The 108,484-nt window shown below is 73.6% G+C and carries 91 protein-coding genes and 4 pseudogenes (1 of these 95 running past the window's edge); 40 read left to right on the top strand and 55 right to left on the bottom strand.

What is annotated here, in order from left to right:
- Positions 1-131: 131 nt before the first annotated feature.
- The 11 genes from ACGF5U_RS21235 to ACGF5U_RS21185 all read right to left on the bottom strand — a co-directional run bounded on the left by ACGF5U_RS21235 (position 132) and on the right by ACGF5U_RS21185 (position 12,073).
- On the bottom strand, positions 132-1,232 hold the full coding sequence (locus tag ACGF5U_RS21235; RefSeq protein WP_392711487.1) for a polyprenyl synthetase family protein: 1,101 nt from the start codon (positions 1,230-1,232) through the stop codon (positions 132-134).
- A complete protein-coding gene (hpnE, locus tag ACGF5U_RS21230) occupies positions 1,229-2,620 on the bottom strand; it encodes a hydroxysqualene dehydroxylase HpnE (RefSeq protein WP_392711485.1) in 1,392 nt (463 codons plus the stop codon). Before hpnE ends, ACGF5U_RS21235 begins: the two co-directional genes overlap by 4 nt.
- A complete protein-coding gene (gene hpnD / locus ACGF5U_RS21225; protein ID WP_392711908.1) occupies positions 2,620-3,540 on the bottom strand; it encodes a presqualene diphosphate synthase HpnD in 921 nt (306 codons plus the stop codon). The genes hpnE and hpnD overlap by 1 nt, the downstream gene beginning before the upstream one ends.
- A gap of 26 nt (positions 3,541-3,566) precedes the next feature.
- Positions 3,567-4,472: a squalene synthase HpnC gene (gene hpnC, locus ACGF5U_RS21220; protein WP_392711484.1), complete on the bottom strand. Its 906-nt coding sequence runs from the start codon at positions 4,470-4,472 to the stop codon at positions 3,567-3,569.
- Positions 4,473-4,892: 420 nt separating this feature from the next.
- On the bottom strand, positions 4,893-5,696 hold the full coding sequence (locus ACGF5U_RS21215) for an ABC transporter ATP-binding protein (RefSeq protein ID WP_392711483.1): 804 nt from the start codon (positions 5,694-5,696) through the stop codon (positions 4,893-4,895).
- Entirely contained in the window at positions 5,689-6,618 is a 930-nt protein-coding gene (locus ACGF5U_RS21210) for an ABC transporter permease (protein WP_392711482.1), read from the bottom strand. Before ACGF5U_RS21210 ends, ACGF5U_RS21215 begins: the two co-directional genes overlap by 8 nt.
- 96 nt (positions 6,619-6,714) lie before the next feature.
- Positions 6,715-7,587 carry a glycosyltransferase family 2 protein gene (locus ACGF5U_RS21205; RefSeq protein WP_392711906.1) on the bottom strand — a complete coding sequence of 291 codons (873 nt, stop codon included), beginning with the start codon at positions 7,585-7,587 and terminating at the stop codon, positions 6,715-6,717.
- Between the two features lie 29 nt (positions 7,588-7,616).
- Positions 7,617-8,396, bottom strand: a complete 780-nt coding sequence (locus ACGF5U_RS21200; RefSeq protein WP_392711481.1) for a CDP-alcohol phosphatidyltransferase family protein — start codon at positions 8,394-8,396, stop codon at positions 7,617-7,619.
- Positions 8,374-9,435, bottom strand: a complete 1,062-nt coding sequence (locus ACGF5U_RS21195) for an iron-containing alcohol dehydrogenase family protein (RefSeq protein ID WP_392711480.1) — start codon at positions 9,433-9,435, stop codon at positions 8,374-8,376. Before ACGF5U_RS21195 ends, ACGF5U_RS21200 begins: the two co-directional genes overlap by 23 nt.
- Positions 9,423-10,172, bottom strand: coding sequence for a sugar phosphate nucleotidyltransferase (locus ACGF5U_RS21190; protein WP_392711479.1), 750 nt, complete (start codon positions 10,170-10,172; stop codon positions 9,423-9,425). Before ACGF5U_RS21190 ends, ACGF5U_RS21195 begins: the two co-directional genes overlap by 13 nt.
- Positions 10,169-12,073 (bottom strand): DUF5941 domain-containing protein, encoded by a 1,905-nt coding sequence (locus ACGF5U_RS21185; RefSeq protein WP_392711904.1) that lies wholly within the window; start codon positions 12,071-12,073, stop codon positions 10,169-10,171. Before ACGF5U_RS21185 ends, ACGF5U_RS21190 begins: the two co-directional genes overlap by 4 nt.
- 261 nt (positions 12,074-12,334) lie before the next feature.
- On the opposite strand from ACGF5U_RS21185, the gene galE reads away from it, so the two are divergent.
- The 4 genes from galE to idi all read left to right on the top strand — a co-directional run bounded on the left by galE (position 12,335) and on the right by idi (position 15,705).
- Entirely contained in the window at positions 12,335-13,318 is a 984-nt protein-coding gene (gene galE / locus ACGF5U_RS21180) for a UDP-glucose 4-epimerase GalE (RefSeq protein WP_392711478.1), read from the top strand.
- A 202-nt stretch (positions 13,319-13,520) separates the two neighbouring features.
- Positions 13,521-14,468, top strand: coding sequence for a cation diffusion facilitator family transporter (locus ACGF5U_RS21175; RefSeq protein ID WP_392711476.1), 948 nt, complete (start codon positions 13,521-13,523; stop codon positions 14,466-14,468).
- Positions 14,437-14,982, top strand: coding sequence for a GNAT family N-acetyltransferase (locus tag ACGF5U_RS21170; protein WP_392711475.1), 546 nt, complete (start codon positions 14,437-14,439; stop codon positions 14,980-14,982). The genes ACGF5U_RS21175 and ACGF5U_RS21170 overlap by 32 nt, the downstream gene beginning before the upstream one ends.
- 111 nt (positions 14,983-15,093) lie before the next feature.
- Positions 15,094-15,705, top strand: coding sequence for an isopentenyl-diphosphate Delta-isomerase (gene idi, locus ACGF5U_RS21165; protein ID WP_392711474.1), 612 nt, complete (start codon positions 15,094-15,096; stop codon positions 15,703-15,705).
- Positions 15,706-15,768: 63 nt separating this feature from the next.
- Here the strand turns inward: idi and ACGF5U_RS21160 are convergent, their stop codons facing one another.
- A complete protein-coding gene (locus tag ACGF5U_RS21160; RefSeq protein WP_392711901.1) occupies positions 15,769-16,212 on the bottom strand; it encodes an ATP-binding protein in 444 nt (147 codons plus the stop codon).
- 129 nt (positions 16,213-16,341) lie between these two features.
- Positions 16,342-16,998 carry an HdeD family acid-resistance protein gene (locus ACGF5U_RS21155; protein ID WP_392711473.1) on the bottom strand — a complete coding sequence of 219 codons (657 nt, stop codon included), beginning with the start codon at positions 16,996-16,998 and terminating at the stop codon, positions 16,342-16,344.
- Positions 16,999-17,255: 257 nt separating this feature from the next.
- Between ACGF5U_RS21155 and ACGF5U_RS21150 the strand changes: the two genes are divergently transcribed.
- Positions 17,256-18,011, top strand: coding sequence for an enoyl-CoA hydratase/isomerase family protein (locus ACGF5U_RS21150; RefSeq protein ID WP_392711472.1), 756 nt, complete (start codon positions 17,256-17,258; stop codon positions 18,009-18,011).
- 10 nt (positions 18,012-18,021) lie between these two features.
- Here ACGF5U_RS21150 and ACGF5U_RS21145 read toward each other — a convergent pair whose 3' ends face one another.
- Positions 18,022-18,666, bottom strand: coding sequence for a DJ-1/PfpI family protein (locus ACGF5U_RS21145; RefSeq protein WP_392711471.1), 645 nt, complete (start codon positions 18,664-18,666; stop codon positions 18,022-18,024).
- Positions 18,667-18,727: 61 nt separating this feature from the next.
- Complete coding sequence (locus tag ACGF5U_RS21140) at positions 18,728-19,705, bottom strand: GlxA family transcriptional regulator (protein WP_392711470.1); 978 nt, start codon at positions 19,703-19,705, stop codon at positions 18,728-18,730.
- A gap of 141 nt (positions 19,706-19,846) precedes the next feature.
- Between ACGF5U_RS21140 and ACGF5U_RS21135 the strand changes: the two genes are divergently transcribed.
- The 3 genes from ACGF5U_RS21135 to ACGF5U_RS21125 all read left to right on the top strand — a co-directional run bounded on the left by ACGF5U_RS21135 (position 19,847) and on the right by ACGF5U_RS21125 (position 23,537).
- On the top strand, positions 19,847-20,707 hold the full coding sequence (locus ACGF5U_RS21135) for a hypothetical protein (RefSeq protein WP_392711469.1): 861 nt from the start codon (positions 19,847-19,849) through the stop codon (positions 20,705-20,707).
- Positions 20,708-20,804: 97 nt separating this feature from the next.
- Complete coding sequence (locus tag ACGF5U_RS21130) at positions 20,805-23,201, top strand: Tex family protein (protein WP_392711468.1); 2,397 nt, start codon at positions 20,805-20,807, stop codon at positions 23,199-23,201.
- Between the two features lie 138 nt (positions 23,202-23,339).
- Positions 23,340-23,537, top strand: coding sequence for a hypothetical protein (locus tag ACGF5U_RS21125; RefSeq protein ID WP_392711467.1), 198 nt, complete (start codon positions 23,340-23,342; stop codon positions 23,535-23,537).
- A gap of 31 nt (positions 23,538-23,568) precedes the next feature.
- Here the strand turns inward: ACGF5U_RS21125 and ACGF5U_RS21120 are convergent, their stop codons facing one another.
- Positions 23,569-25,206 (bottom strand): ABC-F family ATP-binding cassette domain-containing protein, encoded by a 1,638-nt coding sequence (locus ACGF5U_RS21120; protein WP_392711466.1) that lies wholly within the window; start codon positions 25,204-25,206, stop codon positions 23,569-23,571.
- Between the two features lie 56 nt (positions 25,207-25,262).
- Here ACGF5U_RS21120 and ACGF5U_RS21115 point away from each other — a divergent pair, with 56 nt between their 5' ends.
- The gene (locus tag ACGF5U_RS21115; protein ID WP_392711465.1) at positions 25,263-26,237 is read left to right on the top strand and encodes an FAD-dependent oxidoreductase; all 975 of its coding nucleotides are present in this window, start codon (positions 25,263-25,265) and stop codon (positions 26,235-26,237) included.
- 87 nt (positions 26,238-26,324) lie between these two features.
- Here the strand turns inward: ACGF5U_RS21115 and ACGF5U_RS21110 are convergent, their stop codons facing one another.
- Both ACGF5U_RS21110 and ACGF5U_RS21105 read right to left on the bottom strand, forming a co-directional pair.
- A complete protein-coding gene (locus ACGF5U_RS21110; protein ID WP_392711463.1) occupies positions 26,325-27,623 on the bottom strand; it encodes a M14 family metallocarboxypeptidase in 1,299 nt (432 codons plus the stop codon).
- Positions 27,620-29,656: a Xaa-Pro dipeptidyl-peptidase gene (locus ACGF5U_RS21105; RefSeq protein WP_392711462.1), complete on the bottom strand. Its 2,037-nt coding sequence runs from the start codon at positions 29,654-29,656 to the stop codon at positions 27,620-27,622. The genes ACGF5U_RS21110 and ACGF5U_RS21105 overlap by 4 nt, the downstream gene beginning before the upstream one ends.
- Positions 29,657-29,858: 202 nt before the next feature.
- On the opposite strand from ACGF5U_RS21105, the gene ACGF5U_RS21100 reads away from it, so the two are divergent.
- Together ACGF5U_RS21100 and ACGF5U_RS21095 are read left to right on the top strand one after the other, a co-directional pair.
- The gene (locus ACGF5U_RS21100) at positions 29,859-31,364 is read left to right on the top strand and encodes a M1 family metallopeptidase (RefSeq protein WP_392711461.1); all 1,506 of its coding nucleotides are present in this window, start codon (positions 29,859-29,861) and stop codon (positions 31,362-31,364) included.
- A gap of 148 nt (positions 31,365-31,512) precedes the next feature.
- Positions 31,513-32,562, top strand: a complete 1,050-nt coding sequence (locus tag ACGF5U_RS21095) for a LacI family DNA-binding transcriptional regulator (RefSeq protein WP_392711460.1) — start codon at positions 31,513-31,515, stop codon at positions 32,560-32,562.
- 24 nt (positions 32,563-32,586) lie between these two features.
- Here ACGF5U_RS21095 and ACGF5U_RS21090 read toward each other — a convergent pair whose 3' ends face one another.
- On the bottom strand, positions 32,587-35,379 hold the full coding sequence (locus ACGF5U_RS21090; RefSeq protein ID WP_392711459.1) for a glycosyl hydrolase: 2,793 nt from the start codon (positions 35,377-35,379) through the stop codon (positions 32,587-32,589).
- Between the two features lie 265 nt (positions 35,380-35,644).
- Between ACGF5U_RS21090 and ACGF5U_RS21085 the strand changes: the two genes are divergently transcribed.
- The 4 genes from ACGF5U_RS21085 (at position 35,645) to ACGF5U_RS21070 (ending at position 40,327) form a co-directional block, all read left to right on the top strand.
- Positions 35,645-36,973: an ABC transporter substrate-binding protein gene (locus ACGF5U_RS21085; protein ID WP_392711458.1), complete on the top strand. Its 1,329-nt coding sequence runs from the start codon at positions 35,645-35,647 to the stop codon at positions 36,971-36,973.
- Between the two features lie 86 nt (positions 36,974-37,059).
- Positions 37,060-37,995, top strand: a complete 936-nt coding sequence (locus ACGF5U_RS21080) for a carbohydrate ABC transporter permease (RefSeq protein WP_392711456.1) — start codon at positions 37,060-37,062, stop codon at positions 37,993-37,995.
- A complete protein-coding gene (locus tag ACGF5U_RS21075) occupies positions 37,992-38,897 on the top strand; it encodes a carbohydrate ABC transporter permease (protein WP_392711455.1) in 906 nt (301 codons plus the stop codon). Before ACGF5U_RS21080 ends, ACGF5U_RS21075 begins: the two co-directional genes overlap by 4 nt.
- Positions 38,898-38,926: 29 nt before the next feature.
- A complete protein-coding gene (locus tag ACGF5U_RS21070) occupies positions 38,927-40,327 on the top strand; it encodes a GH1 family beta-glucosidase (protein ID WP_392711454.1) in 1,401 nt (466 codons plus the stop codon).
- Here the strand turns inward: ACGF5U_RS21070 and ACGF5U_RS21065 are convergent.
- Both ACGF5U_RS21065 and ACGF5U_RS21060 read right to left on the bottom strand, forming a co-directional pair.
- A complete protein-coding gene (locus tag ACGF5U_RS21065) occupies positions 40,299-41,177 on the bottom strand; it encodes an oxygenase MpaB family protein (protein ID WP_392711453.1) in 879 nt (292 codons plus the stop codon). The genes ACGF5U_RS21070 and ACGF5U_RS21065 overlap by 29 nt on opposite strands.
- 149 nt (positions 41,178-41,326) lie before the next feature.
- Entirely contained in the window at positions 41,327-41,680 is a 354-nt protein-coding gene (locus ACGF5U_RS21060) for a hypothetical protein (protein WP_392711452.1), read from the bottom strand.
- Positions 41,681-41,933: 253 nt separating this feature from the next.
- Here ACGF5U_RS21060 and sph point away from each other — a divergent pair, with 253 nt between their 5' ends.
- Positions 41,934-42,926, top strand: a complete 993-nt coding sequence (gene sph / locus ACGF5U_RS21055) for a sphingomyelin phosphodiesterase (protein ID WP_392711451.1) — start codon at positions 41,934-41,936, stop codon at positions 42,924-42,926.
- A gap of 32 nt (positions 42,927-42,958) precedes the next feature.
- Here sph and ACGF5U_RS21050 read toward each other — a convergent pair whose 3' ends face one another.
- Both ACGF5U_RS21050 and ACGF5U_RS21045 read right to left on the bottom strand, forming a co-directional pair.
- Complete coding sequence (locus ACGF5U_RS21050; RefSeq protein ID WP_392711450.1) at positions 42,959-43,741, bottom strand: GNAT family N-acetyltransferase; 783 nt, start codon at positions 43,739-43,741, stop codon at positions 42,959-42,961.
- A gap of 61 nt (positions 43,742-43,802) precedes the next feature.
- Positions 43,803-44,282, bottom strand: a complete 480-nt coding sequence (locus ACGF5U_RS21045) for a macro domain-containing protein (RefSeq protein ID WP_392711449.1) — start codon at positions 44,280-44,282, stop codon at positions 43,803-43,805.
- A gap of 111 nt (positions 44,283-44,393) precedes the next feature.
- On the opposite strand from ACGF5U_RS21045, the gene ACGF5U_RS21040 reads away from it, so the two are divergent.
- Positions 44,394-45,185 carry a MerR family transcriptional regulator gene (locus tag ACGF5U_RS21040; RefSeq protein WP_392711448.1) on the top strand — a complete coding sequence of 264 codons (792 nt, stop codon included), beginning with the start codon at positions 44,394-44,396 and terminating at the stop codon, positions 45,183-45,185.
- 15 nt (positions 45,186-45,200) lie between these two features.
- On the opposite strand, the gene ACGF5U_RS21035 is transcribed toward ACGF5U_RS21040, so the two are convergent.
- From ACGF5U_RS21035 to ACGF5U_RS21020, 4 genes are all read right to left on the bottom strand, one after another.
- Positions 45,201-47,432 (bottom strand): 3-hydroxyacyl-CoA dehydrogenase NAD-binding domain-containing protein, encoded by a 2,232-nt coding sequence (locus tag ACGF5U_RS21035; RefSeq protein WP_392711446.1) that lies wholly within the window; start codon positions 47,430-47,432, stop codon positions 45,201-45,203.
- Positions 47,433-47,520: 88 nt separating this feature from the next.
- A complete protein-coding gene (locus ACGF5U_RS21030; protein WP_392711445.1) occupies positions 47,521-48,735 on the bottom strand; it encodes an acetyl-CoA C-acetyltransferase in 1,215 nt (404 codons plus the stop codon).
- A 51-nt stretch (positions 48,736-48,786) separates the two neighbouring features.
- Complete coding sequence (locus tag ACGF5U_RS21025) at positions 48,787-49,929, bottom strand: acyl-CoA dehydrogenase family protein (RefSeq protein ID WP_392711444.1); 1,143 nt, start codon at positions 49,927-49,929, stop codon at positions 48,787-48,789.
- Positions 49,926-51,110 (bottom strand): CaiB/BaiF CoA transferase family protein, encoded by a 1,185-nt coding sequence (locus ACGF5U_RS21020; RefSeq protein ID WP_392711443.1) that lies wholly within the window; start codon positions 51,108-51,110, stop codon positions 49,926-49,928. Before ACGF5U_RS21020 ends, ACGF5U_RS21025 begins: the two co-directional genes overlap by 4 nt.
- Before the next feature lie 199 nt (positions 51,111-51,309).
- Between ACGF5U_RS21020 and ACGF5U_RS21015 the strand changes: the two genes are divergently transcribed.
- Positions 51,310-52,503, top strand: coding sequence for a saccharopine dehydrogenase family protein (locus ACGF5U_RS21015; RefSeq protein WP_392711442.1), 1,194 nt, complete (start codon positions 51,310-51,312; stop codon positions 52,501-52,503).
- A gap of 149 nt (positions 52,504-52,652) precedes the next feature.
- Here the strand turns inward: ACGF5U_RS21015 and ACGF5U_RS21010 are convergent, their stop codons facing one another.
- Positions 52,653-53,345, bottom strand: coding sequence for an endonuclease V (locus ACGF5U_RS21010; protein WP_392711440.1), 693 nt, complete (start codon positions 53,343-53,345; stop codon positions 52,653-52,655).
- A 174-nt stretch (positions 53,346-53,519) separates the two neighbouring features.
- On the bottom strand, positions 53,520-54,668 hold the full coding sequence (locus ACGF5U_RS21005; protein ID WP_392711439.1) for a WD40/YVTN/BNR-like repeat-containing protein: 1,149 nt from the start codon (positions 54,666-54,668) through the stop codon (positions 53,520-53,522).
- 140 nt (positions 54,669-54,808) lie between these two features.
- Between ACGF5U_RS21005 and ACGF5U_RS21000 the strand changes: the two genes are divergently transcribed.
- From ACGF5U_RS21000 to ACGF5U_RS20990, 3 genes are all read left to right on the top strand, one after another.
- Positions 54,809-55,225, top strand: a complete 417-nt coding sequence (locus tag ACGF5U_RS21000; protein WP_392711438.1) for an SsgA family sporulation/cell division regulator — start codon at positions 54,809-54,811, stop codon at positions 55,223-55,225.
- Positions 55,226-55,547: 322 nt separating this feature from the next.
- Positions 55,548-57,155 (top strand): ATP-binding cassette domain-containing protein, encoded by a 1,608-nt coding sequence (locus tag ACGF5U_RS20995; RefSeq protein WP_392711437.1) that lies wholly within the window; start codon positions 55,548-55,550, stop codon positions 57,153-57,155.
- 385 nt (positions 57,156-57,540) lie between these two features.
- Complete coding sequence (locus tag ACGF5U_RS20990; protein WP_392711436.1) at positions 57,541-58,515, top strand: acyl-ACP desaturase; 975 nt, start codon at positions 57,541-57,543, stop codon at positions 58,513-58,515.
- A gap of 55 nt (positions 58,516-58,570) precedes the next feature.
- Here ACGF5U_RS20990 and ACGF5U_RS20985 read toward each other — a convergent pair whose 3' ends face one another.
- The 3 genes and pseudogenes from ACGF5U_RS20985 to ACGF5U_RS20975 all read right to left on the bottom strand — a co-directional run.
- Positions 58,571-58,825, bottom strand: coding sequence for a WhiB family transcriptional regulator (locus ACGF5U_RS20985; RefSeq protein WP_392711435.1), 255 nt, complete (start codon positions 58,823-58,825; stop codon positions 58,571-58,573).
- A 162-nt stretch (positions 58,826-58,987) separates the two neighbouring features.
- On the bottom strand, positions 58,988-59,785 hold the full coding sequence (locus ACGF5U_RS20980; protein WP_392711434.1) for a VOC family protein: 798 nt from the start codon (positions 59,783-59,785) through the stop codon (positions 58,988-58,990).
- Positions 59,786-60,085: 300 nt separating this feature from the next.
- Positions 60,086-60,250: pseudogene (locus tag ACGF5U_RS20975) on the bottom strand (multicopper oxidase domain-containing protein); the annotation flags it as partial.
- Between ACGF5U_RS20975 and ACGF5U_RS20970 the strand changes: the two are divergent.
- Positions 60,217-61,201, top strand: a pseudogene (locus ACGF5U_RS20970) (DUF1080 domain-containing protein); the annotation flags it as partial. The pseudogenes ACGF5U_RS20975 and ACGF5U_RS20970 sit on opposite strands and share 34 nt — an antisense overlap.
- 44 nt (positions 61,202-61,245) lie before the next feature.
- On the opposite strand, the gene ligD reads toward ACGF5U_RS20970, so the two are convergent.
- Positions 61,246-62,253 carry a non-homologous end-joining DNA ligase gene (ligD, locus tag ACGF5U_RS20965; protein ID WP_392711433.1) on the bottom strand — a complete coding sequence of 336 codons (1,008 nt, stop codon included), beginning with the start codon at positions 62,251-62,253 and terminating at the stop codon, positions 61,246-61,248.
- A 74-nt stretch (positions 62,254-62,327) separates the two neighbouring features.
- Here ligD and ACGF5U_RS20960 point away from each other — a divergent pair, with 74 nt between their 5' ends.
- Positions 62,328-63,401 carry an ATP-dependent DNA ligase gene (locus ACGF5U_RS20960; protein WP_392711432.1) on the top strand — a complete coding sequence of 358 codons (1,074 nt, stop codon included), beginning with the start codon at positions 62,328-62,330 and terminating at the stop codon, positions 63,399-63,401.
- Between the two features lie 100 nt (positions 63,402-63,501).
- Here ACGF5U_RS20960 and ACGF5U_RS20955 read toward each other — a convergent pair whose 3' ends face one another.
- The gene (locus ACGF5U_RS20955) at positions 63,502-63,696 is read right to left on the bottom strand and encodes a hypothetical protein (protein ID WP_392711431.1); all 195 of its coding nucleotides are present in this window, start codon (positions 63,694-63,696) and stop codon (positions 63,502-63,504) included.
- Positions 63,697-63,866: 170 nt separating this feature from the next.
- Between ACGF5U_RS20955 and ACGF5U_RS20950 the strand changes: the two genes are divergently transcribed.
- Positions 63,867-64,130: a hypothetical protein gene (locus ACGF5U_RS20950; protein ID WP_392711430.1), complete on the top strand. Its 264-nt coding sequence runs from the start codon at positions 63,867-63,869 to the stop codon at positions 64,128-64,130.
- A 99-nt stretch (positions 64,131-64,229) separates the two neighbouring features.
- On the opposite strand, the gene ACGF5U_RS20945 is transcribed toward ACGF5U_RS20950, so the two are convergent.
- Complete coding sequence (locus ACGF5U_RS20945; protein WP_392711429.1) at positions 64,230-64,685, bottom strand: YchJ family protein; 456 nt, start codon at positions 64,683-64,685, stop codon at positions 64,230-64,232.
- A 209-nt stretch (positions 64,686-64,894) separates the two neighbouring features.
- Here ACGF5U_RS20945 and ACGF5U_RS20940 point away from each other — a divergent pair, with 209 nt between their 5' ends.
- The 3 genes from ACGF5U_RS20940 to ACGF5U_RS20930 all read left to right on the top strand — a co-directional run bounded on the left by ACGF5U_RS20940 (position 64,895) and on the right by ACGF5U_RS20930 (position 70,083).
- Positions 64,895-66,682, top strand: a complete 1,788-nt coding sequence (locus ACGF5U_RS20940) for an FAD-dependent oxidoreductase (protein WP_392711428.1) — start codon at positions 64,895-64,897, stop codon at positions 66,680-66,682.
- A 42-nt stretch (positions 66,683-66,724) separates the two neighbouring features.
- On the top strand, positions 66,725-68,071 hold the full coding sequence (locus ACGF5U_RS20935) for a 6-phospho-beta-glucosidase (RefSeq protein ID WP_392711426.1): 1,347 nt from the start codon (positions 66,725-66,727) through the stop codon (positions 68,069-68,071).
- Between the two features lie 143 nt (positions 68,072-68,214).
- The gene (locus ACGF5U_RS20930; RefSeq protein WP_392711424.1) at positions 68,215-70,083 is read left to right on the top strand and encodes a M64 family metallopeptidase; all 1,869 of its coding nucleotides are present in this window, start codon (positions 68,215-68,217) and stop codon (positions 70,081-70,083) included.
- Positions 70,084-70,138: 55 nt separating this feature from the next.
- Here the strand turns inward: ACGF5U_RS20930 and ACGF5U_RS20925 are convergent, their stop codons facing one another.
- The 3 genes from ACGF5U_RS20925 to ACGF5U_RS20915 are packed head-to-tail and all read right to left on the bottom strand — an operon-like array spanning position 70,139 to position 72,088.
- A complete protein-coding gene (locus ACGF5U_RS20925; RefSeq protein ID WP_392711423.1) occupies positions 70,139-70,948 on the bottom strand; it encodes an SAM-dependent methyltransferase in 810 nt (269 codons plus the stop codon).
- Between the two features lie 39 nt (positions 70,949-70,987).
- A complete protein-coding gene (locus ACGF5U_RS20920; protein WP_392711422.1) occupies positions 70,988-71,224 on the bottom strand; it encodes a DUF397 domain-containing protein in 237 nt (78 codons plus the stop codon).
- The gene (locus ACGF5U_RS20915; protein WP_392711420.1) at positions 71,225-72,088 is read right to left on the bottom strand and encodes a helix-turn-helix domain-containing protein; all 864 of its coding nucleotides are present in this window, start codon (positions 72,086-72,088) and stop codon (positions 71,225-71,227) included.
- Between the two features lie 206 nt (positions 72,089-72,294).
- Here ACGF5U_RS20915 and ACGF5U_RS20910 point away from each other — a divergent pair, with 206 nt between their 5' ends.
- Positions 72,295-72,849 (top strand): ATP-binding protein, encoded by a 555-nt coding sequence (locus tag ACGF5U_RS20910; protein ID WP_392711419.1) that lies wholly within the window; start codon positions 72,295-72,297, stop codon positions 72,847-72,849.
- Complete coding sequence (locus ACGF5U_RS20905) at positions 72,843-73,268, top strand: hypothetical protein (protein WP_392711417.1); 426 nt, start codon at positions 72,843-72,845, stop codon at positions 73,266-73,268. The genes ACGF5U_RS20910 and ACGF5U_RS20905 overlap by 7 nt, the downstream gene beginning before the upstream one ends.
- Positions 73,269-73,298: 30 nt before the next feature.
- Here ACGF5U_RS20905 and ACGF5U_RS20900 read toward each other — a convergent pair whose 3' ends face one another.
- On the bottom strand, positions 73,299-75,554 hold the full coding sequence (locus ACGF5U_RS20900) for a glycoside hydrolase family 3 N-terminal domain-containing protein (protein WP_392711416.1): 2,256 nt from the start codon (positions 75,552-75,554) through the stop codon (positions 73,299-73,301).
- A 192-nt stretch (positions 75,555-75,746) separates the two neighbouring features.
- Here ACGF5U_RS20900 and ACGF5U_RS20895 point away from each other — a divergent pair.
- Positions 75,747-75,872 (top strand): annotated as a pseudogene (locus ACGF5U_RS20895) (carbohydrate ABC transporter permease); the annotation flags it as partial.
- On the opposite strand, the gene ACGF5U_RS20890 reads toward ACGF5U_RS20895, so the two are convergent.
- A complete protein-coding gene (locus ACGF5U_RS20890; protein ID WP_392711414.1) occupies positions 75,850-76,911 on the bottom strand; it encodes a LacI family DNA-binding transcriptional regulator in 1,062 nt (353 codons plus the stop codon). The pseudogene ACGF5U_RS20895 and the gene ACGF5U_RS20890 overlap by 23 nt on opposite strands.
- A gap of 122 nt (positions 76,912-77,033) precedes the next feature.
- On the opposite strand from ACGF5U_RS20890, the gene ACGF5U_RS20885 reads away from it, so the two are divergent.
- Positions 77,034-78,479, top strand: a complete 1,446-nt coding sequence (locus ACGF5U_RS20885) for an endo-1,4-beta-xylanase (RefSeq protein ID WP_392818867.1) — start codon at positions 77,034-77,036, stop codon at positions 78,477-78,479.
- A 130-nt stretch (positions 78,480-78,609) separates the two neighbouring features.
- Here ACGF5U_RS20885 and ACGF5U_RS20880 read toward each other — a convergent pair whose 3' ends face one another.
- The gene (locus ACGF5U_RS20880; RefSeq protein WP_392711412.1) at positions 78,610-79,674 is read right to left on the bottom strand and encodes a rhamnogalacturonan acetylesterase; all 1,065 of its coding nucleotides are present in this window, start codon (positions 79,672-79,674) and stop codon (positions 78,610-78,612) included.
- 11 nt (positions 79,675-79,685) lie between these two features.
- On the bottom strand, positions 79,686-80,786 hold the full coding sequence (locus tag ACGF5U_RS20875) for a family 43 glycosylhydrolase (RefSeq protein ID WP_392711410.1): 1,101 nt from the start codon (positions 80,784-80,786) through the stop codon (positions 79,686-79,688).
- 120 nt (positions 80,787-80,906) lie between these two features.
- On the opposite strand from ACGF5U_RS20875, the gene mmuM reads away from it, so the two are divergent.
- From mmuM to ACGF5U_RS20860, 3 genes are all read left to right on the top strand, one after another.
- Complete coding sequence (gene mmuM, locus ACGF5U_RS20870) at positions 80,907-81,836, top strand: homocysteine S-methyltransferase (protein WP_392711409.1); 930 nt, start codon at positions 80,907-80,909, stop codon at positions 81,834-81,836.
- 303 nt (positions 81,837-82,139) lie between these two features.
- Positions 82,140-84,047 carry a DUF2264 domain-containing protein gene (locus tag ACGF5U_RS20865; protein WP_392711408.1) on the top strand — a complete coding sequence of 636 codons (1,908 nt, stop codon included), beginning with the start codon at positions 82,140-82,142 and terminating at the stop codon, positions 84,045-84,047.
- 259 nt (positions 84,048-84,306) lie between these two features.
- Complete coding sequence (locus ACGF5U_RS20860) at positions 84,307-85,380, top strand: LacI family DNA-binding transcriptional regulator (protein ID WP_392711407.1); 1,074 nt, start codon at positions 84,307-84,309, stop codon at positions 85,378-85,380.
- On the opposite strand, the gene ACGF5U_RS20855 is transcribed toward ACGF5U_RS20860, so the two are convergent.
- The 8 genes and pseudogenes from ACGF5U_RS20855 to ACGF5U_RS20820 all read right to left on the bottom strand — a co-directional run bounded on the left by ACGF5U_RS20855 (position 85,377) and on the right by ACGF5U_RS20820 (position 95,045).
- Positions 85,377-85,862 (bottom strand): hypothetical protein, encoded by a 486-nt coding sequence (locus tag ACGF5U_RS20855; protein WP_392711406.1) that lies wholly within the window; start codon positions 85,860-85,862, stop codon positions 85,377-85,379. The genes ACGF5U_RS20860 and ACGF5U_RS20855 overlap by 4 nt on opposite strands.
- 63 nt (positions 85,863-85,925) lie before the next feature.
- Positions 85,926-86,771, bottom strand: a complete 846-nt coding sequence (locus tag ACGF5U_RS20850; RefSeq protein ID WP_392711404.1) for a hypothetical protein — start codon at positions 86,769-86,771, stop codon at positions 85,926-85,928.
- A gap of 141 nt (positions 86,772-86,912) precedes the next feature.
- Positions 86,913-89,648: a Tat pathway signal sequence domain protein gene (locus tag ACGF5U_RS20845; RefSeq protein WP_392711403.1), complete on the bottom strand. Its 2,736-nt coding sequence runs from the start codon at positions 89,646-89,648 to the stop codon at positions 86,913-86,915.
- Between the two features lie 151 nt (positions 89,649-89,799).
- The gene (locus ACGF5U_RS20840; protein ID WP_392711402.1) at positions 89,800-90,417 is read right to left on the bottom strand and encodes a hypothetical protein; all 618 of its coding nucleotides are present in this window, start codon (positions 90,415-90,417) and stop codon (positions 89,800-89,802) included.
- Between the two features lie 6 nt (positions 90,418-90,423).
- A pseudogene (locus ACGF5U_RS20835) lies at positions 90,424-91,289 on the bottom strand (carbohydrate ABC transporter permease).
- Between the two features lie 153 nt (positions 91,290-91,442).
- Entirely contained in the window at positions 91,443-92,447 is a 1,005-nt protein-coding gene (locus ACGF5U_RS20830; RefSeq protein ID WP_392711400.1) for a carbohydrate ABC transporter permease, read from the bottom strand.
- 11 nt (positions 92,448-92,458) lie between these two features.
- The gene (locus ACGF5U_RS20825; RefSeq protein ID WP_392711899.1) at positions 92,459-93,685 is read right to left on the bottom strand and encodes an ABC transporter substrate-binding protein; all 1,227 of its coding nucleotides are present in this window, start codon (positions 93,683-93,685) and stop codon (positions 92,459-92,461) included.
- Positions 93,686-94,019: 334 nt separating this feature from the next.
- Positions 94,020-95,045, bottom strand: coding sequence for a LacI family DNA-binding transcriptional regulator (locus ACGF5U_RS20820; RefSeq protein WP_392711398.1), 1,026 nt, complete (start codon positions 95,043-95,045; stop codon positions 94,020-94,022).
- Positions 95,046-95,257: 212 nt separating this feature from the next.
- Between ACGF5U_RS20820 and ACGF5U_RS20815 the strand changes: the two genes are divergently transcribed.
- The gene (locus ACGF5U_RS20815) at positions 95,258-96,676 is read left to right on the top strand and encodes an ABC transporter substrate-binding protein (protein ID WP_392711397.1); all 1,419 of its coding nucleotides are present in this window, start codon (positions 95,258-95,260) and stop codon (positions 96,674-96,676) included.
- A gap of 121 nt (positions 96,677-96,797) precedes the next feature.
- Here ACGF5U_RS20815 and ACGF5U_RS20810 read toward each other — a convergent pair whose 3' ends face one another.
- The gene (locus tag ACGF5U_RS20810) at positions 96,798-97,031 is read right to left on the bottom strand and encodes a hypothetical protein (RefSeq protein ID WP_392711395.1); all 234 of its coding nucleotides are present in this window, start codon (positions 97,029-97,031) and stop codon (positions 96,798-96,800) included.
- A gap of 183 nt (positions 97,032-97,214) precedes the next feature.
- On the opposite strand from ACGF5U_RS20810, the gene ACGF5U_RS20805 reads away from it, so the two are divergent.
- Entirely contained in the window at positions 97,215-98,228 is a 1,014-nt protein-coding gene (locus ACGF5U_RS20805) for a MerR family transcriptional regulator (RefSeq protein ID WP_392711394.1), read from the top strand.
- 629 nt (positions 98,229-98,857) lie between these two features.
- Here ACGF5U_RS20805 and ACGF5U_RS20800 read toward each other — a convergent pair.
- From ACGF5U_RS20800 to ACGF5U_RS20790, 3 genes are all read right to left on the bottom strand, one after another.
- The gene (locus ACGF5U_RS20800) at positions 98,858-99,457 is read right to left on the bottom strand and encodes an RNA polymerase sigma factor (protein ID WP_392711392.1); all 600 of its coding nucleotides are present in this window, start codon (positions 99,455-99,457) and stop codon (positions 98,858-98,860) included.
- A gap of 238 nt (positions 99,458-99,695) precedes the next feature.
- The gene (locus tag ACGF5U_RS20795) at positions 99,696-100,040 is read right to left on the bottom strand and encodes a DUF3140 domain-containing protein (protein ID WP_392711390.1); all 345 of its coding nucleotides are present in this window, start codon (positions 100,038-100,040) and stop codon (positions 99,696-99,698) included.
- Positions 100,037-100,264: a DUF2945 domain-containing protein gene (locus tag ACGF5U_RS20790; RefSeq protein ID WP_392711389.1), complete on the bottom strand. Its 228-nt coding sequence runs from the start codon at positions 100,262-100,264 to the stop codon at positions 100,037-100,039. The genes ACGF5U_RS20795 and ACGF5U_RS20790 overlap by 4 nt, the downstream gene beginning before the upstream one ends.
- 184 nt (positions 100,265-100,448) lie before the next feature.
- Here ACGF5U_RS20790 and ACGF5U_RS20785 point away from each other — a divergent pair, with 184 nt between their 5' ends.
- Positions 100,449-101,342 carry an SDR family oxidoreductase gene (locus ACGF5U_RS20785; RefSeq protein WP_392711388.1) on the top strand — a complete coding sequence of 298 codons (894 nt, stop codon included), beginning with the start codon at positions 100,449-100,451 and terminating at the stop codon, positions 101,340-101,342.
- A 16-nt stretch (positions 101,343-101,358) separates the two neighbouring features.
- Here ACGF5U_RS20785 and ACGF5U_RS20780 read toward each other — a convergent pair whose 3' ends face one another.
- Complete coding sequence (locus ACGF5U_RS20780; RefSeq protein ID WP_392711386.1) at positions 101,359-101,868, bottom strand: MSMEG_6728 family protein; 510 nt, start codon at positions 101,866-101,868, stop codon at positions 101,359-101,361.
- Positions 101,869-102,146: 278 nt separating this feature from the next.
- Here ACGF5U_RS20780 and ACGF5U_RS20775 point away from each other — a divergent pair, with 278 nt between their 5' ends.
- From ACGF5U_RS20775 to ACGF5U_RS20765, 3 genes are all read left to right on the top strand, one after another.
- A complete protein-coding gene (locus ACGF5U_RS20775) occupies positions 102,147-102,893 on the top strand; it encodes an ABC transporter ATP-binding protein (RefSeq protein ID WP_392711385.1) in 747 nt (248 codons plus the stop codon).
- 174 nt (positions 102,894-103,067) lie between these two features.
- Positions 103,068-106,457, top strand: a complete 3,390-nt coding sequence (locus tag ACGF5U_RS20770; RefSeq protein ID WP_392711384.1) for an FtsX-like permease family protein — start codon at positions 103,068-103,070, stop codon at positions 106,455-106,457.
- A gap of 40 nt (positions 106,458-106,497) precedes the next feature.
- A protein-coding gene (locus ACGF5U_RS20765) for an FtsX-like permease family protein (protein WP_392711382.1) crosses the window boundary here: on the top strand, positions 106,498-108,484 show its 5' portion. Its footprint extends 854 nt past the window's final position; 1,987 of the gene's 2,841 nt are visible here — the first part of the coding sequence; it begins with the start codon at positions 106,498-106,500; its stop codon lies off the right edge, out of view.

Raw genomic sequence — 108,484 nt, 5'->3', positions numbered from 1 at the left:
GGGGGGGGGGGGGGTGTGGTGGGGGGGGGGGGGGTGTTGGGGGGGGTTGGGGGGGGGGGGGGGGGGGGGGGGGGGGGGGGCCGGGGGGCCCCCCCCCCCGCGACCGCGAACTCATATGCGGGCGATAGTGATCATCTCTTTCGTACGACGACGAAGTCGGCGAGCGCGGTCAGCTGCGCCCGCACCCGGCTCGGCATGTCGACGCGGTCGAGCGCTCCGACGGCGATGGCGTGCTGGCGGCGGGCCTCCTCGGAGGTCCACTCACGGCCGCCGGCCTCCTCGATGAGAGCGGCACGGGTGGCGAACTCCTCCTCGGAGAAGTTCGCCAGGTCGCTGCTCTTGGCGTCGGCGGTGAGCAGCTCGCCGAGCCTGTGGGACGCGGGTCCGCCGGCGGCGAGCGCGGCGACGACCGGGAGGGACTTCTTGCGCTGGCGCAGGTCGCTCCAGGTCTGCTTGCCCGTCGACTCGGGGTCGCCCCAGATGCCGAGGAGGTCGTCCACGGCCTGGAAGGCGAGCCCGAGGTGGTAGCCGTACTCCTCCAGGGTGTCGGCGGTGCGGTCGTCGGCGCCGCCGAGCACCGCGCCGATGGAGACGGCGCAGGCCAGCAGGGCGCCGGTCTTGTTGCCCTCCATCTCCAGGCACTCCTCGACGGTGACCCGCTCGCGGTGCTCGTAGGAGATGTCCTGGGCCTGGCCGTCGATGAGCTTGCGCGTGGCGGTGGTCAGCCGGCGGGTGGCGCGGCCCGCCTCGACGGTGCCGAGCTCCAGCAGGATCTCGTTGGCGAGGGCGAACAGGGCGTCGCCGACGAGGATGGCCTGGGCGGGGCCGTGCACCTTCCAGACGGTGTCGCGGTGGCGGCGCTGCTCGTCGCCGTCCATCAGGTCGTCGTGCAGCAGCGAGAAGTTGTGCACCAGTTCCACGGCCACCGCACCGGGCACCCCGACCTCGGCCGGCACCCCGGCCGCCTCGGCGGACAGCAGGGCGAGGGCGGGGCGTACGGCCTTGCCGCTGTCTCCGTCGGCGGGGCGGCCCTGGGCGTCGATCCAGCCGAAGTGGTAGGCCGCGACGGTGTTCATGGGCGGCGCGAGCCGGTCCACGGCCGCGCGCAGGACCGGGGTGGACAGGGTCCGCCCTCGCTCCAGCAGCGCGGCGACGTCCGCGGTGTCGACGGCCGGGTTCACCGGGGGCACAGTCGGCACGGTCTCTCCTCTGGTTCCAGTACTCAGGCTCATGCCGCCTCCTCGAGCGGGTGTTCTTGGGGGCGGCCGAGCGCCGAGAGCGCGGCGTCCGCGGCGGAGACGCCGCTGCGCACCGCGCTCTCCATGGTGGCGGGCCAGCCGGTGTCGGTCCACGCGCCGGCCAGGTAGAGGCCGGGTGTGTTCGTGCGGGCTCCGGGGCGGAGCCGTCCGACACCGGGCGTGGGGGCGAACGTCGCTGTCCGCTCCCGGGTGACGAAGAAGTCCCGTACCTTCGCGCCGCGCGTGGCCGGCAGGAGCCGCTCCAGCTCAGGCAGGTACCTTTCGCGCAGGACGGCGACGGGTTCGTCGATCTCGTCCTCGGCGGCGGACTGGGACAGGGCCAGGTACTGGCCGTCCCGGTACCCCGAGGCGTCCGTACGGTCGAACACCCACTGGACGGGTGAGCCGAGGGCGGTGAAGAACGGGCGGCGCAGCACGGTCCTGTCGTACAGCACGTGGATGTTGAGGATCGGCGCGGTGCCGATCCTCAACAGTCCGTCCGGGTCGTCGAGCGCGCCGGCGGGCAGCAGCCCGTGGGTCTCGCGCTGCGGCACGGCGAGGACGACGCTGTCCGCGTCGATGGTGCCGCCGGGCACCCGTACGGTCCAGCGGCCGTTCTCGGTACGGGAGACGGAATGGGCCTTGGTGCGCAGCTCGGTGCGGACGCCGAGCTCGTCCAGGGCCTTGCGGGCGAGGGTGTCGTGCAGGTCGCCGAGGGGGACGTGGGCCCAGCCGATGTCGGCGGCGCCCGGGTCGGACAGGAGGCCGGTCTTGAAGACCATCGCGGCGAGCCCCAGGGAGGCGCGCGGTGCGGTGGCGTTCAGTGTGGCGATGCCGACGAGGTCCCACAGCGCCTCGACGGCGCGGGGCGACTGGCCGTGCCGGGCGAGCCAGCTGCCGAAGTCGACGGCGTCGAGCGCGGGGTCGGCGGGGTCGAGGGACCTGAGGGCGAGCGCGGCGCGGCCGACGCTCGCGCGCTCGGCGAGGGAGAGGTGCGGATAGGAGGCGAGGCTGGCGGCGAGGTGGAGCGGTACGGGCAGGGCGGTGCGGCGCAGCCGGCCGAGCCGGGGGCCGCGCGGGTGGGCGACGTCCAGGACGGGTACGTCGAGCCGCTTCTGGAGCGGTGCCAGCGCGGCGCCGCCGATCCGGTCGAGGAACCAGCGGTACGCGGTGCAGCAGCGCAGGTAGACGTGCTGGCCGTTGTCGACGGTGAGGTCGCCGCGCCGGAACGAGAAGGCGAGCCCGCCGAGGCGGGGCCGGCCTTCGACGAGGGTGACCCGCGTCCCCGCGCCGGCCAGGCGCAGTGCGGCGGTGATCCCGGCGAGGCCGCCGCCGACGACGACGGCGTGGCTCCGGGCGGCGCCGTGCTCGTGACGTTCCATCAGGCGCGCCTCCTGACGCTCTGCCGGGAGACGGTGCGGGCGTCGAGTCCGGACAGGCCGCGCACGGCGACGTACGCCTTCTCCCGGCCGGGCAGCGAGACCCGGCCACGCAGGACGGCGTCGGGTTCCCGTTCGATGCGGTCGAGGAGACGGCGGTAGATGCCCGCCATGGCGGCGACGCAGGCGCCGCTGCGCCGGTCGAGCATGGGCAGGATGCGGTAGCCCTCGGCGAACAGGGCCCTGGCGCGCCGGACTTCGTAGCGGACGAGACCCGCGAAGTCGGCTCCGGCGGGTGCGGTTTTGGCGTGGAACCCGTCGGAGCAGCCGAACTTGGCGAGGTCGTCGGCGGGGAGGTAGGTGCGTCCGTTGGCCGCGTCCTCGCGTACGTCCCTGAGGATGTTGGTGAGTTGGAGGGCGAGGCCGAGGGTGTCGGCGTACTCGGCGGCGCGTTCGGCGCCGCGTGCTCCGGGCAGGGTGCCGAAGACGGCGAGCGAGAGGCGTCCGATGGCGCCGGCGACGCACCGGCAGTACACCTTGAGTTCGTCCCAGGTCTCGTAGGTCTCGCCGCGCACGTCCATGAGGACGCCGTCGATGAGCTCGTCGAGGCCGTCGAGGGGCAGCGGGAAGCGGCGTGCGGCGTCGGCGAGCGCCACGGCCACGGGGTCGGTGTCGTCGTCGGCGACGGCGCCGTGGCGGATGCGGTCGAGGATCTCCCGGGTGGCGGTGAGCCGGTCCTTCTTGGCGCCCGGGTCGAGCGCGCCGTCGCCGATGTCGTCCACCCGGCGGGAGAAGGCGTACAGCGCCGACATGGCCTGCCGCTTCTCGGTCGGCAGCAGCCGGATGCCGTAGGCGAAGTTGCGGGCCTGCTGTCCGGTGACGGCCTCGCAGTAGCTGTATGCGGCCTGTACCGGCGCCGACATGTCCGTCTGTGTCTCCACGATCCCGTTCACCCCTCTCTACGCGCTCTTCGCAACACCGTTGCCACCTCGCGGAGCAGGGTCGGCTTCGTGGGTCTGGGGGGTCCGGGCAGGACGTCGTGACCGGCCGCGGCGATCGCGTCGAGGGCGGCGTGCCCCCCGGCGACGAATCCGGCGAGCAGCAGCCGGAGCCTGCCGTGGACGCTACCCACCAGCGGGGTGCCTTCATTCAGCAGCCGCCGGGCACGTTCGGCCTCGTACGCGACCAGGGCGCGCACCGCGGCGCCCGCGCTGGGCCGGGCGAGGTCGTCCTCGGTGACGTGGAACCGCTTCATGTCGTCGGCGGGCAGGTAGATCCGGTCGCGGGCGAGGTCCTCGGTGACGTCCTGGAGGTGTTCCACGATCTGGAGCGCGGTGCACACGGCGTCGGAGAGACGGTTCCGCTCGGGGGTCGCGGTGCCCGTGACGGCGAGGACGAGCCGGCCGACGGGGTTGGCGGACAGTTCGCAGTAGGCGAGCAGGTCGTCGTACGTCTCGTAGCGCCGGACCAGCTGGTCCTGCCGGTTCGCGGCGATCAGGCCGATGAACGGCTCGGGGGTGAGCCCATGGCGCCGTACGGTGGGCCGCAGGGCGCGCAGCAGCGGGTGCGCCGGGGTGCCGTCGAAGACGCGCCGCAGGTCGGCCTCGAACGCGTCGAGCAGGGCGACCCTGTCCGTCTCCCCGTCGGCCCCCAGGTGGCGGGCGTCGGCGCCGCCGGGCGCGAGGTCGCCGTCGCCGATGTCGTCCACGAGGCGGGCGTAGCCGTAGATCGCCATGAGATCGGCGCGCCAGGCGCGGGGCAGGAAGAAGGGGGCGACGGGGAAGTTCTCGTCCGTCGCCTTGTCGAGGGTGGCGCGCGAGGAGGCGTCGGGGCGCGCCTGGCGAGGACCTGTCACTGCCCGCTGCCCGGCGCGGGGACGGCGGGACCCTCGCGGAGCTGGAGATTCACCGTCATAGCCGTCACGTCTCCCGTTCTACACTGCCGAACCAATACATCCCATTTCGGACACGCCGCCGGTCCTCCGGAGGGGCACGACCGCTCGGCGGCCGGGTGACCGGCGCAGGAGCTTTCGCCGCACTTGCCGCGAATCAGAACCGGTCCAGCTTACGTTGTACAACGATCGGGACCGCCCGGGGGTGTCACACGCGGGGCCGCGCCGCGGCTCGGCACCGGCCGTCCCGCCAACACCCCGCAAGCGCACGCGACTTGACCCGTCCGGGCGCCGGTGCGCCGGTACGGCCGTGCGGGAGCCCGCGCCGACGCCCGGCGCGGGTCGCGGGTCCGGCCGGCGCGGTTCACGGCGCCGGCCCACCGGCTACCTGCCGGTCTCCCTCTCGTACGCCCTGAGGACCTCTTCGGTGGGGCCGTCCATCAGCAGTTCGCCGCGTTCCAGCCATAGCACCCGGTCGCAGGTGTCGCGGATCGACTGGTTGCTGTGGCTGACCAGGAAGACCGTCCCGGCCTCCTTGCGCAGCTCCCGGATACGGGCCTCGGAGCGGACCCGGAACTTGGCGTCGCCGGTGGCCAGCGCCTCGTCGATCATCAGGACGTCGTGGTCCTTGGCCGCGGCGATGGCGAACCGGAGCCGGGCGCCCATGCCGGAGGAGTAGGTCCGCATGGGCAGCGTGATGAAGTCGCCCTTCTCGTTGATGCCGGAGAAGTCGACGATGCCCTGGTAGCGCTCGCGGATCTCCTCGCGCGACATCCCCATGGCGAGACCGCCGAGGATGACGTTGCGCTCACCGGTCAGATCGCCCATCAGCGCCGCGTTGACGCCGAGCAGCGAGGGCTGGCCGTCGGTGTAGACGCGGCCCTTCTCGGTGGGCAGCAGACCGGCGATGGCCCGCAGCAGGGTGGACTTGCCGGAGCCGTTGGTGCCGATGAGGCCGATGGCCTCGCCCCGGTACGCGGTGAAGGAGACGCCGCGCACGGCGTGGACCTTGCGCACGCCCCGCGACTCGCCCTTGTCACGGCCGACGATCCGGCTGAGGGCGGCCGTGGCGCTGCCCCGGCCGGTGACTCCGCCGTTGACCCGGTACACGATGTGGACGTCGTCGGCGATGACGGTGGGGATCCGGGCACCACCGGCGGCGAGCGAACTCTTCCTGTCGTCAGCCACGGCCGTACCGCTCCTCAGCCTTCCAGAAGTACACGAACCCGGCGGCGCCCACGGCGAGGGCCCAGAGCAGCCCGGAGAGCCAGACATGCGCCGGGAGGTTGGACGAGCCGTATCCGTCGATGAGCGCGAAGCGGACGAGGTCCATGAAGATCGCCGCCGGGTTGTACATCAGGATGTCCGCGATCCACGCGGGCTTGTCCTTCAGCATCACCGGGATGGAGAACATGACGCCGGACGCGTACATCCAGGTCCGCATGACGAACGGCATCAGCTGCGCCAGGTCCGGTGTCTTGCTGCCGAGGCGGGCCATGATCAGGGCGAGGCCCGTGTTGAACACGAACTGCAGGGCCAGCGCGGGCACGATCAGCAGCCAGCTGAGCGACGGGTAGCTGCCGAACGCGGCCACGATGACGAACAGCACGATCATCGAGTACAGCAGCTGCTGGAGCTGCTGGAGCGCGAAGGAGATGGGCAGCGAGGCGCGCGGGAAGTGCAGGGCCCGCACCAGACCCAGGTTGCCCGAGATCGACCGCACGCCGGACATCACGGAGGTCTGGGTGAAGGTGAAGACGAAGACGCCCGTCACCAGGAAGGGGATGTAGACCTCCTTCGGCATGCCCCGGCCCGCGTTCAGGATCAGCCCGAAGATCAGGAAGTAGACACCGGCGTTCAGCAGCGGCGTCGCCACCTGCCACAGCTGGCCCAGCTTGGCCTGGCTGTACTGGGCGGTGATCTTCGCCCGCGAGAAGGTGAGGATGAAGTGGCGCCGTCCCCACAGCTGCCGGACGTACTCGATGAGCCCCGGCCGGGCACCGCTCACCGACAGGCCGTACTTGGCGGCCAGCTCCGCCGGAGTCAGGTCGTCGTCCGGAGTGGGAGGGGCGCTCACGGCGATCGCTGCGTCGTGGGTTGTCTCACTCACAAGTTGAAACTTTCGTGTTCAAGATGCGGGGCGGTGAAGGCGCGGGTCGGATGGCGGCCGGGCCCGGGTACGCCGATGCTCTCAGATCCGAGCGTGTCAGATGACGGGAGGGCGACCCAGTCTCGTCAGTCGCCACACGGTACGCCACTTCATGGGCCGCCTCGGTCCGCAGGGCGTCGTCCACCCCTCCCTGAACCCGCCGAACCAGGCCTTCAGCGCCGCCCCCGACGGACGCCGGAGCAGCGTGAGCAGCAGCCACACGCCCAGGTACACGGGCACCAGCGGCACGGGCAGGTTGCGGCGCGCCAGCCAGACCCGGTTGCGGGCGACCATCCGGTGGTAGACGGCGTGCCGGGACGGCGCGGTCGTCGGATGCAGGAGCACCATGTCGGACCGGTAGTCGATCATCCATCCGGCGTCCAGCGCCCGCCAGGCGAGGTCGGTCTCCTCATGGGCGTAGAAGAACTCGTCCGGGAGCCCGCCGACCTCGGCGAACACCTTCGTACGGACGGCGTTGGCGCCGCCGAGGAAGGTGGTCACGCGCGAGGAGCGCATCGGGTCGGAGGCCCGCAGCCGCGGTACGTGCCGGCGCTGGGTCTCCCCGGTGTCCGGGTCCGCGATGCGGAAGCTGACGATGCCGAGAGCCGGGTCGGCGGCGAACGCCTGGCGGACCAGTTCCGCGGTGTCCTTGTTCGCCAGCAGGCCGTCGTCGTCCAGGAACAGCAGGGCGTCCACGTCGGTGCCGCCGGGACCGAACGCCTCGATGCCGACGTTGCGGCCGCCGGGGATGCCCAGGTTCTCGGGCAGGTCGACGGTGCGGACCCAGCCGGGGACGCCCCTGACGGGGGCGCCGTTGCCGACGACGACGACCTCGACGGGCTCGCCGTCCTGCCGGGCGACGGACTCGATGAGGGCGTTGAGGTCGTCGGGGCGGTTGCCCATGGTGATGATGACGGCGCCGAGCTTCATGCCCTTGGCCTCACCCTCGGTCACGCCGCTCACCGCAGCCTGCTCGACGCGAGGATCGACACCAGGTGCAGCAGTGTCTGGAGGAGCGCGATACCGGCGAGGACGGCGATGGCGAGGCGGGTGAAGAAGAGGTCGCCCCGGGCGGCGTCCAGGACCGCCGTGAGCAGGATGAGCAGGGACGCCTCGATGCCCAGGACGAGCCGGTGGAACTTGAGCGCGGCGGCGGCCCTGCGGGCCAGCGCCATACCGGACGAGCGCGGCTCGGACGCCGCCTCCTTGACCGGCGGCAGGCCGCCCTGGTGCCGGGCGACGGCCACGAGGTCGGTCTCCGCCTTGATCAGGATGGCGCCGAGCGCGGCGAGGGTGCCGAGGAAGGCCCACAGCCAGTCGATCCGGCCGCCGCCCCACAGGTCGGCGCCGCGCAGGCCGAGGCCGACCAGGACCGCCGCGTCGCACAGATAGGCGCCGACCCGGTCCAGGTACACCCCGCCGAGCGAGAACTGCTTCTTCCAGCGGGCGACCTCGCCGTCGACGCAGTCGAGCAGCAGGTACAGCTGCACCATGAGCACGCCGAGCAGCGCACCGGGGATGCCGGGGACCAGCAGGGCCGGGGCGGCGAGCACGCCGGCGACGGTCATCACGTACGTCAGCTGGTTCGGGGTGACCCTCGTGTTCACCAGGTGCCGGGTCACGCGCAGCGAGATCTCGCGCATGTAGAGGCGGCCGCCCCAGTGCTCACCGCTGCGCCGGTCCTTCACACCCGGGGGGTGGACGACGGGGCGGAGCTCAGCTACCGATGGCTTTGGCATAGTCGGCGTACGCATCCCTGATCTGATGGGTGGACAGGTCGAGGTGTTCCAGGATCGTGAAGCGCCCGGGGCGGGTCTGCGGCGCGTACGCCACGGTGGCGACGAACTCGTCGGCGGTGAACCCGATCTCCTCGGGCAACACCGGCAGGCCGTGGCGGCGGAGCACCTCGGCGAAGAGCCCCGCCTCGTCGGCCGCGCCCCGCAGGTGCATCGCGAAGGCGGCGCCGAGCCCGCACTGCTCGCCGTGGAGCGCGGCGCGCTGGGGGTACAGCAGGTCGAAGGCGTGGCTGATCTCGTGGCAGGCGCCGGACGACGGCCGGCTGTCGCCGCTGATCGACATGGCGATGCCGCCCAGGACGAGCGCCTCGGCGAGGACGACGAGGAACTCGTCGTCGCCGACGCCGCCGGGGTGGCGGAGCACGGACTCGCCGGCGGTGCGGGCCATGGCGGCCGCCAGACCGTCGACGCTCTCGCCGTTGATCCGGTGGGAGAGCTGCCAGTCGGCGATCGCGGAGATGTTGGAGATGGCCTCGCCGATGCCGGAGCGCACGAACCGCGCGGGCGCGTCCCGGATCACGTCGAGGTCGATGACCATGGCGATCGGCGAGGGGACGCCGTACGAGCCGCGGCCGTTGTCGTTGTCGAGCGTGGAGATGGGCGAGCAGATGCCGTCGTGGGAGAGGTTGGTCGCGACGGCGACCATGGGCAGGCCGACCCGCGCCGCCGCGTACTTCGTCACGTCGATGATCTTGCCGCCGCCGAGCCCGACCACGGCGTCGTACCGCTTGCCCCGGATGGCGTCGGCGAGCCGGACGGCGGAGTCGATGGTGCCGTCGGCGACCGTGTACCAGTCGGCGTCGGGCAGGAGCGGCGCGAGCTTCTCGCGCAGGGCCCGGCCCGAGCCGTTGCTGATGGCCATGGCGAGCTTGCCGGAGGCGGAGATCCGCTGGTCGGCCAGGAGACCGGCCAGCTTGTCCGTCGCTCCGCCGCTGATGTCGACGACGACCGGCGAGGGGATGAGCCGGGTCAGTACAGGCACGCGATCTCACGGCCCTTCGCGAGGTCGTCGTGGTTGTCGATCTCGACCCACTTGACGTCGCCGATGGGTGCCACGTCGATCCGGAAGCCGCGGTCGACGAGCTCCTGGTAGCCGTCCTCGTAGTAGAGGTCGGGGTCGCGCTCAAAGGTGGTCCTCAGCGCGTCGGCGAGGTCGTCGGCGGCCGACGGCTCGATGAGGGTGACCCCGATGTACTCGCCGGTGGCGGTGGCGGGGTCCATGAGCTTGGTGATGCGGCGGACACCGAGGGCGTCCTCGGTGATGACCTTCATCTCCTCGTCGGCGAGGCTCTTCACCGTGTCGAGGGCGAGGATGATCTTCTGGTCGCCGCCCCGCGCGTCCAGGAGGGTCCGCTCGACGGAGACCGGGTGCACCGTGTCGCCGTTGGCGAGGATGACGCCCTCCTTCAGGACGTCACGGGCGCACCACAGGGAGTAGGCGTTGTTCCACTCCTCGGCCTTGTCGTTGTCGATCAGGTGGAGCTTGACCCCGTACGCGGCCTCCAGGGCGGCCTTGCGCTCGTACACGGCCTCCTTGCGGTAGCCGACGACGATCGCGGCCTCGGTGAGGCCGACCTCGGCGAAGTTGCCGAGGGTCAGGTCGAGGACGGTGGTCGAACCGTCTCCCGCGGGGTCCACCGGCACGAGGGCCTTCGGGAGCGTGTCGGTGTAGGGGCGCAGACGCCGTCCGGCACCGGCTGCCAGTACAAGGCCGATCATGCGGGTTCTCCTTCGTCGTGTACTGCGGGTGCTCCGGAGGACACCCAGAAGCGGATGGACTCCGCGAGCACCACCAGCGCCACGGCCACCGCGATGACGGTGAGCGCGATGGTGAACCGGTCGTCCCCCGTCCCGAGGACGACGGCCAGGAACGCCACCACGAGCGTCCGGCCCTCGTGTCCGCCGGTCGTCCGCACCAGCCAGGCGGGCGGCGCGCCGGTGCCGCCGCGGATGCGGTACACCGTGTCGTAGTGATGGTAGGCGACGGCCCCGACCAGGCCGAATGCCGCGGGGAGCGCCCCCGGGGCCTCGGAGCGGGCGGCGAGGATCAGGATCGTGAGGTACTCGGCGGCCCGGAACAGCGGGGGCACGAGCCAGTCGAGGGAGCCGGTGAGGGGCTGGGCGACGGCGAGTCCGGAGACCAGCGCGTAGGTGACGGCGGCGGCGAGTACGGCCTCGTCGCGACCGGAGGCGAGGGCCCCGCCGAGCACGGCGGCGGCGAAGAACGCCAGGAGGACCGGGGCGTTGGGGTACGTGCGCGAGGCGCGGCCACGCCAGGCCCGTACGGCCTCGGCGATCGGCCCGGAGTCGGCCAGGTCCGCGAGGGCGCGGGCGGCCCGCTCGGTCCGGCGGGCCTTGCGGGTCAGCGAGCGCAGGACGCGGCCGGCGGTGGTGTAGCAGCCGGCGAAGGCGCAGCCGATCAGCAGGGCGTAGAAGACGACGCGGGGGGTGGCGACCGCGGTGAGGACCGCGATCATCGCCCAGCGCTCGCCGATCGGCAGCACGATCATGCGCCGGACCCAGACCGTCCAGCCGACGCTGTCGAGGCGGACGGAGAGGGCGGCGGTGGGGGTGCCGGTGACGGACTTGCCGGCGGCGGTGGCGTCGTGGTTGGCCTCGTTGAAGGAGAAGTCCACGACGTGCCGGCAGGTCTGGAGGATCATCGCGCCGAGGGCGAGGGCCCATACGTCGTCGCCGCTCCGGGCGGCGCCCAGGGCGAGACCGGCGTAGTAGGCGTACTCCTTGGCCCGGTCGAACGTGGCGTCCAGCCAGGCGCCCAACGTGGAGTACCGCAGCGAGTAGCGGGCGAGCTGCCCGTCGGTGCAGTCCAGGACGAAGGAGACCAGGAGCAGCAGTCCGGCGGCGACGAAGCCGCCCCGGGTGCCGGTGGCCGCGCAGCCGGCCGCGATCAGGGCGGTGAGCAGCGACGCGGTGGTGACCTGGTTCGGGGTGAGGCCCCGGCGGGCGCACCAGCGGGCGATGTAGCGCGAGTACGGGCTGATGAAGAAGGTGGTGAAGAACCCGTCGCGGGCCTTCACGGCGGAGCGGAGGCGTACGGCCTCGTCGTCGACGGCCTCGACGGCGTCCCGGGTCTCCTTGCGGGTCTGCGGGTCGACGGGTACGGCGGCGACGAGCGTGCCGAGCTCGGGGCGGTGCACGGCGGTGCCGGCGGCCTCCAGCGCGTCGGCGAGCGTCTCGGGGACGCTGGTGACCGTGCGTACGGCTCCGGTCGCGGCGCCGGACGGGTCCTGAGCGCCGCGCGGGGCCGTTCGCTCACCGCCGGTGTCCGTGCCGGTGCCGTCGTCCGCGTCCGGGTCCCGGGTGTTCAGGGCCGTGAGGGCACGGATCAGGGCCGGACGGGCCTCCGGCTGGACGGTGAGGGCGCCGGGTGCGGCGGCGGCGGGGAAGCGGGGGTCGGTCAGCGTGAGCCGCAGCGCGTGCGGATGGCCGACGAAGCGCGGGTCGACCAGGGCGACCCGCTCGGCGGCCGGGACGGCGGCGAGCAGGGTGCCGGTGTCGCCGGGGTCCGCCGCGGTGCGGACGTCGAAGCCCAGCGACCGCAGATCGCCTTCGAGCGGCGATCCGGGTACCGGAGGACCGGTGAGGATGGCGGTCGACAGACGGACTCACTCCTTGGCGCTGACTGGGCTGGGTGCGCGGCGGCTCGGCCCTGACATGGGCGGCGGCACGTCGGCAGAGGCTATCGGATGAACGGAAGCCGGAGCTCATCGAGGTTTCCGCCGGCGTCACCGGCGGCCCGACGGGGTCGGCCGGCCGGGTCGGGACCGCCGTGCCGTCCGGGGGTCCGGCGGCGAGATCATCATTGTCGATCACCCGCTCGGCCCACAAACCGCGTCGACGCAGGGCATAGGCTGACCGCCATGACTTGGCTGATCACAGGCGGAGCGGGATACATCGGCGCTCATGTGGCCCACGCCATGACGGCGGCCGGAGAGCGGGTCGTCGTCCTGGACGAGCTGTCGTCGGGTGTCGCGGAGCGGCTGCCGTCGGGCATACCCCTGGTGCGCGGGTCCGTGGCGGACCGTGAGCTGGTCGGGCGCACGCTGGCGGAGCACGCCGTGACGGGTGTGGTGCACCTGGCGGCGAAGAAGCAGGTCGGCGAGTCGGTCGAGCAGCCGCTGCGCTACTACCGGGAGAACGTGCACGGGCTGACGGTCCTGCTGGAGGCCGTGGTCGCGGCCGGTGTGCGGCGGTTCCTGTTCTCGTCGTCGGCCGCGGTGTACGGCGTCCCGGACGCGGAGCTGATCGGTGAGGACGCCCCGACGGTTCCGATCAACCCGTACGGCGAGACGAAGCTCGCGGGTGAGTGGCTGGTGCGGGCGACGGGCCGGGCCCACGGTCTGGCCACCGCCTCCCTGCGCTACTTCAACGTGGCGGGGGCGGCACGGCCGGAGCTGGCGGACACGGGTGTGTTCAACATCATCCCGATGTTCTTCGACCGGCTGACCCGCGGTGAGGCGCCGAGGATCTTCGGGGCGGACTATCCGACGCCGGACGGGACCTGTGTCCGCGACTACATCCATGTCGCCGATGTCGCCGAGGCCCATCTCGCCGTCGCGCGCCGGCTGGCGGAGCAGGAGGGTCCCGGCGAGCTGACGCTCAACATCGGCCGAGGCGAGGGCGTCTCGGTACGGGAGCTGGCCTCGCTGGTCGCCGATGTGACCGGCCACCGTCTCGCACCGGCGGTGGAGGCGCGACGGCCCGGTGACGCGGCGAAGGCCGTGGCGTCGGTCGAGCGGATCGCCAAGGAGCTGGGCTGGACGGCGTCGGCGGGGGTGCGGGAGATGGTCGAGTCGGCCTGGCAGGGCTGGCTGCACCACCACCCCGGGGCCCGCGCCGACTGAGCGGGCCACCGCATGACCTGAACCTGCAGGTCAGAGCAGTTGACAACGGTGTTCAGCGTCGGCTTGCCCATACCCCCCACCCGTAGTTCACTTGCGGCTCGTACAGGAACTCGCACACGGGACTCGTACGGCGGTTCCTGCCGACCCGTGCGGGTGTTCCGTACGGTGTGACGGGCAACGGGTGACGACCGGAGGCGACCTCATGGGGGCTGGGCACGACCACGGACACGGGCACGGGCACGGCGGGCCGCCACCGACGGGGACCGCCGCCGCCGCGTACCGGGGGCGGCTGCGGATCGCGCTGACGATCACGCTCTCCGTGATGGTGGTGGAGATCGTCGGCGGTGTCGTCGCCGACTCCCTCGCGCTGATCGCCGACGCGACGCACATGGCGACCGACGCGGTCGGGCTGGGCATGGCGCTGCTCGCGATCCACTTCGCGAACCGTCCGGCGACGCCGAACCGCACGTTCGGCTACGCGCGCGCCGAGATCCTGGCGGCGCTCGCGAACTGTCTGCTGCTGCTGGGCGCCGGCGGTTACGTCCTGTACGAGGCGGTGCAGCGGTTCATCACGCCCGCCGAGACCAGGGGCGGCCTGGCGATCGTGTTCGCGCTGGTCGGTCTGGCCGCCAACATGGTGTCGCTGTCCCTGCTGGTACGGGGGCAGAAGGAGAGCCTCAACGTGCGCGGCGCCTACCTGGAGGTGCTGGCGGACGCCCTCGGCTCGGTGACGGTCCTGATCGCGGCGGGTGTCATCCTGCTGACGGGCTGGCAGCGGGCGGACCCGATCGCCTCACTGGTGATCGCGGTGATGATCGTGCCCCGCACGGTGAAGCTGTTGCGCGAGACCCTGGACGTCCTGCTGGAGTCGGCGCCCAAGGGGGTCGACATGGCGGAGGTGCGCGCGCATCTGCTGGCCCTGCCGGGGGTGCGGGACGTGCACGATCTGCACGCCTGGACGATCACTTCGGGGATGCCGGTGCTCTCCGCGCACGTCGTGGTGGAGCAGAGCGCCCTGGACTCGGTGGGTCACGAGAAGATGCTCCATGAACTCCAGGGCTGCCTGGGGGACCATTTCGACGTCGAGCACTGCACCTTCCAACTGGAGCCGAGCGGACATGCCGAACACGAGGCAGGACTCTGCCACTGACGAGGCGCTGTCCTGGCGCACCCGTCCCGAGACCGGCGCCGACCGGGCGGCGGTGCGGGCCGTGAACGCGGCCGCGTTCCCGACGGGGGCGGAGGCGGACCTGGTGGACGCCCTGCGCGAGGATCCGGCCGCGTGGCTGACGGGTCTGTCGTACGTCGCCGAGGCACCCGGCGGCAGGGTCGTCGCGCACGCGCTGATCACCCGGTGCCGGGTGGGGGAGGCTCCCGCGGCGGCGCTGGCGCCGGTCGCCGTGGACCCGGCGTACCAGCGGCGGGGCGCTGGTCAGGCGGTGGTGCGCGCGGTGCTGGAGGCGGCGCGGCGCGGGGGCGAGGCACTGGTGCTCGTACTCGGTCATCCGGAGTACTACCCGATGTTCGGTTTCGTCCCGGCGTCCCGGTACGGGATCATGGCGTCCTTCGCGGTGCCGGACGAGGCCATGATGGCGCTGGTGCTGGGCGGTTCGGCGCCGGTGCCCGCGGGCACGATCCACTATCCGCCCGCGTTCGGGGTCTGATCCCGCCCGTCGGCGCCGTCGGCGACGGGGGTGTGGTGTACCGACAAGCGGCTTTTGTACGGCAGACTGAGCATTGCCCCACAGGGCCGAGAACCGATGTGAAGGATGGTTATGCCGACCACACCAGCCACCGCGGCCACCAGCTCGTCGAACGGTAGCCAGCAGTCGAACGGTAGCCAGCCAACGATCCTGCTCGAACTGGTCGACGAGGACGGCAACACCATCGGCACGGCGGAGAAGCTCTCCGCCCATCAGGCGCCCGGGCAACTGCACCGGGCGTTCTCCGTGTTCCTCTTCGACGAGGAGGGCCGGCTGCTGATCCAGCGCAGGGCGCTGGGCAAGTACCACTCCCCCGGTGTCTGGTCGAACACCTGCTGCGGGCACCCGTATCCGGGTGAGGCGCCGTTCGCGGCGGCCGCCCGGCGGACGTTCGAGGAGCTGGGCGTCTCCCCGTCGCTGCTCGCCGAGGCGGGCACGGTGCGCTACAACCACCCGGACCCGGCGTCGGGGCTGGTGGAGCAGGAGTACAACCACCTCTTCGTGGGCATGGTGCAGGCGCCGCTGCGGCCCGACCCGGAAGAGGTCGAGGAGACGGCGTTCGTGACGGCGTCCGAGCTGGCCGAGCGGCACGCGTCGGCGCCGTTCTCGGCCTGGTTCATGACGGTGCTCGACGCCGCGCGTCCGGCGGTGAAGGAGCTGACGGGCGCCGCCGGCGGCTGGTGACAGCGGCGCGCGCCACTCGCGAGGGCGGGTCGCCCGGGCGCCACGGGGCGCGCCGCCGGGAAGTCACAGGGGCAGTGCGGCCCAGATGATCTTGCCGCCGGTGGCGGTGTGCTCGACGTCGCACACTCCGCCCGCCTCGCGGGTGATCTCCCGTACGAGCAGCAGTCCCCGCCCGCCGGTCCGGTCCGAGTCGGTCTCCAGTGCCTTGGGCCGGTAGGGGTGGTTGTCCTCCACGGACGCCCTGATCCACTCCGCGCCGATCGCGATCTCGACGGCGACCTCCGGTGAGAGCAGGGCCGCGTGCCGTACGGCGTTGGTCACCAGCTCGGACACGATCAGCAGGAGCCCCTGGACGATGTCGTCCCGGGCGGGTACGCCCTGCCGGTCGAGCAGGTCGCGTACGGCGTGCCGGGCCCGCGGTACGGATTCGTCCACCGCGGGAGCGGTGAACCGCCAGACCCCTTCGTACGACGGTGGCCGGGGCGGGACGCTCCCGCGGCCCTCCATGGTCCGGCTCTCACCCTCGTGCTCGATTGTCGCCACACGACCGAGTGTTGGGGCCGGGACCCGCACCTCGGGCTACTGACCAGAAGTCAGTAACTTTAGGCGCGTCGCGACCCCTTCTGATGACTTGACTTATGCATCCGATCGCTTCGGATCGTCTCCTGCACTCTTCGGGCTGGTGTCGGATCCCCGCCCCTCCCGCGGCGCCAGCCGGTCCGAGACGATGTTCACGATCCGCCGGCCCCCGACGCCGATGGCGATGAGCCCGAGCCCGTCGAAGAGCAGCGCCAGCGAGAAGAACGTGCCGAGGACGTACAGGCTGCTGCGCGGCCAGTCGAACAGCACGAGCAGGCCCAGCAGGATGCCGAACGCGCCCTGGAGCAGGGTCCAGCCGAACTGCGGGCCGCGTACGACCACGCTGCCCACCAGCCGGAACACCCCGCCCGTCAGGAAGAGCAGCGCGGCGAACATCGTCAGCGCCTCCGCCGACTCGCCCGGGTGGCGGATGACGACGAACCCGGCGGCGATGTTCAGCGCGGCGACCACCGCGGCCAGCCAGAAGTAGCTGGTGCCGCGCGACTCGATGGCGTGCAGCAGACCCACGGCGCCGCCGACGAGCAGCAGCCAGCCGAAGAGCAGCATGGTGGTGAGGGTGGCGACACCGGTGTAGACGAGCCCGACCAGACCACCGAGCACCAGGATCACGCCGAGGAAGGCCAGCCAGCCGAAGCTGCGGCGGAGCCTCCTCTCCTCCCGGACGTGGTCGGGCGTCCCGGGCGCCTCGTGCATGCCGGGCATACCGGCTGTGCCGGGCGTCCCGGGATCGCCGGGGTTACGGGGGCCACCGGGTGTGCCGGGATGGCCAGAGGCGCCGGGGCTGCCGGGTTTACGGGGGTTACCGGGATTGCCGGGGTCACCAGGTGTGCCGGGGTTGGTCTCGGCCATCAGCGCCTCGCCTCCGTGCTGCCGCGTCGCCCCCCTCGCGTGCTCTCCGTGGCGCCCCCTTCCTGATCGTACGGTCGGGGCCTGCGGATAGCATCCGGCGCATGGAGCCGCAGCTGAAGCTGACCGTCGACGACGGGGTCGCCACCGTCGTCATCAGCAACCCCGACAAGCGCAACGCCATGACCGCCGGGATGTGGCGTGAGCTGCCCGAGCTGCTGGTGCGACCGGCCGGCGACCCCGCCGTACGGGCGCTGGTGCTGACCGGTGAGGGCGCCACCTTCTGCGCGGGCGCGGACATCTCGACGCTGAGCGAACCGGGTGACGAGCAGCGGGCGCTCGCGGTCCACGCCGAGGAGGCGCTCGCCGCGTTCCCCAAGCCGACGCTGGCCGCGGTGCGCGGCTACTGCGTGGGCGGCGGCAGCCAGCTGGCCGCCGCGTGCGATCTGCGGTTCGCGGAGGAGGGAGCGCTGTTCGGGGTGACGCCTTCGAAGCTCGGCATCGTCTACCCCGCGTCGTCCACCCGGCGGCTGGTGTCGCTGGTGGGGCCGTCCACCGCCAAGTACCTCCTGTTCTCCGGCGAGTTGATCGATACGGAGCGGGCGCTGCGCACGGGGTTCGTGGACGAGGTGCTGCCGCCGGGCGAGCTGGCCGGACGGGTGGCCGAGTTCGCCCGGGTCCTGGTGGCGCGGTCGCAGCTGACGCAGGCGGCGGCGAAGGAGTTCGCGGCGGGCCGCACCGACCGGGACGCGTACTGGGCGGAGCAGGCGCACGGCAGCGGCGACACCGCGGAGGGTGTCGCCGCGTTCCTGGAGCGCCGGGCGCCGCGCTTCACCTACGCGGTACCGAAGGCGCCCTGAGCCGGGCCGGTCACCCGCGGGCGGCGACGACCTTCTCCGCCTCGCGGCGCCAGTACGCCACGACGTCGGCGGGCGCCTTCTCCGGGGAGCCCGCGTCGTACGGCGGCTGCGGGTCGTACTCGGTGAGGAGCTGCACGGTCTGCGCGGCCGTGTCGCCCGCGATGCGGCCGAACAGGTGCAGCGCCATGTCGATGCCGGACGAGACCCCGGCGGCCGTCACGTACTTGCCGTCGAACACGACCCGGTCGCCGGTCGGCTCGGCGCCGTGCTCGGTGAGGTCGTCCAGCGACAGCCAGTGGCAGGTGGCGCGGCGCCCCGTGAGCAGCCCCGCGCCCGCCAGGACCAGCGAACCGGTGCAGACGGAGGTGGTCCAGGTGGTGGTCCGGTCGGCCGCCCTGAGCCAGTCGAGCAGCTCCTCGTCGCGCATGGCCTGACGCGAGCCGGGGCCGCCCGGTACCAGCACGATGTCGGGGTTCCGCACCTCGGCGAGGGCGCGGTCGGCGGTGAGCGCGAGGTTGCCCTGGTCGTTGCGGACGGATCCGGTCTCCTTGGCGACGAACACGGCCTCGGCGCCGGGCAGGCGGCTCAGCAGCTCGAAGGGGCCGACGGCGTCGAGCGAGGTGAACCGGTCGTAGAGGAGCACGGCGATCTGCATGGGGTTCCTTCCGGACGGTCGGTCGGTCGGTCATGACGGTGTCGGGCCCCGCGCGGCCGGGTCAGGCGGGCGCGGCGGACGACAGCGGGACGTGGAAGCGGCGCCGGTACTCGGCGGGTGGTGTGCCGAGCGCCTTGACGAAGGCGCGGCGCATCGCCTCGGCGGTGCCGTAGCCGCTGGAGCGGGCGACCTCGTGGACGCCGTGGCCGGTCTCCTCCAGGAGCCGCCGCGCGTGTTCGAGGCGGACGCGGTCGACGTACCGGCCGGGTGTCATCCCGGTCTCGGCGCGGAAGGCCCGGGCGAAGTGGCGCGGCGACAGCCGGGCGCGGGCGGCCAGCGCCTCGACCGACAGGTCGGCCATCGGGTGTTCGGTGATGAACTGCTGGAGGTCGCGCAGGGGTGCGCGGCGGGCGGTCTGGGCCGCGAGCTGGGCGCTGAACTGGGCCTGGTTGCCGGGGCGCCGCAGGAACACCACGAGGTGGCGGGCCACGGCGAGTGCCGTGTCACGGCCGAGGTCCTCCTCGACCAGCGCCAGCGCCAGGTCGATGCCGGCGGTGACGCCCGCCGATGTGGCGATGTCGCCGTCCCTGACGAAGATCGGCTCCGGGTCGACGTCCACGGCCGGGTGGCGGCGGGCGAGGTGGTCGCAGTGCGCCCAGTGCGTGGTGGCGCGGCGCCCGTCGAGGAGGCCCGCGTCGGCGAGGAGGAGCGCCCCGGTGCAGACGGAGACCAGCCGCTCGGCGCGCGGTCCGTGGATGCGGAGCCAGTCGATCAGTTCCGGGGCGGGCGCGCGGGTGCCGGGACCGCCGGGGACGATGAGGGTGTGCGGGGGTACGGCCGTGTCCAGCGGTCCGTCCGGGAGCAGCCGCAGCCCGCTGTGGGCGCGCACGGGCGCGCCGTCGAGCGAGGCGGTGCCGATCCGGTACGCGGCGGGGTCGCCGCCGAGGTGGGTGGCGCCCGAGAAGACCTCCACCGGTCCGGTGACGTCCAGGCTCTGCACGCCGTCGAAGAGGACGACGAGTACGGATCGCTCGGTCATGCCTCTCATCCTCGGGACGGCCGGGCGTGTCCGCAATGACGAGCACCCCACCTTTCCTGCCACGCCGCCCTCGTGCCGGGCGTGGCCGGGTCGCCGTCCGAGGGGCTGACTGCATACCAACCAGTCGGTAACGTGACGGGTATGACGACTCTGCCGCGCACCGGACGCCGCTGCCACCACGCCCTGAACCTGTTCCACTCCGCCGTGTACTTCTCGCCGGACTACGACCGCGAACTCGCGGAGATCGGCATCGCCGACTCCCACGCGGCCTACTTCGCCGGACGCGCCGCCGCCATGGGCGCGGTCGGCCCGGGCGTGGTCGCGGCGACCTTCTACAACTTCAACCACGAACTGGTAGCCCGGCACCTGCCGGCGGTGTGGCGGACGGCGAGCCCCGAAGCCGTGCTCGCCGCCCGGCTGCGGGCCGTCGACACCACGTTCCGGCGCCTCATCGGCGACGACACCGTCACGTCCGACGCCATGGCCGAGGCCGCCGGGCTCGCCCTGCGCGCCGCCGAGGCGTGCACCCGGCACGCCCGGCCGCTGTACGCCGCGCACGCGGACCTGCCGGTGCCCGATGAACCCCTCCTCGCCTACTGGCACGCCGCGACCCTGCTGCGCGAGCACCGGGGCGACGCGCACCTGGCCGCCCTGCTGGACGCCGGACTGGACCCGCTGGAGGCCGTGGTCAGCCACACGGCGACCGGCAACGGCATCGCACCGCGCTGGGTCCTCGCCACCCGGGGGTGGCGGCAGGCCGACTGGGACGCGGCGGTGGACCGGCTGCGGGAGCGCGGCGTACTGGACGGGACCGGCGAACTCACCGAGGACGGCCGGGCGCTGCGGGAGCGGTTGGAGGAGCACACCGACCGGCTCGACGCGGGCCCGTGGGAGCACCTCGGCGCGGCCGGCGTCGAGCGGCTGACCGAGCTCGGGCGCGGCTTCCTCAAGGCCGCGGTGGCCGCGGGCGCGTTCCCGGCCCGGCTGACCGGCAGGGGCTGACGGCCGCCGCGACGGCGCCGTACGCGACACGGCCGGGCGTGAGCGGGCAGAATGCGGGCTCGGAAGCTTGAGGCACGAGAAGGCGAGTCGGGACACCGTGACGACGTCCATCGAAGGCAGGATCGCCGAGGAGCTCGGCGTACGCGAGCGGCAGGTGAAGGCGGCCGTCGAGCTGCTCGACGGCGGTTCGACCGTGCCGTTCATCGCGCGCTACCGCAAGGAAGCGACCGAGATGCTCGACGACGCGCAGCTGCGCACGCTCGAGGAGCGGCTGCGCTATCTGCGGGAGCTGGAGGACCGGCGGGCCGCGGTCCTCGACTCCGTACGGGAGCAGGGCAAGCTCACCGAGGCGCTGGAGGCGATGATCCGGGCGGCCGACACCAAGGCCCGCCTGGAGGACATCTACCTCCCGTTCAAGCCCAAGCGCCGCACCAAGGCGCAGATCGCCAGGGAGGCCGGGCTCGAACCGCTGGCCGACGGGCTGCTCGGCGACCCGTCGGTGGAACCGCTCGCCGCGGCGGCGGCGTTCGTCGACGCCGACCGGGGCGTCGCGGACCCGGCGGCCGCGCTGGAGGGCGCGCGGGCCATCCTCACCGAACGGTTCTCGGAGGACGCCGACCTGATCGGCGAGCTGCGCGAGCGGATGTGGACCCGCGGGCGGCTGGTCGCGAAGGTCCGGGAGGGGAAGGAGGAGGCGGGCGCCAAGTTCGCCGACTACTTCGACTTCGCCGAGGGCTTCACCAAGCTGCCGTCCCACCGGGTGCTGGCGATGCTGCGCGGTGAGAAGGAGGACGTCCTCGATCTGGTCCTGGAGCCGGAGGAGCCGGTCGAGGGCCCGTCCACGTACGAGGGGACGGTGGCCCGGCGGTTCGGGATCGCCGACCGGGGCAGGCCGGGCGACAAGTGGCTGGCCGACACCGTCCGCTGGGCGTGGCGGACCCGGATCCTGGTGCACCTGGGCATCGACCTGCGGCTGCGGCTGCGCACGGCGGCCGAGGACGAGGCGGTGCGGGTCTTCGCCGCGAACCTGCGCGACCTGCTGCTCGCCGCACCGGCCGGGACGCGCGCCACGCTGGGTCTCGACCCCGGGTTCCGCACGGGGGTGAAGGTCGCCGTGGTCGACGCCACCGGCAAGGTCGTGGCGACGGACACGGTCTACCCGCACGTGCCGCAGAACAGGTGGGACGAGTCGCTGGCGAAGCTGGCCCGGCTGGCGAAGGAGCACGCGGTCGAGCTGATCGCCATCGGCAACGGCACCGCGTCCCGCGAGACCGACAAGCTGGCCGGTGAACTCGTCGCCAAGCACCCGGAGTTGAAGCTCACCAAGGTGATGGTGTCGGAGGCGGGCGCGTCGGTGTACTCGGCGTCGGCGTTCGCTTCGCAGGAGCTGCCGGAGCTGGACGTCTCGCTGCGCGGCGCCGTCTCGATCGCCCGGCGGCTGCAGGACCCGCTGGCCGAGCTGGTGAAGATCGACCCCAAGTCGATCGGGGTCGGCCAGTACCAGCACGACCTGTCCGAGGTGAAGCTCTCCCGGTCGCTGGACGCGGTCGTCGAGGACTGTGTGAACGGTGTCGGGGTCGACGTCAACACCGCGTCGGCGCCGCTCCTCTCCCGGGTGTCGGGCATCGGCGCCGGGCTGGCCGAGAACATCGTGGCGCACCGGGACGCGAACGGGCCGTTCCGGTCGCGGAAGGCGCTGAAGGACGTGGCGCGGCTGGGTCCGAAGGCGTACGAGCAGTGCGCCGGCTTCCTGCGGATCCGCGGCGGTGACGATCCGCTGGACGCCTCCAGCGTGCACCCCGAGGCGTACCCGGTCGTCCGCGCGATGGTGAAGTCGACGGGCGGCGGGGTCGCCGCGCTCATCGGCAACACGGGCGTGCTGCGGTCGCTGCGGCCGGACGACTTCGTGAACGACACGTTCGGTCTGCCGACGGTCACCGACATCCTGCGGGAACTGGAGAAGCCGGGCCGCGACCCGAGGCCCGCGTTCCGGACTGCCACCTTCAAGGACGGCGTCGAGAAGATCGGCGACCTGGCGTCGGGGATGGTGCTGGAGGGTGTCGTCACGAACGTGGCGGCGTTCGGGGCGTTCGTGGACGTCGGTGTGCACCAGGACGGCCTGGTGCACGTGTCGGCGATGTCCAGGACCTTCGTCAAGGACCCGCGCGAGGTGGTGAAGCCGGGCGACGTGGTGAAGGTCAAGGTGCTGGACGTCGACATCCCGCGCAAGCGGATCTCGCTGACGCTGCGGCTGGACGACGAGGCGGTGGCGGCCGGGGCGGCGCCGGGTGAGCCCAGGCGCGAGCGCGGGGACCGCGGTGGCCGTCCGCCCCAGCAGCGCCAGGGCGGCGGCGGCCGCGACCGGCGCGGTGGCGGTGGCGGCGGTGGCGGACGCCAGGGGTCGGCCGCTGGTCCGGCCCCCGCGAACAGCGCGATGGCGGACGCTCTGCGCAAGGCGGGCCTCCTGGACGGCGGCGGCAAGCGCCGCCGCTGAGCCCACGCGCGGGCCCGGGGCGGGCGGGGGGGCTCCCCGCCCGCCCCTTCGCGCCCTGTGGCCGAGGTGCGGGAGCGACCGGTCCATGTGACCCTGGCCGCGTCGCCGGACCGTCCGACGACGGAGACGGAGACGGCCATGAACCAGATCGGGGACAAGCCCGAAGAGGTCCGCAGGCACCAGGAGGAGGAGAAGCGGCAGGCCCGGAAGGGCGGGCGCGAGCCCGACGAGCGGGCGGCCGACACGTCGGAGCGGGACCGCGCCGGGGGCGCCGTGCCGGACGACGAGGCGTACAGCACCTTCGACGCCTACGAGGAGCCCGAGGACCGCCCGTAGAACCTCGTGGGAGCGGCTCCGGTCACCGCGGTCACACCTCGGTGACCTTGCCTTCCGCGACCTCGACACGCCGGGTGACGTGCACCGCGTCCAGCATGCGCCGGTCGTGCGTGACCAGGAGCAGTGTCCCGGCGTACGTGTCGAGGGCGGCCTCCAGCTGTTCGATGGCCGGCAGGTCGAGGTGGTTCGTCGGCTCGTCCAGGACCAGCAGGTTCACCCCCCGGCCCTGGAGCAGGGCCAGCGCCGCCCGGGTGCGCTCCCCCGGGGACAGGGTGGTGGCAGGGCGCAGGACGTGGGCGGCCTTGAGGCCGAACTTGGCCAGCAGGGTGCGCACCTCGGCCGGCTCGGTGTCGGGTACGGCCGCGCAGAACGCGTCCAGCAGGGACGCGGAGCCGTGGAAGAGCCGGCGCGCCTGGTCGACCTCGCCGACGACCACGCCGGAGCCGAGCGCCGCGTGACCGGCGTCCAGCGGGAGCCGGCCGAGGAGCGCGGCCAGCAGCGTCGACTTGCCCGCGCCGTTGGCGCCGGTGATGGCGACCCGGTCGGCCCAGTCGATCTGGAGGGTGGCCGGGCCGAACGTGAAGTCGCCGCGCCGCACCTCGGCGTCGCGCAGGGTCGCCACGACGGCGCCGGAGCGCGGCGCGGCCGTGATCTCCATGCGCAGTTCCCACTCCTTGCGGGGTTCGTCCACCACGTCGAGGCGTTCGATCATGCGCTGCGTCTGGCGGGCCTTGGCGGCCTGCTTCTCGCTGGCCTCGCTGCGGAACTTGCGGCCGGTCTTGTCGTTGTCGGCGGCCTTGCGGCGGGCGTTCTTCACGCCCTTGTCCATCCAGCCGCGCTGCATCTGGGCGCGCCCTTCGAGGGCGGCCTTCTTGTCCGCGTACTCCTCGAACTCCTCGCGGGCGTGCCGGCGGGCGGTCTCGCGTTCTTCGAGGTACGCCTGGTAGCCGCCGCCGAAGAGGGTGACGGTCTGCTGGGCGAGGTCCAGTTCGAGGACCCTGGTGACCGTACGGGTCAGGAACTCGCGGTCGTGGCTGATGACCACCGTGCCGGCGCGCAGACCCCGGACGAAGCCCTCCAGCCGTTCCAGGCCGTCCAGGTCCAGGTCGTTCGTCGGCTCGTCCAGCAGGAACAGGTCGTAGCGCGAGAGCAGCAGCGAGGCCAGCCCTGCGCGGGCGGCCTGGCCGCCGGAGAGCGAGGCCATCGGCTGGTCCAGGTCCACGGTGAGGCCGAGGGACGCGGCGACCTCGTCGGCGCGCTCGTCCAGGTCGGCGCCGCCGAGGTTCAGCCAGCGGTCCAGGCTGACGGCGTAGGCGTCGTCGGCGCCGGGCGTCCCGTCGACCAGGCCCTGGGTGGCCGCGTCCATGGCCTCCTGGGCGGCGGTGACGCCGGTGCGGCGGGCGAGGAAGGCCCGTACCGTCTCGTCCGCGCGGCGCTCCGGCTCCTGCGGGAGGTGGCCGATGGTGGCGGTGGCCGGGGAGAGGCGCAGCTCGCCCTGTTCCGGCGTGTCCAGGCCGGCGAGCAGCCGCAGCAGAGTGGACTTGCCGGCGCCGTTCACCCCGACGAGCCCGATGACGTCGCCGGGTGCGACGACGAGGTCGAGGCCGGAGAAGAGGGAGCGCTCGCCGTGGCCGGCGGCGAGGTCCTTGGCTACGAGGGTTGCAGTCATCAGGAGGCCGATCCTAGGCGGTGCCCGCACGGGACGGCTCCGCTACGGTCGCGGGCATGGGAGACGGACGCGGCGGTGTGATCGTGGTGGGCGGCGGCGTCATCGGGCTGACGACGGCGCTCGTGCTGGCGGAGCGGGGCGCACGGGTACGGGTCTGGTCGCGGGATCCGGCCGCCGGGACGACGTCCGCGGTGGCCGGGGCGCTGTGGTGGCCGTACCGAGTCGAGCCCGTGGAGCGGGTCGACGCGTGGGCGCCGGTCTCTCTGCGCGTCTACGAGCGGCTCGCTCGGGACGCGGAGCGGACGGGCGTACGGATGGTTCCGGGCGTCCACGCGGACATGGAGCCGGCGGGGCTCGGGCCGTGGGCGGCGCGGGTCGCGGGGCTGCGGCGGGTGGGGGCCGGCGAGGTGCCGGGCGGTTACCGGACGGGGGTCGCCGCGACGCTGCCGCTGATCGACATGCCGGTGCATCTGGAGTGGCTGCGCTCCCGGCTGGTCGCGGCGGCCGGCACCGTCGAGATCCGTACCGTGACGGATCTCGGGCAGGCGGCGGCCGAGGCGGACGTGGTCGTGAACTGCGCCGGCCTGGCCGCCCGCGAGCTCGTACCCGACGCGGCTCTGCGGCCGGTGCGCGGGCAGCTGGTGCTGGTGGAGAACCCGGGCGTCGAGGAGTGGTTCACGGCGGCGGACGCCGCTTCGAGCGCGACGACGTACTACTTTCCGCAGCCGGGCCGGCTGGTCCTGGGCGGTACGGCCGAGGACGGCGACTCGCGGACGGCGCCCGATCGGACGACGGCCGCCGCGATCGTGGAGCGGTGCGCGCGGATCCGCCCGGAGATCGCCGGCGCGCGGGTACTCGGGCACCGCGTCGGCCTGCGGCCCGTGCGGGCGGGCGGGGTGCGGATCGCGGCCGAGCGGCTCCCGGGAGGCGGGCTGCTGGTGCACAACTACGGCCACGGCGGAGCGGGCGTGACGGTCGCGTGGGGCTGCGCGGAAGAGGCCGCGGACCTGGCGGCCCCGGCCACCCGCTGACGGCCCGGTCACACAGGACCGGCGCGCGGCGAACCGCCGGGGGCGGGGCGACCGGTGACCTCGACCGATCACCCCGCTCCCGCTTCGTCAGCAGTGTGCGGCCGGCTCCCCCTCCGTGAGGTGGTGGGTCGCACGGGGGTCGAGCAGCAGCGGTACCAGTGCCCGCTGCTGCTGCCGGAGCGGAACGAGCATGCCCCGGCCGTCCCGGGCGGGCGCCGACACCACGCCGTGCAGGGCGAGTTCGTCCTTGACGTCGGCGTACCGGGCGGCGTCGAGGCGGTAGCCGCAGGGCGGGTCGGCGAGGGTCTCCGCCGGTTCCGGGGGGTCGTTGTCGGCGCCGCCGAGGAACACCGGCCCCCGGTCGGCGAGTCCGGCGAGCCGCGCCGTCGTCGTGGCCGCCTCGATCGCCGTACGCCGCTCCGTCACGAAGGCGAACGCGCCTTCGAGTCCGGCCAGGTGACCGCGCACCCGGCGCAGGTTGTTGACGGCGGGGTCCCGCCGCTCCTCCTCCGTGAGCGGCTGGACGCGTGTCTCGACCAGCAGCCCGACGGCGTGTTTGAGGCCCGTCGTGTTCCGCAGGATGCGCTCCTGGCCGTCACCGGCGACCTGTTTGAGGGGTTCCCCGGTCACCGGGTCGGTCCAGATGCCGTAGACGCCGGTGTCGTGGCCCGCCCGCTCGGCGGCCGGGCGTACGTAGGACTCCGATAGCGTGCGGGCCTCGTGGTGCACCCGGGCGTGGGCGTTCGGATTGCGCGGCCAGAGCGACAGCAGCGCCTTGGCGTAGTACGGCGGTGTGGCGCTGTACTCGTGCAGGTCGAGGACGACGTCGGGGCGACGGTCCCGGACGACCGCCGCCAGGGCGCGGGCCTCGGCGGTCCGCAGCGCGATGTGGTCGCGGTTGACGTCGACGCCGTCGGCGTTGCCGCGCGTGCCGGCGGCGCGGCCGTCCGGGTTGGCGGTCGGGACGACCAGGACGGTCGTGCGCGACAGGAACCGGCGCGTGGCCGGGGCGTCGGTGTACGCGAGGTCGCGGACCGTCGTCAGGCAGGCCTCGCGGCCGGACGGCTCGTCGCCGTGCTGGGAGCAGACCAGCAGCACGGTGGTGGCGGCGGGCGATGCGCTGCCGATGGTCACGAGCTGGAGGGGCCGGCCCTCCTCGCTGGTGCCGACGGTGCGCATCGTCGTCCGGTCGCTCCCCCGGTCGACCGCGGTGAGGAAGCGCTGCTCCTCCGGCTGGGTCGTCCAGCGGGCGCCACCGCTGGTCTCGAAACCGGTACGGGGCGGCGCGGTGGTGGTGGCGGAGGCGGAGGCCGGGGCGGCGAACAGGGGCAGGGCGAGCACGAGGGCGCCCACCGCGGGCAGCAGGGCGCGTACGCGGGGGCTCATCGGGCGGCTCCGGGGATCCGGCGGGCGGGGCCGGGAGCGCCGACACTGTCCGGGTGGGCGTCGTGCGGCGCGACGGAGGGGGCCGCTCCTGGCAGGCCGGCGAGGAGGAAGGCGGGGGCGCCTCCCACGATCGGCAGCCGTGCCGAGGTACGGGCCAGGTCGAGGGTGAGCGTCGGCGTGGCGGCCGGGGGGTCGATGAGGTTGCGGTCGGTGCCGCCGACGATCAGGGCGAGGCGGTGGCCGGCCGGGACCACGTGGTCGGCCGCGTGCAGGTCGAGGGTGATGGTGTGCGCCCGGCCCGGGGTGAGGGGTCGTCCCCGGCGCGGGTCGGCCCAGTTGCCGAGGTCGGCCCAGCCCCGGCTGAACACGGTGAAGTCGACGCTCCTGGTCTTCGCGCTCGTCTCCTTGTAGCAGGCGCTGTCGCCGGTGGTGCTCGCGCCCCAGCAGGTGCGTTCGGTGAGGGTGGTGATGCCTTCGCCGGACGCCGCGTAGTCGCGGATCGTGTCGGGGCCGAGGTCGACGAGGACCGCCGACAGGTGGGCGGCGGTGGTGGACGGTGTGGCGGTGACCGTGACCGTCGCGGAGCCGGAGAGCCTCAGGGCCCGGCTGAGCGGGCGGGTCACGAACCCGGCCTTCGACCCGGTGGGCGTGTCGACGCTCTGCGCCCACTGGATCTCGCCGATGCCCGGGGCGTCGGTGAACGTCTCCGTCGTGCCGGGTGCGGCCGGGAGCAGGCCGAGGGCGCCGACGCCCGGCTGGGCTCCGGCGCGGGGGCGCAGTGTGGTGGCGGCGGTGCCGGAGGGCGGCCAGACGCGGTCCGTCGACCACTGGTCGGGGGCGCGCTCGATGTCGGCCATCGGTTCGCGGTCGATGCCGTTGTCGTAGCCGAGCAGATGGTGGTCGAACCAGCGGTGCAGGGTGCGCACCCAGTCGGCGCGGCGGAAGTCGAACGGGTCGACGTGTCCCGTCTGGGAGAGCCAGATCTTGCGTTCGACGCCGTGGGCGGCGAGGGCGTCCCACCACTGGCCGACGTGCTTGGCGCGGACGTTGAGGTCCTGCATGCCGTGCACGGCGAAGACGCTCGCCTTCACGCGGGAGGCGTCGGGGACGTGGTCGCGCTCGGTCCACAGCGGCGTCCAGTCGCCGGTGCGCGGCGCGCCGTCGGCCAGCCGCCGCTGCACCGCCTGGCAGCGGGTGCGGGCCTCGGGGCTGTTGACGTAGTTCGCCAGCCGGTCGGGGCCGGAGTTGTAGAGCGGGGCGCCCTTGGCGAAGTAGTAGTCGTACCAGGACGAGATGGCGCCGATCGGGACGATGGTCTTCAGGCCGTCGACGCCGGTCGCGGCGACGCCGTTGGCGACGGTGCCGTCCCAGCTCTTGCCGATCATGCCGGTGGACCCGTCGGTCCAGCCGGTGGCGCGGGCGCGTCCGTCGCCGGTGCGGGTGGTGTAGCCGCGGGCCCGGCCGTTCAGCCAGTCGACGACCGCCTTGGCGGACCGGACGTCGGAGTGTCCGCCGACGTCGACGCAGCCGTCGGAGCGGTTGGTCCCGGCCAGATCGACGGCGACGAAGGCGTAGCCGCGCGGTACGAAGTAGTTGTCGTAGAAGAGCGGGAACTGGACGGGGCCGCCGGCCTCGTCGTACGTCTTCCTCTGGCTCTCGTTGCCGCGCCCGCAGCAGGAGTAGTACGGGCTGGCCACCATGACGACCGGGACCTTGCGGCGCTGCTGCGCGGCCTCACGGGGCCGGATGATGTCGGCGGCCACCCGGTCGTTCCTCCCGTCGCCGTCGCCGTCGAGCCCGGTGTCCACCCAGACGGACTCGCGGATCGCGTCGCCGTACGAGTGGACCGGCCGCGACTCACGGGGTGTCAGGGGCCCCGGGGCCGGGGCGCCCTGCGCGGTGTGCGCCGGGAGCAGGACGGACAGCAGTGCGGCCGCTGCCGCCACCACCAGGGTTCTGCCCGCCATGGGGGTCCCCCCTGCGCGAGCGGAGTCGGGAGATCGGCGGAGGGTTCCCCGCGTACGTATCGGCATGGGCGGAAGGTACTCCGGCCGATCCGCCCGTAAAAGAGTGCGATAAGGAGGCCAAAGGGGTGGAAGGGACACGCCGGGCCACGGTCGTCCATGTCGGCCGGATGGCGATCCCGTTCCCTCGGGGACCATGGACACGGCTGTGGCGGGACGGGCTGAATGGCCCTCAGAAGACCTTCACCCCCGATGACTTGGAGAGCTCTTCGTGCACCGCGGACTGATCGCCCCGAGCGCGCTCGCGACCTCCCTGCTGCTGGTGATCCCGGCATCGGCCGCCGACGCCGTGCCGGGCGCCCCGGGTATCGGCGACCCCTACTACCCGGCCAGCGGCAACGGCGGATACGACGTGTCCCACTACGACCTGCGGTTGAGGTACCAGCCGGCCACCGACCTGCTGGAGGGCACGGCGACGATCCTCGCGACCCCGACGCGGAACCTGTCCCGTTTCAACCTCGACCTCGGGCTGACGGCGAGCGAGGTGCGGGTGAACGGGCGGAAGGCCGCGTTCGCCACCTCGGGCGATCACGAGCTGGAGGTCACGCCCGCCCGGCCGCTCGCCGACGGCGCACCGGTCACGGTCGTCGTGCGGTACGCGGGCAAGCCGTCCCAGGTGCGGATCGACGGCTGGACGGCCTGGCACCGCACCCCGGACGGCGGCGTCGCCGCGCAGCAGCCCGACTCGGCCGTGTGGTGGTTCCCGTCCAACGACCACCCGCTCGACAAGGCGACCTTCGACGTCTCGGTCGCCGTACCGGACGGTACCCAGGCCATCAGCAACGGCGTCCTGCGGGACCGCAGCTCCCGGCTCGGCTGGACGCGCTTCGCCTGGCGCTCCGACCGGCCGCAGGCGACGTATCTGGCCACACTGGCCGTCGGGAGGTTCGACATCACCACCGACACGACGGCGAACGGGCTGCCCGTGCTCAACGCCTACAGCAAGGACCTCGGCGCGAACGCGGGCGCCGCGCGGGCCAGCGTCGAGCGGACGGCGGAGGTCGCCGAATGGCTGGAGGGGCTCTTCGGTCCGTACCCGTTCAACGCGCTCGGCGGCTACGTCCCCCAGGTGGCCAGCGGGTACGCGCTGGAGACGCAGACCAGGCCGTTCTACAGCCCGCGCCAGTTCGCGAACGGCTCGAACGTCTCCGTGGTGGTGCACGAGCTGGCCCACCAGTGGTACGGCGACAGCGTGTCCGTGCACGGCTGGAAGGACATCTGGCTCAACGAGGGTTTCGCCCGGTACAGCCAGTGGCTGTGGTCGGAGCACGAGGGCGAGGGCACGGCGCAGGAGCTGGCGGACCACGTGTACGCGACGCGGGCGGCCGACGACCCGTTCTGGACGGTGAGGCCGGGCGACCCGGGTCCTGACAACCAGTTCCACATCGCCGTCTACGACCGGGGCGCACTGGCCCTCCAGGCCCTGCGGAACGAGATCGGCGACGCGGCCTTCTTCGCGATCCTCAAGGGCTGGCCCGCCGAGCGCGCCCACGGCAACGCGGAGGTCGGCGACTTCGTCGCCTATGCCGAGCGCGTGTCGGGCAGGCCGCTGGCCGCGCTCTTCGACACCTGGTTGTACCAGCCGTCGAAGCCCGGCGCGGCCGCGGCCGAGGCCGCGTCCCTCGCCCCGGCGGTGGCGGCACCCGCCCCGCCCCGGTCCTGGCGGAAGATAGCCGCGACCGACGGCGTGCACGACAGCGGCCACCGTCACCGCTGAGCACGCGGACGGGGAAGACGGCGGGCCGCGCGGGCGGCGCAGGCGGCGGGGGCGCGGGGGGCCAGCAGAGTGAGAGCGCTCTCAGAATCTCCTCGACCGGATATTCTGACCGGTGTACGCCCTGCCGCAGCGCCCCGAGGAGTTCGCTTTGTCCGATCCGACCCCTGGGCCACGTCCCACCCTGGAAGCCGTCGCGGCCCGCGCCGGGGTCTCACGGGCGACGGCCTCACGGGTCGTGAACGGCGGCGCGGGTGTCCGCCAGCCGCTGGTGGACCGGGTCCGCCGGGCCGTCGAGGACCTCGGCTACATCCCCAACCACGCGGCGCGGACGCTGGTGACGCGGCGCAACGGCGCCGTGGCGGTGATCATCGCCGAGCCGGAGTTCCGGGTCTTCTCGGACCCGTTCTTCGAGCAGCAGGTGCGCGGCATCAGCCGCGAGCTGACCGCGCACGACTCACAGCTCGTGCTGCTGTGGGTGGAGGGTCCGGGCGACTACGACCGGATCGCCCGCTACCTGGGTGGCGGCCATGTCGACGGGGCGCTCGCGTTCTCGGTGCACAACGACGACGAGCTGCCGTCGGTGATCCGCCGGGTGCAGGTGCCCGCGGTCTTCGGCGGGCGTCCGGGGTGGCCGGGCGCGGGCGGCGAGCTGGCCGTCCCGTACGTGGACTGCGACAACCGGGGCGGCGCGCGGGAGGCGGTACGGCATCTGGTCGGGCTCGGCCGGCGGCGGATCGCCCATATCGCCGGGCCCCGCGACCAGACGTCGTCGATGGACCGGCTCGACGGCTACCGGGACGTCCTGCTGGACGCCGACCCGGCGCTGCTGGCCCAGGGCGACTTCACCGAGGAGAGCGGCGCACGGGCCATGGCCGAGCTGCTGGAGCGGCGGCCGGACCTGGACGCCGTGTTCGCGGGCAACGACCTGATGGCGTCGGGTGCGCTGCGCGTGCTGCGCGAGCGCGGGCTGCGGGTGCCGGAGGACGTCGCGCTGGTCGGCTTCGACGACATGGCGTCGGTCGCGGAGGCCGCGGATCCGCCGCTGACGACGGTCCGCCAGGACATCGAGGGCATGGGGCGGCTGATGGTCCGGCTGCTGATGCGGGCCCTGAACCAGGACGGCGAGCCCGGGGCGGCGGGTGCCGCCCCGGGCTCGGTGATCACCCCGACGGAGCTGGTCCGCCGGGCGTCCGCGTGAGTTCTCCGCGCACGGGCCGCGGGTCTACTCGTACGGGATGACGAGGACCGAGCGGTCCGTGCCGGTCTGGAGCTTCGCGGTGCCGTTGCCGATGGCGTGCCAGACCTCCAGGCGCACGGTGCCGTTCCTGAGGGCGCCGAGCGTGCCGGTCGCCGCCTTCAGCCCACGGGACTCGTTGTACTCCTCCCAGCCGGTCACCGGGTCGGTCGCGAAGTAGTGGTATGTCTCCGTGCGGTCGAAGGTGCCGTCACCGGTCAGGTCGTAGCTGACCCGGGCCTGCTGGCCGAGTGCGACCGCGGTGCCCGCGTCGACCTGGAGGCGGAACGCGGTGGCCGCACCCGGCCGGAGGGTGCCCGTCACGTTGCGGACCTCGTACACCAGCGGCAGGTACGGGGTGCCGTCGTGGTTGGCGCCGCCCGCCGACGCGATGGTGTCGCTGCCCGCGGTGCCGCCGGTGGCGGTGGTCAGGGTGCCACCGGTGCGCAGCTGGAACGTGTTGCCGGTGGACGGGCCCGGGTCGGTCGGGTCGGGGTCGGTGCCGCCGGTCCCGGTGCCGGTCGCGGTGGAGCGGGCCGGGACGGTGAGCCTGGCGCCGTCGGAGAAGGTGACGGTACGGGCGGTGGAGCCGTGGTTGTGCGCGGCGTAGGTCCGTACCGTGCCCTTGGTGAAGACCGCCGAGGTCGGCAGGTCGCCGGTCACGGTCGCGTCGGGGGCGCCGAGCGTGTTGAGGGTCGTGATCCAGTGGTAGGTGTGCGCCTTGGACTCGCCCTGTTCGGGGGTGTAGTCGCCACCCGACGCGTCCCACTTCGCCTTGGCGGCGCCCGGGTCGGCGAGGGACTGGAACTCCCAGAGGATGTCGCGCCATTCGACGGCGGGGCCGCCGTTCTCGCGTTCCATCTCGGCGATGTTGCGGCGGATGGCGCTCTTGTGGCCGCCGAGGTGGAGCGATCCGCCGGTCACCGGCAGGACGTTGATGCCGTGGATCTCCTCGGGGTTCGCGGTCCACCAGGTCGCGTAGGCGACGCCGCTGCCCCACACCATGCCGGCCGTGTCATGGCCGAAGGAGGCCGGGAAGACCTGCTGGTCGGCGTCGAACCAGTACTGGGCGATCGCCTCCGACTCGGTGGTGAGGAGGTAGGTGCCGAGGTCGCGCAGGGCGGTGTCACCGGTGGCGGCGCCCCACAGGACGAGTCCGGCGCTGAGGTTGGTGGACTCGGACGAGGACTCCTGGTTGTTGCCGGCCGCGAAACCCTGGTGCCCGGAGGCCCAGCTGTGGCCCGCGTACACGTCGAAGCCGCGCAGGAAGGGAAAGGCCGAGTCGGTGCGGCTGGGGTTGGCGGAGTCCCGTACGAGGGTCTTCACCATGCCGCCCCAGGCGGAGTCGGCGGCCCAGGCCGGGTCGTACTGGGCGACGATCGCCGCCGCGTAGACGTAGTACGAGTAGTGGAAGTGGTGGTCGTTGAGCTCGGTGTCGCTGCCGTACGAGGCGGGGTAGCCGATCAGGGTCCGCCAGGTGCGGTCGTAGGAGAACTCGTTGGCGCCGCCCGCCGTGAACCAGTCCTGGAGCCGGCCCTTCATGAGGCCGATGAGCTTGTCACGGGTGCCGGTCTCGCCGATCTGCTCGGCGATCGGGACGAGCTGGGCCAGCCGGCCGAGCGCCTTGCCCGTCCAGTACGTGTCGGTGGCGCCGGAGAACGGGTCGGCGGCGTTGGCGACCTCGCCCAGGTAGCCGCGCAGCCGGGCCGTGTCGACGCCGGACGCCTTGGGGAGCGCGGGCAGGACACCGGCGGCGCGCTGGCTCGTGGTGAAGGCGCGGGCCTCGCGGACCTTCATGGTGCCGCGCGGCGAGACGTATGTGTACGGGGTGAGCGGGTCGGTGGTGTGCAGCCACTGGTGGCGGTAGAGCGCCTGGAGGGTGCCGGTCTCGGTGCCCTCCTGGGCCTGGGTGGTGAGGGTGTAGGTGGCGCGGACGGTGCCGCCCGTGGAGCTCCAGGTGGCGCGCGAGTCGGTGACGAAGCTGTACGCGTACTTCTTGAACGTGGCGAGGGCGCCGGTGGAGGGCAGGACGGCGAGGGAGAAGTAGTCCTTGCCGCCGAGGCCCGCGGTGATCGTGGAGCCGGAGACGGACCAGTCGGTGCCGGTGGGCGCGAACAGGGCGTAGTGGTGGCCGGCGACGGTGATGCCGAGGACGTTGCCCTGGTCGGCGAAGACCGTCGGCGCGGTGGCGGTGGTGACGCGGGCGCTGCCGCCGGTGCCCTTGGCGTATACGAAGGGCAGGCCGTGGCCGATCGTGGTGCGGAGCGTGCGGGCGCCGTCGGACCAGTAGGGCGTGACGGTCCAGTCGGACCAGGCGTCGGCCTTGGTGTCGGGTGAGTTGAGCCCGGTCAGGCCGAGGGTCAGGTCACGCTTGTGAGCGTACTCGTACTGTCGGCCGTCGCCGACGATGGCGGGGCTGGTGGGGTAGCCGATGTCCAGGCCGGCGGCGGTGGCCTGGTAGGTGAGCGGGTGGCCGTACATGGGGGTCGAGTAGGGGTTGTCACCGTAGCGCTGGAAGGCGAGCGAGGACCACCAGTCGTTGGTGGGCACCGGCCTGCCCTGGGCGGCCGGGGTGACCTTGGGGGTGACGGGGGTTCCGGTGTTGGTGGTGGGGCCCGAGGTGCCGGGTGGGCGGGTGTCGGAGTAGCTGCCCGCGCCGACCGGGACGGTCGCGGCGGCGGCCGGGGACGCGGCGGGACCCGCCAGGCCGACGGCGGCCAGGACGGTGGCGAGGGTCAGGGTGAGGGGGATGGTGAGGACGCCTGTGCGGGGGGTTCTCATGGGGGTCACCTCATGGTGAAGGCGGCGGGAGAGGCTTTTCGAGAGCGCTCTCAGATGCCCTGGAACGTAAAACTCCTGAAACATCGCTGTCAATACGGAGGACAGAGACCAGAGTTGGGGCGGAGCCGGGGGTACCGCCCAGTCGTTACGCGTTCGAGTCTTGACGGGGGGCGGGTGGGAGAGGCACGCTCCAGACACATTCTTGAGAGCGCTCTCAAGCGTTCTCAGGCGTTGTTCAGCACTTCGAAGCCAAGGGAGGCTTCCCATGCCCATCGCCCGAGCCGCCAGAAGGGGCGCCAGAACGGGCGCCGGAAGAGCCGCCGTACGCATCGGTGCGGTCGTGCTCACCGGGGCGCTGCTCGCCGCCTGTGGATCCGGCGCGTCGGACGGGGCGTCCGACAGCGCCGGAGGCAAGGTGACGCTGACGGTCGACCTCTTCGGGTCGTTCGGCTACAAGGAGGCCGGCCTCTACGCCGAGTACGAGAAGCTGCACCCCGGCGTCACCATCAAGCAGACCGACACCGAGGACGAGCAGGACTACTGGAAGTCGCTGCAGACCCGGCTGGCGGGAGGCGGCGGGCTCGCCGACGTCCAGGGCATCGAGGTCGGCCGGATCGCGTCCGTCACCCAGCAGCAGGCGGACAAGTTCGAGGACCTCACGAAGTACGGGGCGGACGGGCTCAAGGACCAGTTCGCCGAGGCCAAGTGGTCCGCGGCGACCACCAAGGACGGCCGCGTCCTCGGCCTCGGCACCGACGTCGGCCCCGAGGCCATGTGCTACCGCACCGATCTGCTCAAGCAGGCCGGACTGCCCACCGACCGGCGGGAACTCGCCGCGAAGTGGGCCACCTGGGACGGGTACCTGGAACTCGGCAAGCAGTACCAGGCGAAGGCACCCGCCAAGAGCGCGTGGCTGGACAGCGTGGGCAGCCTCTACACGATCATGATCGGCCAGGAGGAGGAGCGCTACTACGACGCCTCCGGCAAGCTGGTCTACGAGGACAACCCGGCCGTCAAGACCGCGTGGGACACCGCCGCGAAGGCCGCCGGCGCCGGCCTGAGCGCCAAGCTCGACCAGTGGTCGCCGCAGTGGAACCAGGCGTTCGCCGCCGGCTCGTTCGCCACCATCCCGTGCCCCGCGTGGATGCTCGGCTACATCAAGGGCCAGGCCGGTGACGCGGGCAAGGGCAAGTGGGACATCGCCAAGCTGCCCGGTGGCGCCGGGAACTGGGGCGGGTCGTACCTGACCGTGCCGCGCGCCGCCAAGCACAAGAAGGAGGCCTACGAGCTGATCAAGTGGCTCACGGCGCCCGAGCAGCAGGCGAAGCTCTTCGAGAAGCAGGGCAACTTCCCGTCGTCGACGGGCGCCATCGCCAAGGTCGCGGACGCCAAGGACCCGTACTTCTCGGACGCGCCGATCGGGCAGATCTTCGGCGACGCGGCCAAGGCCGCCCCGGTGCAGGTCCTGGGGGTCCACGACAAGAACGTCGCCGACCAGATCACGAACGCGCTCAGCGAGGTCGAGCGCAAGGGCACCGACCCGGACAAGGCCTGGGCCAACGCCAAGAAGGGCGTCGACAACGTCATCGGCTGACCCCCGGGGCCGGGTCCGGGGCACCCCGGCCCGGCCCCGGCCCCCTGGCCCCCGTTCCGTTCCGACCTTTCCCGAAGGGCCGTCCCGTGACCCTCGCCGTATCCGCGCCCGGGCGGGCGTCGGCGGCGCGCCGCGCCTGGCGCACCGTCTCGCCGTACACCTACATCGCTCCGTTCTTCACCCTGTTCGCCGCCTTCGGGCTCTTCCCGCTGATCTACACCGCGTTCGTCTCCCTGTACCGCGTCGAGCTCCAGACGCCCGGCGAGATGGAGTGGCGCGGGCTCGGCAACTACGCGGCCCTGTTCACCGACGAGTTCTTCTGGATCTCGCTGCGCAACACGTTCACCATCGGGGTGCTGTCCACGGTGCCGCAGCTGGTGATGGCGCTGGGGCTGGCCCATCTGCTCAACTACAAGCTGCGCGGACGGACGTTCTTCCGGACCGCGATGCTGCTGCCCTACGCGACCTCGGTGGCCGCCGCCACCCTGGTCTTCGCCCAGTTGTTCGGGCGGGACTTCGGGCTGGTCAACTACGTGCTCGGAGTCGTCGGCATCGGCCCGGTGGACTGGCAGACCGGGACCTTCGCGTCGCAGATCGCGGTGTCCACGATCGTGATCTGGCGCTGGACCGGCTACAACGCCCTGATCTACCTCGCCGGGATGCAGACCATTCCCCGGGAGCTGTACGAGGCCGCCGAGATGGACGGGGCGTCGAGGTGGCGGCAGTTCCTGCACGTCACGCTGCACGGCCTGCGGCCCACCATCGTGTTCACCGTCGTCGTGTCGACCATCGGCGCCACCCAGCTGTTCGGTGAGCCGCTGCTCTTCGAGGGCTCGGTTTCGGGCGGCATCTCGCACCAGTACCAGACGCTCGGGCTCTATCTGTACGAGCAGGGCTGGGGCTTCTTCCACCTGGGCCGGGCCGCGGCCATCGCCTGGGTGATGTTCCTGCTCATCGTGGTGCTGGTCGGGGCCAACGCCCTGATCGCGCGCCGCCGTTCCCGCAAGGAGGCCGGCCGATGACCGCACTGGCCGCCCCGCCGTCCGAGCCGTCCGCCGCCCAGGCGCCGCCCCCCGCCCGGCGGGCGCGGAGGTCGCGGGCCGGGCGCACGCTGCGGGGAGGGAGGCTCGCGTACGCCGTCCTGGTGGTCGCGGTGCTGGTGTCCGCGTTCCCGTTCTACTGGACGATCGTCGCCGCCAGCCGGTCCAACGCCGATCTGGCGAAGGTGCCGCCGTCGCTGCTGCCCGGCCCGAACCTGCTGCGGAACTTCGAGGCGGTGCTCGAAGAGGCCGACATCGGGACGGCGCTGCTGAACTCGCTGATCGTCTCGGGGTCCATCACGGTCGGTACGGTGCTCTGCTGCACGCTGGCCGGTTTCGCCTTCGCCAAGCTGCGGTTCCGCGGCCGGAACGCGCTCCTCGCGATCACGATCGGGACGATGATGATCCCGCCGCAGCTCGGTGTGATCCCGCTGTTCATGCTGATCGCGAAGCTGCAGTGGGTGAACCAGCTCCAGTCGGTGATCCTGCCCGGACTCGTGTCCGCGTTCGGGGTGTTCTTCATGCGGCAGTTCCTGGTCCAGTCACTGCCGGACGAACTGATCGAGGCGGCCCGGGTGGACGGCGCGTCGACCGCCCGGATCTTCTGGTCGATCGTCGTGCCCATCGCCCGGCCCGGCATGGCGGTGCTCGGTCTGCTGACGTTCATGGCCGCGTGGAACGACTTCTTCTGGCCCATCGTCGCGCTGTCGTCGCAGAACCCGACGGTCCAGGTCGCGCTGCGCCAGCTCGGCGGCGGCTACGTCCACGACCAGTCGGTGATCATGGCCGGCACCCTGCTCGGCACGCTCCCCGTGCTGCTGGTGTTCGGTCTGCTGGGCCGGCAGATCGTCGGCGGCATCATGCAGGGCGCCGTCAAGGGTTGAGTTCTTTCTTCGATTGTTGGGAGTCTTCTGTGACCGCTGTCGACGCACGTCCCCATGTGACGACGGACCTGCTCTTCCCCGCCGGCTTCCGCTGGGGCACGGCCACCGCCGCGTACCAGATCGAGGGCGCCGCGGCGGAGGACGGCCGTACCCCCTCCATCTGGGACACCTTCAGCCGTACTCCGGGCAAGGTCCGCAACGGTGACACCGGTGACATCGCCGCCGACCACTACCACCGGATGGCCGAGGACGTCGCCCTGATGAAGGAGCTCGGCGTCACCGACTACCGGTTCTCCGTCTCCTGGCCCCGGGTGCAGCCCACCGGCCGGGGGCCGGCCGTGCAGAAGGGACTGGACTTCTACCGGCGCCTCGCCGACGCGCTGCGGGATGCGGGCATCAGGCCGGTGGCCACCCTGTACCACTGGGACCTGCCGCAGGAGCTGGAGGACTCCGGCGGCTGGCCGCAGCGGGAGACCGCCGAGCGGTTCGCCGATTACGCCGGGCTCGTCGCCGGCGCCCTGGGCGACCGGGTCGCCACCTGGACGACGCTGAACGAGCCGTGGTGCGCGGCGTTCCTCGGATACGCCTCGGGGGTGCACGCGCCGGGCCGTACCGACCCGGCCGCGGCCCTGCGGGCGGCCCACCACTTCAACCTGGCGCACGGCCGGGGCGTGCGGGCGCTGCGGGCCGCCCTGCCGACGGCCGCTGAGGTGTCGCTGACCCTGAACCTGCACGCCGTACGGGCGCTGACAAAGTCCGAGGCGGACCGGGACGCGGCACGGCGGATCGACGCGCTGGGCAACCGGATCTTCCTCGACCCGGTGTTCCACGGGCGGCTGCCGGACGACCTGGTCGCCGACACGGCGGGGCTGACGGACTGGTCGTTCGTGCGAGACGGGGATCTGGAGGCCGCCGCCGCGCCGATCGACTCGCTGGGGATCAACTACTACTCGCCGACCGTCGTCGCCGCCGGCACCCACGAGGGGCCTTCGCCGTGGCCGGGAGCCGAAGGCCGTGTACGGTTCGAGCCCGCGCCGGGGCCGCGCACCGCCATGGACTGGCCCGTGGACGCGGGCGGCCTGCACGAGCTGCTGACCCGGCTGCGGGACGAACTGCCGCAGGTGCCGCTGGTGATCACCGAGAACGGTGCCGCCTACGACGACTACGCCGATCCGTCAGGGAACGTCCACGACCCGGAGCGGGTCGCCTACCTCCACCAGCACCTGTCGGCCGTGCACCGGGCGCTGGCGGACGGCGTGGACGTACGCGGGTACTTCCTGTGGTCGCTGCTCGACAACTTCGAGTGGGCGTACGGCTACGGCAAGCGGTTCGGGATCGTCCACGTGGACTTCGCGTCGCAGCGGCGCACGCCGAAGGACAGCGCGCGCTGGTACGCGGACGTCATCGCGCGGGGCGGGCTCGCCGGCTGAGCCGGTACCGCCTGCGGGCCTCGCGGGCCAGCGGCAGATAGCGCAGCCGCTCGGGAAGTACGGGCACCACGGCCCGTACGACCCGGGCCAAGCGGCGCAGCCTCCGCTCCTGGGCGTCGGTCCACTCCAGGCCGATGGCCGCGCGGGCGTCGGGCGGCATGAAGCCGACGGTGACGAACGACCGGAACCGGGCGATCCGTGGCCAGAGGACCGGCCAGAGTGCGCGGAGGACGAGCCGGACGGGCAGGGGGCCTCGGTCGGGCGGCGGCAGCGGGATGTCGGTGGCGACGAGCTCGCGCACGACCGCGGTCAGCTCGATCTCGTCGGCGAGGACCTTGCGGTAGTACGGCCAGAAGTCCTCGATCGTCTGCGGCATGTCCCGGTCGTGGATGCCGAGTATCCGGCCCACCTGGAGCCACTCGGCGTACAGCTGCCGCTCCTGGGCGTCCGTCATGGGGCGGACGAGATAGCGCAGGGCGTGGTGCTGGACGGGGAAGCCGGTGGCGTGCACCCAGGCGTAGTTGGCCGGGGTGAGCGCGTGGTAGCGGCGGCCCCTGGTGTCGGTGCCCTGGATCGTGCGGTGCAGGCGACGGAGGCGGCGGCCCTCCTCGGCGGCCTCGTCGCCGCCGTACACCCACAGCTGGACGGAGCGCAGCGAGCGTTCGCCGCGCCCCCACGGGTCGGTGCGGAAGACGGAGTGCTCGTCGACACCCGCGCCGACGGCCGGGTGGGCGACCTGGAGGGCGAGCGCCGACGGCAGCATGAGCAGACCGCGCAGATCGCCCGAGAGGCTCCACAGGACCCCGCCGGGCGGCGGCGGGGCGGGGTTCACGGGTGCGTCGCCGCTCATGGGGTCACGCTCATGGCGTCTTGCTTCATCGGGTCACGCTTCATCGGGTCACGCTTCATCGAGTCACGCTTCATCGAGTCTTGCTTGATCGGGTCGTGCTTGATCGGGTCGTGCTCAGGGGTTCGTCCGTCGTCCGTGTGCCGCGCGCATCAGCCCTGGCGGTCCGCCACGGGCTCGCCGACGATCCGCTCGGCGAGGCGGTGCGCCCAGGACTCGACGTCGTCGGCGAGCCGGGCTCCGGCGGCGGCGATGGCCGCGGCGCCCTCCTCGTGGGCCCGGGCGCGGATCCGGGCGGCCTCGTGCCGGGCGGCGGCGAGCTCGGCCTCGTACTCGGCGTGCACGCGGGCCGCCTGCACGCGCAGCTCCTCGGCCTGTTCGGAGCGGCCCTCGATGGCCTCCTCACGCTCGGCGAGGGTCCGGTTGATCCGGGGCAGGAGGACCTTGCCGACGATGAGGAAGGTCAGGGTGAAGGCCACGAGCCCGATGAGGATGTCCACCGGCACGGGGTTGAGGGCCCCAGGTCGAAGGGGAACAGTTCCGCGTTCTGCGCGAGAGTCGCCGTCGGCTGCATGCCCGCAGCCTACCGAGCTTCGGTGCCGTAAGGCCGACAGGCCCACGGCGCCCTGCCGGAAAAAGAGTTGGTGCGATGGTGCGCGGCGCGCAAGATCTCCTCCACCCGACATCTACCCGGTGGTAACCGAGGCTGATTTGATGTGCGACGCCGTGTCCAACCCCCCATCTCCGTAGGGAGTTTCCGTGTCGCGATCCCTGCTCCGCCGTGCCCCGGGCGCCGCTCTGTCCGCAGCGGTGTCCGTCGCCCTCGCCGCCGTCACGCTGACCGCCGGCGCCTCCCCGGCGGCCGCCGCCGAGACGCCCCGGCTGAAGGTGCTGGCGTACAACGTGTTCCTCTTCAGCAAGAACCTCTACCCGAACTGGGGACAGGACCACCGGGCGGCGGCGATACCGGCCGCGCCGTTCTTCCAGGGCAACGACGTGGTCGTGCTCCAGGAGGCGTTCGACAACTCCGCGTCGGACGCGCTCATGCGCAACGCCGCCGACCGCTACCCGTACCAGACGCCCGTCATGGGGCGGGGCAAGACCGGCTGGGACGCCACGAGCGGCGCGTACTCGTCGACGACGCCGGAGGACGGCGGGGTCACCGTGCTGAGCAAGTGGCCGATCGTCCGCAAGGAGCAGTACGTCTACAAGGACGCCTGCGGCGCCGACTGGTACTCCAACAAGGGCTTCGTGTACGCGGTGCTGAACGTGAACGGCTCCAAGGTCCACGTCGTGGGGACGCACGCGCAGTCGACGGACCCGGGCTGTGCGGCGGGTGAGGCCGCGCAGACCCGCAGCCGCCAGTTCAAGGCCCTGGACGCGTTCCTGGACGCCAAGAATATCCCGGCGTCCGAGCAGGTCGTCGTGGCGGGTGACCTCAACGTCGACTCGCGCACCCCGGAGTACGCGACGATGCTCGCCGACGCGGGCCTCGCCGGGGCGGACGCGCGCACCGGTCACCCGTACTCGTTCGACACCCGCGACAACTCGATCGCGGCCTACCGCTACCCGTCCGACCCGCGCGAGGACCTGGATTACGTCCTGCACCGGGCGGGCCACGCCCGTCCGGCCGGCTGGACGAACCAGGTGGTCAAGGAGGAGAGCGCGCCCTGGACGGTGTCGAGCTGGGGCAGGCAGTACACGTACACGAACCTGTCGGACCACTACCCGGTGATCGGCTCCGTCCGGTAGGAGGGGCCCGGCCGGCCGGGTGAACGGGCCGTTCACGGCCGGTAGACGTACGGGGTGGTCGTGGACAGCACCCGGAAGCCGAGGCGCAGCAGGATCGGGCGGCTGTCGTCGGAGGCGTCGACGTGGAGGTGGCGGTAGCCGCGCTCGGCCGCGATCCGGGCACGGTGGGCCACCAGGGCGCGGTAGAGGCCCCGGCCGCGCCACTCGGGCACGGTGCCGCCGCCCCACAGTCCGGCGAACGCGCGGTCCGGCGGGAGTTCCAGCCGGGCCGCGCTCACCGGCCGGTCGCCGGCCGTCGCCACGACGGCGGCGAGCGTCTCCGGCTCGTCGGCCAGCCGGTCGGTCAGCCACCGCCCGAGGTCGGTCCCGTCCGTACCGAACGCCTCGTCGTGGACACGGGTCATGAGCCGCACCCCCGCCGCGTCGGTGACCGGGCGCAGCTCGATGCCCGGTGGCGGTGCGACGGCCGTCGCGAGACGGGCGGTCTCGGCGACCATCAGCGCCTCCTCCGGCTCGGGGCGGAACCCGGCGGCCAGGAGCCGTTCGCCGAGGTCGCCGGGGAGGTCGTGGGCGTACAGCTTCCATTCGAAGGTCAGGCCCGCCGAGGCGAAGCGGCGGATCTCGGCGGCGATCACGCGGTCCGCGCGCTCGGGTGTGAGGCCGGGCGCCGACCACAGCACGCCGTTCCAGCCGTGCGCGGGAGCAACCTGCCTGACGACGTCGGGCGTCCGCTCCACCCGTGCGCCGGGGCCGTCGGGCGGGGCCTCCCGGCGCATCCGCCGGTCGAACAGGGCCAGGAGCGCTTCGTGATCCATCCGGTCACCTCAGCACCGGCGGCGCGGCCGGGCAACCGTATTGCGGCCGGGCGACCGCATTTCAGCCGCCGTGGTCGTACACGGTGACCGGTATCCCCCGCGTCACGAGCCGGTCGGCGATCAGGGGCTCGACGCGGGACCAGCTGCCGCCCGAGAGGCCGCAGCCGATGCGGGGCATGTGCACCGAAGCGCCCAGCTCGGCCGCCTTGCCCGCGAGCGCGGTGAGGGCCGTGTCGATGGCCTCGTACCGCACGGGCACGCCCTTGCCACCCTTGCGGAGCCCCCGCTGGCCCACCATGTTGGCGACCCACAGGTACGGTCCCACCTGGACGTACCGCACGGCGCCCAGGCCGAAGTCGTTGCCGGCGCGCCCGCGGTGCCAGCGCCGGTAGTCGGCCTCCGGCTCGGGCCAGCGGCGGGACAGGGCCAGGACGAAGCCCTTGCCCCAGCCGCCGATGTCGTTGCAGACATGCGCGATGATCTTGAAGCCCTCGCCCTGCGGCGTGGTGGCGTCCCCCCGTACGTACACGATCCCCGTCATGCGAACAACCGTACGGTCCGGCACTGACATTCCGCTCCCGCGTTCTCACAGCGGTGGTGCGACAGCAATACTGTTGCAGCAGTGCGACACCACCGTGGAAGCGAGGCCGGCATGGCGACCGAGACCCAGCAGGCGTTCACCGTCGACGAGCTCGCCGCCCGGGCGGGTGTCACCGTGCGCACCATCCGCTTCTACAGCACGCGGGGGCTGCTGCCGCCCCCGGTCATCGGCCCCCGACGGGTGGGCCGGTACGGGTCCGACCACCTGGCGCGGCTGGCGCTCATCGAGGAGCTCCAGCACCAGGGCATGACCCTGGCGGCGATCGAGCGGTACCTGGAGCAGCTGCCGCCGGACGTGAACGCCCACGATCTGGCGATCCACCGGGCGCTGGTGGCGACCTGGGCGCCGGACACCGTGGAGCGGATGACCCGCGCCGAACTGGAGCGACGGGCCGGGCGGGCGCTGTCCGAGGCCGACCTGGACCTGCTCGCCGCGATGGACGTCCTGACGGACACGGACGAGGGCGGCGTCCTGCGGGTCGACCTCGCGCTGCTGCGGCTCGGCCTCCAGCTGATCGACGTGCCGATCCCGCACGAGACGCTCGTGGCCTCCCGCGCGGTGCTGGTGGAGCACACGCGCGAGGCGGCCCACGAGCTGACCCGGCTGTTCCGGGACGAGGTGTGGAACCCCTACCGGGAACGGGAGGCCGACCCGGAGGACCCGCAGCACGTCAAGGCGATGAAGTCGCTGTCCGCGCACATGCAGCCGCTGGTGGTGCAGGCGCTGGTCACGGCGTTCCAGCGGTCGCTGCGGGACGAGCTGCGGGCCGCCTTCCGCGCTCCGGAACGGCCGGGCCCGGCGCCGGGCCCCGGGGACGGGCCCGACACGGGGCTCCGTCCCTGAGACCCGACGCGGGGTTCAGTCCCTGAACGTCTCGCCGCGCTCCGCCTTCTCCAGCAGCAGCGCCGGCGGCTCGAACCGCTCCCCGTACCGCTCGGCGAGTTCGCGCGCCCGTGCGACGAACCCGGGCAGCCCGCCCTCGTAGCCGTTGACGTACTGGAGCACGCCGCCCGTCCACGCGGGGAAGCCGATGCCCATGATGGAGCCGATGTTGGCATCGGCGACCGACGTCAGGACGCCCTCCTCCAGGCAGCGCACCGAGTCGAGGGCCTCCGAGAAGAGCATGCGCTCCTTCATGTCGTCGAAGGGGACGGTCTCGGAGGGAAGGCTCTCGGAGGCAGCGGTGCCGGAGGGAACGGTCCGGGTGGCGCCGGGCGCGTCGGCACGGCCGAAGTGCTCGCGCAGACCCGGCCACAGGGCCGTACGCCTGCCGGTCTCGTCGTAGTCGTAGAAGCCCGCGCCGCCGCTGCGGCCCGTACGCCCGAACTCGTCCACCATCCGGTCGATGACGGCCTCCGCCGGGTGGACCTGCCAGGTGCCGCCCGCTTCCTCGATCGCCCGCCGCGTCTCGCGCCGGATCTTGCGGGGCAGGGTGAGCGTCAGCTCGTCCATCAGGGACAGCACCTTGGCGGGGTAGCCGGCCTGGGCCGCGGCCTGCTCGATCGACGCCGGTTCGATGCCCTCGCCGACCATGGCGACGCCCTCGTCGATGAACCGGCCGATGACGCGCGAGGTGAAGAAGCCGCGCGAGTCGTTGACGACGATCGGCGTCTTGCCGATCTGCCGGACGAGGTCGAAGGCGCGGGCGAGGGCCTCGTCGCCGGTCCGCTCCCCCTTGATGATCTCGACCAGCGGCATCTTGTCGACGGGCGAGAAGAAGTGCAGCCCGATGAAGTCGGCCTGCCGCTCCACGCCCTCGGCGAGCGCGGTGATCGGGAGGGTGGAGGTGTTGGAGCAGAGCAGGGCGTCGGGGGCGACGACGTCCTGGATCTCCTGGAACACCTTGTGCTTGAGCGCGGTGTCCTCGAAGACCGCCTCGACGACCGCGTCGCATCCGGCGAGGTCGGCCGGGTCGGCGGTCGGGCGGATACGGGCCAGCAGCGCGTCCGCCTTCTCGCGGGTCGTACGGCCCCGGTCCACCGCCTTGGCGCACAGCTTCTCCGAGTACGCCTTGCCCTTGGCCGCGGCCTCCTCGGTGACGTCCTTGAGCACGACCTCGATACCCGCCTTGGCACAGGCGTAGGCGATGCCGGCGCCCATCATGCCCGCGCCGAGGACCGCGGCCCTGCGGACCTGGCGCGGCGCGACGCCCTTCGGGCGGCCGGCGCCCGAGTTGACGGCCTGGAGGTCGAAGAAGAACGCCTGGATCATGTTCTTGGCGGTCTGGCCTGTGACCAGCTCGGTGAAGTAGCGGGCCTCGGTGACCAGGGCGGTCTCGAAGTCGACCTGCGAGCCCTCGACGGCGGCCGCCAGGATGTTGCGCGGCGCGGGGTAGGGGGCGCCGCCGAGCTGCTTCTTCAGGTTCGCGGGGAAGGCCGGCAGGTTCGCGGCGAACCGGGGGCTGGACGGCGTGCCGCCGGGGATCTTGTAGCCCTTGACGTCCCAGGGCTGCGTCGACTCGGGGTGCGTGTCGATGAAGGCGCGCGCCTTGGCGAGCATCTCGGCGGGGGTGGCGGCGACTTCGTGGACCAGGCCGTTGTCGAGGGCACGGCGCGGTGCGTACTGGGTGCCCTGGAGGAGCACCTTCAGCAGCGCGTCCGCGATGCCCATGAGCCGTACGGTGCGGGTGACACCGCCGCCGGCCGGGAGGAGGCCGAGGGTGACCTCGGGGAGGCCGATCTTGGACCCGGGAGCGTCCAGGGCGATGCGGTGGTGGCAGGCGAGGGCGATCTCGTAACCGCCGCCGAGTGCCGCGCCGTTGATGGCGGCGACGACCGGCTTGCCGAGGGTCTCGATCCGGCGCAGGGAGCGCTTGATGTCGGTGGAGGTGTCGAAGACCCGCTGGGCGTCCTCGGGCCCGACCTTGATCATGTCCTTGAGGTCGCCGCCGGCGAAGAAGGTCTTCTTGGCCGAGGTGACGATGATGCCGCGGATGGAGTCACGCTCGGCCTCGGCGCGGTCGGCGACGGCCGCGATCGACGCCCTGAAGGCCTGGTTCATGGTGTTGGCGGACTGGTTCGGGTCGTCCAGGACGAGGGTGACGACACCGGTCTCGTCCTGTTCCCAGCGAATGGTGGTGGACTCGCTCATGTTCTGGTTGCTCCGTAAGGGCGTGGGACGGCTGGACGGCTGGGCGGCTCAGCTGCTGGACGGCCGGACAGCTGAGCTGCCGGACGGCTCAGAGGCGTTCGACGATGGTGGCGATGCCCATGCCGCCGCCGACGCAGAGGGTGGCGAGGCCGTAGCGCTTGTCCTGCCGCTCCAGCTCGTCCACGAGCGTGCCCAGGATCATCGCGCCGGTCGCGCCGAGCGGGTGGCCCATGGCGATGGCCCCGCCGTTGACGTTGACCTTGTCCAGGGAGAGGCCCATGTCCTTGGCGAAGCGCAGGACGACGCCCGCGAACGCCTCGTTGATCTCGACCAGGTCGATGTCGTCGATGGTCAGACCCGCCCGCCGGAGGGCCTTGCGGGTGGCGGGCGCGGGTCCGGTGAGCATGATGGTCGGCTCGGAGCCGGAGACGGCCGCGGCGACGATCCGGGCGCGGGGCGTCAGCCCGGCCCGCTCGCCGGCCTCCGCGGAGCCGATGGCGACGAGGGCGGCGCCGTCCACGATGCCGGAGGAGTTCCCCGCGTGGTGGACGTGGTCGATCCTCTCGACCCAGTGGTACTTCTGCAGCGCGACCGCGTCGAAGCCGCCCATCTCGCCGATACCGGCGAACGACGGCTTGAGCGCCGCGAGCGAGTCGGCGGTGGTGCCGGGCCGCATGTGCTCGTCGTGGTCGAGCACGACGAGCCCGTTGCGGTCCTGGACGGGGACGACGGAACGGTCGAAGCGGCCGTCCTTCCAGGCGGCGGCCGCACGCTCCTGGGAAAGGGCGGCGTACTCGTCCACATCGCGGCGGCTGAAGCCCTCGATGGTGGCGATGAGGTCGGCGCCGATGCCCTGCGGGACGAACCCGGTGTCGAAGTTGGTCATCGGGTCGGCGAACCAGGCGCCGCCGTCGGAGGCCATCGGAACGCGGGACATCGACTCGACGCCGCCCGCGAGCACCAGGTCCTCCCAGCCGGAGCGGACCTTCATGGCGGCCATGTTCACCGCTTCGAGGCCCGAGGCGCAGAAGCGGTTCTCCTGGACTCCCGCGACGGTGTCGGGCAGCCCCGCGGCGATGGCCGCGATCCGGGCGATGTCGGAGCCCTGGTCGCCGACGGGGCCCACGACACCGAGCACGATGTCGTCGATCGCGGCCGGGTCGAGGCCGGGGAAGCGGCCGCGCAGCTCATGGATGAGACCGACCACCAGGTCGATCGGCTTGGTGCCGTGCAGGGCGCCGTTGGCCTTGCCGCGTCCGCGCGGGGTGCGGATCGCTTCGTACACGTACGCTTCGGTGCTCACTGGTCAAGCCTTTCGCATCGCGCGGAGGGGCGGGGGTGGTGAGAGGTGCGGTCAGCCGAGCAGCGCCCGGCCGACGATCTCCTTCATGATCTCGGTCGTGCCGCCGTAGATGGTCTGGATCCGGCCGTCGGTGAACGCCCGTGCGACGGGGTACTCGGCCATGTACCCGTACCCGCCGTGCAGCTGGAGGCAGCGGTCGGCGACGCGCTTGTGGAGCTCGGTGGCCCACCACTTGGCCATGGACGCGTGGACGGCGTCGAGTTCGCCGTTCGCGTGGTCCACGAGGCAGCGGTCGAGGAACGCGCGCGTGACGGCGCACTCGGTGGCCATCTCCGCGATCTCGAAGCGGATGTGCTGGAGCCTGGCGAGCGGCCGCCCGAACGCCTCGCGCTCCTTGACGTACGCGGTGGTGATCTCCAGCAGGTGTTCGGCGCCGGCGATACCGGCGACGGCGATGGCCATCCGCTCCTGGGCGAGATGGGTCATCAGGTGCGTGAAGGCGCCGTCGCGCTCGCCGAGGAGGTTGTCCTTGGGGACCCGTACGTCGTGGAAGAACAGTTCGGCGGTGTCCTGGGACTTCTGACCGATCTTGTCGAGGTTCCGGCCGCGTGCGAAGCCGGGCATGCCGCGCTCCACGACCAGCAGGGAGAGCCCGTGCGCGCCGCCCTCCGGGGTGGTCTTCGCGACGACGATCACGAGGTCGGCGAGGATCCCGTTGGAGATGAACGTCTTGGACCCGTTGAGCAGCCAGTGGTCTCCCCGGTCCTCGGCCGTGGTCCTGATGCCCTGGAGGTCGGAGCCCGCGCCCGGTTCCGTCATGGCGATGGCCGTGACGAGCTCGCCTCGGCAGAAGCCCGGCAGCCAGCGGCGCTTCTGCTCCTCGGTGCCGAGCGAGGTGAGGTAGGGGCCGATGATGTCGTTGTGCAGGCCGACGGCGAAGCCGGGGGTGCCCGCGCGGGTGAACTCCTCGGCGAGGACGGCGCTGTAGCGGAAGTCGGCGGTGCCGCCGCCTCCGTACTCCTCGGGGACGGCGAGGCCGAGGAGGCCCTGCCGGCCGGCGGCGAGCCAGGCGTCGCGCGAGACGATGCCGTCCTTCTCCCACTGCTCGTAGTGCGGCAGGACCTCCTTGGCGAGGAAGGTGCGGACGGTGTCGCGGAACGCGTCGTGCTCGGCGCTGAAGATCTGTCGCTTCACTGCGGGCTCCTGGCGGGTTCGGTGGGGGCGTCCGGCCGGTGCGGTCCCGGGAGGTCCCAGTCGCGGGCGACCCCGTCGGCGTCGGCGCCCGGCAGGGCGGGTGGGCGGCGGACGGAGCCGGGTGTGGCGGAGAAGCGGGGCGCGGGCGCGGGCTGGGTGATGCCGCCGTGGTCGGTGAAGGTGCCGCGCGCCGCGAGATGCGGGTGCGCCGGTGCCTCCGCCAGCGACAGTACCGGGGCGACGCAGGCGTCGGAGCCCTCGAACACGGCTGTCCACTCGGCCCGGGTACGGGTGCGGAACCGGGCGGCCACGGCGGCGCGCAGGTCGCCCCAGCGGGTGATGTCCGCGCGGGCCCGGGCCTGCTCCTCGATGCCGAGGAGCCGGGCGAACTCGTCGTAGAACCGCTGTTCCAGCGCGCCGACCGCCATATGGCCGCCGTCGGCGGTCTCGTACGTGCCGTAGAAGGGGCAGCCGCCGTCGAGGAGGTTGGCGCCGCGCCGGTCCTGCCAGCCGCCGGCGGCCAGCATGCCGTGGATCATCGTGGTGAGGTGGGCGGTTCCGTCGGTGATCGCCGCGTCGACGACCTGTCCCGCGCCGCCGTCGGCGCGGGCGTGGTGGAGGGCCGCGAGGACGCCGACGACGAGGTAGAGCGCGCCGCCCGCGTAGTCGCCGAGCAGGTTGGCGGGGACGGTCGGCGGCCCGTCCGGCTCGCCGATCATGGAGAGGGCGCCGGTGACGGCGATGTAGGCGATGTCGTGTCCGGCGCGCTGGGCGAGGGGCCCGTCCTGGCCCCAGCCGGTCATCCGCCCGTAGACGAGCTTCGGGTTGCGGGCGAGGCACTGGTCCGGGCCGACACCGAGCCGCTCGGCGACGCCCGGCCGGTAGCCCTCGATGAGGATGTCGGCGCGTTCGGCGAGGTCGAGGACGCGGGCGGGCCCGTCCGGCGCCTTGAGGTCGAGGAGCACGGAGCGCTTGTTGCGGTTGGTGAGGTCGTACGCCGGGTCGATGCCGAGTCCGGCGCCGCCGGGCCGGTCGACGCGCACGACGTCGGCGCCGAGGTCGGCGAGGAGCATGGCCGCGAACGGGCCCGGCCCGATGCCCGCGAGCTCCACCACGCGCACTCCGGCGAGCGGTCCGTCGCCCGTCCCGGGCCCGGCGCCCGCCCTCGGTGTCCCTGCCATCGCGCCTCCGCCACTGTGACACTACTGATGTGACAGTGATGATGTTAAGAACACGTTCCACTCGGCACAAGCCTTTCGGGCCGCCCGTCGGCACGTCTCCGCCGAACGGGACACCCGGGTGATCACCCGTCGCGGCGCACGCTAGCCTCTGCCTCCTCGGAGCAGCGCGGGCACGGCGCGGGGCACAGCGGAGGACCGGATGGACCAGCGGGACGGTACGACACGGGCGTATGACCTCGTCCTCTTCGGGGCGACGGGATTCGTCGGGGAGCTCACCGCCGAATACCTCGCCGCACATGCGCCCGAGGGCTGCCGGTGGGCGCTCGCTGGCCGCAGCCGGGAGAGGCTGGAGCGGCTGCGCGACCGGCTCGCCGCCACCCGTCCCCGGTGCGCGGAACTGCCGTTGCTGGAGGCGGACGCCGGTGACCCGGCCGCGCTGCGCGAGCTCGCGGCATCGGCCCGGGTGGTCGCGACCACCGTGGGGCCGTACGTCTGGTACGGCGAGCCGCTGGTCGCCGCGTGCGCCGACGCGGGGACGGACTACGTCGACCTGACGGGCGAACCGGAGTTCGTGGACTCCATGTACGTACGCCATGACGCGCGGGCCCGGGAGACCGGGGCGCGGCTCGTGCACGCCTGCGGTTTCGACTCCGTCCCGCACGACCTGGGCGTCTACTTCACGGTGCGGCAGCTGCCCCGGGACGTGCCGCTGCGCGTCGACGGCTACGTCCGGTCGAACGCCTTCTTCTCGGGCGGTACGTTCGCCTCCGCGCTCACCGCGATGGGGCGGGGGCGACAGGCCCTGCGGGCGGCGCACGAGCGGCGGCTGCACGAACCCCGGCTCGTCGGGCGGCGGGCGCGGGCGCCGCTGGGCGGGCCCCGGTTCAGCCGTGAGACGGGGACGTGGGCCCTGCCGCTGCCGACGCTGGACGCCCGGGTCGTGGCGCGCTCGGCGGCGGCCCTGCCGTGGTACGGCCCCGACTTCCGGTACCGGCACTACGCGGCCGTGCGGACGCTGCCGATGGCGCTGGGCGGGGCGGCCGCCGCGGGCGCGGGCGTCGCGCTCGCCCAGATCCCGGCGGCCCGGCGGTGGCTGATGGACCGCTACGAGCCCGGCCGGGGCCCGGACGCCGAGCGGCGCGCGCGCAGCTGGTTCACGGTCCGCTTCGTGGGCGAGGGCGGCGGCCGCCGGGTGTTCACGGAGGTGTCGGGCGGCGACCCGGGGTACGACGAGACGGCGAAGATGCTCGCCGAGTCGGCGCTCTGCCTCGCCTTCGACCCGGGGCTGCCGAAGACGGCGGGCCAGGTGACCACGGCCGTCGCGATGGGCGACGCGCTGCTGGAGCGGCTGCGCGCGGCCGGGATCCGCTTCCGGGTCGCCGACGCGCGCTGAGGCGCGGGCCACCGGCCCCGGCCGCGTCACGCGCCACCGGGCAAGGCCGCGCCACCGGCCACCGGGCCAGGCCGCGCCACCGGGCCAGGCCGTGCGCGCGGGCGCCGTGCCGCGTGCCCCGGGCGTGCGCGGGCCCCGCGCCGGGTCGGTCAGCCGGCCGTCGCGTCCTTGAGGGCGCGGCGGCACAGCGCGTCGGCGTACCGGGTGGTCTCCGGCAGCCGGTAGCGGGGCGCCAGGGCCAGGGTGTGGGCGCAGGCGTTGTCGAGGGTGACGCGGTGGCCGACGGAGACGAAGACCGGCTTGACGGCCTCGCGGGTGCGCAGCGCCCGGCCGACCTCCTCGTGGTCCGCGAGCAGCGGCGTCGCGGCGCCGCGCCGGTCGGCGGGCGACTCGAAGGTGAAGGTGAACGGGTTCTTGGCGACGCCGATCACGGGGAGCCCCGTCAGCACGCCGAGGTGGCTGGCGAGCCCGAAGCGGCGCGGGTGGGCGCGTCCATAGCCGTCGCAGACGACGAGCCCCGGCTCGTGCGTGAGGGCGGTCAGGGCGGCGAGGACGGTCGGGATCTCGCGGAAGGCCAGCAGGCCGGGGACGTAAGGGAAGGACACGCGGCCGACGGCGGTGGCCTCGTCGACCACGTCGAGCGTCCGGGCGTCCAGGACGACGGCGGCCGCGGCGACGAGGTCCCGCTCGTCGTCGTAGGCGACGTCGACGCCGGTGACCAGGCCGTTGCCGGGCGGCGGCCCCGGCTCGTCCAGGACGACGCGGCCGCGCAGTTCGTCCTGGACGGCCAGGGCCTCGGTCTCGTCGGCCGGCCAGCCGGCGGGCGTTTCGGTGATCGTCATGGTGTCCGACACCTTACGACCCGCCGGGTGCGGGCCGATGGGGCGGCTCGGTGCGAGGGCGCCCGCCGCCGTACGCGGGTCCACGGCGGCGCGGCCCGCCCGGGACGTCGCGGGACGCCCGCCGTACGCGGGTCCAACGGCGGCGCGGCCCGCGCCCGCGCTGTCGGGGGACGGTCAGGACGACCGACCGTCGCCGCCACCCGGTTGGAGGCGCGCCACCCGTCCCCGTTCACCGGAGGCCCAGCAGCCGAAGTCGGGGGTGCAGTCGACGGTGTCGTACGAGCCGGTGTCGACCGTCCGCCAGGTGCGGCCGCCGTCCGTCGTCAGGTCGGTCCCGGTCGGGCCCACCGCGAGCGCGGCCGACCGGCTGTGCGGCAGCCACGCCACGCCCGACCGGTACGCGGCGGGCGCGGTGCGGGCCTGCCGCCAGGTGCGGCCGCCGTCCGCGGTGACCGCGCCCGCCCGGGGCGACGGCTCGCCCGACCGGTAGTCGCCGCCGACCGCCAGGCCGTGCGCACGGTCGCGGAAGGCGAGGCCGAACACGCCGCGTGCCGGGTCACCGGCCGGGAGCGACGAGTCCGCGGCGGTCCAGGTCAGCCCCCGGTCGGCGGAGTGCAGTACGCGCGCGCCCGCGTCACCTCCCCCGGTGGCCAGCCACACGTCCTTGGGGCCCGCGCTGACCAGGCACTGTCCGCTCGCCGCGAACCCGGCCTCGCCGGGCAGTGCGGCGGGCATGCCGTCGCTCGGCAGCACCCGCCACGTACGGCCGCCGTCGCCGGTCGACAGGATGCGGAACGCGCCGTCCACCGGGTCGCTCATGGCGAGCCCGTGGCGACTGTCGAAGAAGGTGACGCAGTCGTAGAACGCCCTGGGGTCGGGGTTGCGGAACGACTCCGTCCAGGTGGCTCCGCCGTCGTCGGTGCGGTAGATCCGGGACGCCTCGCCCTCGCCGATGGCCAGGACCACCGCCCGCCGGTCGTCGAACGCCTCCACGTCCCGGAACTGGAGCTCGTCCGCACCCGGCGGCGAAACGTTCCGCCAGGTGCGGCCGCCGTCCGCCGTACGCAGCACCGTGCCCCGCGAGCCGGCCACCCAGGCGCTGGTCCTGCTGACCGCCGCCAGCCCACGGAACCGTACGTCCGTCCCGGTGTCCGTCAGCCGCCAGCCGAGCGTCACGCCCGCTCCGGCCGCACCCTCCCCCGCAGCCGCCTTCCCGGCCCTGTCCCCCGGCGCCGCCTGTGCCGGGCCCGCGAGGGCGGCCGCGAGTGCCACCCCGCACAGCCCCAGCGAAACCATCCGTCTCGTCTTCCCCTTGGAGGTCATGGCGCGGGAACGTAGCCCAGCCCCGGCGGCCCGTCCAGGGCGCCTCGCACGGTGACGCACCTCACACCGCATCGCAGTGCACTCTCCGCGCCGATTCGTCGTCCTCCCCGGTGTAAGGCAGACCTATGAGGGAGCAGGCCTTGTCCACCGTCATCGAGCAGCCTGTGCTGGCCCACCTGGTCGCGTCCGAGCCCCGCATGGACACCGTCCCGGCCACGCTGCGCTACGACAGCGACGACCCCTTCGCCGTCCGCATGGCCTTCCCCGCCCCGGCGACCCTGGAGGGGGTCGAGGTGGCCTGGGAGTTCTCCCGGGACCTGCTCGCCGCCGGTGTGGACCGGCCGGCCGGGTTCGGGGACGTACGCGTCCGTCCCTACGACCGGGACCGGACGGCCGTGGAGTTCCACGCGCCCGAGGGCGTCGCGATGGTGCACGTGCGCACGACCGAGGTGCGCCGCTTCCTCCGGCGCTGCCAGCACCTCGTCCCCACCGGCCTCGAACACCACTTCCTGAACCTGGACCACGATCTGGCGGAGCTGCTGCGCGACGCCTGCTGAGGCCGCGCTGAGACCTGCTGAGGCCGCGCTGAGACCCTGCCGAGCCCCGCTGAGGCCGGCCGTCCGTAAATCCGTTGCCGCGCCCGCCCGTCCGCCCCTAACGTCTTCCTCGGCCCTGTCGTCGTCGGATCGGAGAAGGACGTTGCTCGTCTGAGGTCTTGGGACACCGCGCCGTACAGCCGTCTCCGCGCTGTGCGTGCCGTGTGCGACCTCGGCGTACGAGCCGTTCCTCTCCTCCCCGTGCCGTTCCCCGGCAGGTCGCCGCGTTCCCGGTGTCTCACCCGTTGCCCCTTCCTCTTCTCTTCGCAACCGGGAGACCCGTATGTCCACCCATTCCTCCGCCCTCACCTGTTCCGGTCTGTCCTTCTCCTGGCCCGACGGCACCGAGGTCGTCGACCGTCTGCACCTCTCGGTCGGACCCGGCAGGACCGGACTGATCGGCACCAACGGCTCCGGCAAGTCGACGCTCCTGAAGCTGATGGCCGGGCTCCTCTCCCCCACCGACGGCACCGTTCAGGCGGCGGGCGAGGTCGGTCATCTGCCGCAGAACGCGACACTGGAGACCGGCCTGCGCGTCGACACCGCGCTCGGGATCGCCGGTGCGCGGGCCGCGCTGCACGCGATCGAGTCGGGTGACGCGAGCGAGGAGCACTTCACGACCGTCGGCGACGACTGGGACGTCGAGGAACGCGCCCTCGCCACGCTCGACCAGCTGGGGCTCGCCCACATCGGCCTGGACCGCACGGTCGGTGAGATGTCGGGCGGCGAGTGCGTCCTGCTGCGGCTCGCCGCGCTGCTGCTGGCCCGCCCGGCGATCCTGCTGCTGGACGAGCCCACCAACAACCTCGACGCGTACGCGCGTGAGCGCCTGTACACGGCCGTCGAGTCATGGCCGGGCACGCTCGTCGTGGTCAGCCACGACCGGGACCTGCTGGAGCGCGTCGACCGGATCGCCGAGCTGCGCGGCGGCGATGTGACCTGGTACGGCGGCCCCTACTCCGCGTACGAGCGGGCCGTCGCCGCCGAGCAGGAGGCGGCCGAGCGCACGGTCCGGGCCGCCGAGGCCGACTTCCGGCGGCAGAAGCGGGAACTGACCGAGACCCAGACCAGGCTGGCGCGCCGGAAGCGGTACGGGCAGAAGAGCGCCGAGAACAAGGTGACGTCGAAGGCGGAGGCCAACGGCCTCAAGCGCACGGCACAGGTGTCGGCCGGCAAGCAGCGCGTCCTGCACAGTCAGCGGCTGGACGAGGCCAGGGGGCGGCTGAACGAGGCGGTGGACGCGGTGCGGGACGACGACGAGATCCGCGTCGAGCTGCCCTACACCGCGGTGCCACCCGGCCGGGGCGTGCTCCTCACCCGCGACCTGAGACCACGTCACGGCACCGCGCTCGACGGCGACTTCGAGGTACGCGGCCCGGAGCGGATCGCCCTCGTCGGGCGCAACGGGTCGGGCAAGACGACCCTGCTGCGCACGCTCGCGGGCGAGCTGGAGCCGCTGTCGGGCGAGGTGGCGGTCCACGTCCCCGCGCGGTTCCTGCCGCAGCGGCTCGATCTGCTGGACGACGACCTGAGCGTGGTGGAGAACGTCGCCCGGTTCGCCCCGCTCGCCACACCGAACCGGATCAGAGCACGCCTCGCGCGGTTCCTGTTCCGTGGCGCCGCCGCAGACCGGCCGGCCGGGACGCTGTCGGGCGGCGAGCGACTGCGGGCGACGCTCGCGGCGCTGCTGCTGGCCGAACCGGCTCCGCAGCTGCTGATGCTGGACGAGCCGACGAACAACCTCGACCTCGCGAGCGTACGGAGTCTGACCGCCGCGCTGGAGGCGTACGAGGGCGCGCTGATCGTGGCGTCGCACGACACGCCGTTCCTGGACTCCCTCGGGATCACGCGCCGACTGGTCCTGGCCGGCACGGCACCGAGGCGGGAGTGAGCCGACGGGCGCGGGCCGCCGCGTGAGCCGACGGGCGCGGGCGTCCGGGTGAGCCGGACGGGCGCGGGCCTCGCGGTGACGACGCGGTGCGGGCGGGCGCGTGAGCCGACGGGCGCGGGCCTCGCGGTGACGACGCGATGCGGGCCTCACGATGACGACGCGGGCGCGGCCGGGTAGGGAACGGCGATCGAGTGACTCCCGCCCGGCCCGCCCGGCCCGAAGGCCGCGTGACCTGCCTCTCGGTCCGCCTGCCCGACCTCCACACATAACGGAACGTAACCGGTCATCCCCAAGGACGGGCTTGGCTCCGGACTGACGCCGCCTTTAACCTACGGTCTCGTAACCTACGAGCCCGTAGGTACACGTCGTTTTTCCAGGAGCCCCCGTGACCCTTACCTCTCCCCATCTCGGCAGTTCGGCAGCGTGGACGGACGCCCGGCTGCTGTACGCACTGGAAGAGGTGGTCGAAAAGGAGATCAACCGCCATCTCAAGGTCGCCAAGGACTGGATGCCGCACGAGTACGTGCCGTGGTCCGACGGCCGCAACTTCCCCGGCCTCTTCGACGACGGCGAGGCGTGGGAGCCGGGACAGTCCAAGGTCAGCGACGTCGGCCGGATCGCGCTGGTCGTCAATCTGCTGACCGAGGACAACCTGCCCAGCTATCACCACGAGATCGCCACCCTCTTCGGGCGGGACGGCGCGTGGGGCACCTGGGTGCACCGCTGGACCGCCGAGGAGGGCCGGCACGGCATCGTGATGCGCGACTACCTCCTCGCCTCGCGCGCCGTGGACCCGGACCAGCTGGAGCAGTTCCGGATGGCGCACATGAGCGAGGGCTTCGAGTCGGACAACCGGCACTCGATGCTGCACTCGGTCGCCTACGTCGCGTTCCAGGAGCTGGCCACCCGGATCTCGCACCGGAACACCGGCCACCAGTCGGGTGACCCGGTCTGCGACCGGATGCTCGCGCGGATCGCGACCGACGAGAACCTGCACATGGTCTTCTACCGGAACCTGCTGGGAGCGGCGTTCGAGCTGGCGCCGGACCTCACCATGCAGGCGGTCAGGGACGTCGTCGTGAACTTCCGCATGCCCGGACACGGCATGCCCGGCTTCGAGCGGGCGGCGGCGCAGATGGCGATCGGCGAGATCTACAACCTGCGTATCCACCACGACGACGTGCTCCAGCCGGTGCTGCGGTTCCTGAAGGTGCTGGAGATCGACGGGCTGGGCCCCGAGGGCCTCAAGGCGCAGGAGGAGCTCGGCCTCTACATGGACGGCCTGGACGCGGAAGCCGCCAAGTTCGACGCGAAGCTCGCGGCGCGCAAGGCCCGGATGACCGCCCGCGGCCGGAGCTGACCGCCCGGAGGGATCACCCGCCACCGGCGCCGCGTCCGGCGCGGGGTTGTCCGGTTCAGCGCCGGGCGCCGCGCCGGAGCCGGAGGCGCTCCTTCTCGGAGAGGCCGCCCCACACGCCGAAGCGCTCGTCGTGGGTCAGGGCGTACTCCAGACACGCCTCCCGCCCCTCGCAGATGCCGCAGAGCAGCTTCGCCTCACGCGTGGACGAGCCCGGTTCCGGAAAGAACAGTTCCGGCCCGGTCTGGGCGCACAGGGCGGTCTCCTGCCAGGAGAGTTCGTGGTCGGTCAGGGCAGTGCGGTTGATCGGCATGCCGAACACGCTGCCCCGGCCGCATAAACGAACGCTCAATGCGCGGTCAACGCCCGGGGTCATGGCCTGGCGGACCGCTCGCGGTGACGCCGTCGCGAGGCGTCCCGGTAAGGATGGGCCCGCCGAGCCGTGATCGGCAAGGCGTTCCCGGGCGTGTCCGCCTCAGGCGGGTGCGGGCGCGCTCGTGATCACGGCGAACCGCGCGCCGAACGGGTCGGTGAGCTTCGCGTACCGGCCGACGCCCGCCATGTCGGTCGGGGCCATCCGCACCGAGCCGCCCAGCCGCTCGGTGTCGGCGGCGGCCGCGTCGGTGTCGGCCACTTCGAAGTACGGCACCCAGGACGGGCCGCCCGCCGCCTCGACCGGGTCGTCGCCGAGCGGCACGACACCGCCGAACGCGGCCTCCTGGTCGGTGCCCGCGGCCTGGATCATGGTGTACGTGCCGGCGCCCTCCGGGAGGGGCATGGTGTGCGCCTCCATGCCGAAGACCAGGTCGTAGAAGCCGAGGTCGGCGACCGGGTCCGGGGTGTACAGCTCGGCCCAGACCAGGCTGTTCGGGTCGCTCACCACGTCCAGGCCCTTGTTGGTGCCGGGCTGCCACACGCCGAAGCCCGCGCCGGTGGGGTCGGTGAACAGCGCCATACGGCCCAGGTCGAAGACGTCCATCGGTTCGACCACCACGGTGCCGCCGCCCGCCCGCACCGCCGTCGCCGCGCCGGCGGCGTCGGGCGCCTGGAAGTAGACGGTCCAGCCGGTGGGCCCCTGGCCGGGCTGTACCGCCATGGCTCCGGCGGCGGTGCGGCCGTCCAGCTGGAACATGCCGTAGCCGCCCGCCTCGGGCCCGGCCGACCGGAACGTCCAGCCGAACAGGTCGCCGTAGAAGGTCCGGGCGCCGTCGATGTCGGGGGTGCCGAGCTCGACCCAGTTCGGCGAGCCGGTGACGAAGCGGGTGGTGAGCATGGGTGCTCCTTCGGGGTGCCCGTGCGGTCCGTACCCGAGTCTGCTCCGCATCCCCGTGCGCCGCACGCGGGACGCGGCACACGGGGACACGCCGCACCCGGGACGCGGCACACGCGGGACGCGGCACACGCCGATCCGGGACCGGAGAACGCGGCCGGGGCGACGGGGCCGGGGCGAGGGGCCGGGGCCGGGGCCGGGGCCGGGGCGACGGACGCAATCCCGGTCCGGAGGCGGGGCGCAATCCCGGTCCGGGGTCTTCGGGCTCGACGAGGCCCACGCCTTCGGCGTCGTCGTACCGGATCAGGCGGTCGGGGTGGCCGGGTGGTGCGGTTCGTGGCCGGGGACGGTGCCGTCCGGCTTGGCGACCAGGAAGAGCCCGGCCATGCCCATGTCCGAGTGGCTCTGGACGTGGCAGTGGTACATCCACGCGCCCGCCCCGACGCGCTCCCCCGCGAGGATCTGGAAGCTTTCCTGATGCCGTCCGGGCCGACCGGGACGCCTACATCGTCAGCGCCACGGTGAAGGTCACGGCCCACGGCGCCGATTCGGGCGTCGAGAAGGTCGAGTACTCGCTCGACGGCGGCCCCTACCTGGCGTACTCGGCGCCCGTCGTCGTCGACCGGGTCGGCCACCACACCGTGCTGCACCGCGCGACCGACAGGGCGGGCAACACCTCCGAACCGGGCCGGGTCTCCTTCGACGCCGCCCAGTGCGGCGGGGTCCCGCCGCCGAGGTGCCCCGAGTACGACGAGCGGCTCACGGTCGTCGTCGGCACGGTCGACACGGGTGTGCCCAACCGCGTGACCGGCAGCCGGTGCACCATCAACGAACTCATCGAGGACGAGAAGGACTGGTCGTCGCACGCCCTGTTCCTCAAGCACGTGGACGCGGTCCTCGACCGGCTGCTGGCCGAGGGCGTCGTCGACGCGCGCGAGCACCGCACCGTCTACCGGGCGGCCGGGGAGTCCGGTATCGGCAGGGCGGGGCAGACGTCCGGCTACCGCAGCCTGTTCGACGGCACCGCCGAGTCGTTCGCGAAGTGGCGGCACGTGGGCGGCGGCGGGTTCGCGCTGGACGACGACGGTTCGAGAGATTCTGGACCGGCCGGACGGCGACCTGTACAAGACGGGCTCGGTGTACGGCTTCGACCGGGTGGGGCTGGGCGGCGCGGGCGTCACCCCGAAGGGCACGTGGAACGACTACGAGATCCGGCTGGAGGGCCGGCACTACTCGGTCTTCCGCAACGGCGTGCTGATCAACGAGTTCGAGAACACGGCGGGTCAGGAGTTCACCCCGCCGCGCGCCGGCGACCCGGGCACGGACGGCCGGCGGTACGCCACCGGCTACATCGGGCTCCAGGTGCACGGCACGTCGGACGTCGTCTCCTACCGGGACATCCGGATCAGGGAGCTGTAGCGCGGGGCCGGCCGCGGGCTCGTGCCGGGGGCCGGCCCGCGAGGCTAGCCCTTCTTCGCGCGGCTCGGCTGTACCCGCTTGGGCTCGCCCGGCATCTTCGGGTAGTCCGGCGGGTACGGCAGGTCGCTGAGGCCGTGGTCGTGCTCGTCGCGGTCGGCCAGCTCCAGCAGGCTCTCCAGGCTGAAGGCGTGGTCGTCTATGTCCGCGTGGATGTCGCCGTGGTCGGCGTACCGCACGGGCATGGTGGCCAGGTCGAAGTCGCGCGGGTCGACGTCGTCCAGCTCCTCCCAGCGCAGGGGCGCGGAGACCGGGGCGTGCGGCTTGGGCCGGATCGAGTACGCGGAGGCGATGGTCCGGTCGCGGGCCGTCTGGTTGTAGTCGACGAAGATCTGTTCGCCGCGCTGCTCCTTCCACCAGGCGGTGGTGACCCGGCCGGGCATGCGCCGCTCCAGCTCGCGGCCGACCGCGATGGCGCACCGCCGTACGCCGGTGAAGGTCCAGCGGGGCTGGATCGGCACGTAGACGTGCAGACCCCGGCCGCCGGAGGTCTTGGGCCAGCCGCGCAGGCCGTACTCGCCGAGCAGCGCCCGCAGTTCGTGCGCGGCGCGCACCGCGTCGGCGAAGTCGGTGCCGGGCTGCGGGTCCAGGTCGATGCGCAGCTCGTCGGGGTGGTCGGTGTCGTCGCCGCGAACGGGCCAGGGGTGGAAGGTGAGCGTGCCGAGGTTGGCGGCCCACAGGACGGCGGCGATCTCGGTGGGGCGGATCTCGTCGGCGGTCCGCCCGCTGGGGAACGCGATGTGGGCGGTGGGGATCCAGTCGGGGAGGTTCTTGGGCGCGCGCTTCTGGAAGAACGACTCGCCGTCCACGCCGTCGGGGAAGCGTTCGAGGGTCGTCGGGCGGTCGCGCAGGGCCCGGGTGATCCCGTCGCCGACGGCCAGCAGGTAGCGGGCGACGTCCAGCTTCGTGAAGCCGCGCTCCGGGAAGTAGACCTTGTCCGGGTTGGTCAGGCGTACGGTCCGCCCGCCGACCTCCAGCTCCACCGCAGTTCCCATAGCCGCCACGGTAGGGGCAGTACCGGTCGCTCGCATATTGGGGCATATTTCAAGAAATCCGGCAGAATCGAGCCATGGACCTGCCGGTGATGCCCCCCGTGAAGCCGATGCTCGCCAAGTCCGTGAAGACCATCCCCGCCGGTATGCAGTACGAGGCGAAATGGGACGGCTTCCGGGCCGTCGTGCACCGGGACGGGCCCGAACTCGTGATCGGCAGCCGCACCGGGAAGCCGCTGACCCGGTACTTTCCCGAGCTGGTCGACGCGCTCCTGGAGCGGCTGCCCGAGCGGTGCGTGGTCGACGGCGAGATCGTGATCGTCCATGACGGTCGGCTGGACTTCGACCGGCTCACCGAGCGCATCCATCCGGCCGCCTCACGGGTGAAGACCCTGTCCGAGCGGACACCGTCCCGGTTCATCGCCTTCGACGTGCTGGCCCTGGGCGACGACTCCCTGATGGACACACCGCTGACCGAGCGCCGCGAGGCCCTGGAGCGCGCCCTCCACGGGGTCGGCTCCCCGGTCCACCTGGCGCCCGCGACCACCGACGCCGAGGTGGCGCGCCACTGGTTCGAGCAGTACGAGGGCGCGGGGCTCGACGGCGTGATCGCCAAGCCGCTGGACCTGCCGTACCGGCCGGACGCCCGGCTCATGTTCAAGATCAAGCACGAGCGGACCGCCGATGTCGTCGTGGCCGGCTACCGCTTCCACAAGAGCGGCCCCGTGGTCGGTTCGCTGCTGCTCGGCCTGTACGACGACCGGGGCGCCCTCCAGCACGTGGGGGTCTGCGCCGCGTTCTCGGCCCGGCGGCGCGAGGAGCTGATCGAGGAGCTGGAGCCGCTGCGCGTGGACACACCGGAGGGCCACCCGTGGGCGGCCTGGGCCGAGGAGTCGGCCCACGAGAGCGCCCGGCTGCCGGGCGCGCCGAGCCGCTGGTCGGGGAAGAAGGACCTGTCCTGGGTACCGCTCAGACCGGAGCGCGTGTGCGAGGTCGCGTACGACCACATGGAGGGCGACCGCTTCCGGCACACGGCCCAGTTCCGCCGTTGGCGCCCGGACCGCACACCGACGGGTTGCGGCTACGCGCAGCTGGAGGAACCGGTGTCGTACGACCTGGACGAGGTGCTGTCCGGCGGGCGCGCCGGGTAGGGCCGGCGCGCGCGAAGGAGGCCCGAGCCCACGAAGGGGTGGGGCGGGGACGGAGTGGGGCGCGGACGGGGTGGGCCAGGGCGCGGGCGGCGCCGGAGGGTCACTCGCTCCGGCGCTCGCCCTCGGGGCCTTCGCCGCGCTCGGTGCGCGCGCCGCGCGAGCGCCACTCGGGGTCCTGCTGGAGTGTGGCGTTCGCCTCTTCGTTGGCCTCCTGGTCGGAGATCCCGTGGTTCTCGGCGTTCTTGCGCAGCCTGGCGCGCCGGACGTCGTACTTCTTGCTGCCGGGCTCGGGCATGACGATCACCTCCGAACCCGTCGGGTACCCCGCGCGGGCCGGGAAAACGTCCAACGGTTGCAGCATGGATACACACCCGGGCCGAAACGGGGCTCTGGATGCGCAACCATGGAGGGGATACCCAGCGCCCGGAAGACTGCCACAAGCAGCGCAGCAGCAAAGGACCTCCCGTGACCGTGTCGCGTCTCGTCCCCGTCCCGATCCCCGATCGCGTCGCCGCCCTGATCGGGTCGTGCATGCCGATCGGCATCCTGCAGGCGGAGGTCGACGCCGAGTGTGCCGCGCGTGAGGTGCAGCGCTTCCGGGGCCCGATGTGCGCGGAGGACCAGGCCGACAGGGAGCACGCGCTGGCGGCGCTCGCGCGGGCGAACAAGGTACTCGCGGCCTACAACCCCGGCCTGGTCCTGCGCCACGGCCGGACCACCGCGTGGTGAGCGGGTACACGATCCACCGGGTGCACCCGGTCTTCCCGATCTCCCCGTCCACTCGGGCCACTCGGGCCACTCGGGCCACTCGGGCCACTCGGTGAAGCTCTAGTCGATGAACGTGCCGTCCACGTAGACCCATACCCCGTAGGACTTCTCGAAGCGGCTGCGCTCGTGCAGGGCGCCCGGTTCGCCGCGGTGCGTGTAGCGGGCGACGAAGGTGACGGTACCGGAGGTGTGGAACAGGGTGCCGTCCGTGGTGTCCTCGATCTCCAGGCCGGTCCAGCGCATGTCCGGATCGAAGTCCACCGTGCGGGGCCGGGTCGACGGTGCCCAGGTCCGCAGCAGGTACGGCTCGTCCCGGACGACGAAGGCGCTGTAGCGGGAGCGCATCAGCAGCTCGGCGGTCGGGGCGGTCGTCCGCCCGGAGTGGAAGCGGCCGCAGCAGTCACCGTACGCGGCGGGCAGTCCGCACGGGCACGGCGTGTCGGCGTGGACGGCGGGCGCGGCGGCCCCGGTCCGTGCGGGGCGGGCGGTGCGGCGGGGGGTGGCACGTCGTGACATGGCGTTCATTGTGCCCGGGGGCCCCGTCCCGCCCACGACCCGACCGGCCCACCACCACCTCCCGCCCACGACCCGACCGGCCCCGCTCGGCGCGGTGGCGCTATCCGGCCATTGTGCGTGCCGGGGGCGCATGACGCTTCCGGGTCAGGCGGGGCGGCCCTATTCTCCTGCGCCGTACGTGGCAGTTACCGGCGGTAAAGGGGTGGGGCATGCATCGTACGGGCACGACGCGACGCACCTTCGTGGCGGGCGCGGCCGCCGTCACCGGCGCGGTCGGCGCGGGACTCGCCGGGGCGCCCGCCGCGCACGCCGGCACGGCGTCCGCGACACCCTCCGCCGGTCCCCCGGCCGTCGCCGTGCTCGGCGGCGGCGTCGCCGGGCTGACCGCCGCGCACGAGCTTGCCGAACGCGGCTTCCGGGTCACGGTGTACGAGCGCCGCGCACTCGGCGGGAAGGCCCGCAGCATGGACGTGCCCGGCAGCGGGAAGGGCGGGCGCCGCCCGCTGCCCGCCGAGCACGGGTTCCGGTTCATCCCGGGCATTTACCACAACCTGCCGGACACGATGCGGCGCATACCCTTCCCCGGCAACGCGCGCGGTGTCTTCGACAACCTGGTCGCGCCCCGCGAGATGATGTTCGCCCGCACCGGGCGGGAGGACTTGCGGTTCCCCATCCCGTGGCCCGGCCACCGGCCGGAGCGGCTGACCCTGGACGAGATCCGCCGCGCCCTCACCGCCCTCCTGGAGACCGCCGCCCACCTCCCCCTCCACCAGACGGCGTACTTCGTGAACCGCGCGCTGGTCTTCCTCACCAGCTGCGACGAGCGCCGCGACGACGTGTGGGAACGCACCCCGTGGTGGGAGTTCACCCGCGCGGCGCGGATGTCCGTGGACTACCAGCGCATCCTGGCGATCGGGGTCACCCGCAACATCGTGGCGACCAAGGCCGAGGAGGCCAGCACCCGCACGGTGGGCACGCTCGGCGAGGCGTTCGTCTTCAACGCGCTCGGCCGGGGCGCCGACGGGCCGCCCGACCGGATACTCAACGCACCGACCAACGAGGCGTGGATCGATCCCTGGGAGGCTCATCTGCGCACCCTCGGCGTGGAGTTCAGGATCGGCTGGACCCTGCGCGAGCTGGCGTACGGGGACGGGCGGATCGGCGCGGCGCTGGTCGAGGACCCCGAAGGCGTACGCCACGAGGTCGTCGCCGACCACTATGTCTGCGCGCTGCCGGTGGAGCACGCCCGGCGGACCTGGGGCCCGGCCCTGCGGGCGGCGGATCCGCGGCTCGCGCGGTGCGACCGGCTGCGGACCGACTGGATGACGGGCATTCAGTTCTATCTGACCGAGCGGCCGCCGCTGGTACGCGGCCACGTCAACTGCGTCGACTCGCCGTGGGCGCTCACGGCGATCGCCCAGGCCGGGCACTGGCCCGGCGCCGGCTTCGCGGCCCGGTACGGCGACGGCACCGTCGTGGACTGCCTGTCCGTGGACATCTCCGAATGGGACAGACCGGGGATCCTCTACGGGAGGACGGCGAAGCAGTGCACCCGCGACCAGGTGGCTCGCGAGGTGTGGGCCCAGTTGAAGGCGGCGCTCAACGACACGGGGCACACGGCGCTGAAGGACACCGCCCTGCACTCCTGGTTCCTGGACCCGGCCGTCGACGGCCTCGGCACCCCGCATCCGACGAACGAGGACGAGCTGCTGATCCACCCGGTCGGCACGTTCCACGACCGCCCGTCGGCCGCGACCCGGATCCCGAACCTGTTCCTGGCGGGCGACTACGTGTCCGTCGACATCGACCTGGCGACGATGGAGGGCGCCAACGCGGCGGCGCGCCAGGCCGTGAACGCGCTCCTGGACCGTACGGGTTCCGGCGCGGCGCGGTGCTCCGTACGGCCGCTGTTCCGCGCCCCGGAGATCGAGGAGCTCAAGCGGCACGACCGCGTCCGCTACCGGCTCGGGCTGCCCAACGCCCTCGACCTGGGCTGACGGCCGCGCGTGGGCCGACGCGGCACGCAGTAGCGTACGGGCATGAAGCTGACCATTCTGGGCGGTGGCGGGTTCCGCGTGCCGCTGGTGTACCGGGCGCTCGTCGCCGACCGGGCGGCCGGCCGGGTCACCCGGGTCACGCTGCACGACCCGGACACCGCACGGCTCACGGCGATCAGCCGGGTGCTGGCCGAGCAGGCCGCCGGGGTCCCGGACGCGCCGGTGGTGACGGCCACGGCCGACCTGGACGAGGCGCTGCGCGGCGCGGACTTCGTGTTCTCGGCGATCCGGGTCGGCGGGCTCGCCGGGCGCGCCGCCGACGAGCGGGTCGCGCTGGACGAGGGGGTGCTCGGCCAGGAGACGGTGGGCGCGGGCGGTATCGCGTACGGGTTGCGGACGCTGCCCGTGGCCACGGCGATCGCACGCCGGGTGGCGGCGCTCGCCCCGGACGCCTGGGTCATCAACTTCACCAACCCGGCCGGCCTGGTGACCGAGGCGATGTCCCGGGTGCTGGGCGACCGGGTGATCGGCATCTGCGACTCGCCGGTGGGGCTCGGCCGGCGGGTGGCCGGGCTGCTGGGCGCCGAACCGGACGTGGCGGGCATCGACTACGTCGGACTGAACCACCTGGGCTGGCTGCGGGGTCTGCGGGTGCGCGGCCGGGACGTGCTGCCACGGCTGTTCGCCGACGAGGAGGCGCTCGGCTCGTTCGAGGAGGGCCGGCTGTTCGGGGCGGAGTGGCTCCGCTCGCTGGGCGCGGTGCCCAACGAGTATCTGCACTACTACTACTTCACCCGGGACACCGTGCGGGCGTACCGGCGGGCCGGGCGGACGCGGGGGGCGTATCTGCGCGACCAGCAGGCCGCGTTCTACACGGAGGCCGTGCGTCCAGGGGTCTCCGCCCTGGACGCCTGGCACCGTACCCTCGCGGACCGGGAGGCGACGTACATGGCGGCGAGCCGGGAGGCGGCCGGTGCGGGGGAACGCGCGCCGGAGGACCTGGTGCCGGGCGGTTACGAGCGGGTGGCCCTGGCACTGATGCGGGCCATCGCGCGCGACGAGGGGGCGACCCTGATCCTGAACGTCCGGAACCGTTCGACGCTGTCGGTGCTGGACGCGGACGCGGTGATCGAGGTGCCGTGCCTCGTCGACGGGAACGGGGCGCGGCCGCTGCCGGCGGACCCGCTGCCGTATCACGCGGTCGGTCTGGTGGCGTCGGTCAAGGCGGTCGACCGGGAGGTGATGGCCGCCGCCGAGAGCGGGTCGCGGGAGACGGCGGTGAAGGCGTTCGCGCTGCACCCCCTGGTCGACTCGGTGACGGTGGCGCGGCGGCTGCTGGACGCCTACCTGGCGGTCCACCCTCGGCTGGGCTATCTGACGCACCGGTAGCGGCGGTCGGCCCCCGCGGTGGTCCGGCGGGTTGGCGAACTCTGCCGTCTTTACGGAGGGTTGAGCCACCCGTACGCTCCGGCACCATGGTTTCCGATGGCACACGCCTTCCTCGCCTTCGAAGAACGGCCGCACTGCTCGGTGTGGCCTGCCTCCTCACGACGGGCCTCCTGGGCAGTGGCACGGCGCCGTCGAGCGCCGCGCCCCGGGAGCGGACCGGCACGCCGGGGGACGCGGCCACCGTCGTCCCCGTGCAGACCACGGGCCCGGCCGACAAGCGGTTCAACCTGGTGCTGCTCGGTGACGGGTACACGGCCGGGGAACTGCCCGCGTTCCGCGCCGACGTGGCCGAGCACCTCAGCGTGTTGTGGAGCATCGAGCCGTTCGCTTCGTACCGCTCGTACATCAACGTGTGGGCGGTGGAGGTGGCGTCGCCCGAGTCCGGGGTCGACTGCGACCCGGGCCTCGACTCGCCGCGCCGGGACACCCCGCTCGGCATGGGCTTCTGGGGTGGCTGCCAGGCGGGCGGCGTGCAGCGGCTGCTGACCGTGGACAGCGGCGCGGCTGACGCGCTGGCCGGTCTGGTGCCCGGGGTGACGAGCGCGAACCGGCAGATCGTCGCGCTCGCCAACAGCGAGACGTACGGCGGGGCCGGCGGCACGTACGCGACGGCGTCCGGCGGCAACGCGCTGTCGTCGCTGATCACCCCGCACGAGATCGGCCATTCGCTGGGCGGGCTCCAGGACGAGTACGACTACTACGGGCGGGGCGTCCCCGGCGGGACGTACGGCGCGGGCGAGCCGTCGTCGGCCCACCACACCGTGCTGACCGAGCGGCAGATGCGCGACCAGCGGGCCAAGTGGTGGCGGTGGCTCGGCGAGGAGAGCGAGTCCGGCGGCGTCATCGGCCGGTACGAGGGCGGGCTGTACTCCACCAAGGGGGTGTGGCGGCCCAGCAAGCACTCGATCATGAAGACGCTCGGGTACGCCTTCGACCAGGTGGGGCGTGAGGTGATGGTGCGGGCGATCTCGGCGAAGGTGAACCTGGTGCAGGGGCACACGCCGAACACCGCGCCGATCGGCGCCGACCGCACGGTGTGGCTGGAGACCCTGCACCCGCTCGGCGGTGCGCTGGAGGTGACGTGGCGGCTCGACGGACGGCCGCTGCCCTCGCTCGACGGGGCCCGCACGGTCGATCTGCGGCGGTTGTGGCCCGCCCCGGGGAGGCACACCCTGACGGCGACGGTCACCGACCCGACGCCGTTCGTCCGGGACCCGGCCGTGCGCGGCTCGGCGGCCCTGACCCGTACGGTCGCCTGGAAGGTCGACACCCGGATCACGACCCGGCCCGAGCCGGTCGCCGACGGGTTCACCGGGCACACGCCGACGAACGCCCCCGTGGGCGCGTGGTCGGTGGTGTACGCGGACACCACGCACCCCGCCGACCGGGTGCCCGCCGTCCGGTGGGAGCTGGACGGCGAGCCGGTCGCCGACGCGGGCGACGACCGTGACCTGGACCTGTCGGCGCTCGCGATACGGCCGGGCACGCACACGCTGACGGCCCGCGTGGCGGGAACGGGCCACGTCCTGCGCTGGACCGTCGACGCGACCGCCGCCACGGCCTCGTACACGCTGTCGAAGCCGCTGCGGACGGCGCACCGTCCCGGCCGTCCTGTCGAGTACGTCTACGACGGGGCGTTCACGATGGGGCTGACGGCCCAGGACGACAGGGGCGGCCATGTCGTCACCCAGTTCCGGGTGGACGGCGACGGCTGGTACACGTACTACGGGTGGCCGACGGACGCGGACGCGCCGTTCCGGTTCTCGCCCGGCGGCACCGAGATCGACGGCCTGGTGTACGGCAGGCTGGGCACCCCGCCCGCGGTGCCGTGGGACGACGCCACACCGGAGTACGGCACGCACACGGTGGAGTACCGGACGATCGACGCCGCCGGGAACACCGGCGCGGCACAGAGCTTCCTGGTCACGCTGGTGCCCCCGGCGGGGTCGTAGGCCGAGTCCGGTCGGTCCGGTCCGGTCGGATTCGGTCGGGTCGGGCCTGGTCGGGTCAGGGCTTGCGGGCCACGCCGGCGTAGCCCGGGATCGGGTCGTCCCCGGTGACGGGGACGACCTCGCCCAGCTCCGGACGCCAGTCGGCGGTCAGACCGACACCGGGCTCGACCAGGTCGAGTCCGGTGAAGAACCGGGCGAACTCGTCCAGGGTGCGCGGCCGCAGCGTGAGGCCGCGTCCCTGGTACATGGCCCGTGCCCTGGCGGCGCCCTCGGGGTCGAAGTCGCCGGTGACGTGCGACAGGACGAGGTAGCTGCCGGACGGCAGCTGCCCCACGAGCCGCTCCAGCAGTTCGTACGCGCCGTCCTCGTCGTCCACGAAGTGGAGCAGGGCGAGCAGGGAGAGGGCGATCGGGCGGCTGAAGTCGAGGACCTTGCCGGCCCGTTCGAGGATGGCCTCGGGGTCGCGGGCGTCGGCCTGGATGTACTCGGTGGCGCCCTCGGGGGTGGAGCGCAGCAGCGCCTCGGCGTGGGCGAGGACGATCGGGTCGTTGTCGCAGTAGACGATCCGGGACTCGGGGGCGACCTGCTGGGCGATCTGGTGCAGGTTGGGTTCGGTGGGGATGCCCGTGCCGATGTCCAGGTACTGGCGGACGCCCGCCGCGCCGAGCCAGCGGATGGCCCGGTGCATGAACGCCCGGTTGACCCGGGCCATGTCGCGGCCCCGCGCGTCGATGGTGAGGAGCTGCTTCGCCATCTCCTCGTCGACCGGGTAGTTGTCCTTGCCGCCCAGGAACCAGTCGTACATCCGGGCGGGATGCGGCTTGCTGGTGTCGATGCGTACGGCGGCGGGTTCTTGCCCGGTCATCCGACTCTCCAGGGGTGTGTGGTGGTTGACATCGGCAGCTCAGGTCAGCAGGAAGTCCGCTTGTCCGGACTTGGCGCCTTGGATGAACGCGGCGATCTCGCCGTGCGTGTAGATCAGGGCGGGGCCGTCCGGGTCGGTGGACTGGCGCACCGCGACTCTGCCGTCGGCCAGCTTCATGGCCTCGACGCAGTTGCCGCCGTTACCGCCGCTCCACGGCTTGTGCCACCCCTCGGCGCCGAGGTCGGCGGCAGGCATGCCGTTGTATATGCGATCCATTCACAGCTCCTTGCGAAGATCCCGGAGGATCTCCTTCGTACGTTGTGCGGTGGCGGCCTGCGCCGCCATGCGGTCCATGACCTCGAGGTGCGAGGCCACCTCGGGGCGCGCGTCGAGATAGACGGCGCCGGTCAGGTACTCGCTGTAGACCATGTCCGGGAGTTCCGGCATGGCGAACCGGAAGAGCACGAAGGGGCCGTACGTGCCGGGGTGGTGCCCCGTCGCGAACTCGGCGATCTGGAGCGTGACGTGCGGCAGCGCGGCCGCCTCGATGAGCCGGTCGAGCTGGGCGCGCATGACCGCGGGGCCGTCGCCGACGGGGCGGCGCAGCACCGTCTCGTCCATGATCACCCAGAATCTCGGGGCGTCCGGGCGGGTGAGCAGGGTCTGCCGCTCCATGCGGAGCGCGACATGGCGTTCGATGTCGTCGTTCCCGACCTGGCCGACGGCTCCGTCGCGCAGCACGGCACGGGCGTAGTCCTCCGTCTGGAGGAGTCCGGGCACGAAGTGCGGTTCGTAGGCCCTGATGAGGCTGGCGGCGCCCTCCAGGCTGACGTACATGCTGAACCAGCCGGGCAGGACGTCGTGGAAGCGCTGCCACCAGCCGGGCTTGTTGGCGTCCTCGGCCAGCCGGACGAAGCCGTCCGCCTCGTCGGCGGGGACCCCGTACTCCTTGAGCAGCAGTTGTACGTAGGGGATCTTCAGCGCGACCTCTGCGGTCTCCATCCTGCGGATCGTGGCGGGGGCGACGCGGAGGACCCTGGCGGCTTCGTCCCGCTTGAGTCCCGCTCGTTCCCGCAGATCCTGCAGACGTCTGCCCAGGACGACCTGTCCCACGGTGGGGGCGGACCGCGGCTCGCTCACTGAAGACCTCCCCACTCGCTGTTTTCGACGAGTGTGCCATGCGAAGGACAGAGAGAACACAGCACTCTGCATTTTTCAGAGTGCCACTTGCCAAGTGTGCATGACGGGAGGAAAGTATTCCGGTGAACCAGTTCACGCGGCTGCCGCGCGCGCTGCCCCGGGAGGACGCGGCGTACGGCGCCGCTCCCCCACGTTAGGAATCGGTCGTGGCTCCTGGTAATGCGCTCAGTCCCCAGCTCATAGCCCCGCGACCGCAGCCCGCCGGTTCCTCGCCCCGCACCGCCGCCGCCCACGCCCCACAGCCCCCACATACCCCGCATGCCTCACACGGTCGTGCCGCGCACGGCGTTCAGGCCCCCGACGTCCGCCGTTTCGCCTTCGAGCTGCCGGCCAGGGCCGAGTCCGTCGCCAGGGCGAGACACCTCGTCGGGGAGCGGCTGCTGCGGTGGCGGATCGGGCAGGACGTGCGGGACACCGCCGAACTGGTCGTCTCCGAGCTCTTCACCAACGCCGTCGTGCACACCGGAAGCAGCCGTGTCGTGTGCGAACTGCGCGACCGCGGCGAGCGGTTGCGCATCGCGGTGCACGACGAGGGCTGTCCGGCCGGGCCGCGGCTGCGGCATGTCGACGCCGAGGAGTGCGGCCGGGGACTGCTGCTCGTCGACGCCGTCGCGGGCTCCTGGGGCGCGCACGACGCCCGGTACGGCGCCGGGCGGGTCGTCTGGGCCGAGCTGGCCCACGGCGTGGCGGGCGCATGCTGAGGTCCATGGCCGGCCTGCTGTCGTCGCGCGGCACCCGTGGCCGTACGGCGGCCGTCGGAGAGGTACAGCTCAGCCCCCCGCCTCTGCTCCCCGCCACGCTCGGCTGCGACGCCGTCGGCGTACCGGCACGGCACGGATTCCGGCTGCTGTCCCGGCTGCCCGGGAACGGCTGTGTCTTCGCCGACCCCGACTGGTGGTGGTGGCTCGTCCCGGCCGGTTCCGACGCGGACCTGCGCTGGCCGCTGCCCGCCTGTTACGCGCCCGGCGCCTACGTGCCGGACCGGGGTCCCCGCCTGATGGAGCGGCCCGGCACCACGTCGCCCTACACGCCGCCCATCCCGCTGTACCTCATGGTCTGCCAGCTCACCGGGATCGCCCCCTCGTGGACGGCGGCGCCCGGTCTGGAGTCCCGGCTCTGACCGGCCCCCCACCCGCCGCCGCCCGGCACGTCAGGGCAGCCGCCGCACGGTGACCTCGCAGCGCATCCGCCGGTCGTGGCCGACCGCGCGGGCCACCCCGGTCAGCGCCAGCGGCACGGTGTGGCGGACGGCGGCGCTGGAGGTGGCGAGCCGCAGCTCCATCGGGCCGGGCTCGACCACGCGGGCGCCGTCCGGGCCCGGGTGGGCGGCCAGATCCGCGGGGAACGCGAACCGGACGTCGGCGGCCTCGCCGGGGTCCAGCGGGACGCGGGCGTAGCCGGCCAGCCGGGCGACGGGGCGGGTGTGGCGCCCGGCCGGGGCGTCCAGGTAGAGCTGGACGACCTCGGTGCCGGGGCGTTCGCCGGTGTTCCTGACGGTGAGGCGGACGGTGGCCTCGCCGTCCGTGGCCAGCTCCGTCGACTCCTGCTCGCCGGGCTCCCAGGCGAACGTCGTGTACGACAGTCCATGGCCGAACGGATACAGCGGCGTGGGGTCCAGGGAGCTGGCCTCGCCGTGGTGGCCGAGCGGCGGCGCCAGATAGGTCCAGGGCTGGCCGCCCGGGTGGCGCGGCACGCTCACCGGGAGGCGGCCGGACGGTTCGACGCGCCCGGCGAGGACGCCGGCGACCGCCGGGGCGCCCTCCTGGCCCGGGAAGAACGCCTGGACGGTGGCGGCGAGCCGGCCGGCCCAGCGGCCCAGGGCGTAGGGGCGGCCGGTGAGCAGCACCAGGACCACGGGGGTGCCCGTGTCGGCCAGCGCGTCCAGGAGGGCGCCCTGCCCGTCGGGGAGCCGCAGGTCGGGGGCGTCGCAGCCCTCACCGGACGTACCGCGCCCGAACAGCCCTGAACGGTCGCCGAGTACGGCGACGCACAGGTCGGCGCCGGCCGGGTCGGTGACGAACTCGGTGCCGGGCAGCTCGGCGCGCAGGGCGTCCAGCAGGGTGGGCACCTCGATGCCCAGGGGGACGTCCGGGTGCTCGACGCCGACGTGGCGGGGGAAGCTGTAGCAGCCGAGCATGCCGGCCGGGTCGTCGGCGAGGGGGCCGGTCACGGCGACCCGCCGGAGCCCGGGGTCCAGCGGCAGGACGCCCGCGTCGTCGGCGAGGACGACCACGGACTCCTCGGCGACCCGGCGGGCGAGGGCGCGCAGCGCCGGCGGGTCGAGGTCGAGGGCGGCCGGTGGTGCGGCCGGCGCCCAGCCGGGGTCCAGCAGGCCGAGTTCGCACTTCTGGGTCAGGACGCGCAGGGCGGCCCGGTCCACCAGCGCCTCGGGGACGTGCCCGTCGCGTACCGCGTCGCGCAGGGGCGGACCGTAGCAGCGTACGGCGGGCAGTTCCACGTCCACACCGGCGTCGAGTGCGAGGGCGGCGGCCTCGGCGGGGGACGCGGCGACGCGGTGGGCGAGTTCGAGGAAGGACACGCCGAAGTAGTCGGCGACGACGGTGCCTTCGAAGCCCCAGACGTCGCGCAGGAGCCGGGTGAGGAGCGGCTGGTGGGCGTGGGCGGGCAGTCCGTCGAGGTCGTTGTACGCGGCCATCACCGAGCGGGCGCCGCCGTCCCGTACCGCCATCTCGAACGGCGGCAGGACGATCTCGGCGAGTTCCCTGGGGCCGATGGAGACGGGCGCGTGATTGCGGGCGCCGCGTGAGGCCGCGTAGCCGGCGAAGTGCTTCAGCGTGGCGACGACCCCCGCCGACTGCAGACCGCGCACATAGGCGGTGCCGATGGTGGCGACGAGGTACGGGTCCTCGCCTGCGGTCTCCTCGGTGCGCCCCCACCGGGGGTCGCGGACCACGTCGAGGACGGGGGCGAGGCCCTGGTGGACGCCTGCGGCGGCGAGCCCCGCGCCGATGCCCGCGGCCATCTCCTCGATGAGGGCCGGGTCGAAGGTGGCGCCCCAGGCGAGCGGGGTCGGGAAGACGGTGGCCCGCCAGGCGGTGAAGCCGGTCAGGCACTCCTCGTGGGCGATGGCGGGGACACCGAACCGGTTCGCCGCGACGATCCGCTTCTGCAGGGCGGCCAGCCGGGCGGCGCCCGCGGCGGGTTCGACGGGCGCGGTGCCGAAGGGGCGGGTGATCTGCCCGAGCCCGTACGGGAGGAGGGCGTCCACGTCGAGTTCCTCGGAGATCTCGTGCTGGAGCGGGGCGACGTCCTCGCCGTCGCCGGACGAGGAGCCGGGCCACACGCTGTGGAGCTGGGCGAGCTTCTCCTCCAGGGTCATCCGGGCCAGCAGTCCGGCCGCGCGGACGGGAGCGGGCAGCGTGGTGTCCTGCCAGGGGTGGGCCATGGAACTCCTTGGTTCCCGGGGTCATTTCCGGGTGACCGCCGGGTCGACTCCGTGCCTTCCGGAAGAGTGCAGAAAATTCTCGGTAGCCGGTCCTGGAAGCTACGACTGCCCCAGCACTCTGTCAACGGGACCGGAACCAGGGCGCGTTGGTCGCGTTCGCGGTGGCGATCCTTCCGCTGTTCCTGCTGCTGCCAGTACGCAGCCGACACCGCCCGCGTCTGCGCCTACCTCGTGCTGGCGATGGTCCCGGCACTGGCCTTCCACTCGGTCGAGGAGCGCCAGTTGGTGGGCGGGATCACGGCCGGCGCGACGAAGGGCTGGCGGCGCCCCGGCGGCCGGTCGTCCCGGCCGTGCTGGCCCGGACGACCAGCTCCGTGGCGAGTTCCACGCGCGGCGAGTCCGGCTCCTCGCCGCGCGTGAGCCGCAGCACGGTCCGTACGGCGGACTTGCCCATCTCGGCGAGCGGCTGGCGGACCGTGGTCAACGGCGGTGCGGACCAGCGGACTTCCGGAAGGTCGTCGAAACCCACCACGCTCATGTCCTCCGGGACCCGCAGACCCCGCCGGCGCAGCGCCTCGACCGCGCCCAGCGCCATCTGGTCGCTCGCCGCGAACAGGGCGGTGGGGGGCTCCGCCAGGTCCAGCAGGGTGTTGCAGCCGGTGAATCCGGACGCGTGGTAGAAGTCGCCCGGGACGATCAGCGTCTCGTCCACGGCGATCCCGGCGCCCTCGAGCGCCGCCCGGTACCCGTCGAGCCTGGCCCGTGAGCACAGCAGCCGGGGCGGCCCGGCGACGAACCCGATCCTGCGGTGCCCCAGGCGCAGCAGGTGCTCCGTCGCGGCCATGCCGCCCGCCCAGTTGGTGGCGCCGACGGTCGGGGCGTCCAGGGCGGGCGAGCCGACCGGGTCGATGACGACCAGCGGTACGCCGAGGCGCCGCAGTTCCTCGTGGAGGACGGGTTCCAGGACGGAGGTGACGAGGATGACGCCGCCGGACGCGCGGGCCCGCAGGTTGCGCATCCACTGGCGGGCGTCGCCGCTGCGGCCGTGGATCGCCGAGACGACGGTGCCCATTCCGGCGGCGTGCGCGACCTCCTCGACACCGCGGATGATCTCGACGGCCCAGGGGCTGTCCAGGTCGTTGAAGACCAGGTCGAGGAGGGCGGCGCGGTCGCCGGGCGCGCCGGGTCGCCTGCGGTAGCCGTGCTCCTTGAGCAGGTCCTCCACGCGGGCCCGGGTGGCCGGCGACACGTCGGACCTGCCGTTGACGACCCGGGAGACGGTCGGTACGGATACGCCGGCCTCCCGGGCGATGTCCGTGATCGTGACCTTCCCCCTGGCGGTCCTGTCCTTGTTCAATTCCCCCACCTCCGTTGACGATTGCCCCGCGCGCCTCTACCGTTCCGGGCGCACTCTCGAAACTTTGCAGCAGCCTTCCGGAAATCCGGCGCAGACGTGAAGCCATCATGAGAGGGACGTCCATGAAGCTCCAGAGCTTACGCAGAGCCGTGTTCGGCATGTCGGCCACGGCCCTTCTGGTGGTCGGGGCCGCGGCGCCCGGTCACACCGCCGCCGGCGGGGCCACGAAGGACTCCGCCACCGCGGAGCGGGCCTCGGCGGCGGCCGCCGCGGCCGATCCGGTGCTGCGGGACCTCGCCGCCGCGAAAGGCGTCTACTACGGGACCGCCGTCACCGCGTCCCAGCTGACCGGCACCTACGCCGCCGTCACCGCCGGGCAGTTCGACTCGATCACGCCGGGCAACGAGATGAAGTGGGGCTCCGTCGAGCCGGTCAGGGGCGACTTCCGCTGGTCCGGCGCGGACGCGGTGGTGGACTTCGCCGAGCGGCACGGCCAGAAGGTGCGGGGCCACACCCTCGTCTGGCACAGCCAGCTGCCGGGCTGGGTGGAGAACGGCACCTGGACGGCCGACGCGCTGCGCACGGTCGTGAACGACCACATCGCCACCGAGGCAGGCCGCTACAAGGGCCGCATCGACCACTGGGACGTGGTCAACGAGGCGTTCAACGAGGACGGTACGCGCCGCCAGTCGGTGTTCCAGCGGGTCCTCGGGGACGGGTACATCGCCGACGCGTTCCGCGCGGCCCGCGCCGCCGACCCGGCGGCTAAGCTGTACCTCAACGACTACAACGTCGAGGGGATCAACGCGAAGAGCGACGGGATGTACAACCTGGTCAGGTCGCTCAAGGCGCAGGGCGTCCCGATCGACGGCGTGGGTCTGCAGGCCCACCTCATCGTCGGACAGGTGCCGTCCACGCTCCGCGCCAACATCCAGCGCTTCGCCGACCTCGGGGTCGACGTGGCGATCACGGAGCTGGACATCCGGATGCCGCTCCCGGCGACCGACGCGAAGCTCAGCCGGCAGAAGGCCGACTACAAGGCCGTCACCGAGGCGTGCCTCGCGGTGGCGCGCTGCGCGGGCGTCACCGTCTGGGGGTTCACCGACTCCGACTCCTGGATCCCCGACTTCTTCCCCGGGGAGGGCGCGGCCACCCCGTATGACGAGAACTACCAGCCGAAGCCGGCGTACTACGGCATCGCCGAGGCGCTCGGGTGGAGCGGCGAGCCCGGCCCCGGTCCCGGTCCCGTGGGCGGCTGCCAGGTCGCGTACAGCGTGCAGAACCAGTGGAGCACCGGCTTCACCGCGCAGGTGACGGTCAGGAACACCGGTGCGACGCCGGTGAACGGCTGGCGCGTGGACTGGACCTGGCCCTCCGGTCAGCGTGTGACGCAGGCGTGGAACGCCAGGGTGACCCAGTCAGGACCGGCGGTCAGCGCGGCCGACGCCTCGTACAACGCGGCCATCGCGCCGGGCGCCACCGTGACGTTCGGCTTCAACGGCACCTGGTCCGGCGCGAACGCGGCACCCACCGCGTTCACGCTGAACGGCGCGAACTGCGCGGTCTGACGTGCCGAGCGGTGTGGCGCCGACCGCCCGGGGCGCCGCCCCGCCCCGCCCCGGGCGGGGCGGGGCGGCGCCGACCGCACACCCGTCGGCTCCCGGGCAAGGCGGGCGTCGGCTCCGGGCAGGGCGGGTGTCAGCCGCGCGCCCATCGGCCGAGAAGTCCCCGCGCCTGGAGTTCGGCCAGGACGAGCCGGGCGTACTCGGTCGCGCCGCGCTCCGAGGTGTGGGTGTTGTCGCGCTTCTCGTCCGTCAGGTACAGGGCCTTCGACGCCTGCGGGCCGAGCTCTTCCACGCGCGTCTTGGTGAGCGCCGTCAGGTCCACCAGGGGGGTGCCGAGTTCGGCGGCCAGGGAGCGGATCTCCGCCGGGTGGTCGACGCCGAGCCCGTTGACGAGCAGCGCGATGTCGTTGTTCAGGGTGCCGTCGCCGTTGAACCAGCGGCGCACGACGGGCGTGACCAGGACCGGCCGGCCGCCCTCGGCACGGACGCCGTCCACCAGGGCGGTGAGGTTGGCGCGGTAGGCGACGGCGTCCGTCTGCTTGTCGTTGTGGGCGAGCTGGACGAGGACGAGGTCGCCGGGGCGGATCCGCTCGCGCACGGTCGCGAAGAGGGCCGGGTTCGCCAGGTAGCTGACGGTGGACTCGCCGGAGTCGGCGTGGTTGGCGACGGCGACGCCCCGGCGCAGGAACTGCGGCAGCTGCTGCCCCCAGCCGCTGTACGGGGCGCCGGGCTGGTCGCACACCGTCGAGTCGCCGATCAGGACGAGCTGCCGGGTCCTGGGCGCGGGTGTGACCCGGACGGCGGCGAGCGCCGGGGCGGGCCCGGCGAACGTCAGGTCGAGGCCGGGCGATCCGTCGGGTCCGGTGGGCTCGCCCTCCGGGGTGCGGACGTCGACGGTGAAGGAACGGGTGAGCCGCTCCCCGGCGGCCGTGGCCGTCTCGGCGAGCAGGGTGCGGCGGGTCTCGGCGGTGACCGAGGTGGCGGCGTCGGCGTCACCGCCGAGGGTGACGGCGACGTCGTACGTGCCGGGGGCCACGTCGAAGCGGCAGACGACGGGGGCCGAGCCGGTGCAGTGGTCGAGGCCCTGCCCGTAGGGGCCGGAGGCGTGCGCGGGCGCGGCCGGGAGGGCGGTCGCCAGAGCGGCGGCGGTGGTGGCGGAGGCGGTCGCGAGCAGGGCGAGGCGTCTTGGCCGGGCCATGGGGAGGCTCCTCATCGGGTGCGGTCGGGGACGGGGACGCCGAAGTCGGGGGTGCCGTCCTGGTTCCAGCCGAGGGTCTGCAGGCGGGTGTGGCGGTTGGGGTCGTGCAGCGGGTCGCCGGAGATCTCCTTGTACTGGCGGGCGTGGTAGACGAGGACGTCGGTGCGGCCGTCCTCGGCGACGGTGAAGGAGTTGTGGCCGGGGCCGTACTGCCTGGTGGTGTCGTCGCTGGTGAAGACGGGGGTCGGCGACTTGGTCCAGGATGCCGGGTCCATGAGGTCGCTGCCGGAGTCGGCGGTGAGCAGGCCGAGGCAGTAGTTGTGGTCGGTGGCGCTGGCGGAGTACGTCATGAAGACGCGGCCGTTGCGCTGGAGGACGGCGGCGCCCTCGTTCACCTTGAACCCGACGCACTCCCAGTCGTACTCGGGTGTGGTGAGGCGCACCTGGGGCCCCGTCAGGGTCCAGGGGTTCGCCATCCGGGACAGGAAGACAGCCGTGTTGTTGTCCATGCCGGGCTCGTGCTGCGCCCAGGCCAGGTAGCGGCTGCCACGGTGGGTGAAGGTGGTGGCGTCCAGCGAGAAGGTGTCCCAGGCCGTGATGATCCGCCCCTTCTCGGTCCAGGTGCCCTGGAAGGGATCCGGGGAGGGGTTCTCCAGTACCCACATGCGGATGCGCCACACATCGTGGGCGGGGGCGGCGGCGAAGTAGATGTACCAGCGGCCGTCGATGTGGTGGATCTCGGGGGCCCAGATGTGGGCCGCCATGTCGCCGCTGCTGTGCCGGCGCCAGACGACCGCCTCCTGGGCGCCCGCGAGGCCGCGCAGGGTGCGGGAGCGGCGCAGGATGACGCGGTCGTACTCGGGGGCGGTCGCGGTGAAGTAGTAGCGGCCGTCCGTGTGGCGGTGGATGTGCGGGTCGGCGCGGTTGCGGACGAGCGGGTTGGTGTACGGGTGTGTCGGCGCGGTTCCGGCGCCCCGGGCGGGGGCGGGGGCCCCGGCGGCGGTGGCCGTGGGCGTGGCGGCCGTCGCGGTGGCGGGTACGGCGGCCAGGGCTCCCGCGGCGAGAGCGCCGCGCAGCAGCGTACGGCGGTCGGGTAGGGGCTCGCGGCTCATACGTTCTGCCTCTCGTTCGTCATACCGAACAGCATCTGCAGTACCGAACGGCGAAACCGTAAAGGCGCGTTACGGAGAGGTCAACGGGGCGTGAGTGACGGAATTGCTAGCTTCACCGGCATGAGCAGTCCCCCACCGTCCTTCATCGACGCCCTCGCCCGCGCCGCCGCGGCCCCGCTCGTCCTCGACGGCGGGATGTCCAACCAACTGGAGTCCCAGGGACAGGACTTGAGCGACGACCTCTGGTCGGCCCGGCTCCTCGCCGAGGATCCGGAGGCGATCGTCGCCGCCCACCTCGCCTACTTCAGGGCCGGCGCCGACCTCGCCATCACCGCGAGCTACCAGGCCACGTTCGAGGGATTCGCACGCCACGGCATCGGCCACGGCAGGACGGCCGAGCTGCTGGCGCTCAGCGTGCGACTGGCCCGGGAGGCCGCCCGGCGCGCCCACGCGGAAGGCGTCGCCCGCCCCCTGTGGGTGGCCGCGTCCGCCGGGCCGTACGGGGCGATGCTCGCCGACGGGTCCGAGTACCGGGGCCGGTACGGGCTGGGCGTCGCCGAGCTGGAGCGGTTCCACCGCCCGCGCCTGGAGGTGCTCGCCGCGGCCGGGCCGGACGTCCTGGCCCTGGAGACGGTCCCCGACACCGACGAGGCCCGGGCCCTGCTGCGGGCGGTGCGCGGACTGGGCGTCCCGGCCTGGCTGTCGTACACCGTCAGCGGGGACCGCACCCGCGCCGGCCAGCCGCTGGAGGAGGCGTTCGGGCCGGTGGCCGACGCCGACGAGATCGTCGCGGTCGGGGTGAACTGCTGCGCCCCCGATGACGTGGACCTGGCCGTGGCGGTGGCGTCCCGGGTCACGGGCAAGCCGGTGGTCGTGTACCCGAACAGCGGCGAGGCGTGGGACGCCGAGGCGCGCGCCTGGCGCGGCCCGGCGGTGTTCCCGCCCGAGCGCGCGGTGGCCTGGCGGCGCGCCGGCGCGCGGATCATCGGCGGCTGCTGCCGGGTCGGCCCGGACGCGATCGCCCACGTGGCCACCCGCCTCCGGGCCTGAAGCGGCCAGGCGGCCCCGCGCCCCGGGGCGGGACCGCGCCGGACAACAGGCGGGCCACACCGGACAGCAGGGGCCCCGCGCCTCGGGGCGGGACCACCCGCGCGACCCGCCCGCCTCCCGGCGCGGGCACCCGCGCGCCCGCCCCTCGGCGGGGCACTCGCGCGACCTGCCCGTCCCCCTCGGCGGGGCACCCGTGTGCCGCCGGGCCGCGCTAGGTTGACGCTGCCTCGGCCTCGCGGCGACCCCGCGCGGGCGGGGCTTCGTCCACCGCCGTACCCGACGCGAGAGGCTGGGGTTCCCGCCATGAACGAGCACCTGCGCATACCGCCCGACGACCGCGCGCTCAGCCCGTACACCGGCTGGACCCGCGCCCACTGGGAGGCCGCGGCGGACGGGCTGGTGCGCGCCGCCTGGCGGTGGGCGACGCCGGGCGGGGCCCTGCTGGACCTGCCGGGGCGGCCGTCGAGCTCCGGGGTGCGCTCCGACGGCCTGGAAGGGTACGCGCGGACGTTCCTGGCCGCGGCGTTCCGGGTCGCGGGCGCCGAAGGCACCGACCCGTACGGGCTGCTCGGCCGGTACGCGGACGGGCTCGCGGCCGGGACGCGGACACCGGGCCGCGAGGACGCCGAGTCGTGGCCGCCGATCCTGGACCACCATGTGCGGGGCCAGCCGATGGTGGAGTCCGCGTCCGTGGCGCTCGGACTGCGGCTCACCCGGCCGTGGTTGTGGGACCGCGTCGACGACGGGGTGAGGGACCGGGCGGAGGAGTGGCTGCGCGGCGCGCTGCGGCACACCCCCGCCCCGAACAACTGGTACCTCTTCCCGCTGACCGTCGCAGGTTTCCTGGAGTCGGTGGGGCGCGGCGACGCCGAGACGGCGCGGGCGGTGGAGCGGGGCCTGGAGCTGCTGGAGGGCTGGTACCGGGGCGACGGCTGGTACGCGGACGGCGACGGCCGGGCGTTCGACCACTACAACGGCTGGGCGCTGCACCTGTATCCGGTGCTGCACGCCCGTCTCGCCGGCGACAAGGCCCTCCTGGACGTGTACGGGCCCCGGCTGCGCGCCCATCTGGAGGGGTTCTCGCTGCTGTTCGGCGGGGACGGCGCGCCGGTGCACTTCGGGCGGTCGCTGGTGTACCGGTTCGCGGCGGGCGCGGCCGTCGGGGTGGGCGCGCTGACCGGGCACACGCCGCTGGCGCCCGGTGTCTCACGGCGGGTGCTGAGCGGCTGCCTGCGGTACTTCCTGGAGCGGGGCGCGGTCGACGCGCGGGACGGGCTGCTGACCCCCGGCTGGCACGGGCCGCACGAGCCGACGCTCCAGCCGTACTCCGGCCCGGCGTCCCCGTACTGGGCGTCGAAGGCGTTCGTGGCGCTGCTGGCCCCGGCGGACGATCCGCTGTGGACGGCGCGCGAGGAGGCGGCGCCCGTCGAGGGCCCCGACCGGGTGGTGGCCCTGCCGGCACCGGGGCTGCTGGTGCAGACGACGGGTGCGGACGGTGTGGCGCGGCTGCACAACCACGGCAGCGACGGGGTCCGCCCCTACGAGGGCGAGACGCCGGACCTGCACGACGTGCTCTACGGGCGGCTGGCCTACTCGACGGCGACCGGCCCGACGTCCGCCGCGAACCCGCCCGACAACCATCTGTCCGTCGAGGTGGACGGCGTGGCGTCGGTGCGGTGCCGGGTCCGGCCGCTGGGCGCGGGCCACGGTGACGGCTGGGGCTGGGCGGCGTCCTGGCACCGCCCGGTGTTCCCGGCGGGGCCGCCGATGGTGCCGGGGCTGCGGGTGGAGAGCGTGACGGTGGCGCGCGGCCGGTTCGAGCTGCGCGCCCACCGGGTGGTGGGGCTGCCGCGCGGGGCGCGGGTACGGCTCTCGGGATGGGCGACCGGCCCCGGCGAGCCGCTGACGTCGCAGCTGGCCGGGCTGTACGGCTGGGGCGGGGCGGACGAGGTGCGGGCGCCGCGGGGCACGGCGTTCACCCGGTGGGCCACGGTGCCGCGGCTGACCGCCGACGCGTTCGGGACCGGCTCGGGTACCCGCGTGCTGGTGGCGCTCGCGTCGCTGACGGGCACGGCGGACCCCGGCCCGTCGGAGGGCATGGCGACGGTGGAGTCCGCCGACGACGACGGGGTGGAGGTGCGGTGGGCGGACGACGGGTCGCGGACGCGGATCGCGTTCGCGCCGCCGGGCGTGACGCACACCGAGGAGTGACCGGTGTCACCGTGAGGCGCACGCGCCGTGCGGGACTCCAGCCGGTCGGCCGTTCGGTGTGACGACCCGGCTCGGCGTTCGCGACACCCCTCACAGCCGTTCGAAATTTCGAAAGTTTCGCTCCGGGCGGCGCCTTGAAACCCCAGGTCTTCCCGTCGAGTTGAGGGGGCACCTAATGTAGGAAGCGCTTACCAATGCTCGTGCCGCTGGGCCGCTCCGCCGGCCGCGCGGGGCGGCCACCGGAGTTCGGGAGGAACGCATGGCACGCACCGTGGGCCCGGCCGGGCCCACTCTGGCGGTGATCGCCCGCGAGGCCGGGGTGTCGGTGCCGACCGCGTCGAAGGTGGTCAACGGCCGGGAGGACGTCGCCCCCGAGACCCGGCGCCGGGTGACCGAGGTGCTGGACCGGCTCGGCTATGTGCGCCGGTCCCGGGACGGCGCCGGCAGACGGCCCGCGCTGGTCGACCTCGTGGTGGACGCACTCGACAGCCCCTGGTCGGGCGCCGTCCTGCACGGTGTGGAACGCGCGGCGCGCGGCGCGGGCCTGGAGGTCGTCGTCTCGGCGGGTCCCGCCCGTGCCGGGGGCGGCGCGGAGGCCGGCTGGCCGGCCAGGCTGGCGGCGCGGGGCTCGTCGGGCGTGCTGTTCCACCTGGTGGAGCCGGCCCCGGCCCCGTACACCTGGCTGGGCCGGCACCGCATCCCGTACGTCGTGATCGACCCGGTCCCCGAGCCGCCGCCCGGTGCGGTGTCGGTCGGCGCGACCGACTGGCGGGGCGGGGCGACCGCGACGGAACACCTGCTCGCCCTGGGGCACACCAGGATCGCCGTGATCGCCGGGCACGGGCGCGGACCGTGCGGCGCCGCCCGGGTGGCCGGGTACCGTTCGGCGCTCGCGGCCGCCGGAGTCGCCCGGCGCCCCGAGTACGTGCGGCACGGCGACGACCAGGGGGCCGGCGCGCGGAGCGGGATGCTGGACCTCCTGGACCTCGCGGAGCCGCCGACGGGCGTGTTCGTCTGCTCGGACCGGATGGCCCGGGAGGTGTACGGGGCCCTCGCCGAGCGGGGGCTGCGGGTGCCGCACGACATGAGCGTCGTCGGGTACGGCGATCTGCCCGAGGCCCGCTGGGCCGCACCGGGGCTGACCACCGTGCGCCGGCCGCTGTCGGAGATGGCGGCCACCGCGCTGCGGCTGCTGGTCCGGATGACGGCGGGCGAGCGGCTGGAGAGCACCCGTACGGAGCTGTCGACCCGCCTGGTCGTCCGCGCGAGCACCGCCGCGCCGCCGGGCGCCGGACGTCCAGGCGCGGGCGGACGCCCGCCGGGCACTTCCTAGCGGTACGCGGCGGCCACGCTGTAGGCGTACGCCCCGACCACGGCGAGTACGCAGACGAGGACCAGCCAGGACTTCCAGCTCGTGTGCCTGCTCCGGCGCCCGCCGGTGCGCCCGGGGCGCGGCGGGCGGCGGCCGGTGCGGGACTCCGGGTCGGGGCCGGCCTGCCGGGGGATGCGCGGCGGGGTGTCGGCCCCGGCGGCGGCGTCGGCGAGCAGCCGACGGCAGACGGCGGCCAGTTCGGCCGTACCGGCGGCGAGGCTGACCACCGTCTCGGAGCGGGCGGGCGCCGTGGTGCCGCCTTCGAGGATGCGGCCCGCGCGGACGATGACCTCGTCGCGGGTTCCGCGCGGGGCCAGGCTGATCCAGCGCTGGACGTGTTCGCCGCGAATGACGACACCGCCGCCGCGCTCGCGGTAGACGATGTGCTCGCGCCAGAGCACCTCGGCCAACTCGGTCGCGGTCTCCCGCAGTTCCGTGTGCATGCCCTCCCCTTAGCTCCACGGTCCGCACATCGAACACATATACGTAGCGGGCACTCTAGCGGCTCAGGGCGCGTCGAGCAGGCCGCGCAGGGACGCCGTGAACGCCGCGACGAACGATTCCCGCACGTCGTCGCCGAGGAGGTCGAGGGAGAGGTACGGATTGAGGTCCTCCAGCTCGACGAGGAGCAGTTCCCCGTCGGGTGCGCGGCAGGCGTCGACGCGCTGGACGCCGTGACCGACGGTGTTCCAGTCGATGAAGCGCCGGGCGAAGGCGAGGTCGGCGGCGCTGGGCTCGTACGGCTCCAGGACCCATCGCCGAGCGGGGTCCGGAGCGTACAGGGCGTACTGGAAGGTCCGGTCGACGAAGCAGAAGGAGACCTCGTACCGGAAGGCGACGCGCGGCTGGACGAGGACGCCGCCCTCGCCGGCGAGGCGGGCGAGGGCGGCCCGCTCGGCGCGCGGGACGAAGCGGAGCCCGAGGGAGTCGGCGCCGAGCTTGGGCTTGACGACGTACTCGTCGGCCTCCGGCAGGCGGTCGAGGTCCTCCGGCCGGTCGACCGTGGGGATGACCGGATACCCGGCCGCGCTCAGCTCCACGAGGTACTGCTTGCCCGCCATGTCGCCCTTGCCGGTCAGCTCGTTGTACACGCGGACGCCGCCGGCGAGGGCGCGGGCCCGGAAGTCGTCGTAGCGGTCCTGGTAGTGGAGGACCGGCCCGCTGTTGCGGACGACGACCGCGTCGAAGCCGTCCATGAGCGCGGCCGCGTCCAGCGGATGGCAGAGGGCCACGTCGAACTCCTCGCGGAGCCGGGCGGACAGGTGGATGTCCTCGTCGCAGTAGCGGCGCCCCCGGGCCTGGTAGGTGAGGTCGGTGACGTACAGGACGCGGGGGCGGGCGGGCGATGGCACGGGTTCTCCTGGTGGCTCGTCTGTTCGAGCCTCAACCTACCGGTCGGGTCCCGGCATGGGCCCAGGACCTGTCGGGCGACCGGCGTACCGCGTGCCGCCCCGGCCGCGACCTCCTCGCGGAGCCGGGGCGGCACGCCCGGGTCACCCCGGCATCCGGTCCCCCACCAGCGCCAGGTTCTGGATGGCCGCGAGACCGAACAGGGCCGTGGTGTTGGTCGAGATCCACAGGTGCTCGTAGCCGGGTTCGAGCACGTCCGGGCCCTCCAGCTCGGTCTTCTCCCACTTCATGGCGGTGGTGTAGCCGTCGCTGGTGTAGAACTTCTGCCACGCCCTGGCGGCCAGCTTCTCGTCGTCCAGCCGCGCGGCCGCGTAGGCGTCCTGGCGCGAGTGGCCCTGGAAGAGCAGCAGCGTGCCGAAGTTCCTGCCGTACCGTGCGGCCTGTTCCGCCTTGCTCGCGTTGAAGTAGCGGCAGTAGTCGAGCCAGGCGTCCGTGAACTCCGGCATGTCGATGAGGTCGATGAGTTCGGCGCACATCTCGACCAGGCCGAACATGGCGGACAGGTGCGAGACGCCGACGACCGGTTCGCTCGCCACCGCGAACCGTCCGGTGTCGAGGTCGTACAGGCCGGTGCCCTGGACGAAGCCGTTGGGCTGGGCGGCGATGGTCTCCATGGTGGAGCGCAGCCGTGCCTCCGCCTTCGCCGCCTTGGGTCCCCCGCGCTCCCATTCGGTGAGCCAGGCCGCCGCGAGGCCGCTCCAGTCGGTGCCGAAGCCGACCGACAGGGCGTTGCGGTCGGGTTCGTACGGCTCGGTGCGGATCTTGCGGATGGGATCCAGGACGAGGAACGTCTCGTCTGAGTCGACCAGGTCGTGCATGAGGTCGCCGACCCGTTCGTCGGCGGTGAGGAAGTAGTAGGGGCGGCGGTAGACGGCGGTGGAGATGCGCTGCTGCTTGGCGCTGTCGGCGAAGTGCTGGACACCGTGCCGGGTGCCGAGCCCGGCCCACTGTCCCAGGTGGTAGACGTCGACCTCGCCGGTGTGCCGGGTCATGGCCTCCGCGAACCGGAAGATGTCGGCGCGGCCCGAGCGCAGATACGCGTACCAGAGCCACAGGTCGGGGGAGAGCTCGGAGTTGTCCCAGGCGTAGCCACCGACGTCGTACCGCCACTGGTGCCGGTCCTCGTCGTAGGTGTGCATGATGTCGCCGTAGTCCCAGAACCCGTACCAGCGGCGCTGCTCGACCTGGTCCTTGTAGTACGTGAAGAGGAAGTCGAGCTGGTCCTCGATCTTCGCCTTGGCCGGGGTCGAGCGGTCGACGGGGGCGAACAGTCCGCCGAAGACCCCGGCGCGGGCAAGGTGATCGGGCCCGGCGGCGAGCTGCGGCGGGGTGCGTACGGCGGCGGCCTGGGCGACGAGGGTCTCGGCGCTCGGGGTCGCGGCGTTGGCCCAGAACATCAGCTCGCTGGTGCGGGCGATGCCGTACGGGGTGCCGAAGCCCGGCTCGTGGTCCTCGTAGGTGATGTTGAGGCCCTCCAGCTGCTCGGGGTGGGTGTCCTGGCCCATGCCGTCGTGGTAGAAGCGCAGGTCCATGGGGGGCGCCTCGGGCGACCAGAGCCAGAGGGTGACCTCGGCGGCGTCGCCCGCCGCGCCCCGGATGTCGAGCTGGGCGGGGTGCTTCTCCCAGAAGTCGCGCAGCCCGAAGGAGAGTCCGCCGCCGGCACCGCCGACGTAGCCGAAGCCGTTGGCCCTGCGGCCGCCCCCGGCGGGGATCCAGCCGTGGCCCGGCTTGGTGCGCTTGCGCAGGGTGAAGCCGTCGGCGGAGAGCTGCGCGAGGGTGTAGTCGCCCCACGTGGGGATGTACTGGAGGCGGCTGGTGACCCGCTGGTCCCAGGTCGCCGGGTCGGGCAGCTTCTCGCCCTTCACCTGGGCCGTTCGGACGGCGGCGCCGGGGTCGCGGCGCAGACCGGTGATGCCCTGGACTGCTTCGGTGAGGAAGCCCTTGTCCTCGCCGGCGATACGGATGTGGCGGTCGTACGCGGCGTCGCGCATGGGCACGGTGAAGCGGACGCCGAGGCCCCGGATGAAGTCCTCGGTCTGGTCGCCGTCGTACGTGATGGTGTGCACCATCCGGAACGACTCGGCGCCCGCGTAGAAGTAGAGGCGCACGCTGAACGGCAGCCAGCTGCGGCTCCCCTTGCGGTGCTTGCCGTCGACGCGGACGACGGCCCGCACGGGTCCGCGCTGCTCGACGACCGCGCGGGAGATCTCGCCGTCGAACCGCTCCCACCGGGCGTTGCCCTGGTCGCCGTCGTCGAGGTCGCTCTGGCGCAGCAGCACCAGCCGCCCGTGGGTAGCGATCTTCGTACCGGACCGGGTGACGGACTCCACGAGCTTCTCGCCGTCCTTGGAGACGACCGCCTTGATGGTGCCGGTGTCGACGGTGATCCGCCGGCCGGTCTCGGTGACCGTGACGGCCCGGTCGGGCGCCTGGGCGCTGGCCCCGGGGGTGAGGGTGAACCGCTCGCTCCGGGCGGCGGCGGGTCCGACCGCGTGGGCGGTCCACTTGAGGGAGCCGTCGGGCCAGTAGGCGGTGGCCCACGTCTGCACGGGGACGGCGGTGCCGTCGTCGCCCGCCAGCGCGAACGTCTTGCCGGCCGGTACGGCGCCCTTCGGCCAGGGCACACCGAACGTCGATCCGGGTGCGGCCCCGAGGCCGCCGGACTCCAGCCAGCCGACGGTGACGGGCGCGTCGCCCGCCGCGGCGGCGGCGCCCGGCGCAGCCTGCGCGGTGCCCCGGCCGAGCGTCCAGCTGAACTGGGCGGCGACTCCGGCGGCCGCTGCGGCCTTGAGGAGCGATCTGCGCGGGATCGGAGGCATGGGTGTTCCTTTCCGGTGGACGACGAGAGGGAAGGGATAGACATGGACATGACAGAGCAGGCGGGGATGTGTACCCGACGTGGGAGGGGACGGCACGGATGGGGAGGGGACGGCACGGACGTGGTGCTCGGCGGGCGCGGGGTGTGGCTGGTCAGCCCCGGTACGGGCTGCGGGACTCCACGGCCAGGGCCGCCGCCGTGACGACGCCGAGCACGGGCGCCGCCAGCGGAGGCGCCAGCCACGCCGACGCCGCCACGACACCGAACCCGCACACCAGCAGCAGCGAGCCCGCGGGATCGCGCACGGTACGGCGGGCCGCCGCGCCGAGCAGCACCCGCCACGACGCGCCCGGCCGCCACGCCACGGCCGCCCGCAGCCCCGCGACGACGAGCCCGAGCAGGGCGAGCACGCCGACGGCGCCGACGAGCCGGCCACCCGGCAGGCCACCGGCCCGTACGACGGCGAGGTCGGCCCACACCAGGGCCAGAGCCGCCCATCCGGCGGCCCCGACGAGCCAGCCACGCCGGGCGGCGTCCCGCACGTCGGCGGCGAACTCCCGGACGCCGCACGGCTCATGGGCGAGGTGGCGCCGCAGGTGCGCGGCCCCCGCGGCGACCGCGGCGGGCAGGGTGACCAGCGGCAGGGCGGCGACGGCGATCCACACACCGGTGAGCAGGCACTCGGCGAACACCCCGAAGCGGGCGAGCCCGGCCGACTCACCGCGCCGGGCGGGTGCCGTGCGCGTTCGCGTGCGCGGGGAGACGGGCATACCGGCTCAGCCCTTCAGCCCTGAGGTGGCCATGCCGTCGATCAGATACCGCTGGAACGCCAGGAAGAAGACCAGCACCGGCAGCAGCGCGACGAGCGACATGGCGATCATTCCGCCGTAGTTGGCCACACCGTCCTGGTCGACGAACATCTTCAGGGCGAGCGAGACGGTGTACCTGTCGGGCTCGTTGAGGTAGATCAGCGGCCCCATGAAGTCGTTCCAGGCGTTGATGAAGGTGAAGATGGCACTGGTGATCAGAGCCGGCCGGCACAGCGGCAGCACGATCGACCAGTAGATCCGCAGATGCCCGCAGCCGTCCAGCCGAGCCGCCTCGTCCAGTTCCTTCGGCAGGTTCCGCATGAACTGCACCATCAGGAAGACGAAGAAGGCGTCCGTGGCCAGGTACTTGCCGAGCAGCAGCGGGGTGTAGGTGTTGATCAGCTCCAGCTTCTGGAACATCACGTACTGCGGGATCAGCAGCACGTGGTACGGCAGCAGCAGGGTGCCGATCATCAGCGTGAACATCAGGCCCCGGCCGGCGAACCCGATCCGGGCGAACGCGTAGGCCGCCAGCGAGCTGGAGACCAGCACGCCCACCACCGAACCGAGCGCGAGGAAGAGCGAGTTGCCGAAGAAGGTGGAGATGGGGATGTCGGCGATGCCCTCGGCGAGCCGGGTGTAGTTGTCGGTGATCGGATCGGTCGGGAACAGCTCGAGGCTGCCCACGATCTCGTCGTTCGGCTTGAACGAGCCGCCGAGCACCCACACCACCGGGTACAGCACCACCGCGAGGACGGCGAGTGACCCGAGGTGCCAGGCGAGGGAGCCGGCACCACGCCGGCCGCCGGTCCCACCCCGGCCGGAGGTTCCACGACCCCCGGCCGTCCCCCGGCCACCGGAGGTTCCTCCCCCGCCGGGTGCTCCTCCGCCGCCCGAGGTTCCTCCACCGCCGGGTGCTCCTCCACCGCCGGGTGCTCCTCCCCCGCCGGAGGTTCCTCCACCGCGAACGGGGGCGAGTGTGCTGCTCATCGGGCGGCCTCCTCGTAGTGCACCCAGCGCCGCTGGGACCAGAACAGCACCGCCGTCACCAGGCCGACCGCGAGCAGCAGCATCCAGGCCATCGCGGAGGCGAAGCCCATCCGGCTGTTCTCGAAGCCCTGGACGTACAGGTAGCAGGTGTAGACGAGCGTGGCGTCGGCCGGTCCGCAGGTACCGCCCTGGCCGCCGAGGATGTACGCCGAGCCGAAGATCTGGAACGAGTGGATGGTCTCCAGCAGGACGTTGAAGAACAGCACCGGCGAGATCATCGGCAGGGTGATGCTCCAGAACCGGCGCCAGGGGCCCGCGCCGTCCACCTCGGCCGCCTCGTACAGTTCACGCGGCACCTGCTTGAGACCCGCCAGGAAGATCACCATGGGCGCGCCGAACTGCCAGACGGTCAGGGCGACCAGGCTGTAGATGATCCAGTCCGGGTCACCGGTCCAGCCGCCCACGTCCATGCCGAACAGGGCGCGCTGCGCCCGGTCCACGATGGCGTCGTCGGAGAAGATCGCCTTCCACACGATGGCGATCGAGACGCTGGCGCCGATCAGCGACGGGGCGTAGAACGCGGCGCGGTAGAAGCCCTGCCCGCGCCGCTTCTGGTTGAGGAGCAGCGCCACACCGAGGGCTGCGGCGAGCTTGAGCGGGGTTCCGACGATCACGTACCAGAGCGTGACGTCGACCGACTTGCGCCAACGCGGGTCGGCGAACATGTCGGTGAAGTTGCGCAGCCCCACCCACTCCGGGGTGTCGAAGAGGTTGTAGTCGGTGAACGCGAAGTAGAGCGAGGCGACCATCGGTCCCGCCGTGAGCAGCAGGAATCCGGCGATCCACGGTGACATGAAGAGATAGCCGGCCAGGTTCTCGCGGCGGGCCCGCCGCCGGACCGCGGAACGGTCCCCGGAGCGGCCGGCGGTACCGTCCGGGCCGGGTCGCGGCGGGGCCCCACCGGCCATGGGCCGCGCCGCGGGTGTCTGTACGTGTGTCACGGTGGTTCCCCTCAGGAGGCGAAGGCCGTCTGCGCCTCGGAGAAGAACTGCCGCACCGCGTCGCCGACGGACCACTTGCCGAGCGCCATGGCCTCGGCGATGCGCAGGAAGGCCGCCTCGGCGACGTCGGCGCCTGCCGGGTGCGGGGTGATCGGCTCCAGCACGCCGGACGAGACGAGCTGCTGCTCGTACGCGGCGATCTGCCGGTTGACCGGGTCGGTCGGCTTGAACGCCTCGAACTGGGCGGTGGTGGCGGGGACGCCCCGGTCGTAGCCCATGATCGTGGCGACCTCGGGATCGTGGACCATGAAGTCGATGAACTGGGCGGCCTCCTTCGGGTGCTTGGTGCGCTTGGAGGCGCTGAGCATGAGGGAGCCGAGGTACTGCCCGGTCCGCTTGCCGTCGGTGGTGGGCACGGGGGCGAGGCCGTACTCGCTCTTGCCCTCGGAGGTGTAGCGGATGGTGAAGTTGTCCCAGGTGAACTCGGCCGCGGCGAGTTCGGCCGCGACCGCCGACTTGGGCTTGACCTGGGCGACCTTCTTGGGGTCGGCGTAGACGCCGGACCGGACGCCGGCGGCGGCCGCGGTCCACCACTCGGTGAGGTCGGCCTCGGTGAAGCCGAGCCCCTTCGCGGTGAAGAACGCCTTGCCCCGCTGGCGCAGGTACATGTCGTACAGGTACATCACGCCGTACATGCCGCTGTCGCCCGCGCGGCCCTGGGTGTCACGGATCTTGGCGAGCGCGGCGTGGAACTGGTCCCACGTCCAGCCGGGCCGCGGGGTGATCCCGGCCTTCCTGAAGACGGCCTGGTCGATCACGAGCGCCATGGAGTTGGAGCCGACGGGCACACCGAGGAGCTTGCCGTCGACCTCGCCGAACTTCTCCAGACCGGCGCGGAATCCGTCGAGCCGCAGGTTGCCTGCGTCCGCCTGGCTCCGCAGGTCCAGGAGGACGTTCCTCGCGTCGTACTTGCGCAGGAAGCCGATCGCGTTCTGGAAGACGTCAGGCGGGTTCCCGCCCGACGCCTGGGTGTTGAACTTCTTCCAGAAGTCCAGGTACGGCTGGAAGTCGGTCTTGACCTTGATCTTCGGGTGCTTCTTCTCGAACAGCGCGATCGTCTGGTTGATGCGCTTGGCACGGTCGTCGGACCCCCACCACGCGTACCGGATCGTGACGGTTCCGCCGTCCGAACCGCTTCCGCCGCCGCAGCCCGCCGCCGTCAGGCCGAGGGCGGCCATGGAGCCGCCCGTCACCTTGAGCAGGCCACGCCGGTCAACACTCCCCTGGGTACGCACAGTTCGTCCTCCCGCGCGGATTGAATCGTTTTAGGTAAGCGCTTGCCGGGCCAACGTAGGGACCCTCGGCGGGTACGTCAACGGTTCGGACGAGATCCGTCGCCACGAGCGGCCGGCCGGGGCGCGGGCGGGAGGCCGGGGCGTACGGTCCGTCGAGGGCCGGGCGGGAGGCGCGGCTTGCGGGCCGTCAGGGGACGTGCGGGAGGCGCGGCTTGCGGACCGTCAGGGCGCGGGGGAAGGCCGACCGAACCTTCCCGTGAGGGAGGCCGGCGGTGGGTCAGGGGAGCCGGGGCGGCAGACTGGACGCCCGTACGACCAGTTCGGGACGGAGCACGATGCGCTGGTGCGCGTGCGCGTCGGCCGCCTCGCCCGTCTCCTCGATCAGCAGCTCGGCCGCCAGCCGGCCCAGGCGGCGGGCCGGCTGGCGGACGGAGGTGAGCGGCACGGCGGCGGCGGCCGCGAACTCGATGTCGTCGTAGCCGACCAGCGCGATGTCACCCGGCACGGAGACCCCGGCGGCGAACAGCGTCTGGAGCACCCCGAGCGCGAGCAGGTCGTTCGCGCAGAACACGGCCGTGGGGCGCGGGGACAGACCGAGCAGGCGGGCGCCCGCGTCCCGCCCCGACGCGACGTCGAGGCGCTCGGTCTCCACGCACACCAGCGCGTCGGGCGGCAGGCCCGCCTCGGCGAGCGCACCGACGGCGCCGGTACGACGGTCCCTGACCTGCGGCAACGCGGCGGGACCACCGACGAACACCAGGTCGCGGCGGCCGCTCTCCAGCAGGTGGCGGGCGGCCAGAGCCCCACCCTCCACATCGTCGACGGAGACCGAGCAGGCGTCGCCGCCCGAGGCGGTGCGGTCGACCAGCACGTAGGGGATGCCGTGCCGGCCGAACTCCCCGAGCGTGTGCCCTTCGGCGTCGGCGGGCGTCACCAGGACACCGCGCACCCGCTGCTCGGCGAAGAGCCCGAGGTACTCGGCCTCCTCCGCCGGATCCTGGGCGCTGTTGCAGAGCATCACCCCGAGACCCGCCTCGCGGGCGGCCCGTTCGGCCCCGGTGGCTAGGTCCACGAAGAACGGGTTCGCCATGTCGAGCACGAGCAGCGCGATGATGCGGCTGTGCCCGGCGCGCAGGTGGCGGGCGGACTCGCTGCGGACGTAGCCCAGGGCGCCGATGACCGCCTGGACGCGCTCCCGGGTTGCCTCGGCGACGCTGTCCGGACGGTTGATGACATTGGAGACGGTACCCACGGAGACACCGGCCCGCCGCGCCACGTCCTTGATCCCCACCCTGCGCGCCAACGCCGCGCCCCCCTCGTTTCCGGTGCCCCGCGCGGCCCCATGAAAGCTTTCAAGTGCCCTCGGAACCTAGAGGCGGCCGGCGAGTGCCGTCAATGCGACGACCAGCGGCGGGACCCGGCGACCTGAATCGTTTTAGCCGCTGGATCGGGCGTGACGAAGGACGCTCCGCGCAGTTTGTCCGGGTGGAGCATCCGGACAGGAAGGCGTGGGTCATGCGACAGCGGTACGACGAACCGGAGAACGGCGCGACAGCGGGCGGGAAGGCCGTTCCCGACGGCGAGACCGGTCCCGGAGGCGAGACCGGTCCCGGGAACGCGGCCGGTCCCTGGGGCGCGGCCGGTCCCGGAGGCGCGGCCGGTCCCGGGAACGCGGCCGGTTCGGCGAGCGCGGCCGGTCCCGGGGGCGACAGGGGTTTGCGCGGCAGTGACGAGGGCGGCGGCGACGGCGACGGCGGCGGACGGACCCTGACCATCGGGGTGGTGATCGCCCGTACGGGGCGGCTGGCGCGATTGGGCGCTCCCCTGGCGTTCGTCTCGTCCCTCCTGGAGCCGAAGCTCCGGCGGATCGGCAACGGCGGCCGCCGCTACGACGTCCGCCTGGTGAGCCGCGACAGCCGTTCGACGGCGGAGGGGGCGCGGCAGGCCGTACGGGAACTGATCGGGGAGGAACGGGCGCACATCGTCCTGACCCTGGCGGGCACGGAAGTGCTGCCCGCCGTCGCGGACGCGTGCGAACGGGCCGGTGTGCCCTGCGTGTCCAGTACGTTCCCGTGGCAGGTGTACTACTTCGGGCGCGGCGCCACGGCGAGGCAGCCGTTCCGCTGGACGTACCACTTCTGCTGGGGCCTGGACGACATCGCGGAGGTCTTCGCCGACCTGTGGGAGGCCGTGGGCGGGCGGGCGGTGGGCTGCCTCTGGAACGACGGCCCGCAGGGCACGTGGTCGCGCCACCCCGAGCACGGCTTCCTGCCGGCCGCGCGGGCGCGCGGACACCGCCTGGTGGATCCGGCGGGCTACCGGGAACCGGCGGGCGAGTTCGGCGGGCACGTCACGGCGTTCGGCGACGGGGACGTGGACATCGTCACCAGCGCGGCGAGCGGGCCGGACCTGGCGCGGTTCCGCGCCGAGGCCGCGAGGCGGGGCGTACGGCCCCGGCTGATCACCTGTTCGCGGTGGCTGGCCTATCCCCCGGTCCCGGTGGCGGGCGCGGAACCGCCGCAGGCGCGCGTGGGCACCCTCGTCTACTGGACGCCGGGGCACCCGTACCGTTCGTCGCTCGACGGTATGCGCGCGGCCGAGCTGGCCGAGGCGTACGAGCGGGCGACGGGCGAGCAGTGGCTGCAGCCGCTCGGCCTGGCGTACGCCCTGTTCGAGGTGGCCGCGCACGCCCTGGCGACGGCGGCCGAGCCGACGGACCCGGCTGCGGTCGCCGCGGCGCTCGCAGCGACGCGTCTGGAGACCATCGCCGGTCCGCTCGACTGGACGTCAGGCCCCGTGCCCAACGTGGCGACGGTTCGGCTGGCGGGCGGGCAGTGGCAGCCGGGACGCCGCCACCCGTACGAGCTGGCGGTGGTCGACAACCGCCGCGTGGACGGCCTGCCGGTGGACGCGGCGCTGCTCCCGGCGCGGTGAGCCGAGGGCGCGCAGCCGTACGACGTCGACCGGGTCGGCTGTGGCCTCCGGGCGGACGGGGCCACCGGTTCGGCGCGCGCCGCACGGGCGCCGAACCGAGGGGCGCGGTGCCACCGCCTGCCTACCCGCGCAGGAATCCGTCCCCGTGCGCGGTGGCGTGGGCCTCGACGGCGTTGAGCGCGTCCTGAGTCGCCTGCGGCGAGCCCGACCCCCGCCGCTCCGCGTAGTAGGCGGCGCCCAGCCTCTTCAACAGCTCGCCCCCTGCTCGCTGCGCCTGGACCTCGTCCACCTTCTGCTTGCCCTGGTTGAGGGCACTCTGCGCCTGTTCCTTGGCTCGGTCCAGGAATCCAGCCACGACAACCTCCAAGATCGGTGTTCCATGGGTACCCCTGCCCGCTCGGACGTGATTCGAACATGGGTGGGGTTGCCCGATTCGGCGGAACGACCTGCGCATCGCTCCGGCGGACCGCGCGCGGAAGCAGCCGTCCTCCGCGCCTCCGGCCGGTCTCGCATCGTTCCTGCCTCGTATTCTGAGAGCATGGCCGAGACGACGCACGGGATCACCACGGGTGCCGTGGCGCGGAAGCTGGGGGTGTCTCCCACCACGCTGCGCTCGTGGGACCGGCGTTACGGCATCGGTCCCGTGGCCCGGGAAGGCGGCCGGCACCGCCGGTGGACCGCCCGGGACATCGCCGTGCTGGAGGCGATGTGCCGGCTCACCGCCTCCGGTGTGCCGCCCGCCGAAGCGGCGCGCGCCGCCCGCGCGAGCGCGGACCGGCCCCTGGCGAGACCGTCCGCGCCCCCAGCCCCCGCTGTGGCCGACGCGCCGGGGCGGCTCCTGCCGCGCCGTCCGGGAACCGGCGGGGGACCCGGCGGCGGCCTTCCGCTCGGTCACGCCCGCCAGGAGTGCCGGGGCCTCGCCCGCGCCGCCGTCCGGCTCGACAGCCCCGCCCTGGACTCCGTGCTGCGCGCCCTCGTGACGGAGCACGGCCTGGTCGCCGCCTGGGAGGAGGTCATGATGCCGACCCTCCACGCGGTGGGGCGCAAGTGGGAGTCGTCGGGTGACCGGTACGTGGAGGTGGAGCACCTGCTGTCCTGGCACGTCTCCAACGCCCTCCGTCAGGGGGTCCCCCCGGCGAGGGCGTCCGAGGCCGGCTCGTCCCCGGTCCTGCTGGCCTGCGTGCCGTCCGAACAGCACACCCTCCCCCTGGAGGCGCTCGCCGCCGGTCTCGCCGAACGGGGTGTCCCCGCCCGCATGTTCGGCGCCGCGGTGCCCGCAGAGGCGCTGGACGCCGCGGTGCGGCGCACGGGCCCGACCGCCGTCGTCCTGTGGTCGCAGGCCAGGTCCACGGCGAGTCACGCCCTGGCCCGGCACGTGGCGGGACACTCGTTCGGCATCAGGGGGGCCCGGATCCGGCCCGTGGTGCTGCTCGGCGGCCCCGGCTGGGCGGGCCACGCGCTGGAGCCGGGTATGCACCGTCCCCGGGGGCTCCGCGAGGCCCTGGACGTCCTCGGCGCGCTGTACCCGCCGACCGGTAGGCCATCCGGGTGAGGGCCACGCTCCGCCACCCCGCGCGCGCATCCTCGGGACGCGGTACGGCCGAAGGGTGAACGCGGGCGGCCGCAGGCGTCGGCGGGCGGCGCCGAAGCCCTCGTACGGTGCGGGAGAGCGGAGGAACCGCGGTGAGTGAGCATCTCGACCCGGCGGTCCTCTACGCGCTCGCGCGCGGCATCCGCGCTCCGGCCGGGTACGGGACCACACAGCGGCGCCACCTCGGGGGGTGTCCCTCGTGTGCGGCGGAGCTCGCCACACTCCGCCGGGCCGTTATGGGAGCCCCTTCCGCGCCTCCGCCGGACCGCGTGTGGGCCGGGATCGCCGAACAACTGGTACGGGCTCCCGACGGGGCCGCGACCCGCGCGGCCGGAGAACGGCGCCGGCCGCCGGTGCTCGCGCCGCCGTCGGCGGGCGCGGTCTGGCTGGCCGTGGGAGCGGTCGCGGGAGCCCTGATCGGCGTAGCCGTGGCCCGCCGCCGTCGGCGCCGCGCCCCACGCGCGTGCTCCCGGTGTCGCGGGTGCCGGTGACGCGCGGAGCGGGCGGCGGGGGCCGACCGGTGGCGCCGGGCGGGCGCGGCCCCGGGGCTGTCGGGCGACGGCCGCCCCTGCGGAGCCGGCCCGGCTCCGTCAGGCGGTGGCCGAGGGTGTCCGCAGGGACTCGCGGAGCCGCTGGAGCCCCCGCCGGGCGTGACTCTTCACCGTGCCGAGCGGCATGCCGGTCCGCCGGGCGATCTGCGTCTGTGTCAGGTCGCCCAGGAACGCCAGGGTCAGCACTTCGCGCTGCGCGCGGGGCAGCCGGCGCAGTTCGCGGGTGAGCACCAGGCGGTCCAGGACACGGTCGGGCTCCGCCGCGTCCCGGTCGGCGGCCGGGAGGGCGGCTTCGGCCGCCGCGACGACGAGCTCCGTACGGCGCGTGCGGGCCGCGAGCGCGTCCACCGTCTTGCGGCGGGTGATCCCCACCAGCCATCCGGCGAGCGGCCCGCGCTCGGGCCGGTATCCGGCGCGGCCCCGCCACGCGGCGAGGAACACCTGCTGGGTGACGTCCTCGGCCTCCCTGACGTCACCGAGCGTGCGCGTCGCCAGGGCCAGAACGAGGCCGCCCCAGCGCTGGTAGGCGAGTGCCAGGCAGTGTTCGTCCCCCCGCGCGAGCCCGGTGCCGATCGCCTCGTCCGGCACCTCGTCGTCCAGGAGCCGGGAGGGGCGGCCGACAGTGCGTGGTGCGGTCATGGCGACTGCTCCTCCCGCCGGTCAGGACCGGCCGGTGACTCGGGGCGCCCGCCGCGCGTGACGAGGGGGCGTCGCCGGAAGCCTCGATGCGCCCGGCACCTCCCACGTTCCGCCGCTCAGAGTCGGGTTCTCCACTCGCACCGATAGTGCATCGCCTTGCCGCGGGAACCCCTCCTGCCAGGTGCCCGCTCTCGCGCGGGAGCGCGCCCCGCCGGGTGCCCGCGGGGAGCCGTCCCCTTCACTTCTCCGGGTCGTGGCCCCAGTTCATCAGGGAGTACCGCCACGCCGTGCCGGTCACATCTCCGCCGGGCCGCTGGGCGAGATGCCGGTGCACGTAACCGGCGACCTTGCGCATGTGGGCGATGTCGTCGTCCGTCAGATCGCCCTTGCGGGTGCGCAGGAGCGCGGCGATACGCCTGCCCGAGGCGTGCCCGGTGCTCTCGCCCGCGCCGTCCTTCCTCTGGCCGACGCTCCTCGACTCGTCGGTCTCCAGCCAGCGTTCCAGCTCGCTCGCCGTGAGGTTGACGACGTCCTGGAAGGCCGCCGCGGCCTCGTCGCGTTCCCTGTCGTCCGGGCGGGTCATGCGCCGCCGCCCTTCCTGCGCAGGGACTCGGGCCTGTGCACCGCGGAACGGCCGGTCCGGTCGCTCTCCACCTCGTACTGCGGTTCCTGGGGCGAGGCCGCGACGGTACGCCCCGCCGCCTTCCGGCGGTCGGAGATCTCCCGCTTGACGCTGCCCCCGACGGTCCGGCCGTGGCTCTTCCAGGTCACGTGGTCGCCTTTGTGGAACTTCGCGCGCTTCGCCATGTGGGATCACTCCTCCGGTCACGTCCCGCCGTCTCCCGGCGTACCGCCGCGGCGGGTACCCCTCATCACTCCTTCACCCGATCGCCGCCCGCCGGATGCGCGTCCGGCCGTGAGGAGCGGACCGGCGGGGCTGTGCCTATGGTGGTCGGAACGGACACGTCGGCGCTTGTCCGAGGGAGCAGCGATGGCGAACGGGAACAGTCCTCTGCGGGGCCGTGTCGTGGTCGTCACCGGCGCGGCGCGCGGGCTCGGGGCGGCCATGTCGCGGGAGCTGTCCCGGCGGGGGGCGCGACTGGCGCTCCTGGGGCGGGAGGGCTCGACTCTCGCCCGGGTCGCCGGAGAGCTGGGCGGGGAGGCCCACTGCTGGGAGGTGGACGTCACCGACGACGACGCGATGGCGCGGGTGGCCCGGGACATGCGTGAGCGGATGGGCCCGGCGTTCGCCGTCGTCGCCAACGCCGGGGTCGCGGAGGGCGGCCCGTTCCTTTCGACGGACCCCGCCACCTGGCGGCGGGTCGTCGAGGTGAACCTCGTCGGCAGTGCCGTCACGGCCCGCGTGTTCCTGCCCGGACTGCTCGAGACGCGGGGGTTCCTGCTGCAGATCGCGTCCCTGGCGGCGTTCGGCACCTCGCCGATGATGAGCGCGTACTGCGCCTCCAAGGCCGGTGCGGAGGCGCTCGCGCACGCCTTGCGCGCCGAGTTCGCGTACCGGGGGGTCGGGGTCGGCATCAGCTATCTGAACTGGACGGACACCGACATGGTGCGCGACGCCGACCGGCACGCGGTGCTGCGTGAGCTGCGCGGCCACATGCCCCGTGCGGCCCGTCGTGTCTATCCGGCGGACGTGGTCGCGGCGCGGCTGGTGACCCAGATCGAGCGGCGTTCCACCGCGGTGTACGTCCCGGGGTGGCTCCGGGCCGTCCATGCCGTGCGGGCGGCGCTGCCGCCCGTGGTCACCTGGGTCGCGTCCCGTGAGTTGCCGCGCCTGGCCCGGGAGACCGACTTCGCGCCCACCGGGCTGCTGGGCGCGGGGGGCCGCGCCGACAGCGCGGCGGGCGTGGAGCGACCCCCCGGCTGACGCGTTCGTCCGGCGGTCAGGTCGCGCCGGGGCGCCGCGCCTCCGGGTCCCGGTCGGACGCGGGCCACACGTAGGCGATGTCGCCGCGTACGCCGGGGAAGCGCTCCTTGTAGTACCCGGGGTCCTTGCGTACGAGAGCCGACCGGTGACTGCGGTGGAAGGCCGGTTCGCCGAGCCACGGCGGGAGTTCCCCGAGGGCCGCGAGTTCGTCCTGGGTACGTACGCCGTCCCGTGTGCGCACGTCGTCCGGCGGGCGGGCCAGCCGGAATCCCGCGAGCAGCGAGTCGGCGCAGGTGTCGCGGTGCCCGCGTGAGGTCCACACGGCGCATACGTCGAGGCCGTACCGGACCAGGGCCTCCTCGTACCCGATCCACATGCGGACCGCCGGGTGCCGGCGCCACCCGTACCCCGGGACGGTCAGCCCGCGCAGCACCTGCAGCGCCTCGACGCGCTGCTTGCCGAGGCGGCGCGCGTCGAGCACCCGGGCGCTCGCGGAGAAGGACGGGTAGGGCAGGAAGGTCTGCATGTTCCGTGTCTACCCCGCGCCGCCGACCGTCGCAGGCCGGCCGGCGCGCGTGCTCGTCACCGGCTCCGGTGGAGTACCCGCGACCGGCCCGGCCCTCCGGCCGAGGCGGATCACGGTCGTCGTCGGCGAGCGCCGTGCGGCCGACGGCCTCCGTGCCCCGGTGGCCGCGCGGATCCACACGCGGCGGCAGCGGCAGCGGCAGCGGCAGCGAGGGCGTTGCCCGGTCGTACGGGCGTGCGCATACTTGGGGGCCGTCGATTCCGTACGGGGGACCCCTGATGACCGACAGCACCGGCGCCGCCCGCGGCCGCGCGCCCCACCAGGCGCCTCCCATGGTGCGGGTGGAGAACCTGCACCGCTCCTACGGCTCCGGAGAGGCCGCCGTGCACGCGCTGCGGGGCGTCTCCTTCGACGTGCCGCGCGGCGAACTCGTGGCGCTCAAGGGCCGCTCGGGTTCCGGGAAGACGACTCTGCTCAATCTGGTCGGGGGTCTGGACACGCCGGACCGGGGCCGGATCACCGTCGACGGCACCGGACTCGCCGACCTCGGCGATGAGGGGCTCCTGGCGCTGCGCCGCGACCGGGTCGGCTTCGTGTTCCAGTCGTTCGGTCTGATCCCGATCCTCTCGGCGGCCGAGAACATCGGCGTGCCGATGCGGCTGCGGAAGGCCGAGCCCCGCGAACGCGAGGAGCGCGTACGGCTGCTCCTGGGCCTGGTGGGCCTCGCCGACCACGCCGAGCAGCGGCCCGGTGAACTCTCCGGCGGACAGCAGCAGCGCGTGGCCATCGCCCGCGCGCTCGCCAACCGGCCCGCTCTGCTGCTCGCCGACGAGCCGACCGGCCAGCTGGACGCGGACACGGGCCTCGCGGTGATGGAACTGCTCCGGGCGGTCGTCCACGGCGAGGGTGTGACGGCGCTGGTCGCCACGCACGACGCACAGCTCCTGGCCCTCGCCGACCGGGTGCTGGAGCTCCACGACGGCCTGATCGTGGAACACGCGCCCGTGGCGGCCGTCGCCGGCTGACACACCCGGCGAGGGGGGGAACGGCGCATTCCGGGATTGCGTGACCGGAATCCGGTCACGATCTCGTCAAGTCCTGTGCTGACACGTGATGTTGGACGCGTTCCCTGTGCAAGCATTCCCGTTCCGAAAGGGCTTTCGAGCAGCGGCGCGTGGTGCGGGGCGAGGGGGAGACCGGTGGCAGGGCTGTTGTTCCTCCGGGTACGGGAGCACCGCCTGCTGCTCACCGCCGGGCTGCTCGCCGTGGTGCTGACCACCGCCGTGCTGGCCGGTCTGGCCGGATTCGGGGGCTCCGTCGGGGACGCCGGGCTGCGCCACGCGCTGCGGGCCGGGGACGCGTCGGCCGCCTCACTGCTCGTCACGTCCCAGAACACCGCCGTGGACGGCGAGGCCGCCACCGCGGCCGTGCGGCGCGGCGCGCTGCGCTCGTTCGACGGACTCCCGGTGTCGCTGCGGCGGTTCGACCGGTCCGGGCCCTACGCGCTCCCCCGTGCGCTGACGGGTCCTGCCGCGCCCGGGGCGGAGCCGGACCTGACCGAGTTCGCCGTCGTCGACCGCTCGCGGGTCCGGCTGTCGGCCGGCGCGTGGCCATCGGCCGGGTCCGCCACGGCGGCCGAAGGCGTCACCGAGGTCGCCGTGCCCGAGAGCGCCGCGCGGCGGCTGGACCTGGCCCCGGGGCCACGGGTGCTGACGCTGACGGGCCGGATGAGCGGCAGCCCGCCGGTACGGATCCGGGTGACCGGCGTCTACCACCCGGCCGACCGCGACGACGCGTACTGGCGGCTGGACAGACTGGGCGGGCGCGGGGTCCACCAGGACGCGTTCACGACGTACGGGCCGCTGGTCACCGACGCGTCGGCCGTCGGCGCCGGCCGGATCGCCCGGCGCGAGACCGGCTGGCTGGCCACGGCCGACTTCGGCGGGCTGCGCGCCGAGCGGATCGACGCGCTGCGCGCCGCGGCGAAGCGGAGCCAGGAGTTCGTCTCCGCTCAGCCGGTGCTGAAGGGCGATGTCTCCGTGCGGACGTCGCTGCCCGAAGTGCTCGACCGGCTGGAACGGGCGCTGCTGGTGTCGCGCGCCACGCTGCTGATCGTCTCGTCGCAGCTGGCGTTGCTCGCGCTGTACACCCTGCTGCTCGTGGCACGGCTGCTGAGCACCCAACGGGCCGCCGAGACGCGGTTGCTGCTCGCCCGGGGCGCGTCCCGGCGCCGTGTCGCCTCGCTCGCCGCGCTGGAGGCGCTGCTGCTCGCGCTGCCCGCCGCCCTGTGCGCGCCGCTGCTGGCCGGGCCGCTCACCCGGCTGCTGGCCGGGCTCGGCCCGCCGACGCGGATCGGGCTGCGCCTCGACGCGGGCCCGACGGCCGGTGTCTGGCTCACCGGCGCGGCCGTGGCGCTGGCCTGCGCGGCGGCCGTGGCCGCTCCGGCGCTCACCGCGGCGCGGACGGCCGGGGGCCGGGCGCGTGCGCTGCCCGCCCCGCTGCGGGCGGGCGCCGACATCGCGCTGCTGGCCGTCGCCGGGGTCGCGTACTGGCAGCTGGACCGGCGGGACGCGGGCAGCGGTGCGCTCAGCGGCGACCGTGAGGGACGGCTCGGTGTCGATCCGCTGCTCGTCGTGGCGCCCGCGCTGGCGCTGCTCGCGGGCGCGGTCCTCACTCTGCGGCTGCTGCCGCCCGCCGCGCGGCTGGCCGAGCGGCGGGCGGCCAGGGGCAGGGGGCTGACGGCGCCGCTCGCCGGATGGCAGCTCAGCCGACGGCCCGTGCGGGCGGCCGGCCCGGTGCTGCTGCTCGTCCTCGCCGTCGCCATGGGCATGCTGGCGATCGGGCACGGCGCGTCCTGGGACCGCTCGCAGGACGACCAGGCGGACTTCCGGGCGGGCGCCCCCGTCCGCGTACAGGGCACCGTGACCGCCGGGTTCGGTCAGGGCGGTGTGTACGACGGGATGCCGGGGGTCCGCGCGGCGGCGCCCGCCGCGCGGGCCGAGTTCGGGCTCTCGGGCGGGCGCCGGGCGACCCTGCTGGCGCTGGACACCGGCGTCGCCGGGCCGGAGATGTCGGTACGGGCCGACCTGGCGGGCGGCGATCCGGGGCGGCTCCTGGCGGCGCTGCGCCCGCCGGACGCGGCCCGCGCCGGGCTCCCGCTGCCCGCCGGGACGACGCGCCTCCTCGTGGACGTCGTTCTCCGTCGCGGCGCCGGCACGGGCGGGGCCCCTGCCCCCGGCACGGCCGACGACGCCGCCGCCGGGCCCGCACCGCGCGGCGGCTCCGGTGCCGACCTGCTCCTCACCGTCGAGGACCGCTACGGCGTGCCGTACCGGCTGCCGCTCGGCACCGTGCCGCCGGACGGTGCCTCCCGCACGCTCACCCTGGACATCGGCGCCGCCGCCGACGCGCCGGCCGGGCGCCCGGCGGGCCCTCTGACGGTGACGGCGGTCGAGTTCGACGTGCGCGGGGCGGCCCGGCGGGTCACACCCGAGCGGCTCGTCGTCGGCGGAATGCGGGCGGCCAGCACCGACGGCGAGGTCCGGCCGGTGACCGCGCCGGGGCTCGTCTGGTCGGCGACGGCGGTCTCGGAGCCGGAGACCGTGCCCGGCACGGAGGCCCGGCCCGTGGTCACCGCCGCGCGGTCCTCCGCCCGCACTCCGCTGGACGTCTCGTACCACACGGGCACGGGCGTGGTGGACGGCTTCGGTCCCGTGGAACGCACCGTCACCGTACGGGCGGTGGCCCGGCGGCCGGCGCCCGCGACGCCCGCCGCGCTGGCGACCGACGCCTTCCTGGCGGCCGGCGGCGCGCGGCCCGGCTCCGTCGTCCAGGTGCCCATGCCCGGCGGCGACATGAAGGTGAGGATCGTGGGCGTGCTGCGGGACATCCCCACGACCGGACCCGACCCCGCCGCCGCCCCGCCGCCCGCCGCGGGGGCCGCCGCTCAGGACGGTGGCGCGCTGCTGCTGGATCTGCGCGCCGTGAACCGGGTCCTCGCCGCCCGCCCCGACGCCGCGCTCCCGCCCACCGAATGGTGGCTGTTCACCGAGACCGGCGCGGCCGGCCGGGTCGCGGCGGCGCTGCGGGACCGCGCCGAGATGGACCCGACGCGGATCACCGTGCGCGACGAGATCGCCGCCGCTTCGCACGACGACCCGCTGGCCGCGGGGCCGCGGTCGGCGCTGCTCGCGGTGGCCGTCGCCGCGGCGCTGCTGGCGGCCGTCGGGTTCGCGGTGAGCACGGTGGGCGCGCTGCGGGACCGCTCGGCGGAGTTCGCGGTGCTCCGGGCGCTGGGCGCGCCCCGGCGGCAGCCCGCCCGGCTGGTGGCCGTGGAGCAGTCGCTGCTCATCGGGCTCGCGCTGGTGATCGGGCCGCTGCTCGGCGCGCTGCTCACCCGTACCGTCGTCCCGCTGATCGTCCTGACCGGGGAGGCCACGCGGCCGGTCCCGGGCGTGCTGGTCGAACTGCCCGTCGGGCAGGTGGCCCTGCTGCTGGCGGGGGTCGCCGCGGCGCCCGTCGCCGTCGTGGCCGCGCTGGCCCTGCGCAAGGGCTCCCCTGCGGCACCGCGCGTTCAGGGAGGCGAGTGACGGGGTGAGCGGGGAGGCGAACCGAAAGGCGAGTGAGGGGGTGGCGGACGCGGTGCGCGAGGAGGTGCGCGGACAGGTCGGCGGGCGGGCACCCGAGGAGCCGCGTGGAGGAGTGGGCGAGTCCGCGCGGGAGCGGAACGGCGGATCCGCGCGGAGGGCGCGGGCTGCGGCCCCCTGGGTCCGTACCCGGCTGCGCACCGCGCCGGGTCCGGCCGTCGCGCTGGCGCTGCTCGTGCTGGTCACCTCGTTCCTGGCCGCCGCCTTCCCGCGCGCCGTGGACGCGTACGAGGGCGCCGGGCTGCGCGCCGAGGTGAGCGGCGCCGCGCCGGAACGCAGCGGCATCGAACTGACCAGCCCGCCCGCGATGTTCCCGGACGAGCGGGGCGACCCGTCGATGGGCCACGCCTGGCAGGCCGAGCGGCAGCGCCGCGTCCTGGCGGCCCTGCCGGCGCCGCTGCGCGCCGAGGCCGGGCAGTCCGCGTACGGGGTGCGCGTCAGCACCCCGGTGCCCGCGACGGACGGGTGGCTGCCGGAACTGGACGGCGGCTCACCGGTGTTCACGCTGAGCACGCAGGCGGGCGTCGGCGAGCACGCGAAGCTCCGCTCGGGGCGTCTCGCCCGGGCCGCCGAGGGATCCGTGACGGCGTCGACCGCCACCGTGGAGGCCGTGGTCACCTCGGCCACGGCCGACGCACTGGACATCCGCGTCGGTTCGACGGTCCATGTGCCGCGCGTCGGCTCTGGTGCGGAGCTCGCCGTCCGGATCACGGGCATCGTGGAACCCGTACGTCCGGACCTGGGCTACTGGTCGTTCGAGCCCGTGCTGCGCACACCGGCGCGGCTGCTCACCCAGCCGCCCGTGCCGCGCCCGTACTGGCACGGCGCTCTCCTGCTGGCGCCGGAGGCCGCACCGGTGCTGCCCTCCGTGTCGCCGGACACCGAGCTGTACTGGCGGGTCGCCGTCGACCTCGACGGGCTCGGCCCGGACGGCCGGGACGCGCTGCGGGACGCCGTCGCCGCCGTCGAAGGCGGTCCCGCGCAGGCGGAGCTGAGCGAGGCCATCTCGCCCGAGCTGTTCGTCGAGTCGGGCGTGGACGACATCATCGCCGACTTCGACCGCGCGCTGGCCGCCGTCGACCCGGTGGTGGCGGTCGCCGCCTTCGGTGTCGGCGGTGTCGGCGGTGTCGTCCTGGTGATGGCCGGCGGGCTGGCCGCCGCGCGCCGGCACGACGAGCTGTCCCTGCTGCGTGCGCGGGGCGCCTCGGTGCGCGGTATCGCGGGACGCCTGCTCGCCGAGGTCGCCGTGCCCGTGCTGCCCGCCGCCGCGCTCGGCTGCGCCCTCGCGTTCGTGCTGGTGCCCGACGGCCGGCCGCTGCCCGCGCTGGTCGCCTCCGGCGCGGTCGCCGTGGTGGCGTGCGCGGCGCTGCCGCTGCGGGCCGCGTACGCGCACCGGCGGCCCCGGGTGCACGGCGAGCGCGAGGATCTCGTACGGGCCAGGCCGTCACGCCGCCGCACGGTGGCCGAACTGGCCCTGGCGGTGCTGACGGTGGCGGCGGTCGTCGCGCTGCGCCGGCGCGGAACGGCGGGCGGCGATGCCGACCAGCTGCTCAGCGCCGCTCCGCTGCTCGTCGGACTGATCGCCGCGCTGCTCCTCGTACGGCTGCAGCCGCTGCCGCTGCGGCTGGCGGCGCTGACGGCCGCGCGGCGGCGGGGCGCGGTCGGGTTCCTCTCCCTGGCACGGGCGGGCCGCTCCCCCGCCGCCGCGGCGCCGCTGCTGGCGCTGCTCGTCGCCCTGACGACGGCCGCGTTCGGCGGGTCGGTGCTCGCGGGGATCTCCGCCGCCCGTGACGGGGCCGCGCTGGCGGCGGTCGGCGCCGACGCCCGGATCGACGCCGACCCGCTGCCGGACACGGCGATCGACGCGGTGCGCGGGTCGCCGGGCGTCGCGGACGTCACGGCCGTCCACGGCGAGTACGACCTGGACGTGGGCGGCGGCGGTACGGGCGGGGTCACGCTGCTCGCCGTCG

Source organism: Streptomyces sp. NPDC047886 (assembly GCF_043204435.1).
GTDB lineage: Bacteria > Actinomycetota > Actinomycetes > Streptomycetales > Streptomycetaceae > Streptomyces.
Note: the sequence above shows the minus strand (reverse complement) of the source record. Positions and strands in the feature narration are given on the sequence as shown.

What these genes read in the sequence shown, in the direction of transcription:
- ACGF5U_RS21235 (WP_392711487.1), bottom strand. Translation starts at nt 1,232, where the DNA reads ATGAGCCTGAGTACTGGAACCAGAGGAGAGACCGTGCCGACTGTGCCC.
- hpnE (WP_392711485.1), bottom strand. Translation starts at nt 2,620, where the DNA reads ATGGAACGTCACGAGCACGGCGCCGCCCGGAGCCACGCCGTCGTCGTC.
- hpnD (WP_392711908.1), bottom strand. Translation starts at nt 3,540, where the DNA reads ATGTCGGCGCCGGTACAGGCCGCATACAGCTACTGCGAGGCCGTCACC.
- ACGF5U_RS21205 (WP_392711906.1), bottom strand. Translation starts at nt 7,587, where the DNA reads ATGAAGCTCGGCGCCGTCATCATCACCATGGGCAACCGCCCCGACGAC.
- ACGF5U_RS21200 (WP_392711481.1), bottom strand. Translation starts at nt 8,396, where the DNA reads ATGCCAAAGCCATCGGTAGCTGAGCTCCGCCCCGTCGTCCACCCCCCG.
- ACGF5U_RS21190 (WP_392711479.1), bottom strand. Translation starts at nt 10,172, where the DNA reads ATGATCGGCCTTGTACTGGCAGCCGGTGCCGGACGGCGTCTGCGCCCC.
- galE (WP_392711478.1), top strand. Translation starts at nt 12,335, where the DNA reads ATGACTTGGCTGATCACAGGCGGAGCGGGATACATCGGCGCTCATGTG.
- ACGF5U_RS21175 (WP_392711476.1), top strand. Translation starts at nt 13,521, where the DNA reads ATGGGGGCTGGGCACGACCACGGACACGGGCACGGGCACGGCGGGCCG.
- ACGF5U_RS21170 (WP_392711475.1), top strand. Translation starts at nt 14,437, where the DNA reads ATGCCGAACACGAGGCAGGACTCTGCCACTGACGAGGCGCTGTCCTGG.
- idi (WP_392711474.1), top strand. Translation starts at nt 15,094, where the DNA reads ATGCCGACCACACCAGCCACCGCGGCCACCAGCTCGTCGAACGGTAGC.
- ACGF5U_RS21160 (WP_392711901.1), bottom strand. Translation starts at nt 16,212, where the DNA reads ATGGAGGGCCGCGGGAGCGTCCCGCCCCGGCCACCGTCGTACGAAGGG.
- ACGF5U_RS21155 (WP_392711473.1), bottom strand. Translation starts at nt 16,998, where the DNA reads ATGCACGAGGCGCCCGGGACGCCCGACCACGTCCGGGAGGAGAGGAGG.
- ACGF5U_RS21150 (WP_392711472.1), top strand. Translation starts at nt 17,256, where the DNA reads ATGGAGCCGCAGCTGAAGCTGACCGTCGACGACGGGGTCGCCACCGTC.
- ACGF5U_RS21145 (WP_392711471.1), bottom strand. Translation starts at nt 18,666, where the DNA reads ATGCAGATCGCCGTGCTCCTCTACGACCGGTTCACCTCGCTCGACGCC.
- ACGF5U_RS21140 (WP_392711470.1), bottom strand. Translation starts at nt 19,705, where the DNA reads ATGACCGAGCGATCCGTACTCGTCGTCCTCTTCGACGGCGTGCAGAGC.
- ACGF5U_RS21135 (WP_392711469.1), top strand. Translation starts at nt 19,847, where the DNA reads ATGACGACTCTGCCGCGCACCGGACGCCGCTGCCACCACGCCCTGAAC.
- ACGF5U_RS21125 (WP_392711467.1), top strand. Translation starts at nt 23,340, where the DNA reads ATGAACCAGATCGGGGACAAGCCCGAAGAGGTCCGCAGGCACCAGGAG.
- ACGF5U_RS21120 (WP_392711466.1), bottom strand. Translation starts at nt 25,206, where the DNA reads ATGACTGCAACCCTCGTAGCCAAGGACCTCGCCGCCGGCCACGGCGAG.
- ACGF5U_RS21115 (WP_392711465.1), top strand. Translation starts at nt 25,263, where the DNA reads ATGGGAGACGGACGCGGCGGTGTGATCGTGGTGGGCGGCGGCGTCATC.
- ACGF5U_RS21110 (WP_392711463.1), bottom strand. Translation starts at nt 27,623, where the DNA reads ATGAGCCCCCGCGTACGCGCCCTGCTGCCCGCGGTGGGCGCCCTCGTG.
- ACGF5U_RS21105 (WP_392711462.1), bottom strand. Translation starts at nt 29,656, where the DNA reads ATGCCGATACGTACGCGGGGAACCCTCCGCCGATCTCCCGACTCCGCT.
- ACGF5U_RS21090 (WP_392711459.1), bottom strand. Translation starts at nt 35,379, where the DNA reads ATGAGAACCCCCCGCACAGGCGTCCTCACCATCCCCCTCACCCTGACC.
- ACGF5U_RS21085 (WP_392711458.1), top strand. Translation starts at nt 35,645, where the DNA reads ATGCCCATCGCCCGAGCCGCCAGAAGGGGCGCCAGAACGGGCGCCGGA.
- ACGF5U_RS21075 (WP_392711455.1), top strand. Translation starts at nt 37,992, where the DNA reads ATGACCGCACTGGCCGCCCCGCCGTCCGAGCCGTCCGCCGCCCAGGCG.
- ACGF5U_RS21065 (WP_392711453.1), bottom strand. Translation starts at nt 41,177, where the DNA reads ATGAGCGGCGACGCACCCGTGAACCCCGCCCCGCCGCCGCCCGGCGGG.
- ACGF5U_RS21050 (WP_392711450.1), bottom strand. Translation starts at nt 43,741, where the DNA reads ATGGATCACGAAGCGCTCCTGGCCCTGTTCGACCGGCGGATGCGCCGG.
- ACGF5U_RS21045 (WP_392711449.1), bottom strand. Translation starts at nt 44,282, where the DNA reads ATGACGGGGATCGTGTACGTACGGGGGGACGCCACCACGCCGCAGGGC.
- ACGF5U_RS21040 (WP_392711448.1), top strand. Translation starts at nt 44,394, where the DNA reads ATGGCGACCGAGACCCAGCAGGCGTTCACCGTCGACGAGCTCGCCGCC.
- ACGF5U_RS21035 (WP_392711446.1), bottom strand. Translation starts at nt 47,432, where the DNA reads ATGAGCGAGTCCACCACCATTCGCTGGGAACAGGACGAGACCGGTGTC.
- ACGF5U_RS21020 (WP_392711443.1), bottom strand. Translation starts at nt 51,110, where the DNA reads ATGGCAGGGACACCGAGGGCGGGCGCCGGGCCCGGGACGGGCGACGGA.
- ACGF5U_RS21015 (WP_392711442.1), top strand. Translation starts at nt 51,310, where the DNA reads ATGGACCAGCGGGACGGTACGACACGGGCGTATGACCTCGTCCTCTTC.
- ACGF5U_RS21010 (WP_392711440.1), bottom strand. Translation starts at nt 53,345, where the DNA reads ATGACGATCACCGAAACGCCCGCCGGCTGGCCGGCCGACGAGACCGAG.
- ACGF5U_RS21005 (WP_392711439.1), bottom strand. Translation starts at nt 54,668, where the DNA reads ATGACCTCCAAGGGGAAGACGAGACGGATGGTTTCGCTGGGGCTGTGC.
- ACGF5U_RS20995 (WP_392711437.1), top strand. Translation starts at nt 55,548, where the DNA reads ATGTCCACCCATTCCTCCGCCCTCACCTGTTCCGGTCTGTCCTTCTCC.
- ACGF5U_RS20985 (WP_392711435.1), bottom strand. Translation starts at nt 58,825, where the DNA reads ATGCCGATCAACCGCACTGCCCTGACCGACCACGAACTCTCCTGGCAG.
- ACGF5U_RS20980 (WP_392711434.1), bottom strand. Translation starts at nt 59,785, where the DNA reads ATGCTCACCACCCGCTTCGTCACCGGCTCGCCGAACTGGGTCGAGCTC.
- ligD (WP_392711433.1), bottom strand. Translation starts at nt 62,253, where the DNA reads ATGGGAACTGCGGTGGAGCTGGAGGTCGGCGGGCGGACCGTACGCCTG.
- ACGF5U_RS20960 (WP_392711432.1), top strand. Translation starts at nt 62,328, where the DNA reads ATGGACCTGCCGGTGATGCCCCCCGTGAAGCCGATGCTCGCCAAGTCC.
- ACGF5U_RS20955 (WP_392711431.1), bottom strand. Translation starts at nt 63,696, where the DNA reads ATGCCCGAGCCCGGCAGCAAGAAGTACGACGTCCGGCGCGCCAGGCTG.
- ACGF5U_RS20945 (WP_392711429.1), bottom strand. Translation starts at nt 64,685, where the DNA reads ATGTCACGACGTGCCACCCCCCGCCGCACCGCCCGCCCCGCACGGACC.
- ACGF5U_RS20940 (WP_392711428.1), top strand. Translation starts at nt 64,895, where the DNA reads ATGCATCGTACGGGCACGACGCGACGCACCTTCGTGGCGGGCGCGGCC.
- ACGF5U_RS20935 (WP_392711426.1), top strand. Translation starts at nt 66,725, where the DNA reads ATGAAGCTGACCATTCTGGGCGGTGGCGGGTTCCGCGTGCCGCTGGTG.
- ACGF5U_RS20925 (WP_392711423.1), bottom strand. Translation starts at nt 70,948, where the DNA reads ATGACCGGGCAAGAACCCGCCGCCGTACGCATCGACACCAGCAAGCCG.
- ACGF5U_RS20920 (WP_392711422.1), bottom strand. Translation starts at nt 71,224, where the DNA reads ATGGATCGCATATACAACGGCATGCCTGCCGCCGACCTCGGCGCCGAG.
- ACGF5U_RS20905 (WP_392711417.1), top strand. Translation starts at nt 72,843, where the DNA reads ATGCTGAGGTCCATGGCCGGCCTGCTGTCGTCGCGCGGCACCCGTGGC.
- ACGF5U_RS20900 (WP_392711416.1), bottom strand. Translation starts at nt 75,554, where the DNA reads ATGGCCCACCCCTGGCAGGACACCACGCTGCCCGCTCCCGTCCGCGCG.
- ACGF5U_RS20885 (WP_392818867.1), top strand. Translation starts at nt 77,034, where the DNA reads ATGAAGCTCCAGAGCTTACGCAGAGCCGTGTTCGGCATGTCGGCCACG.
- ACGF5U_RS20880 (WP_392711412.1), bottom strand. Translation starts at nt 79,674, where the DNA reads ATGGCCCGGCCAAGACGCCTCGCCCTGCTCGCGACCGCCTCCGCCACC.
- ACGF5U_RS20875 (WP_392711410.1), bottom strand. Translation starts at nt 80,786, where the DNA reads ATGAGCCGCGAGCCCCTACCCGACCGCCGTACGCTGCTGCGCGGCGCT.
- mmuM (WP_392711409.1), top strand. Translation starts at nt 80,907, where the DNA reads ATGAGCAGTCCCCCACCGTCCTTCATCGACGCCCTCGCCCGCGCCGCC.
- ACGF5U_RS20865 (WP_392711408.1), top strand. Translation starts at nt 82,140, where the DNA reads ATGAACGAGCACCTGCGCATACCGCCCGACGACCGCGCGCTCAGCCCG.
- ACGF5U_RS20860 (WP_392711407.1), top strand. Translation starts at nt 84,307, where the DNA reads ATGGCACGCACCGTGGGCCCGGCCGGGCCCACTCTGGCGGTGATCGCC.
- ACGF5U_RS20855 (WP_392711406.1), bottom strand. Translation starts at nt 85,862, where the DNA reads ATGCACACGGAACTGCGGGAGACCGCGACCGAGTTGGCCGAGGTGCTC.
- ACGF5U_RS20845 (WP_392711403.1), bottom strand. Translation starts at nt 89,648, where the DNA reads ATGCCTCCGATCCCGCGCAGATCGCTCCTCAAGGCCGCAGCGGCCGCC.
- ACGF5U_RS20840 (WP_392711402.1), bottom strand. Translation starts at nt 90,417, where the DNA reads ATGCCCGTCTCCCCGCGCACGCGAACGCGCACGGCACCCGCCCGGCGC.
- ACGF5U_RS20825 (WP_392711899.1), bottom strand. Translation starts at nt 93,685, where the DNA reads ATGGCCGCCCTCGGCCTGACGGCGGCGGGCTGCGGCGGCGGAAGCGGT.
- ACGF5U_RS20815 (WP_392711397.1), top strand. Translation starts at nt 95,258, where the DNA reads ATGCGACAGCGGTACGACGAACCGGAGAACGGCGCGACAGCGGGCGGG.
- ACGF5U_RS20805 (WP_392711394.1), top strand. Translation starts at nt 97,215, where the DNA reads ATGGCCGAGACGACGCACGGGATCACCACGGGTGCCGTGGCGCGGAAG.
- ACGF5U_RS20800 (WP_392711392.1), bottom strand. Translation starts at nt 99,457, where the DNA reads ATGACCGCACCACGCACTGTCGGCCGCCCCTCCCGGCTCCTGGACGAC.
- ACGF5U_RS20795 (WP_392711390.1), bottom strand. Translation starts at nt 100,040, where the DNA reads ATGACCCGCCCGGACGACAGGGAACGCGACGAGGCCGCGGCGGCCTTC.
- ACGF5U_RS20790 (WP_392711389.1), bottom strand. Translation starts at nt 100,264, where the DNA reads ATGGCGAAGCGCGCGAAGTTCCACAAAGGCGACCACGTGACCTGGAAG.
- ACGF5U_RS20785 (WP_392711388.1), top strand. Translation starts at nt 100,449, where the DNA reads ATGGCGAACGGGAACAGTCCTCTGCGGGGCCGTGTCGTGGTCGTCACC.
- ACGF5U_RS20780 (WP_392711386.1), bottom strand. Translation starts at nt 101,868, where the DNA reads ATGCAGACCTTCCTGCCCTACCCGTCCTTCTCCGCGAGCGCCCGGGTG.
- ACGF5U_RS20775 (WP_392711385.1), top strand. Translation starts at nt 102,147, where the DNA reads ATGACCGACAGCACCGGCGCCGCCCGCGGCCGCGCGCCCCACCAGGCG.